Source organism: Geothrix terrae (assembly GCF_022808775.1).
Classification (GTDB): Bacteria; Acidobacteriota; Holophagae; order Holophagales; family Holophagaceae; genus Geothrix; species Geothrix terrae.
Window position 1 is genome coordinate 226,066 of record NZ_JAKZLA010000001.1, and the last position, 110,333, is coordinate 336,398.

Sequence of the window (110,333 nt, forward strand, 5' to 3'; positions counted from 1 at the left end):
CCGCGGCCTGGTCCGGCGAGGCGGCGCGGACGTAAGGCAGGCGCAGCCGTTCCAGGGCGCCTTCCAGCGAGGCGAGATTCCCTGCCTCATAGTCGATGAGGGTGATGGTGCCGGCGCTCATGCGGACAGGGTCCCCTTGGTGGAGGGCACGCCGCCGCCCTCGGCGCGGGTGGCTTGGCGCAGGGCCTTGGCCAGGGCCTTGAAGAGGGCCTCGACCTTGTGGTGGGTGTTCACGCCGCGGATGAGGTCCGCGTGGATGGCCAGGCCACCGCGCATGGCCACGGCGATGAAGAACTCCCGGACCATCTCCACCTGGAAGCCGTCGCCGAGGATGACCGGCGGCAGGTCCGCGTGAAACTCGCACCAGGGACGGCCGGAGAGGTCCACCACCACCCGGGCCAGGGCCTCGTCCAGAGGCACGTAGGCGTGGGCGAAGCGGGCGATGCCGGCCCGGTCGCCCAGGGCCGTCTTCAGGGCCTCGCCCAGGCAGAGGCCCACGTCCTCCACCAAGTGGTGGCTGTCCACGGGCAGGTCGCCAGTGGCCTCGACCTCGAGGCCGAAGCCGCCGTGCTTGGCGAGCTGCATCAGCATGTGGTCGAAGTAGCCCAGGCCCGTGCGGATGCGGGCTTCGCCTCCATCCAGGGAGAGGCTCAGCTTCACCTGGGTCTCGGCGGTGGCGCGGGTCAGGGTGGCGCTTCTCATGGCAGCTCCTGGGTCAGCGTGGGCAGCAGGTCGCACAGGGTCTCGGTTTGCACGTCTTCCGCGGCTGCGAAGCGGCTGCGGTCGGGTCCGATGGCCGCGAAGCGCCAGGCCACCTCGGGTTTCAGCTCGGCGGCAGCCCGCAGGCAGCGCGCGTCGTCGACGGTATCCCCAGCGAAGACGACCTCTTCCGCCCGGAAGGCGTCCGCCAGCTGGAGCAGACCCGAGGGCTCGGGCTTGCGCAGGTGGGGCGCGGCGTCGCAGACCGCGGGCAGCGAGAAGCCCAGCACCTTCCAGGCTAGATCCAGTTCTTCGGGTGGCCGCCCCGTGAGCACCGCCAGCTCCCAGCCCGTGGCCTGCAGCTCGGCCAGGCCCACCAGGGGGCGTTCGAGGCGGATGGTGTCCGCGTAGTGCTTCTGCACGACGATCTGCGCCGCAGGCTCCAGGGCCTCCATCTGCGCGTCGAGCTCCGGGAAGCCGCGGCCGTTCGCCGCTTCAATCACGGGCCGGAGGTCCACGTCGCCGTGCACCTCGGCCAGGGCCAGGGCGCCCGCTGCGAGGCGGAAGTCATTGTTGTATCCGCCCAGGCGCTTGAAGGCGCGATAGGAGTCGTCAGACCAGGGCAGGGCGGGGCGCAGCTCCGCCAGGGTCCGGGCCACGGCCTCCAGGAAGCTGCGGTCGGCATCGATGAGCACGCCGTCGATGTCCAGGACCAGCAGGCGGCGGCGCGGCCGTGGCGCGGGTTTCGGCAGTGCCGCGCCCAGGGTCGCGGCCACGCGGGCGGTGTCCGGCTCCGTGCCGATGGTGAGCCGCGCGGCGCCGGTGCCGGGCAGGCGGCGTACCTTGATGCCCTCGGCTTCCAGCGCATCCGAGGGATCCGGCGTCACGTGGATGAAGTTGCCTGCGCTGGGAGCGGCGCGGTGCGCGGGCAGGGCTGTCGCCAGGGAGGCCGCCAGGCGGTCGCGCCGCTCCGGCAGGGCCCGCACGGCGGGCTCGAAGGCCGGGGCGAAGTCCAGGGCCACGTCCAGGGCCTCCAGGCTGGCGGCCGGAATGGAGTAGGGCAGCTGCAGGGTGGCCAGCTTGGACACCAGGGCAGGGTCGCCCAGGAGGTAGCCCAGGCGCCAGGAGGCGGAGGCCAGTGCCTTGCTGAAGGTGCGGAGCAGCACCACGTTCGGATAACGGTCCACGGCCAGGCGGTGGGTGGCGGGAGCGAATTCCGCATAGGCCTCGTCCATCACCACCAGGGGCGGCGTCGGCCGCGCCGCGGCGGCGGCCAGCAGGGGCTCCAGTGCCTCCGGCGACACCCAGGCGCCGGTGGGATTGTTCGGCAGCGTCAGCCAGATCTGGCGGCAGTCCAGGGCCTCGAACCAGGGCTCCAGCGGGAAGCCGGTGCCCTGGGGCACCTTGCGCACCTGGCCGCCGTTCCGGCGCACCAGCATGGGGTAAAGGCTGAAGCCTGGATCCGGGATGGCCACCGTGTCGCCAAAGCTCAGGCCCGCCATCGCCACCAGGTCCAGGAGGGCGCCGCTGGAGGGGCCCAGCAGCAGGCCGCCCTCGGGGGCGCCCACGCGCTTCCGCAGGCGCTCGGTGAGCTCCTCCTGGCGCTCGGGGTAGAGGTTGAAGGGTAGGGTGCGGAGCCGCGCCAGCAGGGCCTCGCGGGCCTCGGCCGGCCAGTCGGAACCGGCCTCGTTCATGTGCAGCCGGAGGCCCGTGGGAGGCTCGGGAGGCCGCCGGTAGGCGGGCAGGTCGGCGAGGTCAGGTCGGAGGAAGGACATGGGCAACTCGGGATGAGGGTAGGAGGAAACCAGGCTTCCGGGGGAGAAGAAGCGGATCGGAGCGCTCGGCGGAGAGGCGCTCCCTAGGGGTGGTGATGGCCGCGCAGGCCGGCACTGCGGCCGTGGTGGGTGAGGCCCTCGGCCTCGGCCAGCTTCTCGACCCAGGGAGCCATGGCGGCTGCATCGCCGGCGGAGAGCCGCAGCAGGCTCTGGCGCTTGAGGAAGGTGGCCACGCCCAGAGGGCTGGTGTAGCGGGCGCTGCGATCCGTGGGCAGCACGTGGTTGGGCCCGGCACCGTAGTCGCCGAAGGCCTCGGCGCTGGCGCTGCCGATGAAGACGGCTCCGGCGGTGGTCAGCGAGGGCAGCCAGACTTCCGGATCGCGGACGCAGAGCTCGAGGTGCTCGGGCGCCCAGGCCTGGGCCAGGGCGATGGCCAGGTCGCGCTCGGCGCAGACCAGCCGCCCGTGGACGCCCAGGCTCTGCTCGAGGATGGCGCGGCGGGGCGAGGCGGCCACGCGGGCCTGGAGCTCGGCCTCCACCGCCTTGAGCAGGGCGCGATCGGCGCTCACCAGCACGGCGGCGGCGTCGGGATCGTGCTCGGCCTGGGCCATCAGGTCTTCGGCGAGCCAGGCGGAATCCGCGCTGCCGTCGGCCAGGACCAGCAGCTCGGTGGGGCCCGCCAGGGCGTCGATGCCGCAGGTGCCGATGAGCTGCCGCTTGGCTTCGGCCACGAAGCGGTTGCCGGGACCGGCGACGAGGTCCACGGCGGGCTCGCCGAAAGCCAGCCAGCCAAGGGCCTGGGCGCCGCCGAAGGGGTACAGCTCGGTGAGGCCCAGCTCCGCGGCGCAGGCCAGCACCAGGGGGTCCACGCCCCAGGCGCCGGGCAGGCTGGGCTGGGGCTTGGGAGGTGTGACGCCCACGATGCGGCTCACGCCGGCCACCTGGGCGGGGATCACGGTCATGGCGAGGGTGGAGGGGTAGAAGGCGCGCCCGCCGGGGATGTAGACGCCCGCGGTCTTCAGCGGGCACCAGCGCTCGCCCACGGTGCCGCCGCCGGGCAGGGGCAGCTCCAGGTCGTTCAGGCAGCCGCGCTGGCCCTCCGCGAAGCGGCGGACGTTGGCGATCATCTCCCGCAGGGCGGCCATGAGATCCGGCTGGCGGCGGTCCAGGTCCGCGCGGGCGGCCTGGAGGGCCGCTTCGGGGATGCGCAGGGCGGCAGGATCGAGGGCTACGCCATCCAGGCGCGAGGTCCAATCCAGCACGGCCTTCAGGCCATCCCGGCGCACATCCGCCAGGATGGCCTTGACGGCCTTCCGAGTGTCCTCTTCCATCCCCCCGTTCCGCGCCAGCGCGGCCACCCAGTCGCTTACCTGCCCGGGCGCGTCCGCCCGGTTCGTCAGGTCACTGAAGGAGATGAAGTAACACCTATGCACCTCTCGGGTGAAGGGAACAGGCTGACAGATCCCTGTCGTGGGCCGCAACCCGAAATCGGTTCAGGCAGGCTGCGCCGCGGCGGTGAGCCCTGCGGGTTGGAAGAAGAAGCGCACGTTGGCGGGCTCGGCCTCTTCGGTCCACTCCCAGCAGCTGGGAGCCGCGAGGATGGCCTGGGCCAGGGCCACATGCAGGGCATGGCCGGCGGCATGGGCCTCCACCAGGCCCAGCAGGGGCGCGCCGAGCAGGGCCAGGTCGCCCACCAGATCGAGCATCTTGTGGCGAACGGCTTCGTCCTCGTAGCGCAGGGACTCGTTCAGGGGCCCGTCGGCGCCGAAGACCACGGCGTTGTCCAGGCTGCCGCCCAGGGCCAGGCCGCGGGCGCGCATCATGTCGATCTCCTGGGCCAGGCAGAAGGTGCGGGCGGCGCCCAGCTCCCGGCGGTACTTGTCGGGCGTGAGGCTCAGCTCGCGGCTCTGGCGGCCCAGGGCAGGGATGGGGAAGTCAATGACGTAGCGCAGGCGCAGGCCGTCGTAGGGGAGGGCCCGGATCCAGCGGTCGCCATTCCGGACTTCGATGGGCTGGGTGATCTTCATGAAGCGGCGGCGGCCTTCCAGGCCCTTCACGCCGGCCTGCAGGATGGCCTCCACCCAGGGGGCGGCGCTGCCATCGAGAATGGGAAGCTCCTCGGCGTCCACCTCGATGCGGAGGTGCTCCACTTCCAGGCCCATGAGCGCCGACAGCAGGTGCTCGACGGTCTGGAGGCGCACCCCATCCTTCACCAACGTGGTGGCCAGCACCAGGTCGCCGGCCAAGTCGGCGCGGGCGGGGATCGCGGTGCCGGTGGGCGTGTGGACGAACAGGATGCCCGTGGGCTCGGCCACGGGTACCAGGCGCACGGAACAGGGGCGGTTGCCATGCAGGCCATGGCCCGAGATGGTGATCTCGCGGCTCAGGGTCTGGGGCGTGGTGCTGCGGGGCATGGTTCGTCCTCGCAGACTCATAAGCTAGTATCGTGCCATTATACTACTTAAATCATTTCATGATTTGAGTAAAGATGACAAAGGAGCGGATGTGGGTTCATCCACCACACACCGTGGTCTGTTCAGCCGGGCCGGGTGCGCTCCCAGTCCTCGGGGGTGGTGAGCTTCAGGTTGGAGCTGGGGCTGGGGATCAGTTTCACCGCCAGGCCCAGGCGCTCGAGCAGGGCGACGTCATCCGTGGCGTTGAAACCTGATGCGTCGGCGGCGCGGAAGGCGTTGAGCCAAGTGCCCAGGCGCGCGATCTGGGGGGTCTGGGCCCGGAAGAAGGCCTCCCGGGGTTCGGTGCCGAGCACCCGGCCGTTCTCGTCCACCCGCTTGAGGGTGTCGGTGGAAGGTTCGCCGAGCAGGACGCCATCGAACTGGTTCAGGGCGTCCAGGGCTTCCCACAGGGGCGCTACCGGAGGGAAGGGCCGGACGGCGTCATGGATCATGACCGGGGCGAGAGGCTGGTCGGGCAGGGCCCGGAGGGCGGCCCACACGGAGGCCTGGCGGGTGTCGCCGCCCGGCACCACCCAGCAGGGCGCGCTGAAGGACCAGGAGCGGGTTTCCTCCAGGTGGCTTTCAGGTACGGCCAAGGCGATACCGGCAAGGTGAGGCATGCCTGGGGCCAGGAACGCTTCCACCGTGGCCTGGAGCAGGGGGCGGCCACCCCAATCGCGGAACTGCTTGGGCAGGCCGCCGCCCATGCGCAGACCCCGCCCCCCGGCCGGGATGACCAAGTAGGGGCGCAGGGGATCAGACGTGGTGAGCGGGCTTGGCCCGGGCACCACGTGGGGGCCCCCGGGGGGGACATCGCGAGCGGAGCGAGCAGGCGGTCCCCCCAGGACCATGTCAGCGCTGGCGGGTGATGAAGGGTTCGACACCGCGGTCCTTCATGAGCTTGGCGAGTCGCTCGGCCGCCTGCTCGGCATCCTGGCGGCTGGTGTAGCTGCCCACCCGGACCCGCTTCACGGCCACGCCACCGCGGGTGGTGGCGCTCTGGAGCGTCACGACGCCGAAGGTGTTTTCAAGTTCGCGTGTAAGTGACTCGATGTTCTTGGGATCCGAAAGAGCCGCCACCTGCACCACAAAGGGGTCCGCATGATCGACGGCCGGATCCAGCGCGGTGGGAAGGCCCATGGCATCCACGGAGCGCAGGCGGACGCGGGCGGTCCCATGGCCCAGGAACCCCAGGTCCCTGGCCCCCTGCTTGGAGAGGTCCAATACCCTTCCCTTGATGAAGGGGCCGCGGTCATTCACGCGGAAGACCGCGCGCTTCCGGTTCTCCAGGTTCTCGACTTCCACGAAGCTGCCCAGGGGAAGGGTCCGGTGGGCGCAGGTGTACTGCTCCGGATCGAATATTTCCCCGCTGGCCGTCTGCCGGCCTGCGAATCCGTCGTCATCCCCGCCGTACCAGCTGGCCACACCCTCCTCCACATAGGCCTGGCCATCTGCGGGCTGGGCACCATTGCGGGAACCGGCGGAGGGGGAAGCATAGGTCGCCGGGGGCCGGGTGCAGTGGAGGGTGAAGCTGAGGGCGACCAGGGTGGCCACCCGAGGGGTGCTCCAGCGCATGACTCTGAGAAACCCGCCTTTGCCTGGGTCCACCGGCGTCGGAGGGTCGAAGGCGACATGGATCTCGTGGATCCAGAGCGCACAGGCCTTGCTCCAATTGGTGGGATGGAAGGGTGACAGCATCGGGCTCCACAAACAAAGATCAACGGGTCACGTTTAATGGACCAGTTCGTATACATATAAAGTATGGCGAAGCCTAGCCCTTTTGTAAAGGACTGCAAATTGCAATAGGAATATGTGCAGCGAAACCGCTGCTTATGCCTATTGCCGGTTGGGGATCTGGTCCACCTTGAAAGGCTTCGGACGGTTCCCCTCAGCCAGGAAGGGGGGCGGAAGGCGACGGGCTGCCGCCAGAGCCGTGGCCTCCGATTCATAGGTGCCGAGGAAGATCTGATGGCAGGTGCGTCCGTTCCGCATGGTCATGGGTAGGAGGAAGAGATCCGGATTTTGACCCTTCAGAAGACCGGCCGCACGCTGGATCGTATCGCCCTGGCACGCGATCTCCAGGCGCAGGGACCACTTGTCCTGGCTGGCGGCGCACAGGGCCAAACCCTGGCTGTGGGCCAGCTTCCAGTTGCCCGCCTGGATGGCCTTCAGGCGCTCGGCCTGGGAGGAAACCGAGGGCCTGGGGGCGGGCTTCGGTTGGACCGGAGGCACCACCTTTGGCGCCTTGGCCGGTTCGGAAACCGGTTTCGCGTCGGGTTTGGGGGCGGCTTGAGCCTCAGGCTTGGACTCTGATTTCACCTCGGGCTCGGGGCTGGCCTCGGGGAGGGGTTGCCCCGGCTTTGGTGTCGGCGCGGGAGGGCTCAGTGGGGAAGGCTGGGCAAGCTTCGGAAGAATGATGGGGTTCCGTTGGTACCACCGCAGACCACCCCACAGGCCCGCAACCACCAGAAGGATTCCAAATAGAAAGAGTGGACGCCGGGAGGTGCCTTTGGGTTCAAAGGATTTGAAATCAGGAGGTTCCGTGCTACCCGCTGCGGTCTGATGGATGGGGAGGGGCCGTTCCTGCGAGAGCGGAGGCTGGAGCCCGCCTTGGGCGGGCTCCTCCCATTCGTCCTCTGGGCCCAGCCGGTCGAGGGCTTCGGAAAGGTGCTCCAGGTTCGTGGTGGGGACCTGGCTGGCTTCGATGGCCTGGATCAGGGAGGGGGCGGCCGGCGAAGGCGGCGGAACCGGCAGCGCCACTGGGGGCGTCACAGGCGGCGCGATCAGGATTGGCTCCGGTTCTGGGGTCTGGGCGGCCGCCGGGGACGACGGCGCCATCTGGAGGCGGACGCAGCCCATCTCCCGCAGGTAGAGCACGAAGGCACCCAGGCGGAAGGGCTCAACCCCGGCCTCGCGGCTCAAGTCCAGGAGGGTCCGCTGGCCGCCCAGGAGTCCGGGGAGGCGGACCAGGTCGGGGGGGAGGTTGAGCTCGGGAAGGCGCGGAACCTCCAGGGCCACCACCTGGTCCAGGGGGCCGAGTTCCGCCAGCAGGGGCTCGCGATCCTGTAGGTTCAGCACGCCCGCCAACAGCATGCCCGGAGTATCGAAGGGGAGGCGGACCGTGGAGGCGTCGAGGGCCTTGGCCTCGAAAACCGGACGTTCCACCGTCTCCGCCATGACCGCCCAGACCACCCGCTCCACCTGGGCCCGGGCCACGTCCAGCAGATCCCGCTGGGTGATGAACCCCATTTCAATGAGGTTCCGCCCGATGGACATGGTCGGATTGAGGTTCGCCATGGCGTAGTCGAGCTGGACCTGGGTCAGCTTGCCGCGTTCCACCAGCAGGTGGGTCAGACGGTCCTGGGGGTGGCTGCTGGCGGCGAACACCACGTTCCCGCCGTCGAAGTAGACGACCCGGTTGGGTTCCTGGCCCAGGCGCCACAGGCCGGTGGCTCCTGTCCGATGCCGGGCGAAGAGGTCCTTGAGGGCCGGAAGGCTCATGAGATCATCCAGCGCTCAAGCTTGAGCTTGCCCACCTTCACCAGGAGGGACTGGCCGGAATGCAGCGCGAGCCGCAGGGCCGGATCCCCGGCCTTCTGGCCGTCCAGGCTGACGGCGCCCTGGCCGATGAGGCGCTCGGCCTCCTTGCGGCTGGCGGCCAGGCCGCGGTCCACCAGCAGGCGGCTGAGGGGGACCTCGCCGTCCGTGGGGGCCATGGCGACCTCGGGAGCCTCCTCCTGGCTGCGTTCCGAGAACCGGCGCACCCAGCGCTCCTCGGCCTCGCGGCCTGCGACGGCGCCGTGGAAATCTGACACGATCTGCCGGGCCAGCGCCTTTTTGGCGTCCATGGGGTGGCCCTGCCTGAGGAGCTCGATCTCTGCGGGGAGCTTGTCCGTCAGCAGCAGGTACCAGTCCCACATGAGGGCGTCACTGGCGCTCATGGCCTTGCCGAACTGGGTGTCCGGATCCTCCATGAAGCCGATGTAGTTGCCGAGGGACTTCGACATCTTCTCGACGCCGTCCAAGCCCAGCAGGAGCGGCACGGTGAGCACCACCTGGGGCTTCTGGCCCGACGCCTCCTGGAGGATGCGGCCCTGCATGAGGTTGAAGAGCTGGTCATTGCCGCCCAGCTCCACGTCGGCCTGGAGGGCCACGGAATCGTAGGCCTGGGTGAGGGGGTAGAGCAGCTCGTGGAGCGAGATGGGCTCGCGGGCCTCCATGCGCTTGGCGAAATCATTGCGCTCCAGCATCTGGGCCACGGTGAAGCGCGAGGCCAGGCGGATCCACTGCTCGCCGTGCAGGGGGCCAAGCCACTCGCTGTTGAAGCGCACCTTGGTCTTTTCGGGATCGAGGATCTTGAAGACCTGGGCCTTGTAGGTCTCCGCGTTGGCAAGCACCTCCTCGCGGGACAGGGGCGGGCGTGTGGCCTTCTTGCCCGTGGGATCGCCGATGAGGCCGGTGAAGTCTCCGATGAGGAATGTCACCTCGTGGCCCAGCTTCTGGAACTGGGCCATCTTCCGGATGAGCACGCCATGGCCCAGGTGCAGGTCGGGCGCCGTGGGATCGAAGCCCGCCTTGATCCTCAGGGGCCGCCCTTCCTTCAGCTTCGCTTCCAGCTGTTCCACCTTGTGGCAGGTCACGGTGCCCTTCATGAGCAGGGCGAGGGCGTCAGATACGGATCCGAAAGCGGCGGTCATGCCTGAATCTTGGCGGAAAACCTGCTGATCCTCAATCCGGAACGGTCAGAGGGTTTCCGCGGATCCAATCAACGGACATCCACTTCGAGCACGCGGCGGGGCCCCTTGTCCCCGGGATTCCGCGCACTTTCGAAGGTGATATAGACAGATCGCCCCGATTTCGGGCTCCAGCCCACTTCCACCTTGCCACCCAGATCCCGGTGGATGCGGAGGCCCTGGTGTTCCATCAGGTCCGGGGTGAGGTCCGGAACGGGAGCAAGATCCTTCTGCCACTTGGTTGCGGATTGGAGAAAGTCGGACTCGCTGGGCCAGGTCTTCGCCAGGCCGGGGTTGGCCGCATAGAGGGCCCGGCAGCCCTCGGGCGTGCGGAGCTGGTCCACCACGGCGCGGAAGTCCTCCCAGTCGGGGCGGATCTTGTCGAGCGCGAAGCCCATGACCTTGCTCTTGAACCCTTCGGGATCCTTCTTGGCCTTGTTGGCCACATAGGCGACGCCGCCCACGCAGGTCACGAGGGCCACCAGGAAGGCGATGCCGCAGCCCATGGCGACCTTCGCCCAGAGGGGCAGGCCCGGTTTGAGGGGGACGCCGTGTCCGCCGTTGTCCCAGGAGGAATCTGCCATATGGGGCTCCTAGAGCAGGTTGCTCGCCAATTCTGCCAGCTTGCTGCGTTCGCCCTTCATCAGGGTGACGTGGCCGGATACATCGAGATGCTTGAAGTGGTCCGCGAGGAAGCTGAGGCCGTTGGTGCTGGAATCCACGTAGGGGTTGTCGATCTGGTACGGATCGCCCGTGAAGATCACCTTGGTGCCTTCCCCGGCGCGCGTGAGGATGGTCTTCACCTCATGGGGCGTGAGGTTCTGGGCCTCGTCGACCACGAGGTACTGCTTGGGGATGCTGCGGCCCCGGATGTAGGTGAGGGGCTCCACGCTGAGGTAGCCCGCCTCCTCCAGCTGGCCGGCGGTCATGGTGCTGCGGCGCCGGGCCTCGGTGTTGGCGGCCACGATGAACTCGAGGTTGTCGTAGATGGGCTGCATGTAGGGCCGCAGCTTCTCGCCCACGTCCCCGGGCAGGTAGCCCAGGTCGCGTCCCATGGGCATGACGGGGCGGCTGACCAGGATCTTGTCGTAGGCCTCGTCATCCACCACTTGCTGCAGACCCGCGGCGATGGCCAGCAGGGTCTTGCCGGTGCCAGCCTTGCCCACCAGGGTGACCACCTGGACCGTGGGATCCAGCAGGAGCTCCATGGCGAACTGCTGCTCGCGGTTGCGGGGCTTGATCCCCCAGGGATAGGCCTCGATCCGGCGCATGGGCCGGAGAAGGGCCTCGCCGGCCATGAAGCGAGCCAGGGCCGTGTGGCTGGGGTTGGACCGGTCCATCAGGGTGACGAACTGGTTGGGTTGGAGGTGCAGCTCGGGGTCCGGTGGGAGGCCACCGTCGTAGAGGAGATCCACCTGGGCAGGATCCACCTCCCAGCTCTTGTGGCCCGAGTAGAGCTCATCCATCTCCACCCGGTCCGTGGTGTAGTCCTCGGCCAGGATGCCGATGGCGTCGGCCTTGATGCGGAGGTTGGTGTCCTTGGTGACGAGGACCACCTTCTCCTTGGACGTGCCGAGGAGCTGCTTGGCGCAGGCCAGGATCTGGTTGTCGGCCTTGTGCTTGTCCTCGCGGAGGATGCCGAGGTCCAGGGGGTGGCTCTCCACATCCACCTTCAGGGAGCCGCCGTCGCCCAGGGGCACGCCGCGGCTGAGGCTGCCGCTGGCGCGGAGCTTGTCCAGCATGCGGGAGATCGTCCGGGCGTTTCGGCCGACCTCCGTCTGGTCCTTCTTGAAGTGGTCGATCTCCTCGATGACGACGATGGGCAGCACCACATCGTGTTCCTGGAAGTGGAGGATCGAGTTCGGATCGTGCAGGAGGACGTTCGTATCCAGGACGAAGACTTTCTTGCTGGACGGTGGGACCAAAGAGACCTCCAGGGCTGGCCGGAGCCTACCACCAAGCGGCCGGCCATGCACGGCTGGGAATGGGCCTTTCGTTGGTGCGAGAATGTCTGCCCGCTTGGAGACCACCGCATGAGGATCCTTCCCATGGCCCTCGCCATCACCACCGCCCTGTCCGCCCAGACCCCCCTGACTTATCCGCCCACGCGGAAAGGCGACGTCGTGGATGATTTCTTCGGCACCAAGGTGGCCGATCCCTACCGCTGGCTGGAGGACGATAACAGCGCCGAGACCAAGGCCTGGGTGGAGGCCCAGAACAAGGTCACCTTCGCCTACCTGGCCCAGATTCCCCAGCGGACGACGATCCGGGAGCGCATGGCCCGCCTCTGGGACTTCGAGAAATTCAGCGCCCCCTTCAAGCGGGGCGGTCGCTATTTCTACTCCTACAACACCGGCCTCCAGAACCAGTCGGTCCTGTACGTGACGGAGGATCCCAAGGCGAAGGGAAGGGTGCTCCTCGATCCCAACACCCTGAGCAAGGATGGCACCGTGGCCCTCAGCGGCGCGAGCTTCACCGAGGATGGGGGCCTCATGGCCTATTCCGTCTCCGTGGCAGGCTCGGACTGGCAGACCTGGAAGGTGCGCGAGGTGGCCACCGGGAAGGACCTCGCCGACGAGATCCGCTGGTCCAAGGCCAGCGGCGCCTCCTGGCTCAAGGATGGCAGCGGCTTCTTCTACAGCCGGTACGAGGCCCCGAAGGAAGGCGGGGCGCTCACGGGCGTGAACAACAACCACATGCTGTACTTCCACAAGCTGGGCACGCCCCAGTCCGAGGACGCGCTCATCTACCAGCGTCCGGATCAGCCCGAGTGGTACCTCGGCGGCACGGTCACGGATGATGGCCACTGGCTCGTCATCACCGGGAACAAGGGCACCAACCCCGAGACCAGCCTGTTCCTCAAGGACCTCACGAAGCCCGGCAGCCCCGTGGAGCCATTCCTGGACCGCATGGACGCCTCCTACGGCGTGGTCGACAACGAGGGCGACCGCTTCTTCGTCGTCACCAACCAGGGGGCGCCCCGCAACCGCCTGGTGGCCATCCGAAAGGGGCAGGCCGAGCCCGCGAGCTGGACCGAGATCATCCCCCAGGCGAAAGGCCGGGATGTCCTGGAATCCGTCTCTCTCGTGGGGAACCGCTTCATCGCCACCTGGATGCGCGATGCCCATTCCGCCGTGGAGTTCTATGACCTGAAGGGGAAGAAGACGGGCACGCTGGCCTTGCCCACCCTGGGAACCGTCACTGGCTTTGGGGGGCGCAGGGAGGATGCCGAGACCTTCTACACCTTTGGCAGCTTCGCCTACCCCGGAACCATCTACCGCCTGGACCTGAAGACCGCCAAGAGCACCGTATTCCGCGCCCCGACGGTGGCTTTCAAGCCCGCGGATTACGAGGTGGAGCAGATCTTCTACCCCAGCAAGGACGGCACGAAGATCCCCATGTTCCTGGTGCACAAGAAGGGGATCAAGCTCGACGGCCAGAATCCGACCCTGCTGTACGGCTACGGCGGCTTCAACGTGTCCCTGACGCCCGCCTTCTCCGTCTCGCGCATGGTCTGGCTTGAGATGGGCGGCGTCTACGCCATGCCGAACCTCCGCGGCGGCGGCGAGTACGGCCTCGAGTGGTACGACGCGGGCCGGAAGGCGAAGAAGCAGAACGTCTTCGACGACTTCATCGCCGCGGCCGAGTGGCTCATCGCGCACAAGGTCACCTCCACGCCGAAGCTGGCCATCAACGGCGGCAGCAATGGCGGGCTGCTGGTGGGCGCCTGTCTCACCCAGCGGCCGGATCTCTTCGGCGCCGCGGTGCCGGAGGTGGGCGTCATGGACATGCTGCGCTTCCACAAGTTCACCCTGGGCTGGGGCTGGAAGAGCGACTACGGCAGCAGCGAGACGAAGGAGGGCTTCGAGACCCTCATGAAGTACTCGCCCCTGCACACCATCAAGCCCGGCGTGAAGTATCCGCCGACACTCATCACCACCGGCGATCACGATGACCGCGTGGTGCCCGCCCACAGCCACAAGTTCACGGCCACGCTCCAGGCCGCGCAGGCGGGCCCGGCTCCCATCCTCACCCGCATCGAGACCAGCGCGGGGCATGGCGCGGGCAAGCCCACGGCCAAGGTCATCGAAGAGCGGGCCGATGTGCTGGCCTTCCTGGCCAAGAACCTGGGCTTGAAGACGCCCTGATACGCGTTTTCGGATGCCTTTTCCGATGCAAACATAGTGTTGCGAGGTATGCTGGGGACCTCCCCATGTTCCCGGAGGTTCCCAGATGACCTGCATCCGATCCCGCGCGTGCGCGCTGGCCTTGGCGGCGACCGCCCTCATGGCCCAGACGCCGCTGTCCTATCCAGCCACCCGCAAGGCGGACGTGGTGGACGACTACTTCGGCACCAAGGTGGCTGACCCCTACCGCTGGCTGGAGGATGACCACTCCGCCGAGACCAAGGCGTGGGTGGAGGCCGAGAACAAGGTGACCCGGGCCTACCTGGCGCAGATCCCCGAGCGGAAGGCCATCGAGGCCCGGATGACTCGCCTCTGGAACTACGAGAAGTACGGCGCGCCCAGCAAGCACGGGAAGTACTACGTCTATTCCTACAACTCCGGCCTCCAGAACCAGGCGGTGGTCTACCTCATGGAGCGTCTGGAGGAAAAGGGGCGCGTGCTCTTCGACCCCAACGCCCTGAGCCAGGACGGCACCGTGGCCCTGGGTGGCCTGCGTTTCAGCGAGGACGGGGCCTTCGTGGCCTACAGCCTGTCCAAGGGCGGCTCCGACGTGAGCACCTGGAAGGTCCGCAACGTGGCCACGGGCGTGGATCTTCCCGATGCCTTCCCGGCCGGGCGGATGGCCGTCAACGACTGGGCGAAGGATGGCAGCGGGTTCTACTACACCGACTATCCCAAGGTGGCGGCCGGCAAGGCCCTGACCGCCGTCTACAAGAACCAGAAGCTGTTCTTCCACAAGCTGGGCGATCCCGTCGAGAAGGACGCGGTGGTCTATGAGCGTCCCGATCAGCCGGATTGGGGCTTCGGCGCGCAGGTCACCGACGACGGCCACTGGCTGGTCATCGCCCAGCGCCAGGGCACCGAGCGGAAGAACCGGATCTTCCTGAAGGATCTCCGGAAGCCAGGCAGTCCCGTGGCACCCCTCTTCGATAAGTACGACGGATCCTATGCCATCCTCGGCAATGACGGCGACACCTTCTACGTGCACACCGACGCCAGCGCGCCGCGTCACCGGATCGTAGCCGTGGAACTGAAGGATCCGAGCCCGAAGGCCTGGAGGGACATCGTCCCCGAAGGGAAGGGGCGGGACGTCCTGGCGGGAGCCGATCTGTTTGGCGACACCCTGGCCATCACCTGGAAGGTGGATGCCCTCAACGTCGTGAAGCTCTATGACCTGAAGGGACGCTTCCTCAAGGAGATCAAGCCCGAGGGACTGGGCAACCTCAGTGGCTTCAATGGCCGCCGCCAGGACACCGAGACCTTCTACACCTTCACCTCCTACAACCAGCCGCCCACCCTCTACCGCTACGACCTGAAGAGCGGCAAGAGCTCCGTGTTCCGGCAGCCCAAGGTGGACATCAAGCCCACCGAGTACGAGGTGAAGGAAATCTTCTATCCCAGCAAGGACGGCACGAAGGTGCCCATGTTCCTGGCCTACAAGAAGGGCCTGAAGCTGGATGGCACGAACCCCACGCTCCTCTACGCCTACGGCGGCTTCAACATCGCCCAGTCCCCCGGCTACTCGCCCATTTCCCAGGTCTGGATGGAGATGGGCGGCGTCTATGCCGTGGCCTGCCTGCGGGGTGGCAGCGAGTACGGCAAGGAGTGGTGGGAGGCCGGCAAGCGGGAGAAGAAGCAGAACGTCTTCGACGACTTCATCGCCGCCGCCGAGTGGCTCATCCAGGAGAAGTACACCAGCACCCCCCGGCTCGCCATCCAGGGCGGCTCCAACGGCGGCCTGCTGGTGGGCGCCTGCATGACCCAGCGCCCGGACCTCTTCGGCGCGGCGCTGCCCGCGGTGGGCGTCATGGACATGCTGCGGTACCACACCTTCACCATCGGGTGGATGTGGAAGAGCGACTACATGTCCAGCGACACGCCGGAAGGGTTCGCGAACCTGATCAAGTACTCGCCCCTCCACAACCTGAAGCCCGGCGTGAAGTACCCTCCGACGCTGGTGACCACCGGCGACCACGATGACCGTGTGGTGCCCGCCCACAGCCACAAGTTCATCGCCACCCTCCAGGCTGACCAGGCCGGCCCCGCCCCCGTCCTCACCCGCATCGAGACCAACGCGGGCCACGGCGCCGGCAAGCCCACCGCCAAGCTCATCACCGAGCGCGCCGACCTGTGGGCCTTCCTCGTCAAGAACCTCCACATGAAGCTGCCCTCCAGCTTCGCCCAGCAGCCCAGGAGTTGATTCAAACGGCCTCCCAGGGCAAACTGGGAGGCCAGCGCCAACTTAGCTCAGCTGGTAGAGCAGCTGATTCGTAATCAGCAGGTCGCAGGTTCGAATCCTGTAGTTGGCTCCACACTTAGGCCCCTTCACTGGGGCCTTTGCTTTGCTTGATATACATCCTGTGCGCTCTCAAGTTGGATCGGCCCCCGCCTAGCCCTAGACTCGCCGCATGCGAATCCTTCAGTTCATCCCATCCGACCAGGCCCGGTCCACTCTTCTAGCCCAGGCAAGGCGCAAGCGCCTGGCAGCTCGTGAGGACGAGGGATGGGTCGTTTTCGAGGTTTCTTGGCCCGAAGATCCAGAGCCAGTGCGGAAGCTGGTTGAATCCGCCGTGACTCCTCTAGGCGCTCCCGGTAGGCCTTGACCAACCCCAGGCGGTCCGCCTCCTCGCGCCATACATCTTGGAATCGGCTCATGGCCCGGAGGTGGTCCTCCCCCCATTCGGCTTCTGGCAGGGGATAGGCCAGGAGGACCTGACCCGGCAGCAGCCCCTGAGTGCCCAGAATCATCCATCGTTCCCTGTTGAGGTGGTGAACTGAGCCGCCGATCTGGAAACCGATGTTTAGCTGTGGTGCAGCGCACACACAATTGATGAGGTCGGCATCAGCCGGGTTGAACTCTGGAGTCTGGAAGGGAATCACGGGGCACCTCGGCCTGCGATCCCTGGAAGGGGTAGGAGATTTTACCCCTTGATGGGCAGGATCAGCTCCGGCGAATCGTTCCTTACGTTGCCCACGGCGGAACTGACGGGATGCACGGCCATGCGCTCGGCTGGGTAGGGCACCAAGAGGGGTTTGACCTCCCGCGTTTGAGCGGCGGGGTCCAACCATAGGGGCCAAGCCTCACGGGGCAGGATGGCGGGCATTCGGTTGTGTATGCCTGCCATCAACTCATTCGGCTCCGTGGTGATGATGCATGCACTGACCATGACCTCGCCGTGGGGGCCCTGCCAGTCCTCCATCAGGCCAGCGAAGGCGAAGAGGTCCCCATCTGTGGGGTGAATGTAGAAGGGCTGTTTCGCCTTGCCCTCGGCTTTCCACTCAAAGAAACCTGATGCCGGAATGATGACCCGCTTTCGCTTGAAGGCCGCCCGGAAGGTGGGCTTCTCCTCCAGCGTCTCGGCGCGGGCATTGATGGGCTTCGAGAATTCGTTAGGATCCTTGACCCAGCCGGGGATCAAGCCCCAGAAAGCCACATCTGCCACGCGCTGTCCCTTCTCCGGTCGAACGATGACGATGTATTGCCCTGGAGCGATGTTGTAACCCTTCTTGATGTCGAATCCCGGCGGGACCATGCCGAAAGCCTCAGCCAGGGATCCTGCGCTGAATGTGAAGGTGTAGCGGCCGCACATCAGAGCATGATGCACGGAATCCGCACGGAGGGTGGATTACCTGGTGGAAAACTCATCCCACCCTATGCGGGTTCAAGCCTTCCATGGATGCTGCGTTCTGCGGGCAGCTAGGCGGAAGTGACGGCGCTCCGGATATGGACCATCACGGCCCCGCGATCCTTGAACTTCGGCTCCACAGTCACAGGCTGACCGTCTTTGCGCTGATAGATGGCCCCGAATCGGCCACGAACCCGGCTTACCTGGACGCGGTAGTTCACTCCATTGGCCTCCATATCCACCACAGGGAAGTCCTCGTCCACAAGGGCCTCCCGGACCTTCCAGATGGCGACCAGCAGCGCAATGGCCCAGGCGATGGTCAATGCGGCGGCGATGAAGGTCACGAAACCGATACCGTCAGACATGGAAACCTCCGGGTTAAGAATAGGGCTCAATCATTCAGGTCTCTAGCCGCTTGATCAACGATGGGTTGCCAGCGAGTGACTGTGATTCGGACCATGCCTGCGGGGGCCTGCTTGGAGTGGCCGTACTCCAACGGAATGGCATAGGCCAGGTTGTTCACGATCCAGGTTGTTCCACCGGCCTTGAGCATGGCGGCCATGCTAGCGGCGCGGGCGATGGAGGATGCTCCGGTCTTATCGGGAATTTGGCTCGTGTCCGTGGGGAGGCTCGCCCCAACAAACCAATTTGCCCTGAACATGCCCGTGTCCACCGGGCTCAACTTCACCAGTTCCGAGGTCACGTCCAGGACCACCTTTCGCACAAGAAGGTCAGAGCGGAACTTGGCCTTCAGCACGAACCGATCAACGTCCCCTTTGAATCCCACGATCACGCCCTCGCCAGCAGGCCGCCAGAGCGGGACTGTTCAGTAGCCCACTGGTTCACTACGCCGCGCATCATCTGGCCAAGCTTTACGGCAGACTGTCCGCCCTCTTCGGCAGAGACGTTGGAGCCCTTGGTATCGACCTTGACGCTGATGGCGACGTTGTTTACCTGGCCACCAATCGCACGGTTGGGCGTGATGTATCCGGTCTGCCCTGGGGTGAATATCTCCGGCCCCTGCTCCCCGACTAGGTAGGACGACCCGCTGTATACAGATCCACCCGAGGCCCTGGGTTGGATTGGATCATATCCCCCAGGATCAATGTAGCCCGTGATCGCAGTGGTAACCGAGGCCTCAGGGGTGAATAGACCGCCAAGCCAACCCATCGCCTGGTTCATAACCTGTTGCTCGAGGATCGCCCGCTCCATCTGCCGCAGCATGTCCGCAATCACGTTGCGAACCGTGTCACCCAACGTCTTCCAGGACCGCCCCAGGCCGTCCAGGTTGTCCATCCAGCCCGCAATGGCATTGGACGCCATGCCCGAGTTCTGCGTCACTGTGTAGCCAATGATCGCCCAGGTATCGCCGGATTCTGCGCGGAGGCGGAGTTCCTCTTGGCGGAGCTTCTCAAGCCCCTTCAGATAGCCACCCTCACCCAAGAGGCCTCGGTTTGCATCGAGCTTGTTCCTGTCGGAATTAAGCGACCGCAACCCATATTCGAGGGGATCGGCCCAGCTCTGCACCTGGTCAAACTCTGCCATCGCCTGATGGAGTGCTTTTAGAGTCCGTTCAAAGTCCTGGGCCGCCGTGGTAGCGATCTGGAAGTCTGGGACAGTCTTTTCGTGGAGGATCTTCAGGCCCTGAAGGTCTTCGATCATGTCTCGGTAAGGGCGGCGATCCGTCCAGATCCCAGCTGAACCATCACCCTTCTTAGCCTTGAATTCGGACTTGTCCATCAGCTTGGCGCGGTCTTCAAAGAGCTTGTCTAGCTTCTTGTTTTCCTCGTCCAGCTTCTGGAGGTCAGCGTCTAGCCCACGGGACCACAGGTAACCACCCAAGCCTGTTGATCCGCCAATATTCAGCATCGCACCAAGACCCGCCACCCATCCAGGTTTCATGGCCTTGGTAACTTGCTTTTCCTGGTCGCGGATTTGAAGCTCGATCCGCTTCATGGTGGCGATGTTGACCTTTTCGATGACCTTCAGAAGGTCGGAGTAACCCATCACCTCGTCATCGATCATCTTCCGGTAATCGGGGCCCAGGGCGTAGAGCCTGGCCTTGATGACGTCCATCCGGTCCAATGCATGGATACCCTTACCCTGGGCGGCTTCCAGGTCCTGCATGATGGTCATTTCCCCGCGCAACCGCTCTCCTAGCGTCTGCGCCGTTACGCCTGCGGAAGTCATGGCGTGGGCCATGTCCTGAGCCTTTTCCCGCATGAGATCCGTGTGCCGATACATGTCGAGGAGCATTGCCGTGGTGGTCCCGATGACCGCCGAGGCCCCGATCATCCCACCCGTCATGGAGCGGACCGCGCTGTGGAGGTTCGAAGTAGAACCTTCCGACTTGCCTGCGGCCTCACTCAGCTTCCCGAGTTCCGCAGTGCCCTTGCCAACGTCTGAATGGTCAACTTTCAGAGCGAGTGAAGCGATTTCCATGGGCGTTCCCGACTGGATGTATTGCCAATGTGGATTCAAAAAAAGGGTGACTTGTAATTGATGGAAATAAAGTTGTTATTGAAATTAAACGTCTGACTTCTGATCGTGCGGTCGCTTCCGTCCGTCGAAAACGACCACTCGAACGATGCCGCCATGGGTGGCCTCCCACACAGCAGGCGGCTCCTGTCCTGGCATTAGCACAATCCAGGGCTTGATCAGCTTTGAGGTGTGTTTCTCTTCCAGGCGGGCAAGGCGCGCCATTAGGGCCTGTCTCATCGATCACGCTCCATGATCTGTAATTCGGACCTGAATCTCTGCCCGGTCCCAGTCTTCGGGTTTGGGTTCGCTCGGATCCCACCAAACCGAAACGCCGGTCTTCGCTTCTGTGCCTCTCTCCAGGGCTTCCAGGCGTTCTCTCATGCGGCGGCTCATGACCAGGCCTGCATAGTGGGCACGTTGGCTTCCCACTCTTCAAAGGTCATCTGTGACGGGATGAAGAGGCGCGGGCCTGGGTGGGCACGGCGGGCGGCCTCCCAGGCTTCCGGGGTTTCCGGCCATTCTCGCCAGGGGATCACCACGACACGGGACGCATATTGTGGGGCGTTCCGGGTTTCCAGCCTCACAAGGCGACGAACCAGTGCGCGACTCATAGAAGGTTCTCTCCGAAGGGAAAGCGGGCCTTCTCTTCACCCATGAAGGCCAGGATTTCCGCAACATCGGCGGCGGCCCGTGTCCCGGGCTTGGGCGGGTGTTTCTCAATTTCCTGACGGAAGAAGGCAGGCTCAAAGAACAGCCGATTGAGGTAGCTCTTCGGGTCGTGTTGCGATGTGCGGCGCTCTAGGCGTGTGACGCGGCGGTGGAGTGCTCGGCTCATGCCTGCACCCCCCCAGAGAAACCGAATCGCCCCTTTGCAAACTCACCACTGAGGGCAGACTTCATCACGCTCACCAGGAAAGGGGCCTCATCGCAGTTTTCACGGATCCAGGCTTCATCCATGGCCGATAGGGTGGGCTTAGGCTTCCGCGTGGCCTCAAGGCGAAGGATTCGCCGGGCCAGGGCGCGATTACTCATAGGACCGCCTGGGCATGGTCAGGTCGCGTTCTGCTTCATCCCTGCACCCGATGAGCTGCGGAGTGGGCCAGCGCGTTTCAGGCTTCTCTGCCTGCCAAGCTCGGGCACGTTCCCGAAGCTGTTCCCAGGTTTCGCCGGGTTGCTTCCAGAAGCATTTCAGCTCGGGAACGGGCTTGTGTTTCCGTTCCAGCTTTCGGAGACGGGTTTGCAGGGTTCGGCTCATTCGTCACCTTTCGTTCCGTTTTCCAGGGCTTCTAGGCGGGCCTCGATCTCACTGTCTCGAATCAGCGAGGCCATGGTGTTGCAGCCATAGATCAGGACGCGGCCCTTGTCCTTATCCAGCGTTCCCTTTTCGATAGCCCGAAGGAATGCCGCCAGAGCCTTCCGGGTGTCTTCAAGCGTCTTAAACCGGCGAACGGCTGCCACCCTACCCCCTCACGACGAAGGCCACGCCAGAGGCCGGTTTCCGGGCTTCTAGCGGGGCACTGTAGGCATGGGTTTGGGGCATGGTCATCGGATCAGGGGCAGGACCGCTAAGGCCCAAACCGCCATCGCGAATCCAGCAAGGATCAGCGCGGCGGTTCGGTCATTGCGGACGTATCGCATCAGTTCCCACCAGGGACGACGCCATCATCAGCGGTGACGGGTGCCGCCTGGGGTAGTCCATCTGCGGGTGTGGGAATGTGCGTCAAGGCATTCAGCTTCGCCAGATAGGCGGGGCCTGTCTTCTGGTCCACAAAACGAGTCACCCCATTGGCCCGATCAAAGATTGCAAAGAGACCGCCCTCATCGGGCAGGCGCTCGTAGCGGTCCTTCGGGTTGGATCGTTCGTCTTCGGCCCGCTGCAAAGCCTCGGATGGCGTCAGAAGGGTCCGGGCCTCGCGGTCATATTTGGCCTTTGCATAATTGGATGCAAGGTTGGAGGCGATGCAGACAGTTGTCGTGTTGCTCTGGGCCGTAGCGTGCTGCCAGGCGGCGGTTGCGGCAAGATAAGCGGCCTTGCCGCGATACAGGGCATCCATGACGGTCAGCTGGCCGGGGAGGTCGCAGCAGTCCAGGCGAATGCCACGGATCACGCCACGCCAGGAATCCAGCGGCATCCCGTTTTCGTCCATGCGGCCCAGGACCATCGCGTAAAGGCGAGCCCAGTCCTTCGTGAGGGCGGCATCTTCAAGGGCGATCTGGAAGGCGTTGGGGTCGGATTCCAGGGCGGAAGCCTCGTCCCGCAGAAGTGAGAAAGTGGCGGCGGATTCAGGGGTCACACCCATGGGCAGGGCGGCAGCTCGGAGCACCTGGCCGAGGTTGTCCCAATCCTTCTGAGCGGCGTCAAGATCGGCCTTGAGGATCTGAACCTGGGCATTGAGCGTGGTCAAAACTTCGAGGCCAGAGACTTTGGCGAGTGCTTCCTTTTTCCCAACATCGCTCAGACGGGTGTTTTCCTTGACCTTGGTGATGGCCTCGTTCTGCACGAATTCCTGGTTTACGAGCCGGTCGGACACTTGCTTGAGCTGATCAGCGAGACTGGCAATTTGAGCTGCGGTCTTCATGAGTGAATGACCTCCTATACGCACAACCTAGGGCGCAGGTGTCGCAGACGCGGTGAATCGGCGCGACTATCTCAGGCGGCCTTGCGGGTTCGGTGGCGATGGGCTCGACGATAGATCGTGGACCGGTGAACCCCCAGCCGCTCCACGGCGACCTTTGCACCGAGTGGTAGCAACCTGTCGGCCTGAGCTTCATCTTCCAGCGCGTCTAGGACCTGAATGCGAGGGATGGTCTGCCCACCGAATTCCCGGGCCAGATGCTGGAGTTCGGCGGCTGCCACTGAAGGCGCGATTCTCTCATCAGGCAGGACGGACCTGAGAAACCGTTCTAGGGCTTCACGAAGGGCTTGCGGTTTGGCGATCATGCAACACCTCTGCCCACCCGTGGAAAACAGGTGGAGAGGCGGCACAGGGCGGGATTACCCCGCATCTCGGGTTGCCGTTTCAGGCCAGAGCCGCGACTTCCTTCGTCTACCTGTGCCGGCCACAGCCTACACCATAGGGCACTAGCGCGGCACTCACACGCGATGAAGTAGAGCCGGGCCATGAGTTGGTGGGTTGTAGAACGTGGCCTCAGATGCCTGCAAATGGTCGCATAGGGGTTGGGTTTGGATGGGTGGATTGACTGATTGCCAGTCGTGCGGCCGGTCCGGAATGGGGTGGATGCCTCGCGCCTCATGCGGACCTACCGGGGATGTTGAAGGGCTTAAGGCCCTCCACCCAGACCATCGGGTTTGGTTCTACCAGGCGGCGAACCAGGGCGGCTCCGTAGAGCCTCACCAGGTCTGTCTGTCGGACGTTGGTCGTCCAGATGATGGGGCGCTCCTCCCGGTATCGCATGTTGACGATGTAGTCGAGCTGGGAAGCGCCCCAGTCCTGCGAGTAATCCCCCTTGATTCGCTCCCGGCCCAGGTCATCCAGGATCAGCAAGGAAGCATTGGCGAGGGCTTCCACGCGCTCCTCTGCCCCATTGATCGCGTGGGACCTCAGCCAGTGGGCCTCATCAGGCCAGCTAGACCAACGAACCGATGGGAATAGGTCCTGATAGAGGTCTAACTCATCTTTGAGGGCGGGGATGATCTCCCGTTCTGCATACCCAGCGAGTGCATCCTTCACGATAGAGGCGACGGCCTGGGTCTTCCCGACCCCAACCCCCCCACCAATCCCAAAACCAGGGTGCAGGCGTCCCTTTCGGGCCCACTCGGGAATCGCACGAAGGATGGGTTCAGGGATTTTCGCGGATTCAGCCCTGCTTTCATGGCGCATCAGGCCCCGCCCATTGTCCCACAAGAGGTCCAGGATTCGTTTGGGACATGTCTCGCGGAAACGGGCGATAACTGCTTTGCGGGCGGCTTCTCGCTCACAGGCCCTGCATCGGCCGCCTAAGGTCATGCCCTCATGCTCGGGAATTCGACAAGTGTCAGGCATTGATCACCTGCTCTGGGAAGTCCCAATCGCCGTCAACTCCGGCCCTATGCGATGGCCCTTGGCCAGCTTTTTCGGCCATAGGTTTCTCGGCGTACTCCTGTGCCTTGTTGGGTCGCAAGAGGTAGTCAATCGAGATGTAACTACCTTTCCCCTTCCAGTAGGGATCGCTTGCGATCTGTGCCACGGCCTTTTTGAACGTCGCCACAAAATCCGGATCAGTCTTCAGACGTTTTTGGATTTCCTTCGATCTGTCGGAGGAGTCCGCCAGCTTCAGGCACTCACCAAATCCAAGAGGAGCCAAGGTTTGGTTCCAAGCGGCCTGGCACTGATCACAGGCTTCACTGAGGTTTGAGCTTTGGGGAGGTGGGGTGGGTACTGGTTCCAACCTAGGTACAAGCTTTTCCTGGTCAGGGAATCCTTGAACCTTAATCCTTAAACCAGGACCCTCCTGGAAACCTTCAGCCTCACCCGAGGCACCCTTCAGCCTCCCTCCAGGCACCCTAGAGGTATCCTCCTGGGTGCCTTTCCCTTTCCCCCTCTTAGCGCCATTAATGGCAGCCTGGGCCAGGGAAGACTCCGCATCCTCTCGCATCTTCAGACCGAAGGCATGGCCGGTAAGCATTGGCGAAGGCTGACCCTCCTTGAGTGGGACTCCGTTGGTTCCCCGGTAGAACCCAGTCACGAATTGGGCCTTCTCCTCATCCGTGTCCAGCCCTGCGTATGCGTGGTTGAATCCATCTGAGTTGAATCTCATCGACCAGACGCGGGCCATCAGGAAGCCCCCCCCACCTTGGCCTGAATCTCTGGCATGACCTTCCGTGCCTCGGCATACACCGATTCATCCGTCAGAAGCTCACCCCTGAGAGCCAAGCGGTAGGCCCCCAAGGAACAGGCCAGCTCAACAATTCGGAAGGCCGATGATTCTGGGTCCTGAATATCGACTGCCTGGGGGTTCGCTTTGACTCTTCCCCTGGCTACAGCAGCGCCGAAGACGTAACAAGCCTCATTGGGCGTGGTGTCCGATTTGATGTGGCGGGCGATCTTCTCATCCATCCGTGGCATGGAGGGTAGGGCGGCCTTGGTCTGTAGAACCTTCAACACGTCCGCATGGATTGTGAAGGGTCGGGTTTTCTTGCGCGGGATCCAGCGAAAGGCACTCATACGCCGCTCCCGAAGCCGCCAGGGCAGGGCGCGCCATCTTCGGGCGGGGTCTCGATGGTCCTCCGGAGGGCCTCAGATTCAGCGGCCAAGAAGTCAATGTCCTGCGGCCCCGGACACGGGTTGTTTACCGAGGAAAACCCTGATTCCGTGGATTCGTATGGGCCTTGGGTTTCAGGCGACGGGACGATCTGATCAGTCCACATGCGCTCGCCTCAGCTCGCCTTCTGGAGGCTGGCCCACCAAGCCTCAGCAGATTCGACGGGAATCAGAGTCCTTCGGCCCATCTTGATTCTTCGGATTTGGTTCGTCTTCAGCAGGATGAATACCTGTCCCTTGCTGATGTTGAAGCGTTCACACACTTCTTTGACGGACCAAGCGGCCCGAGGGGTTTCTGTCGTGGGGTTTGCCATGATGGGCTCCTGTGTGCGCGGGATTGGCGCAATCACAGGTTCGGGTTGGGTGTGTCCGGTATTCTCCGGACTATCCGAGCCCCTGTGACCTCGCCGGGTTTCCCCTGCACACACAGGTTCGCTCCACAGCCTCACACAGAGGATTGGGCAACCTTGGAGAGGGTCTGTGCGAATCGTTTTGCCTCACGGCATTCGCGCTCTGCCCACCTCGGCTTCGGCTTAACCCCTGTAACTATTTCCTCAACAATCCGAGTAAGTTCCTTTGTCTTGTCTAAGTCGCCATGAAAAAATTCTATGAACGTAGCGCAACCTTGAGCCAGCTCATACGCAGGGCTTTTCTGAAAATCTTGAAACGATCTCGCCGCGGTATGGACACCGCTAGATGCTTTCGTAGCAAAGCCCCTAGATTTTTCCCGGCACAGGCTGGCAAGAGCTGTCAGTTCCTCGCGGTTGCTTTCATAGTGGCTCATTAACTCAGGATTCGCTTCGGAGAGGGCTTGCCAGCCTGCACCACGCAAATTCTTCAAGGCAACGATCATGTTGTCAGCGGCGATTGCAAGTGCGCTTAGCTGATCCGAGGCTTCTTTGTGGCTTCCTGCTCTGTGATCAATAAAAATCAGAGCGGCATGACCCTGCATTAGGAGGTTCAACTTTTCAATGGCGTCATCGGACCCACCCAGGATATCGACCGCCTTCCTATACAGCGCGGCATCCGTATCAGAGCAGTATTTGGACCTTAACTTAAGCTGCTTCTTTGTCACATGCACCCCCACCGATGCCCCACAAAGGAGGCGCGGCGGCTGGTGTGGGACCAGCGTTCGGGAGCTATCCCAGCCGCGCCTTGGGTCATCAAGCATTCAGCGATGCTTCTATTACTTTCCGGGCCTCGTATCGAACAGCGTGGTCTGGAGCATCGTCAATGATCTTCTCAAGCCTCACCAAGGCATCGCGGAATCGGTCTCGATCAGCCTCAGCGTCCTTGAGTAGATCTTCCAAGTTTTGAATGATTTCGTCCTCATCCATGCGTTCTCCTCGAGAAGCTCAAGCCGCGCCTGTCTTGAGCCTAAGTGTTCACCTGTTTTGAAGCGAGTCGCGCTCCAAACTCATCGAGTGTCCATGGTGCACAGTCGCAGTAAATACCCATGGCCACATCCTCACACATGCATTTGAAGTCGTTCAATGCGCGTTCAGGCACGCGTGGGAGTTCGGGGTGTTCCCTGCGTGCCAGTTTCACATATGAATACGCAAGCCTCCGCCCGATAGAAGCAGCCTCGTATATATCCATTGGGACAGGTAGGTCGTTAAGGTTTGCCATCGTGGACTCCAGGAGGGGCAGGTTGCGGCCATGCGTGCGTGATGGGTTCAGCCCAGCGACGATGCGATCTTGGCGCTGATCTGTTCGGATGCCTGAAGGCGGGGGTCCGTGTCCAGGTGGGCATAGCGATTCGTGACGGACGGCTGGGAATGACCTAGCAGGGATCCAACCATGGGCAGGCTCATGCCCTCTGTGACCCCCACAGAAGCGAAGGTGTGCCGTAGATCGTGGATTCGCACATCTGGGCACTTAGCGGCTGTCCGAATGCGGTCCCAGGCCTTCTGGAGATTGACCAGGTGCCCTCCGTGCTTGTGTCCCTGAATGACGTATCGGCCCTTGAGTTCACGGGTGGGCAATGCCTCCAGGTCTTGAAGGATGGACAGGACGGCGGCGTTCAAGGGCAATTCCTTTGCGCCCTTCTTCCCGCTGGTCTTGTGCTTCTCGATCCGGATCACCCCACGGCTCTTGTCCACCTGTGCCCACTCCAGGCCAAGAATTTCATTCAGCCGGGCCCCAGTCAGCATCAGGAGTTTGATCGCTGCGACCTCATAGGGGACGGTCTTCGCCGGGTGCATTTGAGCCGCGTTGGCTGTCAGAAACCTCCGCATGACCTTGCCCAAGGCCTCGAGTTCCTTCGGGGTCAAGAAGCGTTCCTTCCCCTTGGCCTCTACCTGTTTCTCGATAAGTTGGCAGGGGTTCGTGTGCTGAGCCCTCAGACCCTTCCGTTCGGCCTCGGTGAATAGCTTGGACATCGCAGCCTGGAATCGGTTTGCGGCGGCCGGAGTTGGCTTCGGCGGCTTCTCACCCTTCTTCATGCCCGGACGCCAGCCCGTGGCTACCTTGTCCACCAGGGCAGACACCTGGAAGCGTTCAACCTCATTGATCCGGAAGTCTCCCAGTTCCGGTACGGCGATCTCTTCGAGGTAGAACTTCGTCCCCTTGTAGGAGGACGGGCGGAGCTTCTTTTTCTGTGCCTCAAGGTGGGTCTTGACGAAATCTCGGAAGGTTGGGATATCCAGGGCCTTCTTTTTCTCGATGCGTGGATCCTTCCCGTTGGCGATCTGGGTTCTGTATTCCCCGGCCAGCTTCCGGGCGCTAACGAGTGATAGGTTCTCACCTTCAGCATCCACAACGTCAGGGATGTAGGGGCCAAGGGGCATCCAGGCCTGCTTACCGTGGGTGTCGACGAACTTGAGACAGAAGGTTTTTGTTCCTAGGGCGGTAATGCGCAGGCCAAAGCCCCGGATTGCCGAATCCCACTCATAGGTCATGACCGGCTCCCCGGTTTTCGGGTGCTTCTTCACCTTCGCCCGCTGGCAGCGCGTGTCTGTGAGTTGCTTGGTGGACACTCTGGGCATCGTTCCCCCGTTGTCCTATCAATATACATCCCGTCGAAGTTCCGGCAAGTCCACCACGGTATATGTCGAATCAGAAACCAGCAAATTCAATAAAATAGAGTCCACCGAGGTAGATGGAAGTCTTAGAACACCTTTTTCGTAATCAGCAGGTCGCAGGTTCGAATCCTGTAGTTGGCTCCAGAGAAAAGGGCCCCCCGCACGCGGGGGGCCCTTTTCTCTGGAATGAATGAGGATTCGAACCTGCGAGTGGACTTCGAGACGCGACTAGATGTCGCGCCGCAGAAGGCCGGCACCCGGCGAAGCCGGGCGCGGTTCGAAGCCCGCTCGAGCGGGTCGGCGCCCCTTCTCAAACCCGAAGCGGGACCGGCACCCGGCGAAGCCAGGCGCGGTTCGAGTCCGACTCGAGTGGGTCGGCGCCCTTCCTCGAGCCCGACCTGGCCAACACCCCGGCAAATCCGGTGGGATGGAACCGATTTAGGGCGGAATCCGCCCTCTTGCCTTATATTTCTACCCAGGAGGGGACCCGAAGATGAATCGACGGACCAGTCAGAGCCCCTTGAATTACGATCGCGAAGCCGGGACCGAGCGGCGCGCCCTGCGTTCTCGAGGCGACCGCCGTCGGTACAGCCCCGGGCTTCGGATCTTCTTCATCCCCCTGGGCATGCTGGTGCATAAGCTGCGCACCCGCACCCTGGTTGTCTTCTGAAAGACGGGTCCTAGGACTTCACGACCCCGTCGACGTACACCCAGCGGCCGTTCTCCCGGGCGAAGGTGCTGGTCTCGATGTGAAGGGTGCGGCGGCCATTGGCCTGGAGGCTGGCGTGGAAGGTGACGATGCCCGCGTCGTCGCCTTTGCCGCCCCTCTCCCTGCTGATGATCTTGAGTCCCACGCAGCTGACGGACTTGCAGTACTGCAGCAGTTCGTCTCGATTCTCTTCGGCCCGCTTGGCCTCGGGTCGGGTGGCGATCAGGTAGTCCACCTTGCCCAGGGCGTAGGCGGAGAAGCGCGAGCGCATCAGGGCCTCCGCCGTCTCCGGCGCGGCCGCGCCCGTATGGAAGGGGCCGCAGCAGTGGTCATAGGGCTTCTTGGAGGTGCAGGGGCAGGGGCGGGACATGGTCAGCCTTTCATCGGAATGTGCAGGCCGATGGCCTCGGCGTGCTCGCGGGCGCTCTCATAGCCAGCGTCGGCGTGGCGGAAGACGCCTATGGCGGGGTCGTTCCAGAGCACGCGGCTGATGCAACGGTCGGCGCGCTCGGTGCCGTCGGCCACGATGACCACGCCGCTGTGCTGGCTGTAGCCCATGCCCACGCCGCCGCCATGGTGGAAGCTCACCCAGGAGGCGCCGCCGCCCACGGCGGTCATGGCGTTCAACAGCGGCCAATCAGAGACGGCATCGGAGCCGTCCTTCATGGCCTCGGTCTCTCGGTTGGGGCTGGCCACGCTGCCGCTGTCCAGGTGGTCGCGGCCGATGACGATGGGGGCCTTCACCTTGCCGGTACGGACCAGCTCGTTGAACTTCAGGCCCGCCAGGTGGCGCTCGCCGGCGCCGATCCAGCAGATGCGGGCGGGCAGGCCCTGGAAGGCGATCTTCTCCTTGGCGGCCTTGAGCCAGCGGATCATGCCCTCGTTCTGCGGGAACAGCTCCATCATGGCGGCGTCCGTCACCGCGATGTCCTCGGGGTCGCCCGAGAGGGCCGCCCAGCGGAAGGGGCCGATGCCCTTGCAGAAGAGCGGCCGGATGAAGGCGGGCACGAAGCCGGGGAAAGCGAAGGCGTTCTCGCAGCCGGCGCGCTGGGCCTGGGCGCGGATGTTGTTGCCGTAGTCGAAGGTGATGGCGCCGCGGCGCTGGAACTCGATCATGGCCTCCACGTGGGTGCGCATGGACGAGAGCGCTCGCTGCACGTAGGCCTCGGGCTGGTCCTTCCGCATCGCGGCGGCCTGCTCCAGGCTGAGTCCCGCGGGGATGTAGCCGTTGTACTCGTCGTGGGCGCTGGTCTGGTCCGTGACGAGGTCGGGCTGGAAGCCGCGCTTCAGGATCTCTGGCAGCACCTCGGCGGCGTTGCCCAGAAGGCCGATGCTGCGCGCTTCGTGGGCATCCACGTACTGCTGGACCAGGGCCAGGGCCGTGTCCAGGTTATCGGTCCACTCGTCCAGGTAGCGGGTGTCTAGGCGCTTCTGGATGCGGGTCTGGTCGACCTCCACACAGAGGGCCACGCCGCCGTTCATGGTGACGGCCAGGGGCTGGGCGCCGCCCATGCCGCCCAGGCCCGCGGTGAGGGTCCAGGTGCCGGCCAGTGTTCCGTTGAAGTGCTGGCGGGCGGCTTCGGCGAAGGTCTCGTAGGTGCCTTGCACGATGCCCTGGCTGCCGATGTAGATCCAGCTGCCGGCGGTCATCTGGCCGTACATCATCAGGCCTTTCTGATCCAGCTCGCGGAAGTGCTCCCAGGTGGCCCACTTCGGCACCAGGTTCGAGTTGGCGATGAGCACGCGGGGCGCGTCGGGGTGGGTCTTCACCACGCCCACGGGCTTGCCGCTCTGCACCAGCAGCGTTTCGTCGTCGTTCAGGTGCTTCAGCTCCTTGACGATGGCGTGGAAGCAGTCCCAGTTCCGGGCCGCCTTGCCCAGGCCGCCGTAGACCACCAGGTCCTCGGGCCGCTCGGCCACCTCGGGATCCAGGTTGTTCATGAGCATGCGCAGGGCCGCTTCCTGAACCCAGCCCTTGCAGTGCAGGTGGGTGCCGCGGGGCGCGGAGAGGACGGGGGCTTCGGATGCGGTGGTCATGGGGGACTCCGGCGGAGGGCCCCTAGTTTCCCACGGCCCGCCCGGGACGGCGATCAAGACCGTCGGAGGAGAGCCAGGGCCCGCTGCAGGTCGGCCTTCATGGCCGCTGGGGAATCTGCGTGGTGGAGGCTGCCATGGCCCGGCAGCACCCAGGTGAAATCGAAGGCGAGCAGCCTTTCCAGACTGTCAAGTTGCTGGTGCCAGCTGTGCCAGTTGTAAGTGCGGGAGGCGGAGAGACGCCCCTGGTTCGGGTTCCACCACAGGTGATCGCCAGTGAAGAGGATGTCCCGGTGCAGCAGGCACACGCTCCCGGCCGTGTGGCCCGGGGTGGGGATGAGGATCAGGTCCTCCGCCAGCTGGATGGGCTCGTCCCCCTCCACCAGCCGCTCCAGCCCTGTGAAGCCGTCAGCCCGGTGCATGATCCGCTGGCACCCGAACCGGGCGTGGTAGGCCTCGTGGTCGGCCACATCGTCCCGGTGGCTGAGGACCATCGTTGCGACTCCGCCCACGGCCTCCAGGTTCTTCATGAGAGGCTCGGAGGCCCGGGGGGAGTCCATCAGCACATTGCCCCCGGGCCGCCGAATCAGGTAGCTCCAGGCGCCGAAACTCTTTTCGCTGGTGTAGCCGCAGAAATAGACGTCCTCCGTCACGGGATGCGGGAAGGCCTTCGTGGCCACGGGAACATCGGTCCTGTCGTCGGTCCCGATGGAGCCCACGGGGCAGGCCACCAGGGCCATGGCGGCCCGCAGGCGCGCCAGGGTGTCACCGGGCTGCGCATGCACCCGCGCACGACCCTCACCGCCCGCGAAGGTCTCCGGGGCGAACTGGTAGCAGGTGCCGCAGTCGATGCAGGTGCGGTCCACGAAAAAGGGGCCTGGGGCATTGTCAGCTGGGACGTCCGTGCGGCGGGCCATGGCGCCTCCCATCCTCTTGGATGCTAGCGGCCCACCAGACGCATCATCGATTCGGGGTAGCGGGCCCCCGCGGCGGCGCCTGGCGGGAAGAGGCCGCCGAGCTCCACGAGCTCGCCAGGGCAGAGCACGTGGTCCAGGGCCCCCAGGTTCTCGTCCAGGCGATCGCGGTGCTTGGTGCCGGGGATGGGCACAATATCGCCCCCCTGGCCCAGCACCCATGCCAGCGCCAGCTGGGAGGCGGTGCAGCCCCGGGCGGCGGCCATGTCCTGGAGGCGGGCCACCAGGTCCAGGTTCTTCTGGAAGTTCTCGCCCTGGAAGCGGGGCGAGTTCCGGCGGTAGTCGTCCGGCTCGAAGTCCTCGAAGCGCCTGATCTGGCCCGTGAGGAAGCCGCGGCCCAGGGGGCTGTAGGGCACGAGGCCCACGCCCAGCTCCCGGCAGGCCTGGATCAGTCCGCCCTCGGGATCCCGGGTCCACAGCGAATACTCGGACTGCACGGCGCTGATGGGGTGCACCGCGTGGGCGCGCCGGAGGGTGGCCGGGCTCACCTCGGACAGGCCCAGGAAGCGCACCTTCCCGGCCGTCACGAGCTCCGCCATGGCGCCGACGGTATCCTCCACGGGGATCTCAGGGTCCTGCCGGTGCTGGTAGTAGAGGTCGATGACCTCCACGCCCAGGCGTTTCAGGCTGGCGTCACAGGAACTGCGGACGTAGTCGGGGCGGCCGCAGACGCCCCGCGCGGCGGGGTTGGCCGGGTCGCGCACGATGCCGAACTTGGTGGCGATGACCACCTTGTCCCGCACCGGGGCCAGGGCCTTGCCCACCAGGACCTCGTTGAGGTGGGGGCCGTACACATCGGCGGTGTCGAAGAAGGTGATGCCCCGGTCCACGGCGTGGCGGAGGGTGGCGGTGGACTCGGCGTCATCGCGGTGGCCGTAGAAGTCCGACATGCCCATGCAGCCGAGGCCGAGGGCGGACACCGTGAGTCCCTGGGTTCCGAGGGTGCGGGTGAGCATGGGGGCCTCCTGCGCAGGAAGTGACCTTAAAGAAATACTCTCGCAGAGAAAAGAGGAGAAGGCGGAGCACACGGACAAAGGGAAAGTCTTCCTCTGCGTCCTCCGCCATCTCCGCGTCCCTCTGCGAGAGTCGTTCAACTTCCACTACGCTGGTTCTGCTTAGCGGTGCTCGACGACGTCCTTGGCTTCGAATCGCACCTTGGGGGTGGCGGAGTACTTGTCGTCCGCCGCGCGGTAGCCCAGGGGGCAGGCGCTGATGGTGGTGTAGCCCGTGCCCTTGAGGCCCAGGATCTCGTCGTACTTGGCGGGCTCGATGCCCTCGAAGGGGCAGGCGTCCACACCCAGCAGGGCGGCGGAGGTCAGCAGGTTGCCCATGGCGATGTAGGTCTGGCGGGCGGCCCACTCCTGGATGACGGCATGGCGAGGGCCTTTCACCAGGTCGCCCACCATGTAGCCCTTGTAGCCGGCCAGGCTCTCGGTGGAGACGCCTCGCACCTCGGCGATGCGGGCCACGAAACGGTCCACATCGGCTTCGGTGACGTCCTGCTTGGCGGTGAGGACCACCAGGTGGCTGCAGTCCTCGACCTGGGACTGGTTCCAGGAGGCAGGGCGCAACTTGGCCTTGAGGGCCGGGTCGGTGACCACGATGAACTTCCAGGGCTGGAGGCCGTAGCTGGAAGGCGTGAGGACTAGCGCTTCCTCGAGGCTCGCCCAGTCGGCGGGAGAGATCTTCTTGGCAGGGTCGAACTTCTTGGTGGCGTAGCGCCAGTTAAGCTGTTGGAGCAGGCTGTCGCCCGGAATGATGCTCACGGTTACCTCGGATTCAGATGGGGGAATGAGCTTCAGATGGACCGCTGGATACGGGTCCGCAGCTGGTCGATGGGCATGGAGCCCACGATCCGGTCGATCGGTTCGCCATCCTTGAAGATCACCAGGGTCGGCATGCTGAGGACGTCGTACTGCTCGGAGAGGGGGGTGAAATCGTCCACGTTCAGTTTGGCGAAACGGACCTTGCCCGCGAGCTCGGCGGCCAGAGTCTCGGTGAGGGGAGCCAGCTCGCGGCAGGGCGCGCACCAGGGCGCCCAGAAATCCACCACCGTGTAGCCATGGGCGACGCCTTCGGTGAAGGTCTGGTCGGTCAGGTGCTGGATGAGATCGGACATTCGGAGGCTCCTACGGAACCCCTCCAGGTTAACGGATTTGGAGGGGTTCCCGGTCATGACAATCGCTTCGGTCCCGCTCAGGCGCCCTTGGCCCAGCGCACGGTGGCCTCGGCCAGGCGCTGGCCCAGGCGCATCGCGCTCCTGCGGTCCGCCTCGTTGGGCTCGACTTCAGGGGCCACCTGGCCGGCCTGGGCCATGAGGCCGCTGAAGCTGCCGAGCCGGTTGATGCCTTCCTCGCTGCCGGGCAGGTCCGCCGTGCCGATCCACACCATGCCATGCTGCATGGCGAAGATCATCAGCGACTGGAGGGTGTTCAATTTATCGCCGCTGGGGCTGCCGCTGATGGTGAACCCGGCCGCCAGCTTGTCCTTCCACTTGCGCTCGTACCAAGGCTTGGAGCTGGCATCCATGAAGGTCTTGAAGGGGCCGCTCACGTTGCCCATGTAGGTGGGGCTGCCGAAGACGATGGCATCCGCCGCCTCCAGGTCCCCCCAGTGCGCTTCGATTTCCTCGACGGAGATGAGCGTGGCCTTGGTGCCGGGCACAGTCTCGGCACCGGCCTTGACCTGCTCGGCCAGCACCTTGGTGTGGCCGTAGCCGCTGTGGAACACGATGGAAATCCGGGTCATCTTTGGCTCCTATCTGGACGATTGCATTCAATCGGCCTGTGACCCAAACTTAGGGAGCTTACATTCTAAAGGAAAGTAGGCACTATTTCGGAAGGTAGGAACCCCATGGTTCGTAAAGCCTGCACGCTCTCTCCCAATGTTCTCAGCGCCCAGTGCCCCACGCGCCAGGCCCTGGATCTCATCGCGGACAAGTGGACCACCCTGCTCATCTACCTGCTCGCGAAGGGGAAGCAGCGCTACGGTGACCTGCACCGCCAGGTGGGCGGCATCAGCCAGAAGATGCTGACGCAGACCTTGCGGAAGCTGGAGCGGGACGGTCTGGTTTCCCGCCACGTGTATCCCGAGGTACCCCCGCGCACCGAATACGAGCTGACGAAACTGGGCCACACGCTGATCGGGCCCCTCGGCGCCCTGTGCGAGTGGGCCGGCACGCACCTATCTGAGCTGGAGCAGGCCCGCAAGCGCTACGACCATCTCCAGAAGAAGCCCCCGCTCAGCGCCTGATTGATATTGTCCGGGGGGACCGCCTGCTCGCTTCGCTCGCGATGTCCCCCTGGGGCCCCGCGCTTCGGCCGGGCGGAGCCCGACCTCAGCGCCTGATACTGTCCGGGGGACCGCCTGCTCGCTTTCGCTCGCGATGTCCCACTGGGGCCCCGCGCTTCGGCCGGGCGGAGCCCGACCTCAGCGCCTGACGCTGTCCGGGGGAAGATCCTCCGGGGAGTCCAGGTCGCGGGCGCCTTCGGGGAAGGGGAGGCCCTGCGTGGCTTCGCGCAGGAGGATGCCCTTGGCGCCCGCCTCCCCGCGCAACGCGAGGAGCTCGGGGAAGCAGCGCCTCGGGAGCACCGCCGGAATGCCGAGGGTGCCTGCGTAGGCGCAGGCAGCGGGGCGGTCGGGATCGGTGGCGGCCAGAGCCAGGAGGCGACGCAGGAGGACTGCGTCCACGGCGGGCTGGTCCACCGTGAGGATCAGGGCGGCCGGAGTCTCCGGTGGCAGGGCCGCGATGCCCGTCCGGATGGAGCTGGCCATGCCTTCTGCGGCCCCGGGATTGATGACGGGCAGCACGTCGAGGCCCTCGAGCCCCAGGTCCCAGTCGCCCACCACAGCGATCACCGGGCTGCACCCGGCTTCCAGGGCCGCCCGTGCGGCGCGGCGCAGGAGGGTCTCGCCCTCGAAGCGCAGCAGAGCCTTAGGGCCGCCCATGCGGCGGCCCGCGCCCGCGGCGAGGATGATGGCCGCGCTCACAGGGCCGACACGGCGGTGCGGGTGTCCCGGAGTGAACTGCCGGTACGGCCCTGGAAGGTGGCCTGGATCTCCGCCAGCACAGCCAGGGCGATGGTCTCGGGGTCCTCCGCGCCCAGGTCCAGGCCCACGGGGCTGTGCAGGCGCTCTCCGCAGGAGAGGCCTTCCGCGGCGAGTTCCTCGCGGATCTTCGAGCTGCGGGCGCGGCTGCCCATGAGGCCGAGGTAGCCGGCGCTGGAGGCCGCCAGTGCGCGCAGGGCCTCCAGATCCTTCAGGTAGTTGTGGGTCATGAGCACCACGGCACTGCGCGCATCCAACCCCAGCTCGGGGATGCGCTGGGCCGGATGGCCCGACAGGACCTCGTCCGCCTCGGGGAAGCGCTCCGGACGCGCGAAGGCGGGCCGGTGGTCCAGCAGGCCCACGCGCCAGCCCAGCTCCTTGGCCATGTGCACCAAGGGCCGGCTGTCATCGCTGGCACCCAGGATCCAGAGGGCAATGGGCGGATTGAGCGTTTCGACAAAGCCCGAGGCAGCCAGGTCCGGCTGAAGGTGGATACGGCGCACCCCCAAGTGATCGGGGTCGAGGTCCGTGTGGATGGTGAGGGGCGTCCGGGAAGTCCTGGCCTGGTCGATCCAGGCCAGCCATTCGGGCGGCGCGGCGGGATCCAGGCGCTCCACCAGGATGTCCAACAGCCCCTCGCACCCGCTGCCGCTGCCCCAGACCAGGTCCGCATCGCCCCGAAGGTCGTAGCGGAGCAGGCGGGGCTGGCCGTCGCCCAGCACGTCCCGGGCCCGGGCCATGACCTCGCCTTCGAGACAGCCGCCGCTGAGGGAGCCGCGCAGCACCTCCTGCCCGTCCGTGAGCAGCCGGGAGCCGGGGCGGCGGTAGCTGGAGCCTTCGACGCGGACCAGCGTGGCCAGGGCCACGGGCGTTCCCCGGCCCCGGACGAGCGCCAGGATGTCCTGGAGTTCTTTGTGCATGAGGGGATTATGCCCTGCCGGGACAGTGATCAGGCCTTGCGCAGCTTCGGGGGGAGCAGCGGCAGGCTGCGCAGGCGCCTGCCGGTGGCTGCGAACACCGCGTTGGCCACGGCGGGCGCCAGGGGCGGCAGGCCCGGCTCGCCCACGCCGCCCGGCGGCAGCTCGCTGGGCACGATGTGGACCTCCACCTTGGGCATGGACGGGAGCAGCAGGATCGGGTGGTCCGAGAAGCTCTCGGCGGTTACGCGGCCCTCCTTGAGGGTGATCTCGTCGTAGAGGGCCGCGCTGAGGCCGAAGGCGATGCCGCCCTCCATTTGGGCCTTCACGTTCCCCGGGTTCAGCGCCTGGCCGCAGTCCACGGCGCAGACCACGCGATGGACGCGGATGCCGCCGCCCGCCTTGGCTTCCACCTCGGCCACCTGGGCCACATAGGTGCCGCAGTCCAGGTATGCGTGGGCCGCGATGCCGTGGCCCCAGCCCTTGGGCAGCTTGCGGGTGCGCCACCCGGCCTTGGCCGCGGCCAGCTCCAGCACGGCGCGGTAGCGGGCGGGATCGAACTCATGCTGGCCCAGCTTCAAGGGCGCCTTCGGGAGGTGCGCCAGCCGGAAGGCCAGGGGATCCTTTCCGGCCGCATGGGCCAGCTCGTCCAGGAAGCACTCGGTGACGAAGGGATTGAAGCTGGCGGGCACGGCACGCCAGAACCAAATGGGCACGGGCGTGTCGCTCTGGCCCCACTCCACGTGCAGGTTCGGGATGTCGTAGGGCAGATCCGCAGCGCCTGCCAGCTCCACGGCTTCTGGGGGCCAGGGGAAGTGGTTCGAGGCGGCGATGGAGGGCCCCACGAACCGGTGCCTCCAGGCCACGGGGCGGCTCTGGGCGTCCAGGCCGGCCTCCAGCTCGTGCAAGGTGGCGGGACGGTAGCCGTCGTGCTGGAAATCGTCGGGGCGCGTCCACTGCACCTTCACGGGGGCGCCGACGGCCTTGGAGCAGGCCACCGCGTCCGCGATGAAGTCCGCCATAGCCCGGCGACCGAAGCCGCCGCCCGCCAGCATGACCTGGATCTCGATCTGGTCGGCCTTCAGGCCCGTGATCTGCTCGACGGCGGGCAGGGCCATGCCAGGGGCCTGGGTGGGCGCCCAGATCATGCAGCGGCCGGGCTTCACGTCGGCCACGGCCACCATGGGCTCCATGGTCGCGTGGGCCAGGAACGGCGCGTCGTAGGTGGCCTTGATTCGCTTGGCGGCCTTTGGCAGGGCCTGGGCCGCGTCGCCAACCTGGCGCACCACCTTGCCGGGTGTCTTGAGCCGTTCCTCGTACTGCTTCCGGATGGAGGCGCTGTCCATCTTGGCGGCCGGCCCCTCGTCCCACTGGACCTTCAGGGCCTCGCGGCCCGCGAAGGCGGCCCAGGTGTCCTCGGCGAAGACGGCCACGCCGCTGGGCACCTCCAGCACCTGCTTCACGCCGGGCACCTTCAGGGTGGCGGAGGCGTCGAAGGACTTCACCTTCCCGCCGAACACCGGGCAGCGCTCGATGCTGGCCACGAGCATGCCGGGCAGGTAGAGGTCTGTGGTGAACTGGGCCCTGCCGGCCACGATGTCGGGGCCGTCCAGGCGCCGGGCATCCTTGCCGAGGATCCGGAAATCCTTGGGCGCCTTCAGCTGCGGCTCCGGCGGCGGCGTGAGCTTGCCGGCCCGGGCCACCAGGTCGCCGTAGGCCAGGCTCCGCTTCGTGGGCGAGTGCTGGATGCGGCCGTCCCGGGCGAGGCACTCGGACTTGGGCACGCCCCAGGTGTCCGCGGCGGCCTGGAGCAGCATCTCCCGGGCCTGGGCGCCCACTTTCCGCAGGGCCATGGTGGTGGAGCGCGTGGTCTGGCTGCCGCCGGTGACGCCGAGGTCGCCGAATCTCGGCGCGGTGGAGGCCTGGAGGATTTTCACGCGGGACCAGTCCGCCTCCAGCTCTTCCGCGATGGCCATGGCCATGCTGGTGCGGACGCCCTGGCCCATCTCGGTGCGCGTGGCCCAGATGGTGACGGTGCCGTCCGGGTCGATGCGGAGCATGCCACTGGGCTGGAACGCGGGATCGGGGGCCTGCGCTGCCGCGCCCTTCAGCTGCACGGGCAGGGCGAAGGCCAGTGACAGGGCGCCGGTGGTCTTGAGAAAATCACGACGGGTGGTGCTCATGGGGCCACCTCCTTCCGCTGGCCCGCGGCCCGGTGGATGGCCTCGCGAATCCGCAGGTAGGTGCCGCAGCGGCAGACGTTCTCGCCCATGGCCTGGTCGATGTCCCGGTCCGTGGGCTTGGGATGCTTGGCCAGCAGGGCCGCGGCGGTCATGATCTGGCCGGTCTGGCAGTAGCCGCACTGGGCGACGTCCACCTCGATCCAGGCCCTCTGCAGGGGATGGGCGCCGTGGAGATCCAGGCCCTCGATGGTGGTGATGCGCTTCGCGCCGACGTCGCTCACCGGTGTCACGCAGGAACGCACGGGCTCGCCGCCCAGGTGGACGGTGCAGGCGCCGCAGAGGCCCTGCCCGCAGCCGAACTTGGTGCCCGTGAGCTTGAGACGGTCCCGGAGCACCCACAGCAGGGGCATGTCCGGGGAGGCTTCGACGGTATGGGATTGGCCGTTGATCGAGAGGGTGTACTCCGCCATGGGCACCTCCATCTGGGATGGCGGCCCCCATGCTACGCCTGTTTGATGGCGAGGGCGCGATATGAAAAACTAGATCAGCCCATCTTCCAAAGGCAGCCTCCGGATCCGCTTTCCCGTGGCGGCGAAAATGGCGTTCAATACCGCGGGGATGGCGACGGGCACAGGCGGTTCGCCCATGCCCGAGGGGGTCTCGGCGCTGGTCACCACATGGGTCTCGATGAGGGGCATGTCCGGCAGGCGCAGGAGAGGGAAATCCTGGTAGCTGGTTTGCATGGCGCGGCCCTTCTCCCAGGTGATCTGGGTGAACAGGGCCGAGAGGCCCCAGGCGATGCCACCCTCCACCTGGGCCTCGAGGCCCGCGGGATTCACCACGAGGCCGCAGTCTACGGCACAGGTGACCTTGTGGATCCGGAGCTGGCCCTTCGCCACGGACACTTCGGCCACCTCGGCGGCGTAGGTCCGCCCGTCGTAGGCATGGCAGGCGAGGCCGAGGCCGTGGCCCGCGGGCAGCTTCCGGCCCCAGTCGGCTTTGGTGGCCGCCAGTTCCAGCACCCGGCGAAGGCGGGCGATGTCCACTTCGTGCCGCCCCACCTTTACCCTGCCGCGCTGGCCCAGCCAATCCAGGCGCAACTGCAAGGCGTCCTTCCCGAGGGCATGGGCCACTTCATCCACGAAACACTCGCGGGCGAAAACATTGGGGACGATCTCGACGGCGCGCCACCAGCCCAGAGGCATCGGCGCCTCCACCTCCGCGAAGGCCACATCGAGGGCAGGGATGTCGTAGGGGATGTCAGAGGCGCCATTGGTTTCGGCCTGGGTCTGGCCAGGGGCCTTGGTCCCTTCCAGCCAGGAACGCAGGATGGCGGGCCCGGCGATGCGGTGGGACCAGGCCGCGATGCCACCGGATCCATCGAGCCCGGCCTGCATGCGATGGAGCGTCGCAGGATGGAACAGGTCATGGCCGAAGTCGTCCTCGCGGCTCCAGACCACCTGGATGGGTCCGCCGCCCGCGGCCTTGGCCACGTGAATGGCTTCCCTGCTGAAATCGGTTCCCAGACGCCGGCCGAAGCCGCCCCCCAGGAGGACCACATCCACCTTCACCTGTTCCGTCTTGAGGCCCAGCGCCTTGGCGGCCCGTTCCTGCGTCTCGTTGGGGTCCTGGGTGCCCAGCCACAGATCGGCGCCGTCCTCATGGACCTGGGCAGTGGCGTTCATGGGCTCCATCGTCGCGTGGGCCTGGAAGGGGAAGAAATACTCTGATTCGATCCGTCGCGGGGAGGTCTTCAGAACGGCGGGAGCATCCCCGAGCTGCCTGGCCGTGTCCGCCGGACCATCCAGGGCGGCCCGCATGCGGGCCTCCAGGTCGCGGGAATTGAAATCCTTGTGGGGGCCTTCGTTCCAGGTGACGGTGGCGGCCAGGGCTTCGCGGCCCTTGAAGGCGGCCCAAGTGCTCTCCGCGATGACCGCGATCCCCGTGGGCACTTCCGCCACAGCCTTCACGCCACGCACCGCCTTGGCTCTGGCCTCGTCCCAGGCCTTCGGCTTGCCACCGGGCACGGGGCACCGCAGTACGGCGGCGAACCGCTGTCCGGGGCGCCGCACATCGAGTCCGAAGGTGGCTTTGCCGGTGACGATGGCGGGGCCGTCGAAACGGGGCGTCCGCTTGCCCAGCAGATGGTAGTCCGCGGACTTCTTCAGGGGGGGATCCTTGGGGACGGGCAGTTTGGCGGCCTCCTCCACCAGCGCTCCGTAGCTGAGCTTCTTCCCGCCGGGACCCAGCACGAAGCCTTTCTCGGTCCGGCACTGGTCCGCGCTGACCTGCCAGGTCGCGGCGGCGGCGGCCTTGAGCATCTCGCGGGCGGCGGCACCTGCCTTGCGGAGGGGGATCCAGGTGGCGCCCACGCTGCGGCTGCCCCCAGTGCCCAGGTCCTTGAAGTCCGGACCAGGGTGGGCGTTCACCACCTCGATCCGCGACCAGTCCAGATCCAGCTCCTCGGCCAGGACCAGCGGCAGGGCCGTGCGCACGCCTTGGCCCATCTCGACTTTCGGCACGGTGATCTGGGCGGTGCCATCGGGCCGGATGGCCAGGAAGGCGTTGGGATGAAAGGCGGTCTTGGCGGCCTCTCCAGGCTGGGGCTTGGCTTCGAGGTGGAGTCCGAGCACGAGCCCCGCGCCGGCGGCGCCGGTCACCTTCAGGAAGTCGCGGCGGCTGGTCATTTCGCACCTCCGGCGGCGCGCTTCACAGCTTTGCGGATGCGGGGATAGCTGCCGCAGCGGCAGACGTGATCGGCGAAGACCTCGTCGATGTCGCCGTCCGTGGGATGGGGCTTGCGGTGGAGCAGCGCGGCGGCGCTCATGATCATGCCGGGCTGGCAGTAGCCGCACTGGGCCACGTCCTCGGCGACCCAGGCCTTCTGCACGGGATGGGAGCCATCCTTCGACAGGCCCTCCACGGTGACGATCTTGTGCCCGGCCGCTTCTTTCAGCGTGGTCTGGCAGGATTTCTGGGCCCGGCCGTCCACGTGCACGGTGCAGGCGCCGCAGAGGCCCTGGCCACACCCGAACTTGGTGCCGGTGAGGCCGAGGGTATCCCGGAGGACCCAGAGAAGGGGCGTGTCGGCGTCGACGTCCACGGTACGGGCGCGGCCGTTCACGGTGAGCTGGTAGGCGGGCATGGCAGCTCCCTCAAATATCGTGTGGCGAGGCTTCCACCCTACGCCGCCGGAGGCCTGGCTGCAACGGTGGGCCTGTCCTCTGGCGCACCAGGGGTGGGGTGACGCTATGCTGGGGAACCCCCCCTGGAGATCTTCCGATGCGACCCTTGATCGCCGCCCTCCTGTCCTTCGTCACCATGGCCCTGAGCGCGGGTCCCAAGCCCCAGGTGAAGCTCACCACGTCCATGGGCGTGATCGTGATGGAGCTGGAGCCGCAGGCGGCGCCGAGGACCGTGGAGAACTTCCTGAAGTACGTGAAGAAGGGGCAGTACAACGGCACCATCTTCCACCGCGTCATTCCCGGCTTCATGATCCAGGGCGGCGGCTACGTGGATTACCTCGGGAAGAAGCGCACGGATGCCTCCATACCCAATGAGGCCGACCGCGCCCTGGCGGCGGGGTTGAAGAACAAGCGCGGCACCGTGGCCATGGCGCGGACCCCAGATCCCCACAGCGCCGCCGCCGAGTTCTTCATCAACGTGGTGGACAACCCCTCGCTGGATTTCAAGGGCAAGGCCAACGACAAGACCTGGGGTTACTGCGTGTTCGGCCGGGTCATCAAGGGCATGGACGTGGTGGACCGCATCAAGGCCGTGAAGACCAGCAACAAGCGCAGCGACTTCCTGAACCTGCCGGTGAAGCCCGTGCTCATCAAGGAAGCGGTGCAGATCCAATGACGGCCAGGGCTTCCGGAGGCGCTCCCAGCTTCCGCAGGCTGCGTTCGAGCCGTCGGCGGTAGCGGGGCCGCAGGTCCGTGCCCGCGGGTTCGAACTGGGCCCGGTCCCAATCGAGGACCAGGGCACCCCCGCAGGGAGGCAGGAGGATGTTGGTGGCGTTCAGGTCGGGCGACCATAGCCCCCATTCGCCAAGGGCGGCGATGGCGCGCCGGATATCCCCGGCCCGTTCAGGGCTCAGGTCCCACCGACGCGGCCAGGCTTCGCCTTCGGCCAACCGCGTGAAGAGCACGCCTTCCACTCCGAGGCCGCTGGGGCGCCAGGCATAGCCGAGCGGTTCCACGGTGGGGAAGCCGGCCTCCCAGAGGCCGCGATGGACCGCGTGCTCCGCGGCGAACCGCAGGTGGGTGCGGTAGGTTCGTTCATTCAGGTGGCGCAGGAGGCCGCCACGGCGGTAGGGGCGCATCACCAGATCGCCGACGCGCAGGATCCCCCCCCGGCCGAAGGCGCCCTCCAGGGGGATGGCCTCGCCTTCGATGAGTTGTCCGCCCGGCGTGCAGATGCGCCAGCCACCGCCCAGGCCAGGCAGGTCGAGGTTGATGCGGCAACCCAGCGGCTTGAGCGGCTTGCCGGGTTCGTACGGCCAGGAGGCCGGCAGGGGAGGGACGATGTAAGGGTCGTGGATCATGTGGATTCCAGCTTGGCGGGTCCGCAGGTGGAAGGCAAAGGGTGTGTCTGGATGACCGTAGGAACGAGCCCGGCGACAGCTGTCAACTGCCGCCGCAGATGGGAACCTGCCACCAAAAATCAGCACGGACCCAAGTGGCTTGAGATGGAAGGAATTCTCCAGGATTGCGGTCGCGCTTCCCACAAAGGATGTGGAAATCCCATCACCTCTTCTCGGTAACGCGGTGAATTCTTTCTCGATTTCTGCACGCCCATCCAGATGGGGTTTCATCGGCGCATCCGGATCGGCATCACTATTCTGGAGTCGTGGACGCGCGCACTCATCATCCCTCCATCCCCGCCGAGGCCTTGGCCCGGCAGGTCCGGCTCTCGGCACTTCTGGCCGCCATGGAGCAGGGATCAGCAAGTCGCGAGCCACCCTCTCTCCGGGCCCTTCACAGTGCCTTGCGTGGAGAGCGTGTCGACCCGGCAGCCCTCGTCCAATCTCTTATGGATGAGGATCTGATCGAAGAAGGGGCCTGCCTGGTTCGCGCAGGTCGGCATGGCGCAGATCCGCAGCTCCTCCAGCAGATCTCCGCGCTCCTGGCGCCCCTGGCTGCCAGGGCCCAGAAGCGGCGCGAAGCGACGTGGCAGCTCGACACACGGCGTGCCTGTGTGCGCGTGGGCTATGCGAAAGAGGGTGAGGCCATCGACTTCGATGAGGGCGAGGTGCATGCGATCCTCCTCCAGGCCTTCCGCCTGGAGGGAATCCGGTTGGCGCTGGATCTCGGCAAGCGTCCTCGCCCCGCGCTGCATCTCGAATTGCCGCTTCCCTCCGGGGCCGGTGGCCTCTGCGAATGGGCGGAGGTGGTCTTCCGGGTGGAACCCGCGGACCCGCCGGAGGCTCTGATGTCAGCCCTGAACGATCGCCTGCCGGAGGGGCTACGGATCCACCGCTGGGAGTCCCACCCCCCGTACGCCTCGTCGCTGGCGGACCTCGTGGAGGCTTCCCATTGGCGTTGGACCTGCCCGGCGGACCAGGCGGGCGACGCCAGGCAGCGGACCATTACCTTCCTGTCCGCGACGGAATGGCTCTGGGAGAAAGAGGGGCGGATCGAGGGCCGCAAGCAGGTCAAGCCATTGGATCTGCGGCCGCTTGTGACCGAGCTGCGATGGGAGGGGGACCTCCTCGCCAGCACGACCCGCACCAGGAGTTCCGAATCAGGCAACCCCCTGAAGATCCATGCGGCCATCCTGGGGCTCGAGCCTGCGGCCCTCCGGGGTCTCACGCGCCAGGTCATGGACCTGAAACCCGACCCGCGCCTGGCCCAGGCCGGCCGTTTCGAGCCCAAGCTCAAGAACATGTACGAGGATGCGGTGCTGCTCGGCGGCGGTTCCAACATCACCCTGGTGGACGAGGATGATGACGAGCCCATCCAGCTAGGCTGAACCAGCTTCCTTGCTGATGGCCAGCAGCAGCCCCAGGCAGACCAGGCTGGCGATGAGGCTGTTGGGGCCGAAGGAGATGAAGGGCAGGGGAATGCCCTTGTTGGGGGCCAGGGACAGCACGACGCTCATGTTCATCAGGGCCTGCACCACCAGCAGCAGCACGAAGCCCATGGCGCACAACTTCAGGAACGGGTCGCTCACGCGCCGGGCGATGCGATGGCCGCGCCAGAGGATCGCGAGGAAGAGCGCGAGGATCGCCACGGTCCCGATCAGGCCCGCCTCCTCGGCGATCACCGCGTAGATGAAATCCGTGTGCGCCTCGGGCAGGAAGAAGAGCTTCTGCTTGCCCCCGCCGAGCCCCACGCCCATGAAGCCGCCGTTGCCGACGGCCACGAGGCTCTGAAGTGCCTGATGCCCCTTGCCGAGCGGATCTGCCGAGGGATTGAGAAAGCTGGTCACACGGGCCAGGCGATAGGGCGACAGCACCACGAAGGCGGTCCCCAGCGCGCCCAGGATGGGGATGGCCACGGCGAAGATCCACTTGGGGGCTCCGCCGAGGAACACCACCATCAATGTCACGAAGACGATGAGGAACGATGTGCCGAAGTCGGGCTCGCGCAAAATGAGGGCCAGGGGGACCAGCATGATGCCGGCCAGGCCCAGGAGCTTGGGCAGGGCGTCGCGATGGTTCGACCAGGCCTCGCGGTGGCGCACCATCCACCCGGCGGCGAGAAGCACGGACAGGGGCTTGAACAGTTCCGAGGGCTGGAGGCTCATGGCCCCCAGGCGGATCCAGCGGTGGGCGCCGTTGACCTTGGGGCCGAAGAGGAGCACCGCCACCAACAGCAGCACCAGGATTCCATAGACGATCTGGAGCGGGCGGGAATGGTCCTGGAGCGGCGCCAGGTCCACCTGGGAGAGCGCCAGCATGAAGGCGATGCCGATGACGCCGCCCATGAGCTGCCGAGTCAGGAAGGCGGTGGCCGCCGCGTGGTTCTGGGAGGCCTTGATGGCGGAGGCGGAATAGATCCACACCATGCCGACCGCCACCAGCGCGAGCGCGAACAGCACCAGCCAGCGATCGACGGGGCGGCGGACATCCGGGGCCATGTCCGCTCCTAGGCCAGAGCTAGGTCGTGGCGGGCGGCGGTCTCAAGCTCGTGGAGGGCCTGGTCCACCCAGGCGGCCTCCTGGGCTTCCACCATGAGGCGGAGCTTGGGCTCCGTCCCGGACCAGCGCACCACCTGGCGCACGCCCTCGCCCCAGCGGGCGTCGATGGCGGCCATGGCGGACATCAGGTCCGGGCAGGTTTCCACGGACCGGCGGTCCTTCGCGACCACATTCACCAGGCGCTGAGGCCAGGGGCGGAAGGCCCAGGCCCAGCGGCGATCCGCGGGCCGATGCAGGAGCGCCCGGAGGATGCCGAGGGCGGCGGCCATGCCATCACCGCTGGGCCCCACGCGCTTCTGGATGAGGTGCCCCGAAGCCTCCGCGGCCAGATCCCAGCCACGCTTGGCCATCTCCCTCAGCAGGAACTTGTCCCCCACGGGCGTGCGGACGAAGGGGATGTCCGCGTGGGCCAAGGCCTGGGCCAGGCCGCCATTGGTCATCACGGTGCCCACCACGCCTGGCGGCGCGTCCCCGCTGGCCTTGCGATCCTGGGCAAGCAGCCAGACCATCTGGTCGCCGTCCACCAGGTCGCCCCGGCCGTCCACCAGCAGGCAGCGGTCTCCGTCACCGTCGAAGGCGATGCCCAACTGGGCGCCCCGGGCCACCACGGCCGCGGATAGGGCATTGAGGTGCGTGGAGCCCACGCCCACGTTGATGGAGGGGCCATCGGCGGGCACGCCGATCCAGTGGATGGCATGGCCGCGGAAGAGTTCCTGGGCCGCCTCCGCAGTGGCGCCATGGGCGCAGTCGATGACGATGCCGAAGTTCCGGGGCAGGTCGATGCCGCCCAGGTGCCTCAGGTAGGGGTCGAGGTCCAGATGTTCCGGGGGGATCGAGATGGTGGTCGGCTCGGGAATGACCTCGAAGGCAGCCTCGATGGCCTGTTCCTGATCCTCCTCCAGCTTCTCGCCCAGTTCATTGAAGCCCTTGAGGCCGTTGTCCTCAGGCGGGTTGTGGCTGGCGGAGATCATGAGGCCCCAGGTCTTGGGGCCCTCCGCGCTCAGCCGGGCCACGGTCCAGGCCACGGCCGGCGTCGGGACCATGCCGAGGACCAGCACCTTCAGGCCCATCCCGAGGCCCAGGATGAAGGCCTCGGACATGGGACCGGAGCTGGACCGGGGATCCCAGCCGATCACCATCCGCTTCACGCCGGCTTCCCGGGCCACCTGGGCCCAGGCAGCGCCCCAGCGGGAAACCTCTTCCAGGGTGAGGGGGGAGCGCAGGGCGACCCCGCGGATGCCGTCGGTTCCGAAGTAGCAGAGACTCATGCCGGAAGTTTACCTGATGGCGTGCGTCCTGAAGACCCTGTATCCCCATCCGGTGGCCTCGGCGTGGGCGGCGGCCGTGAGCGCGTCACGCTGGTCCGGGGGGAGGGGCGTGCCGGCACGGACCGCCAGGAAGCGCTTGCGGGAAATGCCGATGCAGATCCGATCGGCGGGCCAGGCCAGTGCCTCCGGAAGCTGGGGCAGCGCGTTCCAGAGGGCAAGATCCTCGGCGAACGTGGTCCCGAAACCGAATCCTGGATCCAGCAGCAGGCGCTGGTCCGAGATGTCCGCGGCCCTCAGGCGGTCGCGGACCTCGATCAGTTCCGCGATGGCCGGGGACGCATCTTTCGGAGCGGGATCGTCGTAGGGGGGCATGAGGAAGCCCTCATCCTGGCGCCGGCTGCGCATGGCGATGAGGCCGCAGGCAGAGCCGGCGGCCAGCTCCAGCATGGCCGGGTCGGCCAGGCCGGCCACGTCGTTGATGACGGCGATTCCCGCGTCCAGGCCCTTTGCGGCCACGGCAGCGTGTCGGGTGTCCAGGCTGAGGGGGATGCCCGGCAACGCCTCCTGCAGCGCCGCCAGCGCAGGCTCCAGGCGGCCCCACTCTGTGGCGGCATCCACCACCGCCGATCCGGGGCGGGTGCTTTCGGCACCCAGGTCCAGCATGCGGGCCCCGGCGGCCACGAGGTGCCGGGCCTGGGCCAGGGCCGCCGAGGGATCCAGGTAGCGTCCCCCGTCGCTGAAGGAGTCCGGCGTCAGGTTGAGGATGCCGACAAAAAGGGGACCGCCCTCGAGGAGCGGTCCCCATTGAAATGACGTGGAACTCACGCGGGCTTGAGGGCGGGGTTCAGGCCGGGGTCCGTGGTCGGCCCTTCCACCGTGGCGGGTGCGGAAGGCGTGCTACCGCTCTTGGGCGGAGGCAGCGTGCCGCCCTTCATGAGGATGTCGATGTCGTCGCCGTCGAGGGTCTCGCGCACCAAGAGGGCCTCGGCGATGGACACCAGCTGGTCGCGGTGGGCTTCGATGGCGGCCTTGGCCCGGCGGTAGTTGCGCAGCACGAACTCCTGCACCTCCACGTCGATGAGGCGGGCGGTGTCCTCGGAGATCTCCCGGTGCTGGGCGAAGTCACGGCCGAGGAAGACCTCGTGCTGGCCGCCGCCGAAGTTCAGCGGGCCCAGCTTGTCGCTCATGCCGTACTCCGTGACCATCGACCGGGCCATCTCGGTGGCCTGCTGGATGTCATTGGCGGCGCCGGTGCTCAGCTGGTTGAAGAAGATCTCCTCGGCGATGCGGCCACCCATGGCGATGGCGATGCGGCTCTCCATGTAGTCCCGCGTGGTGTTGTAGCGGTCCGTCACGGGCAGCTGCCAGGTGACGCCCAGGGCCCGGCCGCGGGGGATGATGGTGACCTTGTGGAGCGGGTCGCTATCGGGCACCACGTGGGCGACGACCGTGTGGCCGGCCTCGTGGTAGGCGGTGATGCGCTTGTCCGCCTCGGTCATGACCAGGCTGCGACGCTCGGCGCCCATGTAGACTTTGTCCTTGGCGTTCTCGAAGTCGGCCATCTCGACCCACTTCTTGCTGCCGCGGGCGGCGGTGAGGGCGGCCTCGTTGCAGAGGTTGGCCAGATCGGCACCGGCGAAACCGGGGGTGCCGCGGGCGATGACTTCCAGATCCACGTCGGGGCTGAGGGGGATCTTGTCGGTGGTGTGCACCTTCAGGATCTCGTGGCGGCCCTTCACGTCGGGACGGTCCACCACCACGCGGCGGTCGAAGCGGCCGGGGCGGAGCAGGGCGGGATCCAGCACGTCAGGGCGGTTCGTGGCGGCGATGAGGATGACGCCCTCGTTGCCCTCGAAGCCGTCCATCTCGACCAGCAGCTGGTTCAGGGTCTGCTCCCGCTCGTCGTGGCCGCCGCCCAGGCCGGCGCCACGGTGGCGGCCGACAGCATCGATCTCATCGATGAACACGATGCAGGGGGCGCTCTTCTTGGCCTGCTCGAAGAGGTCGCGCACACGGCTGGCGCCCACGCCCACGAACATCTCCACGAAGTCGGAGCCGGAGATGGAGAAGAACTGGACCTTGGCCTCGCCGGCGATGGCGCGGGCCAGCAGGGTCTTGCCGGTCCCCGGAGGGCCCATGAGCAGGACGCCCTTGGGGATCTTGCCGCCCAGCTTCACGAACTTGGCGGGATCCTTCAGGAACTCCACGATCTCTTTCAGTTCCTCCTTGGCCTCGTCGCAACCGGCGACATCCGAGAAGGTGACGCGCTTGGCGCTGCTGGAGAGGCCCTTGGCGCGGGCCTTGCCGAAGCTCAGGGCCTTGTTGCCGCCCATCTGGGCTTGGCGCATGAACACGAACCAGAGCACCACGAAGACGAGCAGGGGCGCCCAGAACATCAACACATAGGCGAAGTTGTTCTCGCTGGGCTTGGCCGCCTTGAACTCATCGAGCTGGCCCTCGGTCTTCCAGCTGAGGATGACCTTGCCCAGATCCTGCATGGGGGGGGCCACCGTGCGGAACTTCTCGATGACCTCGCCGGTCTTGGGGTTCTTGTCGGGCTGCTTGTAGGTGCCTTCGACATCGAAGCCGGAGAGAGTCACGGACTTGTACTTGCCGCCGACGCCCTCGGTGTAGAAGGTCGAGAAGGGGATCTCGATCTGGCGGCTGTTCTGGGGGATCTGGCGGAAGGCCAGCACCAAGAGGGCGATGATGCCCAACCAGACCAGCACGCTTTTCATCATGGAATTCAAAGGGTCACTCCTTCGGGCCTTCGCCCAAGTGTCCTTCCAGTGTACTAGGCCCAGGAAGGCGGCTGAACCTAAGATGCACGTACTCGCCCTCTGGTTCGGGATCCAGATGGAAATTACCCCAGGAAGAAGGCTTGCGGCTCTTCTCGAGGCGCGCGGCGAGCCAGGGCGCGAGGCCCCGCAACAGGGCTGCTTCCCGGGGCCAGTCGAGACGGCGGAAGGCGCATTCCAGGGTCCAGCGAAGCTCCGGTTCGGCCCACGCTCCCCGCCGGAACCTGATTCCATGATCAGCAATGGACCAGCGAGCGCCTTCCGAGCCGGCGATGAGCAATCCAGCCAAGTGCCTGGCCTCCTCGGCCTGGAGATGGGTCTCGAACAAGTGCCGGTCCAGGTCGGGCGCCTCCCGCCGCAGGGTGTCGAGGAGGGGGCGCCAGCGGTTCCGCGCCGTGAAGGGCTCGGCATTGCTGGCGTCTTCCCGCCAGGGGATGCCCCGGGCCGCCAGGTAGGACCTCAGATCGGCGCGGCGGATCTCCGCCAGGGGGGACCAGCGGAGACCCTGGCGTGGCGCCAGAGGCTGAAGGCAGCCCAGGCCTCCGCCCCGGGCCAGGCGCAGGAAGACGGTCTCCGTGTGGTCGTCCAGGGTGTGGCCCGTGGCCACGGCTGCCGCGCCGCCCTGCCTGGCTTCCTGGCGGAACCAATCCCACCGGAGGGCCCGGGCGGCCATCTCGAGGCCGAGCCGATGGGCATCCGCGTGAGCCCTGACGCCGAGGGTGGCCTCTGCGAGATCGAGGTTGAGGGCACGGCAGAGCTGGCGCACGAAGTCCGCATCCTCCCCCGACTCCGCCCTCAGGCCGTGGTCCGCGTGGAGCACGGCCAGGTCCAGGTCCAGGCTCTTCCGGAGCGTCCACAGGAGCATGAGGAGCGCGGTCGAATCCCCGCCGCCCGAGCAGGCCACCAGCACACGGCCATGGACGCCATCGCCCCGGCGCTGGATCTGTGCGAGCAGGTCGGATTCGAACCGGTTCATGCGGGCGATTCCAGTCGGGCCAGGATCTCCAGCAGCGCCTTCGGCGCGGGCATGTCGCACCAGAGCGCTTCCGCCCATTCGCACATCCGCAGGGAGCCCCAGTGCATGGCCCGGCCCACCACGCCGCGGCGGAAGGCGGGGTGGGCGATGCGCGTGACGGGTTGGGAGGGGTCCTGGTTGAACTGGCTTCCGAAGGCGTCGAAGGCGGCCATGCGGCGATCCCATACGGCGCTCACGTCCACCAGCAGGTCCGGCTGGCCCGGGTTCTCGCCGCCGGCCCAGGCCACCGCCTCCGGCCGCCAGGGCGTCCCGGGGCAGGGATAGTTCTTCAGACCCGCGTAGTAGGCGGCTTCCCGGGCCAGGCGATGAGCCCGGCGGTGGTCGGGGTGGCGGTCGTCCGGGGCGGGGAGGATCAGCACCCGGGGTCGCACCCGGCGGATCTCGGCCATGAGGCGGATCCGGAAGACTTCCTCCTCTGTGAACCGTCCGTCGGGGAAATCGAGGACCGTGCGGGTCACGCCGAGGATCCGTGCCGCTTCCTGGGCCTCGAGGCGGCGGGTCTCCGCAGTGCCGCGGGTGCCGAGGTCACCGCTGGTGAGATCCAGGATGGCCGCCTTCATCCCCCGATCCGACGCCAGGGCCAGGATCCCGCCCACGTGGACTTCCACGTCGTCGGGGTGGGCCCCCAGGGCAAGCAGATCCAGGTCGTGGCTCATGGTTCCTCCACCAAGATCACGGGGGCGCCGTCCATGCGCGCCAGGATGGCTTCCAGCAGGGCTTCGCTCCTCAGCCAGGAGAGGCCGGGGATGACCCGCTCCTGAGGGGCGCCGAAGGGGAAGAGGGCTTGGCGCAGCCGCTCGGGATCGCCGCCCAACGTGGCCGCAGCCGCCTCTCTGTGCAGGCGCCGGTCCAATTTCGCCAGCCGCTGTCGCGTCCGCTCCTGCTCCTGTCGGAACCGGGCCTGGAGATGGGCCGGCCAGCTTCCGTCCGGTTCCGTGGTCCGGAACCGGGAACTCGGAAGCTCGCCCGGCCAGGCGGCGAGGCGGTCCCAGGCGCCTAGGCGCAGGGCTTCCAGGTGGCCCGGAGCGGCCTGGAAGCCCTTCGGCACCACATAGACGCTGGGGCGCGGAAGGATCTTCGGCGCCGGGAGGTCCACGCGTTCCCAGAGAGGCTCGCAGAGCCGCCAGTAGGCCCGCTCGGAAGGCCCCAGGACCACGGCGGCCACGGGCATCAGCAGGGACTGCATCAGGGGACGGATGGCCGCCCCGGGGCTGAGCCAGCGACCCGCGGGCAGGGGTTGGCCGGGGTCCAGCCGCTCGCGGAGTCCCGTGCGGGGATCCAGCGAGAACCAGGCGGCCTGCACGCGGGGATCCAGGGGCAGCGGTGCGCCCTCCGCCTCCAGCCGCCCGGCCTGCCGGATCAGGTCGGCTTCCAGGCCCAGGGCCCGCCAGCGCTCCAGCTCCGTCTGGATGGGCTGGCGTACGGCTGGGTCCGTGGGGGAGAAGGGACGGAGGCCGCGATTCCAGAGGGCCCGGCCCAGGGCCAGGACGTGGCCGCGCAGGGTGGGCCCATCGGGCTCCGGCACCGGGCCCCAGAGGGCCTCCGCCTCGGTCTGGTGGGCGGAGGTCCAGGGCAGCCAGCCGGTGGCGGTGCCCAGCCTCGCGTCGAACCGGAAGCGGTGGCGTGCGAGGCGGCCCCCGGAGATGCCGACGACGGAGGCCACCTCGGCCCGGTCGTGGTCTTCGTCGGCCATCCAATAGACCGCCTCGGCCCCAGTCCGGCGGGCTTCGGCCAGGGCGGCGAGGGCCTTGGCCACGGACAGGGCGGGGCTCCATCCGGCGCCAATCTGCTGGCCGGTGGCGATGACGGGCCTGGGATTCACGGCCTTCCCCCTCTATTCATCTCGGGCCTTCTCAATCGGCGCGTCGTACCCATGGGCCCAGCCTAACCGATCTGCCATGCTCGACGGCATGTGGAGCGTGGAACCCTGGATTCCCCCCGCCTCGCCGGATCTCGGGGCACTCGCCATGGAGGCGGCGGACGCGGCCGGCGTGGCTTCCTTGAGAGCCTGGCCGGAGATCCGGAAGGGCGGCATCGGGTTCGGTGACCTTCCCCCCTTCCTGTGCTGGCGCGGGAAAGACGGGAAAGACCAGGGCCAGTGGCATCTGGTGCTGGTCCAGGCCCGGGAGGTCGGCGCACGGGTGCCCGGCGCCCGCATCGCGCCGCTGCCGGAGGGCTGGCTCGAGGCGGTGGATCTCGAGTCACTGGCCCGTCCTCTCAGCCTGCATCCGGATTTTCCGGGCGGTGCCGCAGTGCATGTGGTCCACCTCCCCGGCGCCGACCAGTTCCGGGTCCGGAGCCTCGGTCCGGGCGCCCTAGACCTGATCTCCGAAGTCCTGAAGCGCATCAGTCACATCCAAACCTGGCATCCCGCCGATTAGAGACCATCGGGAGCGCACCATGCTGACCCTCGACTTCTCCACCCTGAAGGAAGCCATCATGGCCGCCGCCCTGGGCCTGATGATGGGGCTGGAGCGGGAGAGCAGCGGCTTCGAGCGGAGCCGCGAGAGCCAGGAGGCGCTGAACCGCCGGGAGACCGACCGCGTCGAGGGCCTTCAGGGCGCCCTGGGGGCGCGCACCTTCGCCCTGCTGACCCTTCTTGGCTGGATTTCGGTGAAGGTGGGAGGCGGAAGCCTGGCCATGCCCATCGCCGTGCAGGCCTTCGCGGCGATCCTGATCGGCCTCTTCTATTTTCGGACCAGCTCGCCGGACCGCGGGCTGACCACGGAGGTCGCCGCCCTGGCCGCGCCGCTGCTGGGTATGCTCCTCACCCGGGACGCGCTGTTGGCGGTGGCGCTGGCCGTGATCATGACCCTGCTCCTCTTGTCCAAGCCCTGGATCCGCGCCTGGATCCCCCGGCTCCATCGCGAAGACCTGATCGCGACGATGCAGCTGCTCCTGGTCTTCGCCATCCTTCTGCCTCTGCTGCCGTCGCGGGTGCTGGATCCATGGGGCGTGCTCTCGCCGCAGAAGGTGGGGTGGATGGTGGCCCTCGTGGCGTCCGTGGATTTCCTCGGGTACGCCCTCAGCCGCGTGCTGGGGTCTAGACGGGGAGCCGCGCTGACGGGCCTGGTGGGCGGGATGGTCAGTTCGACGGTGGTCACCGTCACCATGTCCAGGCAGGCCCGGGAGCACCCTTCGATGCGGAGCTCCGGCCAGGTGGCCGTGATGCTGGCTTGCGCCACCATGGCGGTCCGCGTGGCCTTCCTCGCGGGGGTCGTCGGAGGGGGGAGTCTCCTCCGTCCGCTTCTGCTGCCCATGGCGGCCATGGTGGCGACCCTGCTGGCTGCGACCTGGTGGATGTACCGGTCCGGCGAGGGCCTTGGCGTCGGCACGGATGACATGCCCCTGCGCAACCCTTTCCACTTGAAGCGCGCCCTGGGTTGGGGCCTGGCCCTGGCCACGGTCCTGCTCCTATCGGCCGCGGCCCGCGCGTGGTTCGGGGATCGGGGACTGCTGGTGACGGCCGGGATTTCGGGGCTGGCGGACGTGACGCCCATCACCCTGGCCGTGAGCAGCCAGGTCCACTCGATCGGCCTGGATTCCCGGACAGCCGTCCTGGCCATCGTGTTGGCCATCGGCGCGAATACCCTCGCCAAGGCTGGGTTCGCGTGGATCTCCGGCGGACGCGCCTTCGGCATGCGCCTGACGGCCATGCTCGCCGCCTCGTTGGTGGCGGCCCTGGCGATGGTGGTTTTCTGAGACCTGCGCCCGCCGGGCGCTATTTCCCGCGGTTGCTCATGCGCGTATGGGCGACGCCGCTCTTGCCCTGGGGCCGGGCGGAGGCCTTGACCACGGGCTTGGGGTGGGCATCGGCCTTCGGTTTTCCGGCGGTGGACACTGGAACCGGCTTGTCCGCGGCCTGGACCTGCTTGAGGAGATCGGCGGGGACGAGTGGCTTGGTCATGGGAGTGCTCCTGGCTTCGATTCTAGCCCAGCCTGCCAATGCCCGGCTGACGCGGATGTGACCGCCCTCAAATCGCAGGCTCCCCAGCCGAGGTTAATCTGGACCGAGGCGGGGCGCAGCCTGGGCCTTCCGGGGAGGGGTGACCATGGTGACATCGGTGGGGGATCGCATGGTGGAAGCGGCCCTGAGCTCCTTTGAAGCCTGGCGGGACACCTCCCGCCTGGGGCGGAGGCACCTCATCGACGCCTGGCTCGACGCGTTGAGCCGCACGCGGGAGGAACTTGCGCGTCTCCTCACACAGGAGACCGGCAAGCCCATCACTCTGGCGCGGGGCGAGGTGAGCCGGGCCGAGGCGACCCTGCGGGCCACCGCCGAGGCGATCGGAACCTTCGGGGAGGAGGCCGTGCCCTACGACCTGATGGCTGGCGCGGACGGTTGCCGGGCAGTACTCCGCCGGTTTCCCGTGGGCCCTATCCTGGCGATCACGCCCTTCAACTTCCCCGTGAACCTGGCGATCCACAAGCTCGGACCGGCCCTGGCCGCGGGCTGCAGTGCCATCTGGAAGCCGTGCCCCCAGGCGCCTCTCACCTCGAAGCTGCTCTGGGACACGTTTGAAGCGGCCCGCCGGGACATCGGAGCGCCGGCCGGCCTGCTCCAGCTGGCGCCCTCGGATCCGGTCGTGGCCGAGGCTCTGGCGAAGGATCCGCGCATCGCGGCGGTGAGCTTCACCGGCTCCGAGCGGGTGGGGCGGCACCTGGAGCGGGTGCTGGCCGGCAAGCGGCTGCTGCTGGAGCTGGGCGGCAACGGCGCGGTGGTGGTGGACGAGGGTGTGGATGCGGTGGCCGTGGCCCGTGCGCTGGCTCCCGCCGCCGTGGCCGGGGCGGGACAGAGCTGTTCCAAGGCCCAGCGGATCTATGTGCACCGGAATCTCTGGGAGACCTTCGCCCCGGCCTTCGTGGCGGCCGTGACGGCCCTGCCCGTGGGCGATCCCATGGATCCCGCCACCGTGGTCGGTCCCCTCATCGACGAGGCCACGGCCCGCCGCATGGACGAGGGCCTCGACCGGGCGGTGGCCGCGGGAGGCAAGGTGCTCCTGCGCGGATCGCGGCAGGGGGCGCTGTTGCCGCCCGCCGTCCTCGCGAACCTGCCGGAGGATGATCCCCTTCAGTGCGAGGAGGCCTTCTCGCCCATCACGGTGCTGACGTCCGTGGGCAGCTTCGAGGAGGGGCTCGACCGGGCCGCCGCCACGCGCTATGGCCTGCGGGCCAGCGCCTATAGCCGGGACCAGCGACACCTTCGCCTGGCGGAGGCGAGGCTGCAGGCCGGGGGCGTCCTGCTGAACCTGCCGCCCACCTTCCGTCTGGATGCCGCTCCCTTCGGCGGTGTCAGGGCCAGCGGCAACGGCTTTGAAGGTCCCCGATGGGCGATGGAGGGCTTCACCGAAGGCCGCCTCATCGTCGAAGGCCCGGCCCTGTAAGAATCGACCTGGAGCCGACCCATGCCTCTGTCCATGCCCTTCCGTTCCGGTGATCTCGTGGTGGTGGTGCTGCATTCCCCGCGGGAGCGGGTGTGGGGCAGGCTCCTGGGGCTCGAGGCCGCGGGCGTCGCCATCCGGGGGGTCGACCTCACGCCCTGGGCGGAGGTCCTCACCCTGGTCCGCACCGGTCAGATCGACCAGGTGGCCCTCAGCACCCGGTTCCTGCCCATGCACCGCGTCGAAACCCTGTACCTCGACGAGGCCAGCTCTGGCGCGCCCAGCCTGGCGGACACGTTCTGCGACCGGACGGGCCAGGACCCGCATGTCTTCCTGGCGGACCCGCCCTCACCCAAACCCTCCACCCGACACCGGAGACTCCCATGAGCCACGCCAATCACGCCCGCTGGATGGCGCGCTTCCGCGATCGCGCCAAGGTCCTCAAGCGCCACATCGTCCTGCCCGAGGGCCGGGATGACCGGACCCTCCAGGCCGCCCAGCTGCTGCTCGACCAGGGACTCTGCCGCATCACCCTGCTGGGCGATCCCGCCGACATGGCGAAGCGGGGCGGAGCCCAGGGGCTCCCCCTGAAGGGGGCGGCGATGGTGGATCCCCTCGCCAGTCCCTTGCTTCCCGAGCTGGCCGGGGCCTACTTCGAGCGCCGGAAGTCCAAGGGCATCACGGAGGCCCAGGCGCTGGAGGCCGTGAAGAACCCGCTCTGGTTCGGCGCCATGATGGTGCAGGCGGGTTCCTGCAACGGCATGGTGGCGGGTGCTCTGAACACCACCGCGGAAACGGTGCGGGCCTGCCTCCAGGCCATCGGCGCCGCGCCTGGCATCAAGACCGTCTCCAGCTTCTTCCTGATGATCCATCCCGACACCGCCTTCGGCGAGCAGGGCGCCATGATCTTCGCGGATTGCGCCGTGGTGCCGGATCCGACGCCCGAACAGCTGGCGGACATCGCCCTGGCTTCCGCGGAGAATGCCCGCCGGGTGCTGGACGTGGAGCCCCGCGTGGCTCTCCTGAGCTTCTCCACCCGCGGCTCCGCCGAGCACGCCCGGGTGGACAAGGTGCGCGCCGCCCTGGCCCTCATCAAGGAACGGGCGCCGAACCTGGCCGTGGATGGCGAGCTGCAGGCGGACGCCGCCCTCCTGGCCTCCGTGGGCCAGCGGAAGGCGCCGGGTTCCCCGGTGGCAGGCCGGGCCAACGTCCTGGTCTTCCCCGATCTGGACGCCGGCAACATCTCCTACAAGCTCACCGAGCGCTTGGGCGGCGCCGTGGCCCTGGGCCCGCTGCTTCAGGGGTTGGCCCGCCCGGCCAACGACCTCAGCCGCGGCTGCAGCCCCCAGGACATCGCGGACGTGGCCGTGCTGACGGCCCTCCAGTGAAGCGGATCGCGCTCTTCATCTCCGGCACTGGCGGCAACGCCCTGAACCTGCTCAGGGCCTGCCGGGAGGGGCGTGTGCCCGCCGTTCCGGTCCTGGGCCTCGCCTCCTCCGCCAAGGCCGGGGGCATCCCCCGGCTCCAGGCGGAGGGATTGTGCACGGTCTCGGTCGTCCGGAAGGATTTCGACTCGGACGAGGCGTTCTCGGAGGCCTGCTACCGGGAGGCGGAAGGGGCCGGTGCCGAGGTCATCTGCCTCTGCGGATGGCTGAAGAAGCTGACGGTGCCCCGGCGCTGGGAAGGGCGGATCCTCAACATCCACCCGGGCCTGCTGCCCCGGTTTGGCGGGCCCGGCATGTACGGGATGCATGTGCACCGGGCGGTGCTGGAAGCCGGCGAAGCCGAATCCGGGGCCACCGTGCATCTGGTGGATGCCGAGTACGACCACGGCCGGATCCTGGATCAGCTGCGGGTGCCTGTGCTGGCCGGCGACACCCCCGAGGATCTCCAGAGGCGGGTCTATGCGGCGGAGATGGAACTCTATCCGAAGGCACTGCGGGCATATCTGACTGAAGAGCCTTAGACTGCTCCCATGATCCCCCTCCTCACCGCCGACGACATGCGGGCCGCGGAGCGCCAGGCCATCGAAGGCTGGGGCATCCCGTCCCTGGTGCTCCAGGAGCACGCGGCTCTCGGAGCGCTGGCCCTGATTCCCGCAGGCGAACCCGTGCAGGTGCTGGCGGGCCCGGGCAACAACGGCGGCGACGCCCTGGCCTTGGCCCGTCTCGCGCGCCTGGAGGGCCGGGAGGTGTCCGTATGGTCCCCCTCGGCCCAGCCGGGGTGGCGCGGCGACGCCGCCCACCAGGCCCGCCTCTGGAAGGGGCTCGGTGGCGAGATCCGCACCTCGGCGGCCCCTGCGGAGGCCATGCAGCTCTGGCGGGGGTGGGTGGTGGATGGGCTCTTCGGCCTGGGCACCACGCGGCCCCTGGAGGGGGCGGCCCTGGCCTGGGCGCGCGCCCTGAACGCTTCCGGCCTCCCGGTGCTCGCCCTGGACCTGCCCTCCGGCCTGGACCCAAGCTCCGCGGAGGTCCCGGGTGAAGCCATCCGCGCGACACGCACGGCCTGCTTCGGACACCGCAAGGTCTGCCATGGCCTGATGCCCGCGCGGGAGGCCTGCGGCGACATCACCGTGGTGCCCATCCCCCTCGACCGGACGCCCAGGGCCGCCCTGCACCTTCTGGAGCGCCCCGTGCTTCCCCCGCGCGCCTGGGACGCCCACAAGGGCAGCTTCGGGCATGTGGCCATCCGCGCGGGCAGCCTGGGCATGAGCGGCGCCGCGGTGCTCTCGGCCCTGGGGGCCCTGCGCGTGGGCGCGGGCCTTGTGACCGTATTGACGGATCCTGAGGTTCGAGCCGAGGTGGCCACCCAGGTGCCCGAGGCCATGGTGCGGCCCTGGCAGGGGAGCGTGCCGCCCGAAGTCGATGTCCTCCTCGCCGGTCCGGGCGGCATCTCCCAAGTGCCCGACTGGGATGGTCCGCTGGTATTGGATGCGTCCGCCCTGAAAGAAGGCGAAGGAGGGCGCTGGATGGAACGGCCCGGCACGGCCGTCACGCCCCATCCCGGCGAGTTTGCGCGCCTGTTCCGGCTGCCCCGGCCCTTGCTGATGGATGAGCGCCTGGCCCAGGCCCGCCAGGTGGCCGCCGGGAAGCCCGGTGTCCTGCTGCTCAAGGGCGCACAGAGCGTGCTGGCCGGTGGCGCCAGCGAGGATCTGTGGATCAATCCCACGGGCCACCCCGGTCTGGCCACCGGGGGGAGCGGCGACCTGCTGGCCGGCATGGTGGCGGGCTTCCGCGCCCAGGGCCTGCCCATGCGGGAGGCTGTGGCCGCCGCCGTCTGGTTCCATGGCGCCGCCGCCGATCTCCTTCCGGGGGCAGGCCTGCTGCCGCGGGACCTGGCAGACCAGCTGCCGGAGCTCCTGCGTGGCTGAGCGGTACCTCGCCGACGATGCCGCCACCGAGGCCTTGGGCGAGGCCCTGGCCCGGGTCACGCCGCCAGGCGGGACCTGGCTGCTGCGGGGCGAGCTCGGCGCAGGTAAGACCACCTGGGCCCGCGGCTTCCTGCGGGGGCTGGGCGGCGATCCGGACGAGGTGGCCTCGCCCACCTATGCCGTGCTCCACCGCTACGATCTGCCGGAGGGGCGCCTCTTCCATCTGGATCTCTACCGGCCGGGTCCCGAAGGCGCCTGGGCCCTGGGACTCGAGGAGACCATCGGGCCCGAGGACCGGCTGGTGGTGGAGTGGGCGGGCCAGGATGGCCCCTGGCCCACGGATTGGGTGGCCGAGCTGTCGTTGGTCCCCGAGGGTGAAGGCCGCCGGGCCGAATGGACACTCCCTGGCGGATCCCGCGGGCGATGATGGGGCATGGCCCTTCCTCTCGCCCTCTCCCTCATCGCGTGTCTGGCCGCCCTCTTCGCCGTCTGGGCGGCCATGCGCCGGGTTCCCGTGGATCCTGCGCCCTTCGAGGCCCTGAGGCGCCACGCCGAGGAGCTGGCTTCCAGGGACCGTGCCGAATCGCATCAGGCGCTCGCGGCCCAGATCCGGCCCCTGCTGGCGGAGCTCGGGGAACTCCGAGCGGCCCAGGCCGAGAAGCTGGCGGAAGGGTTCCGTCAGCTTTCGGCCACGATCCAGGAGGCCCTGCGGTCCTCCCGCGCTGAACAGGCGGCCCAGCTCGGACAGGTGCAGCAGCAGGTCCAGGAGCGGCTCGACGCCATCCAGGCCGCCAACGAGGCGAAGCTCGAGCAGATGCGCCGTACCGTGGACGAGAAGCTGCATGAGGCCCTGGAGAAGCGCCTGGGCGAGAGCTTTAACCTGGTGGCCCAGCGGCTGGAGCAGGTGCAGCGCGGCCTGGGCGAGATGCAGGGGCTGGCCCAGGACGTCTGCGGGCTCAAGCGGGCCCTGACCAACGTGAAGGCTCGCGGAGTCCTGGGCGAGGCGCAGCTGGGAGCCTTGCTGGAGCAGTTCCTGTCCCCGGGGCAGTACCAGGCCAACGTCCATATCCGCCCGAGATCCCCGGAGGTGGTCGAATACGCGGTGAAGCTGCCCGGACCTGACGAAAACGGCCCAGTCTGGCTGCCCATCGACGCCAAGTTTCCCCTGGAGGACTACCAGCGCCTCATGGAGGCCTATGAGGCGGGCGACCTGGCGACCGTGGAGGCCGCCGGAAGGGCATTGGAGACCCGGCTGCTCTCCCAGGCCCGCGACATCCGCGACAAGTACATCGCGCCACCCAGCAGCACGGACTTCGGGTTGCTCTTCCTGCCCTTCGAGGGGCTCTACGCCGAGGTCCTCCGCCGTCCGGGCCTCTTCGAGCGGCTGCAGCGGGAGTGCAAGGTCATCCTGGTGGGCCCCACGACACTTACGGCCTTCCTCAACAGCCTCCAGGTAGGCTTCAAGACCCTGGCCATCAGCCGGCAGACCAGCGAGATCTGGAAGGTGCTCGGGCAGGTGAAGGCCGAGTTCGGCCGCTTCGGCTCGGCCCTGGCGGCGGTCCAGAGGAAGCTGGAGGAGGCCAGCGGCAAGCTGGGGGATGTGGCGGCCCGGCGGGACCAGATGGAAAAGAAGCTTGCCAGTGTGGAGGCGGCCCCGGAGATCGGTCCTGCGGGCCTGTCCTTCGAAGTCCAGAATACATCTATGCCTGATTTATCCAATTAAACAGAATAATTCACTTCACAAATCAGAGGAATGCCTTAGGATACGGGCCAATCCGGGGGTGTGATGCTGAAGGGCCGGGAACGTCACGGGGCAGGTGAGGTGATTGCCGTCGACCGGAACTATGTCCCGATGCAGGAAGTGAGCCGGAGGCGCGCCCTCTGCGCCGTGGTGGCAGGCCGTGCCCACGTGCTCAATCCAGCCACCTTCGAGCGGCACCGGAGCCTGGATGGGAGTCTCGAACTCATCATCTTCCCGAACGTGCAGGCCTGCAGCGATTCCAAGCTCCTCATCGGGCGGTTGGAGCGCCGTGTCCTGCGCCGGGATCACTACCTCTGCCAGTACGAAGGGTGCCAGCGGAAAGCCACGACCGTGGATCACGTCATCCCCCTGTGCCAGGGCGGCTCCACCACCTGGCAGAACCTGGTGGGTTGCTGCCTCATCTGCAACCAGAACAAGGGTGGGCGCACCCCCGATCAGGCGGGCATGGTCCTCAAGCGCCAACCCAAGGGCCCCAGGGCCCACCTCTTCGAACGCTTCGAGGAGCTGCTGAAGCGGGCCAGCGCCGCCTGAGGCCAGCTTCTCCTTCGCCATGAAAATTCTCCGGGATCAACCCGTCAGGGCCCGGGTCTTCAGGTGCAGCTCCGCCCACTCGCGGGCCGGGTCGCTGCGGCGGGTGATGCCTCCTCCGGCCCAGTAGGTGAGGGCCTCGCCTCGGATCTGGGCGGTTCGGATGGGCAGGGCGAGGTCGAGGTCGCCGTTGGGGGCGATCCACCCGAGGGCCCCGCAGTAGAACCCCCGGGGCGCCGCCTCGGCCTGGGCCAGATGCGCACAGACGGCCTGCTTGGGGGCCCCCGTGACGCTGCCGCCGGGGAGGACCGAGCGGAGCAGGCCGGCCAAGCCCAACCCTGGACGGGCTTCGGCCTCCACCGTGCTCACCAGGTGCTGGACGGTGGGGTAGCGCTCCACGCGCATGGCGCGGCTCACGGCGACGGTGCCGGTCCGGGCCACGCGACCCAGGTCGTTGCGCACCAGGTCCACGATCATGGTGTGCTCGGCCCGCTCCTTGGGATCCGCCGCCAGGGCTTCCGCCGCAAGCTGGTCCTGCGTCGCATCGCCCGTCAGGGGAACGCTGCCTTTGATGGGCTGGGACCAGATCCGCTCCCCCCGACGGGACAGGAGTCCTTCCATGCTCAGGGAGAGGAGCCGGAGGCCTTCCAGGTCCAGCAGGGCGCCGAAGGGCGGGCGGGCCCGCCTGAAGGTCCCCAGGGCTAGGTCCACTGGATTCCCCGAGTAGATGGAATCAAAGGGAACACAGAGGTTGGCCACATAGAAGCCGCCCTCGAGGATGCGCTCGCGAATCGTTTCCACGGCCGCCCGATGCTCGGCCTCGGTCCAGCGGGCCTGGAGGCTCAAGGATGGTGCCTGGGAAGAGGCTCCCGGGCGGAGAAGGGACGTCCAGGTCTCCGGGTCCGGAGGCACCTCGCCCCAGGACCACAGCTCGGCCTCGCCGTCCTGGACGTGCAGCGCCTGTTGGATGCCCTGCCAATGCTGGCCCAGGGTGTCGGGAGCGCAACCCTGGCGTGGCAGCGAAGCCTCGTCGCAGGCCAGCTCGAAAGAAGCCGCGCCGATCCATGGCCCGGGGTGTTCCGGGAGCGCCGCTTCCAGAGCCTCCCAGGGGGACCCCGGCCAGGGCTTGCCTTCCAGGAGGCTGATCCAGGCGGCGCCCGACCACCGTGAGGCCAGGATCGGCCCTCCCGGCAGGCCGAGGAGCCCATTCCCGGTGCTGCCGGTATGGAGCCAGGCGGCCCCCCGCCCCAGCAGGCCCCGGGCGCAGTCGGGCCAGGGCCCGGGGAGGGGGAAGGGCCGGCGGTGCCGGGGGGTGAGGTCCATGGAGGACATCATCCCACTGGAGGCTGGAATTCCTTCTAATGGCTAGTGTTGAAAAAGTCGCAGCTAATAAATCGGAACCACATGACAAATAATGATGAAAAACAGGCTTTTCTTTTTTCCGATCAGGACCTAGGCTCTTGGGCCAGGAGGAACCTCCATGCCTTCAGTGGATATCAGCTCTCAGACGGGTAAGGACTTCGCGGGAGACGCCTTGATCGTCCCCGTGTTCTCAGGGCGTGAACGCCATCGCCTGCCACTTGCCATCAGCAAGGTCGCGCGCCAGGTGATGGATGAAGAGGATTTCAAGGCGGACTATCTCGAAGTTGTGCCGCTTCATCATCCCAATGGCGTCAAGGAGAGCCGCTGGATGGTGCTCGTCGGCCTCGGCGATGAAGAGAAGGTGACGCTCAACAAGATCCGCAAGGCGGTGGGAACCGCCGGCCGCTTCTGCCTCAAGAAGAAGTGGAAGAAGATCGGCGTGCTCTCGCCATCCACCTCCACCCTGGACCACGACGCGGTGCAGTCCGCCGTGGCCGAGGGCACGCTGCTCGCGAACTATGACCTGGTGGCCTTCAAGGGCGGGAAACAGGACCCCAAGCAGTTCTCGTCCATCGAGATCTTCACCAACGGCGACGACACCCGGAAGGCGCGCCGCAAGCTGCCCGCCATCGAGGCCGGCGTGGCCGCCTGCCATCGCGTCCGGGACTTGGCCAACACCCCCGCGGGTGATCTCTATCCCGAAGTGTTCGCCGAAATGGCTGTGAAACTGGCCAAGCAGCACAAGCTCCATTGCGAGGTGCTGGATGTCCCTGCTCTGGAAAAGGGTGGCTTCCGTTCGGTCCTGGCGGTCGGGCAGGGGAGCCCGCGCACCCCGCGGGTGGTGAAACTCGAGTACAAGCCCAAGGAGAAGCCCAAGAAGCACGTGGTGCTGGTGGGCAAGGGCGTCTGCTTCGACTCCGGCGGCCTGTCCCTCAAGGACGCCTCGGGCATGGAGACCATGAAGGACGACATGACTGGTGCGGCCATCGTGCTCGCGACATTGGCGGCCTGTGCCCAGCTGGAGATCCCGGTCCAGGTGACCGGGCTCATGGGGCTGGTGGAGAACATGCCCTCGGGCACCAGCTACAAACCCGGCGACGTCCTCCGCAGCCGCAGCGGCAAGACCATCGAGGTCCTCAACACGGACGCCGAGGGCCGGCTGGTCCTGGCGGACCTGCTCCATTACGCCGGGGAACTGGGCGCAGACCATGTGGTGGATCTGGCCACCCTCACCGGGGCGGCGCTGGTGGCCATGGGCGACGGCGTCTCAGCTGTCATGGGCACGGACCAGAAGCTGGTGGACCGCCTGCTGGACGCCGGAAGCGCTGCGGGTGAGTATCTCTGGCAGCTGCCGCTGGTGGAAGAGTATGCCGAGCTGCTGAAGAGCCCATTGGCCGATCTGAAGAACATCACCGGCATCCGGTGGGGCGGCACCATCACCGCCGGCCTCTTCCTCCGGGAGTTTGTGGGCGACGCTTCCTGGGCCCACGTGGATCTCGCGGGCAGCTGGTCGGGCAAGGAGCGGGACTACCGGACCCATGGCGCCAGCGGCGAGGGCCCCCGGTTCCTTCTCGAATGGCTCATGGACTGACCCGCCGGATGGTTTGGCCAAAAGGGGGGCATCGCCCCCCTTTTTTTCAAATGGGTGAGGATATCCCTCTTGACCGGAAGGCATGGATGGGGATTTATTGAGGACTGCCTTCAAGCCACCTGAGCCCTCACCCCCTTCGGAGTTCCCATGGAAGCGATGGAGACCCTCACCAAAGCTGACCTCTCCCGGCACCTGATGGAGCGGCTCGAACTGGGAAAGAAGGATGCGGATCTCCTGGTGAACACATTCCTGGAGAGCATCATCGAGTCCCTCCGGACCGGCGAGGGGGTCGAGCTCCGCGGGTTCGGCAGCTTCCGCCTGAGGGACCGGCGGGCCCGGCAGGGACGGAACCCCCGCAGCGGCGAGAGCATCCAGGTGCCGCCGAAGCGCGTGGTCTATTTCAAGCTCGGCAAGGAGCTTCGCAGCAAGCTGATCGACGAGTAGCCAACTACCCCCCACCCTCGGAGTCCCCATGCGCTTCCGCAAGCTGCTCCTGGCCTTGTTGGCCGCCCTGGCTGTCGCCACACCGGCCCTTGCCCAGAAGAAACTCTCTAAGGAAGAGAAGGCCAAGCTGCCCCGCATCGCCATTCTCGAATTCAAGGCCGCGCCGGATGCCTGGCACGGCTGGCGCTTCGGCGGCTGGGGCAACCAGATGGGCACCATCTCCAATCAGCTCCGGGACCTCTTCACCACGGAGATCATGGAGAAGGGCCGGGGCAAGATCCGCGTCATCGAGCGTGAGCGGCTCTCCGAGATCCGCGAGGAGCTGAACTTCCAGCAGAGCGGCGAGGTCGATACCGCCACGGTGCAGAAGATCGGCAAGCTGCTGGGTGTGAAGTACGTGATGACCGGCAAGGTCACCCGCTTCGCCTACAAGGAGGGTGGTTTCGGCACCGGCTGGGGCGTGGGCGCCCTGGTGGGCAAGCTCACGGGCGACAGCACGGCTGGCGCGGTGGCCGGCAGCGTGAACGTGAAGAAGGCCTCGTTCTCAGGCCGCCTGGACATCCGCCTCATCGAAGTGGAGACCGGCGAGATCCTGGGCGCCTGGAAGGATGAGGACAAGGTCAACGATACCAGTGTGAAGGTGGCGGGGACCGGCGCCGAGGTCCAGTACGATGAGGAACTGGTGAACAAGGTCTTCGAACCCATCGTCCAGCGCATCACGCCCAAGCTGCTGCGCGCCACGGTCGCGGCCCACGAGGAAGACTAGCCCGTCCATCTGCCACGACCCGGAAGGGGGCCCTCAGCGGCCCCCTTCCTCATTCCGGAACCAGGCGTCCGTGGCCTCGCGGATGGCTCCGGCGTACCGGGGGCCCAGCACCTCGGAGCAATGGAGGTGCCAGGTGGGTACCTCGATCACCCGGCTGGTGATGAAGCGGGCGGTCATGGCCCGCTGCACCTCAGGCGGGGCCAGGCGGTCCTGGGTGGCCAGGAAGCAGAGGCTGGGCGTGGCGAAGCGGAGGCCCGCGGTCCGGCGCAGCAGATCCGTGTCCGCAGGATCATAACCGCCCATGTGGCCGGCGGCTCGGCTGGCCAGGGCCCCGATGGGGGGAGCCAGGAGGTGCCACCACCGGTCGACCGGTCCACGCACCAGGCGCTCCGCGAAGCTCCGGCTGCTGGCGGGGGCGCCTTCCCACACCAGTCCGGCGAGAGGCCCGCGGCCCTCCCGCTCCAGGTCAGCCAGAGCCAGCAGGCCCACGGAGGCACCCAGGCTCCGGCCCATGAGGGCGATCCTCCGGCGGGGGATGCCCGAGGCCTCCAGGTGGTGGACGATGCGGATCACGTCTTGCGATTCCGTCACGCCGAAGGTCACTGCGGGGGCGACGCTGCCGCTCCGCAGGGCGTCGTCCCGGCGCTGGTAGGTGAAGATTGCCGCATCGAGCCCCGGGAACCACTTCAGGGCCGGGCTCGTACCCCAGCGGTCATCGCCGAATCCGTGGAGCAGCAGCACGACGCCGGGGGATGGCGCACGCCGACGGAGATGCCAGAGCTGGAGCCCGTCCACCTCCTCGGAGGACCAGACGCCGCCGGGGTCTCCATCGCCTCCCGCGGCGAGCTCCTGGTAGGTGGCCTCCACTCGCGACAGAGGTTGGGGATGGTAGAAGGGCGGGTCCACCAGCTCCCTGGCGACGGCCCGGGCTTTCCACGCCATGAATCCCCCCGCGGCCAGGAGGGGCAGGATGCCCAGGGTGAGCCAGGTCGCGCGCTTCACCAGTAGCCCGTCGTGGCCAGGACCTCGGCGGCCGGATCCGTGGCCCGACACTGGCAGCTGAGCCGCTGGTCTGGCCCGGCTCCGTTGCGGGCCAGTGTCTGGGATTCATGGGGGCCGGGCGGGGTCAGATGGGTGGCGCCAGTCAGGATCGTGACCACGCACCGGGCGCAGGCCCCCCGGCCTGAGCAGGCCGAGGCCACGGGCAGGCCCGCGGCCAGGAATCGGCCCATCAGGGTTCCCCGCCCTCCGATGAAGAGGTCTGCCCGATGGGTGCGGGCCACCAGCGCCATCGCTACTTGGCGAGGACCGCGGTCACGCCGGGGAGCCCTTCGGCGGTGGGCAGGGGATCCGGCTTCCCGTAGAGGACGGCATCCAGCTTCTGGACCAGCGTGATCTGGTAGAGGCCCTTGTCCCCGGCCATGTCCAGCTCGCCGAGATCGGGGCTGAAGGTCTCGCGCTGGCTGGTGAGGAAGAAGCGGTGTTTGCCGGAGGCGAGGCCCTTCACGATGAGGCTGGTGGCCCCTTTGGGCAGCTGCTGGACCGGGATGCGGGCTCCGTCGAGGCTCAGCTCCACCGGCCCCTGCACCTTCCGGGTGAAGCGGAACACGACCGTTCCCGCCGGGATGGGCGTCTTGGGCGTCAGGGGAACCTTGCGGCAACCCAGAAAGGAGACGGATCCCAGCAGCACAAGGGCGGGAACGAGGGGATGGAGCTTCATGAAACCTCCGGAACCTTTGATGATATGCGATCAATGGTCCCGAGGTCTCAGGGCAGCTCGGCCCAGAGGGAGCCGTGCCAGGTGGCATTCCTGGGCTTCCTGCCGATGACGCCGGTCAGTGGACCCGAGCAGGCCAGCTCCAGCCGTCCCCCACTGTGGTCTTCCAACCGCGTGAACCGCACCCGGGTCTTCCCCGTGGCGGCCCAGGAGTCCGGGTAACCGCCAGACCTCTGACGCACCACCCGCAGCATGTAGAGGGTGCCGTTCTTGAGGACGCTCAGCTCCAGGTCGAAGGCGCGGGCGGGTTCCTCGGGGACCAGGCGGCCTGTCAGGCGGACCAGGGGCGGCAGGCCCGACCGGGCCGGGATGGAGGCCACGGAGGCGAGTTCCAGGCGATAGGGGATCCCGTCGAGGGTGAGGTCTCCACCACCACGGACCACGGCCTCGAGACCGGGGGCCTGGGACCGGAGGCCGAAGGCCAGGAAGAGGCAGGGCAGGGCGCGCAGGAAGTTCATGCTGACTCCGGGGGATCCGCCTTCTATTCTGGTGGTTTGACGCAGAGAGGTGAACCATGACCCGCGTGCTCTTCCAGACCGACAAGGGCGACATCAACCTGGAGCTCTTCCCCAAGGAGGCCCCCGGCACCGTGGCCAACTTCGTCAAGCTCATCGAGTCCGGTTTCTACGACGGTCTGGCCTTCCACCGTGTCATCCCCGACTTCGTCATCCAGGGCGGCTGCCCCAACACCCGTGCCGGCGCCTCGGGCATGCCCGGCACCGGCGGTCCCGGCTGGAAGATCAAGTGCGAGACCGCCGGCAGCCCCCACCAGCACAAGCTGGGCGCCCTCTCCATGGCCCACGCCGGCAAGGACACCGGCGGCAGCCAGTTCTTCGTGGTGAACGGCGATCGCCGCAATGTGGCCCATCTCGACGGTGTCCACACGGTCTTCGGCCAGTGCGCCTCGGATGCCGACATCAAGGTGGTCCAGGCCATCCGGGCCAACGACCGCATCATCAAGGCGACGGTGGTCGAGGCCTGATTGGTTCTTCGTTCCAGCGCAGAATCGGGGGGCGCGGCCGCCCGCTTATGCGTTTTGTAAGGGCTGGGCGGGCCTCCTGACTGACCGTTGCGGGTGGTGCGGCTCAGACCCGCTTTACATCGCCTACCACGACGAGGAATGGGGTGTCCCCCAGCATGACGACCGGCGCCTCTTCGAGAAGCTGGTGCTGGAGGGGGCCCAGGCGGGGCTCAGCTGGATCACGGTCTTGCGCAAGCGGGACGCCTATCGGCGGGTTTTCCACGGGTTCGATCCCGTGAAGGTCGCCGCCATGACGGACGCTGAGCTGGAGGGTGTCCTCCAGGACCCGGGCATCGTGCGCAACCGCCTGAAGGTCTTCTCGGCCCGGAAGAACGCCCAGGCTTTCCTGGCGGTGCAGACGGAATTCGGCAGCTTCGACGCCTTCCTGTGGGCCTTCGTGGGCGGTGCGCCGAAGGTCAACCGGCCGCGCTCCCTGGCGGAGGTCCCGGTCGTGTCCCCGGAGGCGGAGGCCCTGAGCAAGGCGCTCAAGAAGCGGGGCTTCACCTTCGTGGGGCCCACGATCATGTACGCCTATCTGCAGTCCATGGGCCTGGTGGATGACCATGTGGCCACCTGCTGGAAGAGCCGGCGGGCCTGACTCGCCGAGCGGGGCCGGGGCCGGTAGACTGGAAGGCTCGGAGTTGCCGTGTCCAAGCCCTTCTACATCACCACGCCCATCTACTACGTGAACGACCGGCCCCATATCGGCCACACCTACACCACGGTGCTGGCGGACGTGATCGCGCGGTTCCACCGCATGCGGGGCGAGGAGGTCTACTTCCTCACGGGCACGGACGAGCACGGCCAGAAGGTGGAGAAGGCCGCGGCCGCCCGCGGCATCACGCCCAAGCAGCTGGCGGACGAGGTGGTGGCCAACTACACGGACCTCTGGCAGCGCATGGGCATGACCCACTTCCGCTTCATCCGCACGACGGACGAGGATCACAAGGCCCAGGTGCAGCGCCTCTTCAAGCGCCTGCTGGACAAGGGCGACATCTACAAGGCCACCTACAAGGGGCTGTATTCGGTCAGCGACGAGGCCTATGTGACCGAGACTCAGGCCAAGGAGCTGCAGGCCCAGGGCCTCGCCCACCAGCTGGTGGAACTGGAGGAGGAGACCTACTTCTTCCGGCTCAGCGCCTACCAGGACCGCCTCCTGAAGCTGTACGAGGAACGCCCGGAGTTCGTGCAGCCGGACTTCCGCTTCAACGAGGTGAAGCGCTTCGTGGAGGGCGGCCTCCAGGACCTCTCCATCAGCCGCACCAGCATCACCTGGGGCATTCCCGTGCCCGGCGACGAGAAGCACGTCATCTACGTGTGGTTCGACGCGCTGCTCAACTACCTCACAGGCTGTCCCGCCAACACCTGGCCGCCGGACCTCCAGCTCGTGGGCAAGGACATCCTCCGCTTCCACGCGGTCTACTGGCCGGCTTTCCTCATGGCGGCGGGCATGTTCCAGCCCACCACCATCCTGGCCCACGGCTGGTGGCTCATGGGCGAGGACAAGATGTCCAAGAGCAAGGGCAACGTCGTCCGGCCCGACACCCTCCTGCGCTTCGGCAACGACGCCCTGCGCTTCTACTTCATGCGCGACATGCAGGTGGGCCACGACCGCGGCTTCAGCTACGAGGGCTTCATGGACCGCCTCAACGCGGACCTGGCCAACGGCCTGGGCAACCTGACCTCCCGCACCCTCAGCATGATCCAGCGCTACCGGGGCGGCGTGGTGCCCATACCCACCGTGATGGACGACCTCGATCGGGACATGGCCCAGCAGCTGCTCGCAGTCTTCCCCGAGTACCTGGAGCAGGCGCGGGCGAACAACTTCCACGGCGCTCTGGACGCGCTGTGGACCTACCTGCGCGCCCTGGACGGCTACATCGTGAAGGCCGAGCCCTGGAAGCTGGCCAAGGACCCCGCCAACGACCCCAAGCTGGACGCGGTCCTGGCGAACCTCTACCGGGCCCTGCGCGCCACCGCCCTGCTGGTGGCGCCGGTCATGCCCGACATGGCCCAGAGCCTCTGGGAATCCCTGGGCCACGCGGACCAGGTGGGCCAGCGCACCTTCCACGGCTTCGCACTCGATGGCCCGGCCATCGGTCCCATCGGCGAGCCCAGGCCCCTGTTCCAGCGCATCGACAAGGAGAAGGAAATGAGTGACCTCGAGGCCTCCGCGGCCCCCGCCGAAACCAAGCCCACCCTGGACGTGCCGGAGATCCGCGAGACCGTGGACGCCGACACCTTCTTCAAGGTGGACCTCCGCGTGGGGAAGATCCTCGAAGCGGAACGTGTACCCAAGAGCGACAAGCTCATCAAGATGAAGGTGGATATCGGCCTGGAGCAGCGCACCATCGTGGGTGGCATCGGCAAGGCCTACGAGCCCGCGGACCTGCTCAACCGGCTGGTGGTGGTGGTGGCGAACCTGGCCCCCCGCAAGCTCATGGGCATCGAGAGCCACGGCATGCTGCTGGCCGCCAGCGACAGCGCCAGCAAGCCTTACCTGGTGGCTCCGCCTGCTGACGCGCTGCCCGGATTCCTGGTGAAGTGAAGCACCCCGTCTTCAGCTTCGAGGCGGAGATCCTCACAGACGCGCCCTTCGACCTGGTGGCCGATAGGCTCCGGGATCGGGGCCCCGCGGGCTTCCGGAGCCTTCGGTCTCTGCGCCATTGGCAGACTCCCTCGGTCGAGGCGGATCGCCTGGTGCTGCAGTGGTCCAGGATTCTGGCGGGCAGCGAGGAGTCCGGCTCGCTGGTCGTCTCCCCGGACCCCAAGGGCGCCCACCTCCGTCTGGAGGGCCGCCTCAAGGGGTGGTCCGGCTTCGTGCTGCTGGGCTGGCTGCGCTGGCGGACGGACCGGCTGCTGGATCGCTTCGTGGAGGAGCTGTGAAGGCTGGAATTCCTGCAAAGCCAGTCCTCTGGATAAAGTCGAGCTGCACCACCTGCCGGAACGCCAAGGCGAAGCTGGCGGAACTTGGCATCGATGTCGAGATCCGCGACTACTACCGGAAGCCCCTGGAGGCCGTCGAGCTCGAGCGCCTGCTGCCCGCGGACCCCGCGCCCATGCTGGGTACGAAGAGCCCGAAGTACAAGGAGCTGGGGCTGAAGGACCGGAAGCTATCCAAGGCAGAGGCCATTGTCTTGATGGTCCAGGACAACAACCTGCTCAAGCGGCCCATCCTGGTGCATCCCAAGGCCACGGTCATTGGTTTCGATCCGGAAGCTTATGCCAGACTGGTCTCCTGAGGGAGGACCCATGCGCTTCTACAGCTGGAACGTGAACGGCTTCCGGTCGGTCCTGAAGAAGGGCTTCATGGACTGGCTGGAGGAGGCGGAACCGGATGTCCTCTCCCTCCAGGAGATCCGCTGCGAGTGGGAGGAGGCGGATCTGGGCGTGCGGCGCCAGATCGAGAGCGCCTACGACGTCTGCTGGTTCCCCGCCACGAGCAAGAAGGGGTATGCGGGCTCGGCGACCTTTTCCAAGAAGGACCTGGGCTTCTCCCACACCAAGGGCCTCGGCATCGACGGCTACGACGCCGAAGGGCGCATGATCCTCTCGCGGAAGGACCAGCTCGTCTTCATCGGCGGCTACTTTCCCAACGCCTCCCAGGGCCTGGTGCGCCTTCCCTTCAAGCGCCAGTTCGCCCGTGACCTCGCCGCCATCGTGGCGAAGCGCCACCAGGCCGGAGACCAGGTGATCCTCACCGGCGACATGAACGTGGCTCCGGAGGAGATCGACCTCGCGCGCCCGAAAGACAACGTGAAGAACCCCGGCTTCACCCCCGAGGAGCGGGAGGACTTCAAGCTCTACCTGGGCGCGGGTCTGGCGGATGTGCTGCGGGAGCGGAATCCCGAGGTGCCGGGCCTCTACACCTGGTGGACCGCCCGGGGCGGCGCCCGGGAGCGGAACGTGGGCTGGAGGATCGACCTTTTCCTCGCCAGCCGCACCCTGCTGGACCGCGTGAAGGACGCCCGCATCCACGCCGACGTGATGGGCTCCGACCACTGCCCCATCAGTTTGGAATTGCTCTGATCTTTGTCCAACGGCGAAAAGAGGGGCCCCGGTCGGGGCCCCTCTTTTCGCCGCGGATGACTACTTGATCTTCTTCAGCGAGGGATCCTTGAGCATCTCCCGGGCCGTAGCGGCGTTCTTGCCCGCGGGCGCGAGCTCGATGTACTTCTCGAGGTGCTGCTTGGTGCCGCGCAGGTTGTTCTCGCCGAACTCGACCATGGCCAGCAGGTAGTGGGCCTCGGCGTACTTGGGGTCCACTTCCAGGGCCTTCAGCAGGTGGGCTTTCGCCTCTTTGGTCTTGCCCGCGTTGAAGGCTTCGACGCCCTTGTTGTAGATCACGTCCGGGTTGGGTCCCTGGACGGCTTCCAGCATGGCCGTGTACTTCTGCTCGGCGGCCTTGTCGGACTTGGCCTTGCTGGTCTCAATGAGGGCGGCGATCACGCGCTCGTCCTTCGGGTTCCGCTCCAGGGCCTTCAGGAGGTAAGGCTCGGCCGCTTCTTTCTTCTCACCCGCCTGGGCCATGCAGATGCCCAGCACGCGCTCGATCTTCAGGAGCTCAGGCGCCAGTTCAGCCTTGGCCGTTTCGTCCTTCAGCTTGCCCATGGCATCGGTCAGGGTCTTGTAGGCCTTGTCCACATTGGGCAGAGCTTCGGCGTAGTTGCCTTCGTTGTAGAGCGGGATGGCGGCGTTGAATGCATCCCGGCCCTCAGCGTCCAGAGCGGCTCCGGGGTCCTCCGGAGCGGTCTGGGGGCTGCCTGTGGCAGGGGCCATGGTGCGGGCTTCGGTTGGCGTATACAGCGTGACGTCCTTGACCAGCACATCGGCCAGGGGAATCCGGATCATCTCCTTGTGCTCGACATAACCTTCAGCCTTGACGGTGAACTCGAACTCCTTCGGGTCCAAGCCCACCTGGAGGAAGTTGCCCTTCTTGTCGGACGTCAGTTCCTTGGTCCAGGCGCGGTCGAGGCGCTTCAGGATGATTTTGGCTCCGGCGACGGGCTTGCCGTCCTTGGTCACCACCTTGCCGCTGATGCGACCGGTGGTCTCGGCGTACAGGGACAGGCAGGCCGCCGGAATGAGGAGCGCTGAGATGAGGCGTCGCATGGGGTTTCCTCCAAACCCATCCATCGTTCCACAGGGCTGCTCCCACGCCGAGTGCTTTTCGTCAAAAAAGCGCTTCCCCGGTCTCCCTTGCCCCCTGGGCTCGGGGCATTTAGCCTCAGATGCGGGAAAAGAAGGGCTGTGGTAGGCTTCCCGGCAGACAAGTCCTGAAAGTGTTTGAGGTAGCCCATGAATCCTGCGGTGCCGGAAGCGTCCTTGACCGCCCTGATGCATCTCCTGGCGGAGCAGGCACTTCTGGCCCTCGGCGTGCCTCACCCGATGATGAAGGACGTGCCTCCCGCGAACCCGGCGGTGGCGCGCTTCTACGTGGACCTGCTCGGCGTGCTCAAGGACAAGACCGAAGCTTCCCGGGATGATGCTGAAACGCGCCAGCTCGAGGATCTCCTTTACGGACTGCGCATGCGGCTGATGGACCTCAAACCGGCGGCAGGCGTCCCCGGGGATCCCAAGCCATGAGCTTCGAAAGGAAGGGCATGGGACTCACCCGAATCTTCCGCGCGACGGTTCTCGCGGCTTGCGCGTGGGTTGGCCTCCTGCAGGCCGGCCCCGCGGCCGTGCCCAGTGGTTCGGCTGGGGCGCCCGCGGCGACGGCCACCGAATCGGCCGTCGCCCTCAGCCATCGCGCGAACCATCTGTTCGAGGCCCTGTCGAAGGGGGATCCGGAAGCGGTGAGGGCCGCCCAGCTCGAAGTCGAGATGCTCCGCCGAACCTATTCCACGATGGATGTCACTCCGCTGGTGGAAGCCGCAGCCTTCTGGGCCCGGCAGAAAGGCCTGGCCGGTCGGCCGGACCTCGGGTTGGAGGCGCTCCAGGCCGTGGAGCGATGGGCGCCCGACCACCCCACGCTGCTCGGGACCAGGATCGCGCTGATGCGCCAGCAGGGCCCTCGGGGATGGCTCTGGAGCTTCCCGGATCTCCTCCGCCTCACCCGCCAGCGCCTCGAGCAGCCCGCCCACCGCTGGCTCTGGTTGCTGCAGCACCTGGGGATCCTGCGGTTGAGCGCCACGCTGCTGCTCTGGGGCTGGGCCCTCACCATGGGGCTGCGCTATCGCCACGTGCTCCGGCACATCTGGGAGGAGCCGCTCCAGCACAAGGGGATCAGCCCGGCCCTGTCCGCATTGATTGGAGCCATCATCCTCGCGGGGCCGGTGCTCCTGGGCCTGGATCCCCTGGTGGCCGCCCTGGTCTGGCTCTTCCTGCTGGCCCCCTTCCTGCTGCCCATCGAGGTGAAGGTCACCGTCTTCATCATGCTGTTCCAGCTGGTGCATCCCGTTCTGGCCGTCATGGAGCCTCTCGCGGCCCGCGACCCGGCGCCCAGCATCGAGACCCTTCAGCTGCAGCCCCATGTCCAGCCGATCCCGGCGGAGGCCTTGAAGCTGCTGCCCCCTACCGATCAGGTATTCCTCAATGGCTGGGAACAGCTCCAGAACCAGCAGTGGAAGGAGGCCGAAGGGACTTTCCAGGGCCTGGTGGGTCGCCATCCGGACCAGGCGGAAGTGCTGAACAACCTCGGCGTCGCCCGGTACCAGCTGGGAGATATCGCGGGTGCGGAGAAGACGTTCCAGGAGGCGCAACGCGCCGGCACCCGGATGGAGATCCTCCTCAACCAGAGCGTCCTCGCCTTCAACCGGCTCGATACCGCGCTGGGAGCCTCCAAGCAGGACGAGGCCAAGGCAGCGGACCCCGAGGCCTATGCGAGTCTCATCGCCCTGAATGACGCCCGGAAGGATGTGCGGGCATACCCCATCCCCATGCCCGACACGGCCGCCCGCTCAGAGGCGCTCGCGGAAGCCGCCGGGACCCACAGCAAGGCGGGTCGTCTGCCCCTTTCCGAGCCCGCCTTCCTGGCAGCCCTCCTGCTGCCCCTCATCGGCATCTCGGCCTTCCTCCTGCGGGTCCGGAGGAGCCTCCGGCTGGCCCACCCGGGGCAGTGCATCCGTTGCGGGGAGCCCTACCACACCACGGACAGTCCTGACCCCGACGTCTGCTCGAAGTGCCACCACCTCTTCGTCCTGCGGGACGGCCTCCATACGGAAAGCCGGCGGAAGAAGCTCGACGAGGTGGCGGAACACCAGCGGAACACCCGTTGGATCCACAAGACCCTGATCGTCCTGCTGCCCGGCTGTGACCTGGCCTTCCTGGGGGAGACGCGGGAGGCCCTGATGGAGTTCATCCCCCTGTGCCTCGCCGCGGGCATGGTCCTCGCTACCGGGCGTTCGGTGCGGTACCCGGGGGAGGCCCTCCCCGATCCCACCTCCACATGGATGGCCCTCGGGGCGGTCCTGGTCGCCGTGTTCTACCTCCGTTCCTGGTTGAAGCTGATCCTGAGGAGGGCCTGAGATGGCGCTGGAAGGATCCCTCCGGGACTTCGACCTCTTCTCCCTGTTCAACATGATCAAGATCCAGGGGAAGAACGGCACCCTGGTGCTATCCCAGGGGCAGGAGTTCGTCAAAGTCTTCTTCGAGAACGGCGAGATCGTCGGCTGCGACTCGAACCAGGTCCGCATGGAGGACCGCCTGGGCACCATGCTCGTGCGCCTGGGCCGGCTCACCGGCGAGGAGCTCCTGGGCATGGTCCAGGTCCAGCGGCAGACCCTCAAGCGCATGGGAACCCTGCTCCTCGAAAGCGGCAAGGTCACTCCCACGGACCTGCAGGACGCGCTCTTCAACCAAGCCACCGCCATCCTCCACCGCACCTTCCGCTGGGTGGAGGGCGACTACCGATTCGATTCCTTCCTGCCGACGGACCTGGATCGGGAGCACTTCGTGCCGATCCCGGTGGACACCGTGCTGATGGAGGCCGCCCGCATCCAGGATGAGTGGCCCGAAGTGGAGCGTCGCCTGCCGGGGCTCGACACGCCCCTCGGGAAATCACCCAGGGCCCAGGCCCTCCACCTCGACATCGACCGCGAAGTGTCAGCGGTGCTGGATGGGAAGGGGCAGGTGCACGGGTCTTCGGGGCTCACCCATGAGCAGGAGATGGTCCTCTCCTATTTTGACCACCCCCAGAGCGCCCGGGAGATCACCCAGATCAGTCGCTACGAGGAACTGGATACCTGCAAGGCCATCGCGGACCTCCTGGAGGCGGGCCTGCTGGAGACCAAATCGGGAGACACCGCGGTCAGGGTGGTCCGGCCGTGGGTGGAAGGCCACCCCGACCTGGCGCCCGAGGCCTGGGAGCCCAGCCCGCTCTTGTGGCCCCTGGTCGTGCTGGGATTCGTCATTCCCTTGGCGGTGTATGTGCCCAACCAGCGCGGCTCCGTGAACCTGGGGCTGGCCAGCCTCCAGCCGGTGGATGTCCGGGTCGTGCCGGAAGGGCCCACGCGCCTCCGGCATGAATGGGCGCTCCGCATGGCCGCTCCGAAGGGTGACGGTTCGGCGCTGGCGAAGCTGCTGGGGAGCTCCGTGGACGGGAAGAATCCCGTTCCCGACTTGACCAGCCTCCCCGACCCCATGGCCCCGGCCAAGGATCCCGACCCCACCCCGCGGCCCAAGCGATAAAGGATTTCCGATGTTTGTGCACCAGCGCCAGGGTTGCCTGGAGGTGATCTGCGGTCCCATGTTCTCGGGCAAGTCCGAGGAGCTGATCCGGCGCATCAAGCGGGCCATCATCGCCCGGCAGAAGGTCCAGGTCTTCAAGCCAGCCCTGGATGACCGCTATGACGTCTCCGCCATCGCCAGCCACAGCCAGCGCAAGCATGACGCCATCCCGGTGAAGGACAGCGTGGAGCTGGCACGTCACCTGGATCCGGAAGCCGAGGTGGTGGCCCTGGACGAGGTGCAGTTCATGGACGAGGGCCTCATCCCCATCATCGAGGATCTCGCCGACCGGGGCGTGCGCGTCATTGCCGGCGGCCTCGACCAGGACTCCAATGGCGAACCCTTCGGCATCATGCCCATCCTGCTGGCCAAGGCTGAGTACGTCACCAAGCTCCAGGCCATCTGCATGGTGTGCGGCGCGCTGGCCGGGCGCACCCAGCGCATGGTGCAAACCGGCGGCCAGGTGCTGGTGGGCGCCGCCGAGGCCTACGAGGCCCGCTGCCGTCACTGCCACGAGACCCCCCACGCCACCGGTCCGCGGATGCTCGAAGGGGAGTGACTGTTCTTGGAATATTGACACTCCGTCAAAGCGATTCCTGCCGTGACAGGAAGCTGGGGTGTGGGGGCCGGTGCTCTGCTGCCTGGGTTTCAGGGGGGCGCTAAACTGGCCCCGGCGCGCTGCTGCAGCGTCGTTTTCCCACTCCCCGCCCGAGGCTTCAGGGCAATCCAGGAGGTTTCCATGGCCGGCGCCTACGCCACGTTCACTCACATCACCGACTACATGGGCTTCGAGGGCCTGCTCACCGAGGAAGAACGGATGATCCGCGAGACCGCGCGGAAGTTCGTGAACGCCGAGGTGCTGCCCATCATCGAGAAGCACGCCCAGGAGCAGACCTTCCCCAAGCACCTCATCCCCAAGATGGGTGAGCTGGGCTTCTTCGGCCCCGCGCTGCCCGAGGAATACGGCTGCATGGGCGTGTCCAACGTGGCCTACGGCATCCTCATGTACGAGCTGGAGCGGGGCGATTCGGGCCTGCGATCCTTCGCGTCGGTGCAGGGCAGCCTCGTCATGTGGCCCATCTACGCCTACGGCAGCGAGGCGCAGAAAAAGCACTGGCTGCCCAAGCTGGCCACGGGAGAGAAGATCGGCTGCTTCGGCCTCACGGAGCCCGACTTCGGCTCCAACCCCGGCGGCATGCTCACCAAGGCCGTGCGCGAGCCCGGCGGCAAGTGGCGCATCAACGGCACCAAGATGTGGATCACCAATGGCACCGTGGCCGACGTGGCCGTGGTGTGGGCCCAGACCGAGGACGGCATCCGCGGCTTCCTGGTGGAGAAGGGCACCCCCGGCTTCAGCGCCCCCGAGATGAAGGGCAAGTGGAGCCTGCGCGCCTCCACCACCTCCGAGCTCGTGCTCGAGGACGTGATCGTGGACGAGGAGACGTCCCTTCTCCCGAACGTGAAGGGTCTCAAGGGCCCCCTGGGCTGCCTCACCCAGGCTCGCTACGGCATCGCCTGGGGCGCCCTGGGTGCCGCGGACGCCTGCTACCAGTGCGCCCTGGACTATGCCAAGACCCGTATCCAGTTCGACAAACCCATCGCCAGCTACCAGCTCCAGCAAGAGAAGCTGGCCTGGATGGTCACCGAGATCACCAAGGGCCAGCTCCTGGTGTACCAGCTGGGTCGGCTGAAGGACGCCAAGACCTTCACGCCCGCCCAGGTTTCCATGGCCAAGATGAACAACGTGAACATCGCCTTGGAGGTCTGCCGCAAGGCCCGCACCATCCTCGGCGCCAACGGCATCCTCGACGAGTACCCCGTCATGCGCCACATGGCCAACCTCGAGAGCGTCTACACCTACGAGGGCACGCACGACATGCACACCCTCATCATCGGGCAGGAGGTCACGGGGATTCCCGCCTACCGCTGATTCGGGTGGCAGTCGTCCACCCGCGATCGGGCCCGCCGGATGGCGGGCCCTCCCGTTTCGGCCGTCTGTGGCGGCTTCGACGGAGCGGGGCCTCATGCACACCCTCATCATCGGGCAGGAGGTCACGGGGATTCCCGCTTACCGCTGATCGCCGTTCCCACCGCAGAAAATGGGCCGCATGGCCCGTTTTCTACGCATAAAATGCCGGATGCCCCAACCCTTCCGCATCCTCTCCATCGACGGCGGCGGCATCCGTGGCCTCATCCCAGCCCTGGTGCTGGCGGAGCTGGAGCGGCGGACCGGGCGGGCTGTGGCCGATTGTTTCGACCTCATCGCCGGCACCAGCACGGGCGGCATCTTGGCCCTGGGGCTCGCGGTGCCGGGGGAGGGTGGGCGGCCCCGCTACTCGGCCCAGGACCTGGCCGGCCTCTACCTGAAGGAGGGGGCCCGGATCTTCGACGAGAGCCTCTGGCGGCGCCTCACGAACCCCATGGGCCTGCGGGCGGCGAAGTACCCGTCGGACGGCCTGGAGGGTGTGCTGGCGCAGTACTTCGGGGAAGCCCGCCTCAAGGAAGCCCTGGTGGAGGTTCTGGTGACGGCCTACGACCTCGAGAAGCGGGATGCCTTCTTCTATCGCCGCCGGAGGGCCCGCGCGGACGTCCGCTATGACGTGCCCATGCGCGTGGCGGCCCGCGGCACCAGCGCTGCGCCCACCTACTTCGAGCCCCTGCTGGTGTCCTGGCCCGGGGACCGGGACGTGCTGGTGGACGGCGGCGTCTTCGCCAACAACCCGGCCATGTGCGCCTACGCGGAGGCCCGGCAGGGGCTGGGCGGGAGCGCCGAGGACATCCTGCTGGTGTCCCTCGGCACGGGCATCCACACCACGCCCTACCGCTACGAGGAGGCGAAGGGCTGGGGTGTGGCGGGCTGGGCCCGGCCCATCCTGGACGTCATCTTCGATGGCGTGGCGGACACCGTGGACTACCAGCTGCGCCAGCTCCTTCCTGCCGGCGCGGACGGCAGGCCGCGCTACCTCCGCTTCCAGACGGATCTCGACGCGGGCCTCAGTGAAATGGACGACACCAGCCCCGAGCATCTCGAAGGCCTGCAACGCGCGGCGGAGGCCATTCTCCACCGCCAGGCCCCGGCCTTCGAGGCACTAGTGGCGTCGCTGTGAGCTACCGAGCCTTCTCGGTGCGCACCACCAGCACGTCACAGGGCGCCAACCTCACCACCCGGGCCGCGGTGCTGCCGAACAGCAGCCGCTCCAGGGTGGAGTGACCCACCTGGGCCACCACCAGCAGGGTCGTAGGATCCGCCGCGGACACCAGCTCCTCCGCGGGCCCGCCCCACTTCACGATGACCTCGGTCCCGCCAAAGGGCTTGACCCAGGATTCAAGCTGCTCCCGGGCATGGTCCTCCATGCTTTTCAGCCAGGCGGGGTCGGGAAGGGCGATCTGGGCTTCGGGCAGCATGGGAGCGGGAGGCTGGAGCACGTGCATGGCCACCAGAGGCACGCCGCAACGGGATGCCCAGTTCCCGGCACGCTCCAGCGCCTGTCTCGAGGCTTCGGAGAAGTCCACACCCACCAGTACCCGCGTGATCACGGCGGCCTCCGTCGGATGCCCCAAAGATACGTCCAGGTCATCCATCGGTGCCGTTTTTTTTCAGGAGGGGGTTGAAATACGAGTTTAAACATCTAAAATGGATCCAGGAGGCGCCATGATCACGCTGCGACCAGCCGGAGCCAGGGGCCACTTCGATTTCGGATGGCTCGACACCCGCCACACCTTCTCTTTCGGGGAGTACTTCGATCCCGAGCACACCCAGTTCCACGCCCTGCGCGTGCTGAACGAGGACCGCGTCCAACCTGGCAAAGGGTTCGGCACCCATGGCCACCGGGACATGGAGATCCTCACCTGGGTGCTCTCAGGGGCCCTGGAGCATCGCGACAGCCTGGGGACGCATGGCGTCATCCGGCCGGGTGAGGCCCAGGTCATGAGCGCCGGCACGGGCATCCGCCACAGCGAGTTCAACGCTTCGGCCTCGGAATCTGTGCACTTCCTCCAGATCTGGATCGTGCCCGAGCGCCAGGGCCTTGCCCCCCGCTACGACCAGGTGGCCTTCCCCGACTCCGAGCTGGGAAACCGCCTACGGCTCATCGCCAGTCCGGACGGGGCGGAGGGATCCGTGAAGCTCTTCCAGGATGTGAAGGTCTTCGCGGCGCGCCTCGATCCCGGCCGCGAGGTCCAGGCCGCGGCACCAGTCGGGCGCGCCGGCTTCCTCCATGTGGCCAAGGGGACCGTGACGCTCAACGGTCTGGCCATGGGCGCCGGAGATGCGGCCCGCATCGAAGGGGAACCCTCCCTCACCGTGGCGGCCGGATCGCCCGCCGAAGTCCTGTTCTTCGATCTCGCCTGAGGTTTCGCCATGACCATCAAATCTGTCGCCACGCTCGTGCCCGGCCTCCCCACGGAGGATGGCAACCGCGTTCCCCTCACCCGTCTCGTGCCCGGCCAGGGGCACCGGGGGGCCGATGCCTTCCGCGCCATGGACCCCTTCCTGCTCATGGACCACTTCGGTCCCATGGTGCTGCCGCCGGGCACGGATGCGGGCTTCCCGCCCCATCCCCACAAGGGCTTCCAGACGCTGACCTACCTCATCCAGGGCGCCTTCCGGCACCGGGACAGCACGGGCGGATCCGGCCTCCTGCGGCCGGGCGGCGCCCAGCTCATGAATGCGGGCTCGGGCATCGTCCACGAGGAGATGCCGGTGCCGGAGCACCTCGAGACCGGCGGTCCCATCGAGGGCGTGCAGCTCTGGATCAACCTGCCCAAGGCGGCCAAGGGATCCGCGCCCGGCTACACGGACCTCCAGCCGGAAGCCATGCCCTGGCAGGCCCTCCCCGGTGGGCGCCTTCGCGTGCTGGCGGGCACCTGGGCCGGCGTGACGGGTCCGGCCCAGACCCCGGCGCGGATCGCCTACGCCCACCTGGAGCTGGAGGCCGGAGCCCGCTTCCAGCAGGCAATTCCCGAAGGATGGATCGCCGCCGTGGTGCCTCTGAGCGGAACGGTCCGCGTGGAGGGGACGGAGGCGCCCGCCGACACCGTGGCCCTGCTCGGCGAAGGGGACACCCTGGCCCTGGAGGCCGTGACCTCCGCCAGCCTCATGCTGCTGGCAGGGGAACCCATCCGGGAACCCATCGCCCACTACGGCCCCTTCGTGATGAACACCCACGATGAGATCGAGCAGGCCATCCGGGACTACCAGGAGGGGCGCATGGGGCACCTCGACTGATCAGATCGGCCTCGCTTCCAACTTCCGGCCCAGGGTGAACTTCCCCTGGGCCAATCTGTGGATGGACCGCGCCAGGGCCTCGCGGCTGCAGGCCAGCTCGGTGCTCCAGGCGTCCAGGGGCAGCTCGCCGCCTTCGGGATGCGCCTCCACCCAGGCCTCCCAGAGGGTCGAGAGGGCCGCCGAATCGGGTTCCTGGCGGTCGCGCCAGCTGCGCTCCTGGGGGCGCTTCGGTTCGTAAAACGATTGACCTTGCAGCTTGTCGGGCAGGAAAGCCTGCTCCCGGTCGTAGTCGTCGTGGGAATAGTGGTAGCCCGCGCCCCGGCCGGCCTTCCGGGCCGTGGCCGTGTGGGCGTCGCGGATGGACTCGGGGATGGGCGCGTCATCCGCCGCAAGGGCCGCGTCCACGGCCAGCACAGTGGCATTGCTTTTGGCCGAGTTGGCCACGTAGATCACCGCCTGGGCCAGGGGGATGCGGGCCTCGGGCCAGCCGATCTGCTCCACGGCGCGGCTGGCGGCCTCGCAGAGGATGAAGGCCTGGGGATCGGCGTTGCCCACATCCTCGGCGGCGCAGACCATGAGGCGCCGGGCGATGAAGCGGGGATCCTCGCCGCCGCGGATCATGCGGCTCAGGTAGTAGAGGGCCGCATCGGCATCGGAGCCCCGCAGGCTCTTCTGGAAGGCGCTGGCCAGGTCGTAGTGGCCGTCGGCGCGGTCGAACATCATGCGGCCGCCCAGGGCGCCTTGGAGGGATTCCAGGTCGGGATCCGGCATCTCCATCCAGGTTTCCAACCCGGATAGCGCCGAGCGCAGGTCCCCGCCGGCCCAGTGGGAGAGCCACTCGAAGACCTCCGCGGGCTCCGGCTGCCCGGGCCGCTCCTTGGTCCAGGCCCGCTTGAGCACCTGCTGGATGTGGATCGGCTCCAGGGCCTTGAGGGCGATGAGCTGGCAGCGGCTGCGCAGCGCCGGGTTCAGGTAGAAGGCCGGGTTCTCCGTGGTGGCGCCGATGAGGATGGCCTCGCCGCGCTCCAGGAAGGGCAGCAGGATGTCCTGCTGGGCCCGGTTGAAGCGGTGGATCTCGTCCAGGAACACCACGGGCGGCACCGTCCGGAACAGGGGCATCACCCGGCTCTCCTGGAGGAACTTCTTCAGCTCCGCCGCGCTGCCGCTCACGCCCGAGAACTCCATGAAGCCATGCCCCGTGGCCTCCGCCAGGATGCGGGCCAGGGTGGTCTTGCCCGTGCCCGGTGGCCCCCACATCACCATCGAGGGCAGCCGACCCCCGGCCGTGAGCCGCCGCAGCGCGCCCTTGGGACCCAGCAGGTGGGCCTGGCCCACCACCTCGTCCAGCGTCGAAGGTCGCATGCGTTCGGGGAGCGGGGTGGTGTGGCTCACAGTCCTTCCAGCCTAGCGCGTCCCGTCTGCGCGTAGGATAGGACCATCCCCGGCGAGGCTGGTCATGAGGATCACTTCCAAGACTGTCGTTCTCGGGCTGCCTGTCTTCGAATTTGCGGTGGCGGAGGTCGGCGCAAGCCCTCACATGAAGGGACCGGCCCGCGCCTGGATCGCCATCGGGGATCTCGCCCTGAGCCCCTTCCTGGCCATCGGTGGCTTGGCCTTCGGCACGGTCTCGTTCGGTGGGCTCGCCCTGGGCGGCCTGGCAATCGGTGGTTGCGCCATCGGTGGACTCGCACTGGGCGGTTGCTCGATCGGAGTGTGGGCCATGGGCGGGCTTGCGCTCGGTCTTCAGGCGGCGCAGGGAGGCCTGGCCGCCTCACCTGGCTATGCCCTGGGCGGGGCAGCCTTCGGACCCCAGGCCAACACGCGGGAAGCGGCCGCCTGGTTCGCCAGAGCCCCCTTCTGGATGGTACCGCCCGGACGCCTCTTCCTTCTGTTTCTGCCACTGGCGCTGCTGCCGGTCCTGGCCCGGCCACGCACGGTGAAGGGAAAAGACCGGGGGATCACTCCGAGGTAGGCTGATCCCATGGATACGATCCCCGCCTACGAACGAGATCCCTATGCCACCGCCCTGGAGACCCGCGTGCTCCGCACAGGGGAGGAGCAGGGCCGCCCCTTCGCGATCCTGGAGGACACGATCCTCTACCCGGAGGGAGGCGGTCAGCCCAGCGACCGCGGGACGCTGCGGGGCGTGGCGGTCGTGGAGGTCCAGAAACGGGAGGGTGAGATCCGCCACTACCTGGCTTCGCCTCTGGCGGAAGGCCCGGCTTCGCTGGAACTGGACTGGGCCCGCCGCTTCGACCACATGCAGCAGCACACGGGCCAGCACCTGCTCACGGCCGTGGCCCAGGACCGGTTCCAGTGGGAGACTACGGCCTTCCATCTGGGGGCAACGGTCTGTGACATCGAAGTGGCGGCCAGCTCCATTTCCCTCCGCGACATGGCGCAATTGGAAGAGGCTGTGGCGCATGAGATCCGCGCCCGGCGCGAGATCACGGCCCGACGGGTGGGCCCAGAGGCCTACAAGCTGGAGGCTGTGCGATCCCGGGGGCTGCCGGACGGCCACACTGGTGACATCCGCCTGGTGCAGATCGCCGGGGTGGACCTGAACACCTGCGGCGGCACGCACCTGCGCCATACGGGCGAGATCGAGGCCCTCAAGCTGCTGGGCACCGAATCGATCCGCGGAGGCACGCGGCTCTTCTACGTGGCGGGCGGCCGGGTGCGTGCGCGGCTCGGCGCCCACGAGGCCCGCAACGCGGCCCTGCGCGCCCTGCTGGGCGCCCCGGACGAGGACCTGGTGCCCGCCCTGCAGACCAAGCTGGATCAGCTCCAGGCCGCCGATCGCCGCGTCCGCAAGCTGGAGGAAGACCTGGCCGAGGTCCAGGCGGCGGCTCTGGCCGCGCGTCCGGAGGGGCTGGTGGAGGCCCACGCCGAGGGCCGGGACATGGCCTTCCTCCAGAAGCTGGCACGCCAGGTGCTCGCGGCGGATCCCGCCAAGGCGGTGTTCCTCACCGCCGAGTCGGGCGGGCATGGGCTCTTCCTGCTGAGCGCGGGGGAGGCTTCCGCGCTGGATGTGCCCACCCTCGGCAAGGCCGTGGCGGAGATGCTCGGAGCCAAGGGAGGTGGCTCGGGGAAGACCTTCCAGGGCAAAGCGCCGGATCTGGCGGCACGGGCCGAGGCCCTGGCCGGCCTCCGGGCGAGCGGGGGCTGAGCGTTGGTCCGATCCTGGCCCCTCTGGATCGTCAGCTTCCTCAAGCTGGTGGGTTGGGGTCTCGGGCTCTATGCGGCGCTCTGCCTCCTGGCCTTCCTGACCCAGCGGCGGATGATGTATTTCCCCGATCGCGAGCCCGAGCCGGAGGCCGTCCAGCGGGCCGTGGGCGCGCGCCTAGTGCCCTGGCGGGACACGAAGGGGGGCGTGCTCGGCTGGCGGCGGGCGGCGAGGTCTGGTGCTCCCCGGATCCTCGTGCTGCACGGGAACGCGGGGGATGCCCTGGGCCGACTGGACTACCTTCCGGTGCTCGAGGCCGCGGGCTTCGAAGGCGTGCTGCTGGAATATCCGGGCTACGGTCCCCGGGAGGGTGAGCGGTCGGAGGCCTCGCTGGTGGCTGATGCCCGGGCGGCACTGCACCAGCTGAAGGCGGAATCCAACGCGCCGGTGATTCTGCTGGGAGAGAGCCTCGGGTCCGGCGTGTCGGTGCAGGTGGCCGCCGCCGAGCCCAAGGTGGTGGCGGGGCTCCTCCTGGCCGCGCCCTTCGCCCGGATGACCGAGGTGGCCGCCCGCCACTATCCGTACCTGCCCATGAAGCTGATCATGCGGGATCGCTGGGACAGCCTGGGGGCCATCCGCGGCTACGGCGGACCCGTGGCCATGGTGATCGCCGGGCAGGACGAGGTGGTGAGCGCAGAGCAGGGGCGGCGTCTGGTCCAGGGGTGCCCAGGGCCCGTCCGGGTCTGGGAGGTGCCCCGGGCCACTCACAACGGCCTGCCCCTGACTCCCGGCCGCCCGCCCTGGTCTGAGGCTCTGGCCTTCCTACGCGACCGGGCGGGAGTGGGACAATGAAGCCATGGACCTGATCTACCTCGACCACAACGCCACCACCGCCCTCGACCCCGAGGCCTTCGAGGCCATGCGGCCCTGGTTTACGGAGCGCTTCGGCAATGCCAGCGCGGCCTATGCCCTCGGGCATCTGTCGGATGGTGCGGTGGTGGCCGCCCGGGAGCAGGCGGCGGCCCTGGTGGGCTGCACGTCCGCCGAGATCGTCTTCACCAGCGGCGGCACGGAGAGCCTGAACCATGCCTTCCGCGGCGTGTGGGAGGCCTTTCCGACGAAGCGCCACCTGGTCGCGACCGCCGTGGAGCACCCCGCCGTGCGGGCCCTGGTGGCCTGGTGGAAAGCCCAGGGAGGCGAAGCCTCGGATGTGGGCGTGGACGGGGAGGGTCGGCTCGATCTGGCGGCTCTGGAAGCCGCCGTGCGCCCGGACACGGCCCTGGTGGCCGTCATGGCCGCCAACAACGAATCCGGCGTGCTGTTCCCGGTGGCGGAAGCGGGTCGGGTCGCGAAGGCGAAGGGGGCTCTCTTCCTGGTGGACGCCACCCAGGCCATGGGCAAGATCCCGGTGGATGCCACAGCTTGGGGCGCGGATCTGCTCTGTCTCAGTGGCCACAAGTTCCATGGACCCAAGGGCACCGGCCTACTCATGATCCGCCGGGGCGTGAGGGTGAAGCCCCTCATGCTGGGCGGCTCCCAGGAGCGGGGCCGCCGCGGGGGCACGGAGAACGTCCCCGGCATCGTGGGCCTGGGCAAGGCTGCGGAACGGGCCCTGGCGCGGCTACCGGAGATGGACCGGGTGCGCAGTCTGCGGGATGCCCTGGAGGCCCGCATCCTCGCGGAGATCCCGGAGGCCCGCATCCACGGCGCGGGCACGGAGCGCCTGCCCAACACCAGCCTCGTGGGATTCGCGGGTCTTGAGGGCGAAGCGCTGCAGTTGAAGCTGGCGGAGCATGGCATCTGCGTGTCCACCGGCAGCGCCTGCAGCACGGGCATGCGGGAGCCCAGCCATGTGCTGCGTGCCATGCGCGTGTCCGACGCCCATGCGCGAGGCACCGTCCGCTTCAGCCTGGGCCTGGGCACCACCGACGCGCAGATCCAGGTGGTGGCTGATCTGCTTCCAGGCCTCGTGCAGGCGTTGCGGCAGGGAGGGCAAGTCATTGGATTGCATCGATAAATTCCATTCGAAATCTTTGTGACATAAGCCTCTGTTGACATGGCTATAGGGACATGGTGAGGTGGGCGGAATCCACCAGTCCCCCCCCCCCGCCCTGCATGGGAGCGCCCCATGTCCCTGGAACTTCTCAAGCGCCTGACTCAGGGATTCCGCCCCGCTCCGGAATCGATGCGCGCCCGGATGTGGTCGACGCCGATGCTCCTTGATCGGGGGGATCTGGGGGAGGCCCGGCTGGCCGTGGATCACCGGGGACGGAGGATCGCCCTCTGGGAGAATCATGGAACTTTGTGGACTCTGCCCGTGGGGGCTGCCGCGGCGCCGGCGCTCAGGCGCGCTCCCTTCGGCGAGGGAACGACGCCCCGTCTGGCGGTCAACCCTGAGGGTCGCGGTCTGGCCGTCTGGTTGGCCGACCTCGGGGAGGAACGGCAGATCCTCGGGAAGGCCCTCGGAACCTGTGAGAGCCCGGAACAGGTTGTATTCCGGACACCCGGGTGGGTTCGCAAGCTCCAGATCGCGGTGGACCGCAGGGGCAACGCGCTGGTGGTCTGGCTTCACGAGAAGGTGGGAAGGATCGAGGTGATGGCCCACTCCTTCGATACGCGAGGCGAGGCCTGGGAGAAAGGGCCCACGATCCTCGGGCTGGCTTCGGATCCTGTGGCCTCGCCACAGCTCGCGGCCAATCACAGCGAGCACGCCATGGTGCTCTGGGAGGCTCGAGACAGCCTCTTCGATGGGCTGCTGGCCAGCCATCACTGGCCCACGGACCGGATCTGGTCCGATCGTCCGGTGCCCGTGGTGGCTCATGCCGCCCGCCACCACCAGGTGGCCATGGACGATCACGGGAATGCTGTGGTGCTCTGGGTTCATGCGCCCTATGGTCAGCGGAGCACCCTGGAAGCCTGTTTCTTCGATGTCGTGGCGGGGGAGTGGCGGGAACCCACCACGCTGGCGATGGCCCAGGAGATATCGCTGCCGCGCCTGGTCATGAACGGATCCGGGGAGGCCCTCGCCGCCTGGTGCCAGCGCGAGAGCGGGGGAGGCTCCCACCTGCTGGTCAGGGCCTTCCAGGATGGAGGTTGGGAGCCGGGCGCGGAATGTCTCGACCGCAGCCGGGGCCGGAGCCATGACTATGCCATTGCCCTGGGCGCCGACGGGCGCGCAGGCGCTCTTCTGGTCCAGCATGGGAAGGATGGGGATCAGGTCGTGCTCCGGGCCCGCCTCGAGACCTGGTCCAAGCCGAAGGTGATGGCCGAATGCCGGGAAGGAACCTGCGCCTCGCCCAGGATCGCGCTATTCCCCCATGGCATGTCCCTTCTCTGGATGCAGGGGACTGGACCCGAGAAGGCGCTGATGGCGGTGAGCTCCCACTGATCCGGAGCGGGGCCTTCACGCTTGGAGCAACTCCTTGGCGTAGTGCTCCACCGCGTAGGGCAGCCAGCGATGGCCAGGAAGGTCACGGCTGAGGTAGCCCATGTGGCCGCCGTGCGGCTCCAGGTGGAGATGGACGGAAGGTGAGGGGTTGGCTTCGGCCGCGTGTTCCCATGGGATGAAGGGATCGTCCTTGGCCAGAAGGACCACCGTCGGCACGGTGATCTTGGACAGGTGGTGCCGCGCGGAGCATCGGGCGTAGTAGTCGTCGGCGTCCTTGAAGCCCGCCGCCTTCGTGGTGTAGGCATCGTCAAACTCGCGCAGGCTCATGAAAGGACCCGTCCGGTAGCTGTCAGGGATGAGTCCGTCCTCCACCCGCTGGCGGATGGCCTTGCGGCAACGCTTGATGAATCGCAGCTCGTAGAGGCGGCTGAACCCTGTGTGGATGGCCAGAGAGCAGGCGCCCAGATCGACCGGTGGGTTCACGGCGATCGCACAATCGGGTCGGGCCGCCGGCTTGGGCAGGCCGTCGCCCAGGTTCAGCAGGAGGGCATTCGCGGAGAGGGAGTAGCCGATGGCCAGCTGGCGGAGATCCGGATGGCGTTCCCGCGCGGCGGTGAAGGCCGCGCCCAGGTCATCGCCGGAGCCGCTGTGGTAGGGGTGTTTCGCCAGGCCCCGACCCTCGCCGCAACCTCTGTGGTTCACGGTCCAGACGTGGTGGCCCAGCTTGCGCGCAAGGGCGATCGTGCGGCGCATGTAGTGGGCCTGGTCGTCGCCGCCCAGGCCATGGAAGACCAGCACCAGCACGTCCGTCTCGCCGGGGTAGTGGCGGCCCGTGAGCTGGTCGCCATCGGGCAGCAGGATGCGGAAGGGCTCGGAGGGATGGCGGGAAGGCTCCCCGGGCAGGTAGTTGCCGAGGATGGTCTGCAGATGGCCGGATGGGGCCCACCAGGGAGGGCGGCAGGGCAGGGGCGGCGGGACGAGCTTGCGCATCCGCCTAGTGTGCCCGAGCGGACTCAGTCGTTCCGCTTGAAGACCAGCTTGTAGCTGAAGGGATTGTCCAGCTTGGGATGGGTGTAGGTCACCTGGAGGGCCAGCGAGCTGCCGTCCTTCCGCATGGAATAGACGTACTTCAGCGTGTAGCCGTCGCCGGTGATGGTCTGGACCATGGTGGGGCCGTCCTTGGTGAGGGTGGCCTTGAACACCTTGTCGTCGCTGCGCTTCCAGTCGCTCTCGGTGCCGTCCGCCGGGGTATCGATGGAACGTTCCTTCCCCATGGTCACCGAGAAGGTCTCGCCGGCCAGGATGTCGAGCTTGTTGAACTCCCGGCAAGCTCCCTGCAGCTTCTTCTTCCAGAGGAGCTTCATGGCGAAGTTCAGGTCCTTGACGTGCTCGTCGATGCGCTCCTCGACCTTGTCACTTTGTGAAGCGGAGAGGGTCCACTCCCCGTCCCAATCCACCTTGTCTTCCTTCGCGGGCAAGGCGGTTTTGGCCGGGGTCTTGGCCTTCTGGGCGATCACGGGAAGAACCAGCAGGCAGGGCAGGATGAAGGGCAGCACGCGCATGGGGGCTCCGGGTGGGGATCGTGGGATCGTACTCCGGCGGGGCGCGTCGCAGAAGCATCTCTTGTGATCCGTGCAACAAAGGCGTGGATTGATGACCTTGCAGGCAGGATCACGTAACACGAGGTGTAAGCTTGGTGGCATTCAGCCCAAAATGAGGGCACTCAATTTAAGGAGTGTGGCCATGAAACGTAAGCAGGAAGCCCTCGATTACCATTCGCAGGGACGGAAAGGCAAGATCGAGGTCATCGCCACGAAGCCCTGTTCCACCGCGCGGGACCTGGCCAATGCCTATTCTCCGGGTGTGGCGGAACCCTGCCTGGAGATCGAGAAGAACCCCGAGGATGCCTACAAGTACACCGCCAAGGGCAACCTGGTGGCCGTGATCTCCAACGGGACCGCCGTGCTGGGCCTGGGCAACATCGGCGCCCTCGCCGGCAAGCCCGTGATGGAAGGGAAGGGCGTGCTGTTCAAGCGGTTCGCGGATATCGACGTGTTCGACATCGAAGTGAACGAGCTGGACATCGACAAGTTCTGCCAGGTGGTGAAGGCGCTCGAGCCCACCTTCGGCGGCGTGAACCTCGAGGACATCAAGGCTCCCGAGTGCTTCGAGATCGAGACCCGGCTGAAGAAGGAGATGAACATCCCCGTCTTCCACGACGACCAGCACGGCACGGCGATCATCAGCACCGCGGCGCTGATGAATGCCTCCGAGATCGTCAAGAAGAAGCTCGGAGACATGAAGGTGGTGTTCAGCGGCGCCGGCGCCTCCGCCATCGCCTGCGCGAACATGATGATCCGCGCCGGCGTCAAGCTCGAGAACCTGTGGCTCTGCGACACCAAGGGCCTGGTCTACACCGGGCGCAAGGACGGCATGAACGCCTACAAGGAGCGGTTCGCCAAGCCGAGCGACTGGCGCACCCTCGCCGACACCATCAAGGATGCGGATGTGTTCGTGGGCTGCTCCAGCAAGGGCGCCCTGACGCCTGAGATGCTCCTGAGCATGGCCAAGAACCCCATCGTCTTCGCCCTGGCCAACCCCGATCCCGAGATCGACTACCCCACCGCGAAGGCCACCCGCGACGACATCATCCTGGCCACGGGGCGCAGCGACTACCCGAACCAGGTGAACAACGTCCTGGGCTTCCCCTTCATCTTCCGCGGCGCTCTGGACGTGCGCGCCTCGGAGATCAACGAGGAGATGAAGCTGGCCGCCGCCAAGGCCCTGGCCGCCCTGGCCAAGGAGGAAGTGCCGGATGCCGTGGTGAAGGCCTACTCTGGCCAGAAGTTCACCTTCGGGCCCGAGTACATCATTCCCAAGCCCTTCGATCCCCGCGTGCTGCTGTGGGTGGCCCCGGCCGTCGCCAAGGCCGCCATGGAGACCGGTGTGGCCAAGCAGCCCATCCCGGACATGCAGGCCTACAAGGAGCGCCTCGAGGGGCTCCAGGGCCGCAGCAAGGACGTGATCCGCAACGTCATCCATCGCGCCAAGGCCAATCCCAAGCGCGTGGTCTTCCCGGAAGGCACGCATCCCCTGATCCTCCAGGCCGTGTCCCAGATGGTGGACGAGGGCGTCTGCGTGCCCATCCTGGTGGGCGATCCCGCCAAGGTGAAGGTCGTGGCCGCCGACCACGGCATTTCGCTGGAGGGCATCGAGATCCAGGATCCGGCCACCGTGGCCTGGCGCAAGGAGGCCGAGGACGCCTACCTGGAGCTGCGGAAGCGGCGCGGCGTCACCCGCGACGAGGCGAGCCGCAAGGTGATGGAGCCGATCTACTTCGGCGCCCTGATGTGCCGCCTGGGCAAGGCGGACGGCCTCATCGCGGGCCTGACGATGTACTACCCCGACACCATCCGGCCCTGCCTGGAGGTGATCGGCACCCGCAAGGGCGTCAAGCGCGTGTGCGGCGTCTACACCATGGTGCTCAAGAACCGCGTGCTGTTCTTCTCCGACACCACCATGAACATCGAACCCAGCAGCGAGGAGCTGGCAGAGATCGCCCTGCTCACCGCCGACCTGGCCAAGGACCGGTTCAACATGGAACCCAAGGTGGCCATGCTGTCCTTCTCCGACTTCGGCAGCGTGGACCATCCCCTGGTCCGCAAGGTCCAGAAGGCGGTGGAGATCGTGAAGTTCCAGCGCCCCGACCTCAAGTGCGACGGCGAGATGCAGGCGGATACGGCCCTCGGAGAGGGCATCCTGGCCGAGAGCTACCCCTGGGTGGACCTGCCGGGCGGCCCGAACGTGCTGATCTTCCCCGACCTCACCAGCGGCAACATCGGCTACAAGCTGGTGCAGCGGCTGGCGGGGGCCGAAGTCATCGGCCCCATCACCTGCGGCATGGCCGCCCCGGTCCACGTGCTCCAGCGGCACAGCGACATGAACGACATCATCCACCTCACGGCGCTCACCGTCGTGGAGGCGCAGCAGAAGTAGCTATCAGCTATCAGCTGTCAGGAGCAGGGGCCTTCGGGCCCCTGCTTCGTGATAAGGTTTCCTCCCCGAATCGGCCCCCTTCAGCTCGCTGGGGGCACCACTGGAGGCGGAAGATGTACTACATCGTCGAATCCGGTAAGCCCTTTGAGCAGGCCTCGGCCGACCTGGAGGCTGCGGTGACGGCCGGTGGCTTCGGCGTGCTCCATGTCCATGACCTCGGGAACACCCTGCGCAGCAAGGGATTCCCATTTACGGAGGCCTGCCGGGTCTTCGAGGTGTGCAACCCGGGCCAGGCGTCCAAGGTCCTGAGCCTCGATCTGCGCCTGAACATGGCGCTGCCCTGCCGCATTTCCGTCTATACGGATCAGGGGCGCACCCGAATCGGCCTCATCCCCCCTTCGGATCTGCTCGAGGGCCTGTCGAAGGATCCCGCCCTGCTTCCCATCGCCCATGAAGTCGAGGCGGCCCTGATCAAGATGGTGGATGCGGCTCGATGACTCGTGCCATCAGCGGCGGATGGTCGGCGTGCTGCGCTGGTCGGCCCGCGGGCCGTCCTGAACGACATTCCGCGAGCCGGGGTTGTGATGGGTGATGTCCTGTGCGCCTGGTGCGGAACTTTGATCGGTCAGAGCGGGGTCGACCATTCCCATGGCATCTGCCGTTCCTGCTACCGGGAGCTGCTTCGCATTCCGGATCTGTCCGAGGAAGCATTGGACGACTTGCCGTTCGGCGTGATCGTCCTGGCGAAGGACGGGACCGTCCTGGCGTATAACCCGGCGGAAGGCGCGCTCGCCGGCCGTGAACCCAAGGCTGTGGTCGGCCGTCATTTCTTCACTGAGATCGCCCCCTGCACCTCGGTCCAGGATTTCCAGGGTGTCTTCCGCGAATTCTGCGAGCGGAACGAGGCCTCCAGGACGTTCCAGTTCACCTTCCACTTTCCGGGTGGCCCGGTCCGGGTGCAGATCGTCTTCCTGCACAGGGGCGCAGATGTGGCCGTCGCCGTCCGGAAACGGACGGGTCCGGTCGCCTGAAGGCATTCTAGGTGGAGGACTCCAGCTGCTGGAGCCACGCCCGGATCTCGGGATCGGGGTCCGGGTTGAGGCGCAGGGCCTCGCGGAGGTCGGCAAGGGCAGGGGCGGGCTCGTCCCGCTGGAGGTGCACGAAGGCGCGTTCCTTGTGGGACCGGGCATCGCCGGGATCCAGCAGGATCAAGTGGGTGGCCGTCCACAGGGCCTCCTCCCAGTCCTCGACATGCATGAACCGCAGGTGGAGGTTGCGCACGAGGCGGATGAGGATCTGTCGGTCCGTGGCGGGTTTCAGCATGTCGCGGTGGAAGGCGATCCGTCCGGCGCTGGCCTCCTTCACCAGGGCGGCGCCTCCCTCCTCGCCCACGGTGCGCCCGCGGTTGAAGGGGTCGAAGCACAGCAGGCCGGACGGCGAGCGCAGAGCGACGATGAAGTGGCCCGGCAGGCCCACGCCCACGGCATCGAAGCCCATGCGCCGAGCCAGATCGATCCATAGGATGGAGAGGGCGATGGGCAGGCCCTTGCGCCGGGCCAGCACCGCGGGGAGCAGGGCGTTCAGCGGATCGTCGTAGGTCTCGCGATCCCCGTCGAAGCCGAGTTCCTCGAAGAGCAGGTGATTGAGGGCCTCCAGGGCCCGGCCGGTATCCCAGGGCAGGGGCATGCGCCCTGCGAGGGTGAAGGCCCATTCGTTCAGTTGCATCACCACTGAGGCGGGATCAGGGTCTTCCAGGGCCGGTGCCACGGCGTGGACGGCCCCTTCTGCCAGGTTCCGGCACTCCGGATCCAGGCGGAGGTATTCGAGCAGGGACATCAGCCCCTCCGGCGAATCACCGCGCGGACCACGAGGGCCGCCGCGACCAGACCCATGGCACCCCAGGCCCAGTTCATCCACGAGCTGGTGGCGGCCTGGACCTTCTTGGCCTCCTCGGCCTTCCTGGCGTTCTCTTCGATGGAAATCTTGGATTGCGCCTCGCGGGCGTCCTTCACGGCCTTCTGGCCGGATTCACGCGAGGCCTGGAGTTCCTTGGCCGCGGCTTCCTGTTCCTCCTGGATGCCCAGCACCGCAACGTGCCTTTGGGGCTGGACCTTGGGACCGGTGCTGGCTGGCACCACATCGGCCTCGTCGCTGTCGGAAACCGGACCCTGGCTGGAATCCAATGACTCGGTGAGGGCCTGGATGTCCTCCCGCAGGCCCTGGAGCACCTGGTTCTGGCGGTGGAGCTGGGCGCCCTGCAGCCAGAGCATGAGCAGCTGGAGCACCAGGAGGGCGGGGATGGTCCATTGGAGTGGGCGGCGGGTCATGAATGCTCCCTTCCAAGGATAAACAGAGTCCGGTCATCCCGGTTCTGAGTATCGAAAGACGCTACATCCCGGAAGATCGCCTCGCAGGCCGCCCGGGGGCTGCCCGTGCCCCAGAGGCGGCGGAGCTGGCCGCACAGGCGGGCCACGCCGTAGAGCTCACCTTCCCGGTTCATGGCCTCGGACAGGCCATCGCTGTACAGCACCACCCAGCCCTTGGGGGGAAGGACGCCTTCGAGCACCTCCCAGTTCCCCGGTGCCGCCGGGCGGAGGCCGAGGCCACGGCCCTGGGGCGTCATTTCGGTCGAACAGTCCTCCACGACCCCCTGGAGCAGGAGGGCGCCCGGATGGCCGGCCCGGGCCAACCGGTAGTTCCCGTGCTGGTCCCACTCCAGCAGCACGAGGGTGAGGAAGCCCCTCTGGCCCAGCAGCTGGCGGAGGGTGTGGTCCATGGACTGGAGCATCTCCTCCAGCCCCTGGTCCTCGCGCTGGGCCGCCTGCTCGAGCAGAGCGGTCGCCTGAGCCATGTAGAGAGCCGCCGCGAGGCCCTTGCCGCAGACATCGCCCACCGCCGCCAGCCACTTGCCGCTGGGCCTCCGCTTCACGAAGAGCAAGTCCCCACCGGTCTCCAGTGCGGGTTCCAGGCGCAAGGCCACCTGGAACCCGGGGATGGGCGGCAGGTGGGAGGTGATGAGGCCCTCCTGGATGCGCCTGGCGGTCTCCAGCTCCTGGCTCAGGCGCTCCTGGGCCAGCAGGCGCTGGTGCATCACCGCTGTCTCCAGCACCTGGCCGGCCGCCAGGGCCACCTCGCGCAGCAGCTCACGATCCTCGCGGCCGTAGTTCAGCTCGGCGTACTTCCCCCCCAGGAGGACGGCGCTGTGGGGGTGATCCCCTGCGAGGATCAGCAGGAGCAGCTGGGCTTCCAGGGCATCCACATGGGCGCGGAGCCCCTGTCCCTGCTCCAGGATCCAGTCTGCCTCCTCGCTGCCCAGTCCCAGCACCAGCTCGCGGTTCTCCCGGGCCAGGCGGAGCAGTCCCGGGGGGATCCGCAGGGGCTGGGGGGGGAAATGCACTCGCCGGTCTTCGCGGTCCATGGCCTCGGCGGCCGGGAGGAGGATGTGGCGGGACTCGAAGGGCAGCACCTCCAGGAACTGCGGCCGGAAGGCCTCGTTCAGGGCCTTTCGCAGGGACTTCAACAGGGCTTCTTCGCTGAAGCGCTTCCGGGGCTCGCGGACGGCGCTGAGGACGATCTCGCGCGTGCTGGCGAAGTCCCGCCGGAAGCGGCGGCGGATGCCCTTCAGCAGGAGGCGCATCGTCCAGCCCAGGGGTAGCGCCAGAAGGCCGATGAGGGCCCCCGCCCAGCCTGGCGGGATGGAGGAGAGATGAGAGAAGCCCCAGGCCAGCCCGCCAAGATAGCCCGCCACGGTGAGCGCCAGGACGGCCATGTAGCTCACCCACCGCACCAGCGCCTTCCGCACCTCGAAGAGGCCATGGTGGAAGATGGCGTAAGCAAAGGTCAGTGGGAGCAGCGGTGCCGGGAGCATGAAGATGAAGGTTTGCCGGCGGAACAGGAGGCTGTTGTACTTGGTCTGGAGGATCGTCCAGGCCAGCAGGTCGAGGCAGAGGAACGCCGCCGCGAACAGGGACGGGAGCAGGGCCTTCCGGAGGCGCTCCGGGGAACGGAAGGTCCCCACGACGAAGAAGCCGAGGCCCGTGAGCGCCGAGCCCACCCAAAACGGGATCGGCAGGACCTGGGCGAAGGTGTGCAGGACCCGGAGCGCGCCATCCGGAGGCGCTTCTACCAGAGGCTTGGGCATGCTGAGGTTCATCACCTCCCAGGCCCCTCTCAGCATCACTAGGATGGCCAGCAGCGCGAATGCGCCGTAGATGGCCTGGAGGAAGCGCCGGTTCTTCCGCAGTTCGAAGGGGTGCGGGAAGCGCAGGAAGAAGTGGATCCAGAGCGGCGGCACCAGGGCCGCAGCCGCGCCGGCCATCAGGAAGACCGTCAAGGTCATGGCCACGGGCGCGTTCCCCGACTGGGTCGCGCCGGACATGAGGAGGACCATCGAGGCTAGGTAGAAGAAATGCCGCGAGGATTTCCGCTCGGGCGCCGAGACCACCACGAGCAGGCTGACGGCCCAGGCCAGGATGCCGTTCAGCAGCAGGGCGAGCTGCGCCAGGTCCAGCGGCTTCACCAGCCGGATGGGGAGCAGGATCGCCCGCCCCTGGCGCTTCACGGTGTAGATCAGGATGGTGCCCTGGGGCTTGGCGTTGATGAACTGCTGGGCCTTGCGCGTGCCCTCCAGCGTGGGCTCGAAGGTGCGGCCCTGGATCTTCACCAGCTCGTCGCCCTCGAGGAGGCCCGCCTCCTCCGCCACCCCCTCTGGAAGGATCTCCCGGATGACGATCTTGCCGTTCTCCAGAATCCAGGAGCACTGGTCATCCGACCTTGCGTAGACCCATTGGTTGATCGCGAACGAACCGAGCGCCAGGGTCAGGCAGATGAAGCTGATCCAGAACAGGCGCCACCGGATGCGTTTGAGGTAGGGGTTCATGGGACCTTTGTGGAAGAATGCCCCGATGGAGCGGATCTCGCGGAACGGCAGGCCCTGCTGGGTGCTGGTGGGAGGACGGCGGCGCCTGGGGCGGGCCCTGGCTGAGGATCTGGCCGGGGACCATGATCTGGTGCTGACCAGCTCGGAACCCTGGGATGGGGAAACGTGGGTGGAGGACCTTTCGGAGAGGGCGGGTATCCGGACGTTTGTATGGAATGCCGAGAACCCGGAGGTGAGCTCCAGAATGATGGCAGATCTCCAGTCCCTGAAGGCGGCCGGTGGACTGATTTCGGGCGCCGTGCTGCTGGCCGGGACCTTTCCTGAGCAGCCGCTCGGAACCTGGACGCCCGAGCGGCTCGACGCCACCTGGCGCATGAACCTCAGCTTCCCCTTCCTCTGCGCCCAGGCCCTGGCTCTGCACCTGCGCGAGGGCGCCTGCCTCCAGATCCTCCTGGACACGTCCATCCACCATCCCTGGCTGAAGCGCCTGCCGTACAGCGCGGCCAAGGCCGGGCTCGCGGCCCTGGTACCCGGGCTCGCCCAGCTCCTGGCGCCCAGGGTGCGCGTGGTGGGCCACGCCCTGGGAGCGATCCTGCCCGCGGAAGGCAGCGATGAAGCGTTCCTGGCGGACCGAACCTTGCTGAAGTGCCTGGGCGACCCCGCGGACCTCGCCCGCGCGGTGCGCTACGCCGCCGACAGTCCCTTTCTCACGGGGGACATTCTCACCCTGGACGGGGGACGGCGCTGGGTGGATCGATGAAGTTCAAGGTCAATGAGGTATTCCACTCGATCCAGGGCGAAGGACGGGGCCCCGTCCGTGAGCGCGAAGCGTGAGCGGGAGGACGCGCCGGTGGCGCGTCCTCCCGGGGGTAGTCATGGGTGCCCCGCGATCGCCCACAGGGCGGGAACGGAGGACAATGGAACAGGTCGGGTGAACATGAAGTTCAAGGTCAACGAGGTGTTTCACAGCATCCAGGGGGAAGGCGCCCGCATCGGACGCCCCTGTCTGTTCATCCGTCTCACGGGCTGCCCGCTGCGCTGCTCGTACTGCGATACGGAGTACGCCTTCTACGACGGGACCATGCGAAGCCTGGAGGAGCTTCTCGCTGAAACCCGGCAGCGTCTCGGCCCCCCGCGGAAGGGGCCCAGCGCCCCGTTTGTCGAGCTCACGGGGGGAGAACCCCTGGCCCATCCCCACGCCCCCGACCTGCTGCGGGCCCTGCTGGGCCTGGGCTACGAAGTGGCTCTGGAAACGGCCGGCAGCCACGACCTAGCGCCGGTGCCCCGGGAGGTGGTCAAGATCGTGGATCGCAAGACCCCCGGCAGCGGGGAGGCCCACCGCTGGCTGGAATCCAACCTCGACCACATGGTTGCAGGGCAGGACGAGCTGAAGTTCGTGCTCTGCGGCCAGGCGGACTACGAATGGGCCCGGGCCTGGTGCGCCGAGCGGCGGGTCTGGGATCGCCTGGAGGTGCTCTTCAGCCCCGTATGGGGCAGCCTCGACCCCGCCTGGCTCGCCGAGCAGGTCGTGGCTGATGGCCTGCCTGTGAGGGTCCAGATGCAGCTTCACAAGGTCATCTGGGGGGCGGAGAAGAAGGGGGTCTGAACCCTACTTTCCACCTTTCCAGACCGCCAGTTCCTTCTCCAGGTTCTCCGTGTATTCCTTCGGGGCCTTGCCCTTGGAGAGATCGATGGCCTTCTGGAGCTGGGCGAGGGCTTCGGGCATGTGCTTGGCGTCCTTGTAGATCCGGGCGGCCGTCTCGTGATTCCAGAAGCTGTCGCCGGCCTTGAGGCTCTTCTCGATCCAGGCCTGGGCCTTCTGGGGCTCGATGCCCTGGGCCTGGCAGTAGGCCGCGGCCTGGTACCAGGGCACCCAGTCCGAATCCGGCGCCTTCTTCAGCGTGTCCTCCAGATGGGCCCAGTAGATGGCCTTGGTGTCGAACACCACGGGGAAGCTCACGCGGAGCTTCTCCCAGCCCAGTTCCACCGTGGCGCTGCCGGTGCCCGCGGGAACCACCCTGTAGTCCAGGTACTCGAGGAAGGGGCCGGCCTGGGGGATGGCCTCCCAGCGCAGGAGGTCCTCTCCGGCCTGGTACTCGTAGGCGCCCCACTGCTTGGCCTTCTTGTTGAGGATGAGCGTCCAGGCCTTCTCGCCGGGGATGGCGAAGAACCCGTAGGTGCCTGCGGGCACGGCCTTCCCGGCCACCTGCGCCGCATGGCTGAGGGTGATCGTGGTGGCGCTGTTGGCGCCGGCGCGCCACACCTGGCCGTAGGGCACCAGGCCGCCCCAGATCTGCCGGCCCTTCACGGCGGGCCGCGCGAAGGCGATCTCGATCCTGCTGATGCCGATGTCCTGGGACACCGTGCAGGCGGGGCTCACGCGCAAGGGCGTCAGGCGCACAGGGGCGGGCTTGTCCTGGGCGGCGGACGGAAGGGTGCCGGAAGCGAGGAGCAGGACGGGGAGGAGGAGGCTACGCATGGGAATCTCCGGGGAGGCGGCTGTCGAGAGTAGCATTCCGGCGCGGTGGGAGGAGGAATCGTCCCGGATTCCGGTTGAAGGCCCTGAGGATGTTCCACCAGAGGCGACGGCTTGCCCGGCCGCTGAGATCGCGGGCCCGCAAGGCCGTCCACAGTGCGAGGCCGAAGGATACTGCGAAGTTCATCACCCCGATGAGGCCGATGCCCAGGAGACTCCAGAGGACATCCGTCCAGACCAGGGATCCCTGGAACCAGAGCGTGGTGGCGCCCAGGGCCAGCGAGGCCGCCTGCAGCGTGACATGGCGGACCTCGACATGGATCCCGGCGAAGGCGAAGGCCATGGGCACGAAGACCAGCAGGCCGCCCAGGGCCGTGTAGCCCGCGAACCCCGCCAGGTGGTTCTGGATGAAGCGGCCCAGGGCGTCGGCCCTGTGCGCCCCCAGCCAGGAACGGATCCGGTGATTCTGGGCCAGGGCTTCCGGCAGGCAGCGGTAGGCGCTCCAGTTGGCGGTCCAACCGGCCGCGAGGCTGGAGAGCCAGAGCAGCACGCCCGTGAGGGCCGCGAAGACCAGGGTCCAGCCATGGAACGGGTGGGTGCCCCGCAGGCTGTGGAGGGCGGATTCCTGGCCCAGGGGGGCGTGCCCCGTCAGCCAGGCCCAGGCTGCCACGAGGCCCACGGCCACAGGCATGGTGGCCAGCACATTGCCCAGGGTGGCGATGACCTGGGTGCGGGTGATGGCCGCCACCAGTTCGATCTCCTTCGCCTGGCCATCATTCGCCTCCAGGGCATGGGCCAGGGCCGCGGCCGTCATGGCCGGCTGCTTCGACGCCAGGCTGAAGCCCAGGAGCTGCATGGCGCAGAAGCTCACCGCGTAGTTGGCCGTCAAGGTGAGGCCGGAGAGCAGGGGCGCCATGGCCAGGGCGGAGAGGCCGATCTTGAACAGGGCCGTGCCCGCCGTGAGGAGGCCGCCACCCGCCGCCGACCGTCCCATGGCCCACCACTCGGACCGGTCCCGGGCGATGTAGTGCTCTCCGGTCTCGCCCGTGTGCTCCACGACCTTGCGGGCCAGGCGCTTGACGGTGGTGCGCAGGAGGGACAGCAACCCATGCTGCGCGGCGCTGCCCCGCACCAGCTCGGCGGCGAAAGCCGCGCCATCCCCTCGGCCCGCCGCGAAATCGAGGATCTGGCCGATCCGCGCCAACTGGGCCTCCAGCAGCTCCAGCCGGAACACCAGATCCGTGGAGACGCCCCGCTCGTCAAGCTGGGCATGGGCCTCGGCCAGGGTGGCGATGCAGGCCGACCAGCAAGCCTCCCAGGCGGCCCGGGCAGCGGGATCGCGAGGCTGTTCCCCGGCGTCGTGGACCACCCGTGTGAGGTGGAAGAAGGGAGAATCGGCGTCGCTGCCCTCGGGGTCCAAGGCCAGCAGATCGCGGGACAGGCCCACGGCGGCCGCCCGATGGGCCAGCAGGCGGGCCGCATGGGCCCAGATGTCCGGAGGAGGCGTCAACAGGGGGGCCCAGAGGCTTTTGAGATCCGTGGGCAGGCCTTCCACCCAGGCGGCATCCTCCTCATCCAGATCCAGGCGGTCCACCAGCGCGTAGAGGTCTCCTTCGGGATCGAGACGGGGGATGATCCGGTCCACGATCCGCAGGAATCCCTCGCCCATCAGGGTGGTACGGTCCGGCAGTCCCGTTTCGGCGAGGAGACGGATGGCCGACGCGTGATTCCAGGCATCGGAAAGCGGGCCCGTGAGCCCCCGGAAGACAAGCGCCCCGTGGAGCCGCCGCAGCCGTGTGGTGCGCCGGGGCTCTCCGTCCACCGAGCTCACTGGCGAGGCTTCCAACAGCCACCGCAGCAGCTGCTCCAGGTTCGGTGCGCCGCCGGTCAGGAGTTGGTCCAGCCTGGGGTCGGACAGGGGCATCGGGACTCCGAGGAGCCCCCAGGGTGGCACACCCCTAGAATCCGGGCTTCGTCCGATTGGACGAGGTGCGACTAGTCTGGTTCAGGAACTGCTGCACTGCTTTGGGATCCACCGTCGCGGGAGTGCCGGACCAGGGCTGGGATGGGCGCAGCATGAGCAGCATGTCCTCGGGGCAGCCCACCTGTTCGTAGATGCGCTCCACCTTCGCCGCCAGCTGTGCGGCGGTGCATTCCCCCGCCAGGGCCTGGCGCAGGAGGGCCTCTCGCCAGCGATCCTGGGCGCGGGACCAGCCCGTGCTCCCGGGCCGGGGCGTCCTGCCCACCGCCTCGGCGCAGGCCGCCCAGAGGTGGGCCTCGAAGGTCCGGAGGGCCTCCCCTCCCAACAGGCGCAGGCGGCTGGCGGCGGGGCCTTCGCCCACCACCCAGGCCTGGATTTCGGTGGCTTCGAGGAGTCCGAAGTCGTGGCCGGTGACGATGTCGTCCCAGCCGGGCTCGCCATGGCAGGTGCGGAAGGCGTCGAAGGCGCTCATGGGGACCTCAGGCGAGGAGGTGGAGGGCGAGGTGGGCGGCGATCCGGGCGCTGGCCTCCGCGCCGTCCAGCATGGGAGCCAATTCCATGAGGTCCGCGCCCACCCAGGGTTCGCTCCACAGGCGGCTGGCCTGGATGAGGCGCACGGTCTCCTCGAAGCTGAGGCCGCCGGGGACCGGCTCCGCCACCGCGGGCACGAGTACGGGATCGAGGGCGTCCAGGTCCAGGCTCAGGTAGGCGGGACCCCGGCCCACGGCGGCGATATCGGCGGCCAGACGCGAGGCCAGGCGCGGGTCCCGCAGGTCCGCAGGCGTCCACATCCGCACCCCGGCGGCCTGGAGATAGGCCAGCTCACCGTCGTCGAACCGGGGCGCGCGCAGGCCTCCCTGCACCACCCGCCCCGGATCGAGCAGGCCTTCCTCGAGGGCTTGCCGGACCCAGGTGCCGTGATGGAGATCCGTGCCCCAGGCGGCGCCATCCGCGGCGTCCGGGTGGGCATCCAGGTGCAGGAGGCCCAGGGGACCGTGCTGGAGCGCCAGGGCCCGGAGGGCCCCGAGCGTGAGGCTGTGGTCGCCGCCCAGCATCAACGTGCGGCAGCCGGTCATGGCCCAGGCGCCCACGGTGGCCTGGACGGTCTCGATGGCCTCGGCCAGGGAGAAGGGCAGGGTGGGGATGTTGCCTCCATCCAGCCATCCGTGGGCGGCGCCGGGGCCCAGAAGGGGCCGTCCCTCGCGGAGATGGTCGGGCATGGGGTGGGTCCCGAGGCCCATGGAGGCCGCCCGCATGGCCCAGGGGCCCAGGCGGGCGCCCGGGCGGTTGATCACGCCGGCGTCGCAGGGAACCCCCAGCACCACGCCCGTGGCTGGCTGCGGGTCAAGGACGAGGGGCAGGCCCAGGAAGGGCGTGAGCCCCGTGCGGAGGCCCTGCATGAGGACGTCAGTGGACATGGCCGCTCCGGGGTTCGAGGGTCGTGCGGAAGGCGGCGATCCACTGGTTCGGATCCTTGAACCCGGCCGGATGCAGAGGCGGCTCAGCCACCACGGTGAGGGGCGTGCGCGTGGTAAAGAGGGTGCGGAGGTGTGGCAGCAGGGTCTCGTCGCCAGTCCACGGGTAGTGGGGAGCCGGGCTGCTGAGGCGGAAGGGCTGGGCGGGCAGACCCAGGTCGTAGGCGGCGCGCAGGCCCCCTTCGTAGAACGGTGCCAGGCGCTCGCCCCGGGTCGTGGTGCCCTCCGGGAAGAGCAGCATGTCCCGGCCTTCCCGCAGCGAGGCGGCGAAGCAGGCCAGGGCCGCCGCCCGGCTGGCGGCGTCGTCCCGATCTACGAAGTGGATGCCGGATTTTCGCGCCCAGCGGCCGATGAGTGGGTAGCCGGCGACCTCGCCCTTGGCGATGGTGCCCATGGGGCGGAGGCTCATGAGGGCCACGGGATCCACCCAACTGAGATGGTTGGCCACCCAGAGGGGGATGTCTCTCCTGGGATATCCCGCCACCTCGAGGTCTACGCCCAGGGCTGGAAGGAGCCTGCGCGCCCAGCGGTGCATGCCGGGCTGCGGCTCCGACCCGGCCGCCAGCCGGGGCAGCAGGGCGAATGTCGGCCAGAGGACGCCGGCCCAGCTCACTAGCTCACCAGCTTCAGGCGGGTGTAGCGGGCTCGGACGCGCTCCAGGTCCTCGCGGGTGATGGCGGACCAGAGCCGGGTGTCGCCGGGGGCGTAGTAGTCATGCACCTCGGCCACCACCCGGGCGCCCAGGGCGTGGTGCACGCTGCGGGCATCGTCGTTGCCGGGTTCCACGAGGAAGCGGCACTCCTCCACGTTCTCCTGGAGCAGCTTGGCCACCATGGCGCGGATGAGCAGATAGTTCACCCGGCCCTTCTGGAAGTCGGGATGCACGGCCAGCGTGGCGCAGTAGACCGTGGTCCCCTTCACGAAGTTGAGGACGTAGCCCACGGGCCGGTCGCCGTCCATGGCCAGGAAACACCAGTCGCCGTAGAGCTCGGTGCAGAGGCGCAGGTAGTGGGGGCACAGCTGGCCAGCCCCGTCCCCGGACCAGATCTCGGACTCGAGGCGCTGGAGGTGGGCGAAGTCGGCGCTGCCGAGCGGCCGGACGGTGTAGCGGGCGCCTTCGGGATGAGGGCTGAGGGTCGCGATGGTCATGGCGGGCCTCCCTGGTGTCGGAACCAGGATCGGAGGCGGTCATGACGGGCCTGCGAAGGCGCGGCGATTTTGCCGCGACATTCCTGCGGATCAGAAGAACGGCGCCAGCAACTTGAGGAAACCCGCGGCGAGCAGGGCGCTGATGGGGATGGTGAGCACCCAGGCCACGACGATATTTCCAGCCACGCCCCAACGCACGGCGGAGACGTTCATGCTGGCGCCCACGCCCATGATGGCGCCGCTGATCACGTGGGTGGTGCTGACCGGAATGCCCATGTGGGCGGTGGCGAAGAGGACGATGGCCGAGGCCGTCTCCGCGGCGAACCCATGGATGGGCCTCAGCTTGACGATCTTGGCGCCCATGGTGCGGATGATCTTCCACCCGCCGGACATGGTGCCGAGGCCCATGGCCGTGGCGCAGGCGAGCTTGACCCAGATGGGGACGTCGACCTTTACGCCATGGGTGTGGAGTTTCCCGTAAGTGATGAGGGCCAGGGCGATGATGCCCATGGCCTTCTGCGCGTCGTTGGTGCCGTGGGTGAAGGCCATGGCGCCGGCGGAGACCAGCTGGAGCTTCCGGAACGCCAGGTTGACGCGGTGTCCGGCCGTATGACGCACGATCCACAGGATGACGATGATGAGGAGCATGGCGATGAAGAAGCCGACCACGGGGCTCACGATGAGGAAGGTTCCGACTTCTTCGAGCTTGGCGGTGTGGAGGGCGCCGCGCCCCGCCTGGGCGACCACGGCGCCGGCAAGACCACCGACGAGCGCATGGCTGGAACTGGAAGGGATGCCGAAATACCAGGTGATGAGGTTCCAGACGATGGCGGACAGCAGGGCCGCCACGATGACAGCGGGCACCACAAACTGGCTGTCCGCGATGCCCTTGGCGATGGTGGTGGCCACCTGGGTGCCCAGAAGGGCGCCGCCGAAGTTCAGGATGCCCGCCATGAGGATGGCGTTCCGGGCACTGAGCACGCCGGTGGAGACGACCGTCGCGATGGCGTTCGCGGTGTCATGGAACCCGTTGATGTAATCAAATACGAGCGCGAGGCCGACGATCAGCACCAGGGCCGGGATGATGCCTTCGAGCATGGTGGCTCCGGCCTACGCGTTCTTCATGACGGTGGAGCCGATGACCTTGGCCACCAGCTCGATCTTGTCGGTGGCGTCCTCGATCTTTTCGAGCATTTCCTTCCACTTCACGAGCTCGATGGGATCCTTGGGATCCTGGAAGATCTGGGCCAGGCCCGCGTGATAGATGGAGTCGGCCTTGTTCTCCAGGGCGTGGACCCGGCGGATGCGGTCCCCGATCTCCTTCTGGTTGGACATGTTGCGCAGGGACCGGGTGAGGTGGAGGATCTCACCGGCGCCTTCCACGATGATGGAGCTGATCTCCGTGACGGCGGGCATCACATGGCTGATGCGGTAGAGGATCAGGCGCTCGCAGACCGAATGGATGCGGTCGATCACGTCGTCGATGGAATGCGCCAGGGCCAGGATGTCCTCCCGGTCGATGGGCGTGACGAAGGTGTGGTTCAGGCGGTCGATGATCTCGTGGGTGATGTCGTCGCCGGCGTGTTCCAGGTCCTTCATCTGCCGGCGCAGCTCCGCGAACCGGTCCGGATCGCCGCTGCGGATCTCACGATCGAATAGCTGCGCCGCTTGGTAGACATTGCCCGAAGCGGATTCCAGGAGATCGAAGAAAACCATCTCCCGGGGCTTGAGCCAGCGCATCACGGCATTCAAGGACATGACCACTCCCACAGATCCGTCCACCACTGTACCGGTTCCGGGAGTGTAAACGGAGCGTAAATTGGCCGCTGGCCGGTGGGTTGTGACCCCGTAGACGGTGTATGGTCAGAAGGCATGGTGGAACGCAGCTCACATCGCGAGGCGGGGCCCGGCGTGAAGGCCTTCCTCGAGCGCGCCCTCGTCTGCCTGGGGGCCGTGCTGTTCCTGGGTCTGGGGCTGGGCATGACGGTCCAGAAGGGGGTCTCCGCGCCCTGGGTCCTGGGGCTCGTGGCCACGGTGGCCATGGTGGTCATCCTCATGGCCCGCTGGCAGGTGCGCCTGGTGGCGGAACCCCTGGGGCGCCTCCTGGGCGGGTCACGGCCCAGCGCCATCGCGGATCTTCCCCAGGCCTGGTCGGCTCTGGAGCAGGAGAACCTGGACCTCCGGGAGCGCGCGGCCCGCGAAGATCGCCTGCTCCCCGGCATCATGGCCCGGCTCGAGGAGGGGGTGCTGCTGTTCGGGCCCGCGGGCGGCCTGGAGCAGTTCAACCCGGCGGCCCAGCGGCACCTGGGACTGGGGGCGCCCCTGGACAAGGGGATGGCCGTGGCCGAGGTGTTCCGGGATCCCGACAGCCCTCCAGCGGTGCAGCGGGCCTACCAGGGGATCCCTTCCGAATGGCGGCTGGCGCGGGCGGGCCGCACGCTCCGGGTGCGGGCCATCCCCTTCGCGCCGGTGGGCAGCATCTCCGGCGTGCTGCTGACCGTCGACGATGTGACGAGCCAGGAGGCCCTGGAGACGACCCGTCAGAAGTTCATCTCCAACGTGAGCCACGAGCTGAAGACACCGGTGACGGCCATCCGGATCGCGGCGGAGAACCTGCAGGAGGAGGAGCTGCCGGAGGCGGCCCTGGGTGGGACGCGTTCCATCCTCCGGTCCGTGGACCGGCTGGCCATGCTGCTGGGGGATCTGTCGGAACTGAGCCGCATCGAAAGCGGGGCCATGCATCTGGAGCCGGTCCGGCTCGACCTCGCCGCCTTCATCGCCACGGTGGTGAAGGATCAGCAGGCCCGGCTGGCGGAAGCTTCCGTCCAGTTGGACGTGGACGTCGAAGCCCCGGACGGAGCCACCCTCCTGGCGGACCCCCTCCGCCTGAGCCAGGTGCTGGAGAACCTCCTATCGAACGCCATCAAGTTCAGCCCGCCCGGAGGTCGCGTGCGGCTCGGCGTCCGTCTCTCGGCCCAAGGGCAGGTCTGGGAGGTGAGCGACGAGGGGCCGGGCGTTCCGGAGGCGGAGCAGGGGCGCATCTTCGAGCGGTTCTACCGGGCCCAGGCCGCGAAGGCCAAGCCCGGCACGGGCCTGGGGCTGGCCATCGTGAAGCACCTCTGCCGCCTGATGGGGGGCGAGGTCGCCCTCGAGAGCCGACCGGGAGAAGGGGCCACCTTCCGGGTGATCCTGCCGCCACAGCCCGGAGAACCTGACCAGGTCTAGCGGACCAGGTCGAATCCCGGGTTCGCCGTCGCCATGTCCTGCCGGGCCTCCTCAGGCTTCGCTGGGCCCGCCCAGGCGGTAGCCGACCCCCACCACCGTTTCGATCTGCTCCGCCGCCACAGGGCCGATCTTGGCCCGGACCCGGCGGACGTGGGCGTCGATGGTGCGGCTCTCGCCGAGGTATTCCAGCCCCCAGACCTGCTGCAGGATCTTCTCGCGGGTGAGGACCCGGCGGGGGTTGGCGAGGAAGTACACCAGGAGCTCGAATTCCCGGCGCGTGAGGTCCACAAGCTGGCCATCCACCCGGGCGGTGTGCATGTCCAGATCCACCGTGATGGGGCCGAAGGCGAGCTGGCGGGGGCGTTCAGAGGGCTCCGCTGGCGTGGATCTGCGGAGGATGGCCCGGAGCCGGGCCGCCAGTTCCCGGGTGGAGAAGGGCTTCGAGATGTAGTCGTCAGCGCCCAGTTCCAGGCCGAGGACGCGGTCGATCTCCTCGCTCCGCGCCGTCACGAGGAGGACGGGAAGGCTCCGATGCGCGCTGTGGGCCCGGATGGCCCGGAGCACATCGAGCCCGTCCATGTCGGGCAGGCTCAGGTCGAGGAGGGCCGCGTCCAGACGGGATCCCGAGGCGCCGAGCGCCTGGAGGGCCTCTCGGCCGGTGCCCACGCTGGTCAGGCTGAAGCCCTCGCGGCGCAGATGCTGTTCCAGGCCGAGACGGATCTCGGCGTCGTCTTCCAGGAGGAGGATGTGGGGCATGGGAACCTTCCCCCCTATTCTACGGAATCGCCGTGGAGGTAGGGGTGCTTGGCGCTGTGGCCCTCGAGGATGAAGAGGACCTCCTCCGCGATGTTGGTGGCCTCGTCCGCGATGCGCTCCCAGTTCTTGATGACGAGGATGAGGTGGCTGGCCCGTTCGATGCAGAGGGGATCCGCCAGCATGATGCGCAGCAGGTCCCGGTAGATCTTCCCGTAGAGGGCGTCCACGCTGTCGTCGCTCAGGATCACGGCGTGGGCCAGGGCCGCGTCGTTGCCCACGAAGGCGTCCACGGCGCGGCGGACCATGCTCCGGGTCTCCGTGCCCAGGCGCTCCAGGTCGTTCCCGGCCAGGATGGGCGGATGGACCATGCCCACGCGGCGGGCGATATTGCAGCAGTGATCGCCGATGCGCTCCAGCTCGGGGATGATCTTCAGGCTCGAAGCGATGCGGCGCAGGTCCGAAGCTGCGGGGTTCCGGAGGGCCAGGAGGTCGATGCACTGCTGATCGAGCCTCAGTTCCCATTCGTCCATGCGGCGGTCGAGGTGGTTCACCTGGTCGGCCTTGGCCTGGGATGGCTCCGCCAGGGCCTGGATGGT

At 67.3% G+C, this 110,333-nt stretch carries 115 protein-coding genes and 1 tRNA gene (2 of these 116 only partly in view); 45 read left to right on the plus strand and 71 right to left on the minus strand.

Annotated elements, in window-relative coordinates; genetic code table 11:
* The 11 genes from hisH to MLE42_RS01095 all read right to left on the minus strand — a co-directional run.
* Positions 1-121, minus strand: partial view of an imidazole glycerol phosphate synthase subunit HisH gene (gene hisH, locus MLE42_RS01045; RefSeq protein ID WP_243286020.1) — the 5' portion only. Its footprint begins 521 nt before the window's first position; only the first 121 of its 642 coding nucleotides appear in the window; its start codon is at positions 119-121; its stop codon lies off the left edge, out of view.
* Positions 118-702, minus strand: coding sequence for an imidazoleglycerol-phosphate dehydratase HisB (hisB, locus tag MLE42_RS01050; RefSeq protein WP_243286021.1), 585 nt, complete (start codon positions 700-702; stop codon positions 118-120). Before hisB ends, hisH begins: the two co-directional genes overlap by 4 nt.
* Complete coding sequence (locus MLE42_RS01055) at positions 699-2,474, minus strand: aminotransferase class I/II-fold pyridoxal phosphate-dependent enzyme (RefSeq protein ID WP_243286022.1); 1,776 nt, start codon at positions 2,472-2,474, stop codon at positions 699-701. Before MLE42_RS01055 ends, hisB begins: the two co-directional genes overlap by 4 nt.
* Before the next feature lie 83 nt (positions 2,475-2,557).
* Positions 2,558-3,805, minus strand: coding sequence for a histidinol dehydrogenase (gene hisD, locus MLE42_RS01060; protein ID WP_243286023.1), 1,248 nt, complete (start codon positions 3,803-3,805; stop codon positions 2,558-2,560).
* A gap of 162 nt (positions 3,806-3,967) precedes the next feature.
* Positions 3,968-4,888 (minus strand): UDP-3-O-acyl-N-acetylglucosamine deacetylase, encoded by a 921-nt coding sequence (gene lpxC, locus MLE42_RS01065; RefSeq protein ID WP_243286024.1) that lies wholly within the window; start codon positions 4,886-4,888, stop codon positions 3,968-3,970.
* A 122-nt stretch (positions 4,889-5,010) separates the two neighbouring features.
* Complete coding sequence (locus tag MLE42_RS01070) at positions 5,011-5,718, minus strand: IspD/TarI family cytidylyltransferase (RefSeq protein WP_243286025.1); 708 nt, start codon at positions 5,716-5,718, stop codon at positions 5,011-5,013.
* A gap of 61 nt (positions 5,719-5,779) precedes the next feature.
* A complete protein-coding gene (locus tag MLE42_RS01075; RefSeq protein WP_243286026.1) occupies positions 5,780-6,625 on the minus strand; it encodes a septal ring lytic transglycosylase RlpA family protein in 846 nt (281 codons plus the stop codon).
* Positions 6,626-6,763: 138 nt separating this feature from the next.
* Positions 6,764-8,428 carry a DUF4388 domain-containing protein gene (locus MLE42_RS01080; protein WP_243286027.1) on the minus strand — a complete coding sequence of 555 codons (1,665 nt, stop codon included), beginning with the start codon at positions 8,426-8,428 and terminating at the stop codon, positions 6,764-6,766.
* The gene (gene tyrS / locus MLE42_RS01085; RefSeq protein WP_243286028.1) at positions 8,425-9,624 is read right to left on the minus strand and encodes a tyrosine--tRNA ligase; all 1,200 of its coding nucleotides are present in this window, start codon (positions 9,622-9,624) and stop codon (positions 8,425-8,427) included. The genes MLE42_RS01080 and tyrS overlap by 4 nt, the downstream gene beginning before the upstream one ends.
* A gap of 68 nt (positions 9,625-9,692) precedes the next feature.
* The gene (locus MLE42_RS01090; RefSeq protein WP_243286029.1) at positions 9,693-10,244 is read right to left on the minus strand and encodes a hypothetical protein; all 552 of its coding nucleotides are present in this window, start codon (positions 10,242-10,244) and stop codon (positions 9,693-9,695) included.
* Positions 10,245-10,253: 9 nt separating this feature from the next.
* Positions 10,254-11,585, minus strand: coding sequence for a PhoH family protein (locus MLE42_RS01095; protein ID WP_243286030.1), 1,332 nt, complete (start codon positions 11,583-11,585; stop codon positions 10,254-10,256).
* Between the two features lie 108 nt (positions 11,586-11,693).
* Here MLE42_RS01095 and MLE42_RS01100 point away from each other — a divergent pair, with 108 nt between their 5' ends.
* The 3 genes from MLE42_RS01100 to MLE42_RS01110 all read left to right on the plus strand — a co-directional run bounded on the left by MLE42_RS01100 (position 11,694) and on the right by MLE42_RS01110 (position 16,159).
* A complete protein-coding gene (locus tag MLE42_RS01100) occupies positions 11,694-13,808 on the plus strand; it encodes a prolyl oligopeptidase family serine peptidase (RefSeq protein WP_243286031.1) in 2,115 nt (704 codons plus the stop codon).
* 85 nt (positions 13,809-13,893) lie between these two features.
* A complete protein-coding gene (locus MLE42_RS01105; protein ID WP_243286032.1) occupies positions 13,894-16,047 on the plus strand; it encodes a prolyl oligopeptidase family serine peptidase in 2,154 nt (717 codons plus the stop codon).
* A gap of 36 nt (positions 16,048-16,083) precedes the next feature.
* A tRNA-Thr gene (locus MLE42_RS01110) sits at positions 16,084-16,159 on the plus strand.
* A 609-nt stretch (positions 16,160-16,768) separates the two neighbouring features.
* Here the strand turns inward: MLE42_RS01110 and MLE42_RS01115 are convergent.
* From MLE42_RS01115 to MLE42_RS01180, 15 genes are all read right to left on the minus strand, one after another.
* The gene (locus tag MLE42_RS01115) at positions 16,769-17,437 is read right to left on the minus strand and encodes an SOS response-associated peptidase (RefSeq protein ID WP_243286033.1); all 669 of its coding nucleotides are present in this window, start codon (positions 17,435-17,437) and stop codon (positions 16,769-16,771) included.
* 107 nt (positions 17,438-17,544) lie between these two features.
* Positions 17,545-17,838, minus strand: a complete 294-nt coding sequence (locus MLE42_RS01120; RefSeq protein ID WP_243286034.1) for a hypothetical protein — start codon at positions 17,836-17,838, stop codon at positions 17,545-17,547.
* A 26-nt stretch (positions 17,839-17,864) separates the two neighbouring features.
* On the minus strand, positions 17,865-18,230 hold the full coding sequence (locus tag MLE42_RS01125) for a hypothetical protein (protein WP_243286035.1): 366 nt from the start codon (positions 18,228-18,230) through the stop codon (positions 17,865-17,867).
* A gap of 32 nt (positions 18,231-18,262) precedes the next feature.
* Positions 18,263-19,915 (minus strand): hypothetical protein, encoded by a 1,653-nt coding sequence (locus MLE42_RS01130; protein ID WP_243286036.1) that lies wholly within the window; start codon positions 19,913-19,915, stop codon positions 18,263-18,265.
* 646 nt (positions 19,916-20,561) lie between these two features.
* Positions 20,562-20,789 (minus strand): hypothetical protein, encoded by a 228-nt coding sequence (locus MLE42_RS01135; protein WP_243286037.1) that lies wholly within the window; start codon positions 20,787-20,789, stop codon positions 20,562-20,564.
* A 416-nt stretch (positions 20,790-21,205) separates the two neighbouring features.
* Positions 21,206-21,412: a hypothetical protein gene (locus MLE42_RS01140; protein WP_243286038.1), complete on the minus strand. Its 207-nt coding sequence runs from the start codon at positions 21,410-21,412 to the stop codon at positions 21,206-21,208.
* A 179-nt stretch (positions 21,413-21,591) separates the two neighbouring features.
* Entirely contained in the window at positions 21,592-22,533 is a 942-nt protein-coding gene (locus MLE42_RS01145; protein ID WP_243286039.1) for a hypothetical protein, read from the minus strand.
* Positions 22,534-22,604: 71 nt separating this feature from the next.
* Positions 22,605-22,895, minus strand: coding sequence for a hypothetical protein (locus MLE42_RS01150; protein ID WP_243286040.1), 291 nt, complete (start codon positions 22,893-22,895; stop codon positions 22,605-22,607).
* A 310-nt stretch (positions 22,896-23,205) separates the two neighbouring features.
* A complete protein-coding gene (locus MLE42_RS01155; protein WP_243286041.1) occupies positions 23,206-23,484 on the minus strand; it encodes a P-loop NTPase family protein in 279 nt (92 codons plus the stop codon).
* A gap of 466 nt (positions 23,485-23,950) precedes the next feature.
* Positions 23,951-24,730, minus strand: coding sequence for a hypothetical protein (locus MLE42_RS01160; protein ID WP_243286042.1), 780 nt, complete (start codon positions 24,728-24,730; stop codon positions 23,951-23,953).
* Complete coding sequence (locus MLE42_RS01165) at positions 24,730-25,119, minus strand: hypothetical protein (protein WP_243286043.1); 390 nt, start codon at positions 25,117-25,119, stop codon at positions 24,730-24,732. Before MLE42_RS01165 ends, MLE42_RS01160 begins: the two co-directional genes overlap by 1 nt.
* A 212-nt stretch (positions 25,120-25,331) precedes the next feature.
* Positions 25,332-25,529, minus strand: coding sequence for an excisionase family DNA-binding protein (locus tag MLE42_RS16315; RefSeq protein WP_420843053.1), 198 nt, complete (start codon positions 25,527-25,529; stop codon positions 25,332-25,334).
* Positions 25,530-25,660: 131 nt separating this feature from the next.
* Positions 25,661-26,290 (minus strand): hypothetical protein, encoded by a 630-nt coding sequence (locus MLE42_RS01170; RefSeq protein WP_243286044.1) that lies wholly within the window; start codon positions 26,288-26,290, stop codon positions 25,661-25,663.
* A gap of 88 nt (positions 26,291-26,378) precedes the next feature.
* Positions 26,379-26,552: a hypothetical protein gene (locus tag MLE42_RS01175; RefSeq protein ID WP_243286045.1), complete on the minus strand. Its 174-nt coding sequence runs from the start codon at positions 26,550-26,552 to the stop codon at positions 26,379-26,381.
* Positions 26,553-26,891: 339 nt separating this feature from the next.
* Positions 26,892-28,202 (minus strand): site-specific integrase, encoded by a 1,311-nt coding sequence (locus MLE42_RS01180; RefSeq protein WP_243286046.1) that lies wholly within the window; start codon positions 28,200-28,202, stop codon positions 26,892-26,894.
* A 529-nt stretch (positions 28,203-28,731) separates the two neighbouring features.
* Between MLE42_RS01180 and MLE42_RS01185 the strand changes: the two genes are divergently transcribed.
* Entirely contained in the window at positions 28,732-28,908 is a 177-nt protein-coding gene (locus MLE42_RS01185) for a hypothetical protein (RefSeq protein ID WP_243286047.1), read from the plus strand.
* A gap of 10 nt (positions 28,909-28,918) precedes the next feature.
* Here the strand turns inward: MLE42_RS01185 and MLE42_RS01190 are convergent, their stop codons facing one another.
* From MLE42_RS01190 to MLE42_RS01220, 7 genes are all read right to left on the minus strand, one after another.
* Positions 28,919-29,317, minus strand: coding sequence for a YchJ family protein (locus MLE42_RS01190; protein WP_243286048.1), 399 nt, complete (start codon positions 29,315-29,317; stop codon positions 28,919-28,921).
* A gap of 2 nt (positions 29,318-29,319) precedes the next feature.
* Positions 29,320-30,984 carry a urocanate hydratase gene (gene hutU, locus MLE42_RS01195; protein WP_243286049.1) on the minus strand — a complete coding sequence of 555 codons (1,665 nt, stop codon included), beginning with the start codon at positions 30,982-30,984 and terminating at the stop codon, positions 29,320-29,322.
* A gap of 53 nt (positions 30,985-31,037) precedes the next feature.
* Positions 31,038-31,898 carry an MBL fold metallo-hydrolase gene (locus tag MLE42_RS01200; protein ID WP_243286050.1) on the minus strand — a complete coding sequence of 287 codons (861 nt, stop codon included), beginning with the start codon at positions 31,896-31,898 and terminating at the stop codon, positions 31,038-31,040.
* 23 nt (positions 31,899-31,921) lie between these two features.
* Positions 31,922-32,911 (minus strand): aldo/keto reductase, encoded by a 990-nt coding sequence (locus tag MLE42_RS01205; RefSeq protein WP_243286051.1) that lies wholly within the window; start codon positions 32,909-32,911, stop codon positions 31,922-31,924.
* A gap of 159 nt (positions 32,912-33,070) precedes the next feature.
* Positions 33,071-33,721 (minus strand): NAD(P)H-dependent oxidoreductase, encoded by a 651-nt coding sequence (locus MLE42_RS01210; RefSeq protein WP_243286052.1) that lies wholly within the window; start codon positions 33,719-33,721, stop codon positions 33,071-33,073.
* Positions 33,722-33,753: 32 nt separating this feature from the next.
* Positions 33,754-34,074 carry a thioredoxin gene (trxA, locus tag MLE42_RS01215; RefSeq protein WP_243286053.1) on the minus strand — a complete coding sequence of 107 codons (321 nt, stop codon included), beginning with the start codon at positions 34,072-34,074 and terminating at the stop codon, positions 33,754-33,756.
* 77 nt (positions 34,075-34,151) lie between these two features.
* Positions 34,152-34,703, minus strand: coding sequence for a flavodoxin family protein (locus MLE42_RS01220; RefSeq protein ID WP_243286054.1), 552 nt, complete (start codon positions 34,701-34,703; stop codon positions 34,152-34,154).
* Between the two features lie 105 nt (positions 34,704-34,808).
* On the opposite strand from MLE42_RS01220, the gene MLE42_RS01225 reads away from it, so the two are divergent.
* Positions 34,809-35,207, plus strand: coding sequence for a winged helix-turn-helix transcriptional regulator (locus MLE42_RS01225; protein WP_243286055.1), 399 nt, complete (start codon positions 34,809-34,811; stop codon positions 35,205-35,207).
* 177 nt (positions 35,208-35,384) lie between these two features.
* Here the strand turns inward: MLE42_RS01225 and MLE42_RS01230 are convergent, their stop codons facing one another.
* From MLE42_RS01230 to MLE42_RS01255, 6 genes are all read right to left on the minus strand, one after another.
* On the minus strand, positions 35,385-35,945 hold the full coding sequence (locus tag MLE42_RS01230) for a nucleotidyltransferase family protein (RefSeq protein ID WP_243286056.1): 561 nt from the start codon (positions 35,943-35,945) through the stop codon (positions 35,385-35,387).
* Positions 35,942-36,922: an XdhC family protein gene (locus MLE42_RS01235; RefSeq protein ID WP_243286057.1), complete on the minus strand. Its 981-nt coding sequence runs from the start codon at positions 36,920-36,922 to the stop codon at positions 35,942-35,944. Before MLE42_RS01235 ends, MLE42_RS01230 begins: the two co-directional genes overlap by 4 nt.
* A 29-nt stretch (positions 36,923-36,951) precedes the next feature.
* Positions 36,952-39,102: a xanthine dehydrogenase family protein molybdopterin-binding subunit gene (locus tag MLE42_RS01240; RefSeq protein WP_243286058.1), complete on the minus strand. Its 2,151-nt coding sequence runs from the start codon at positions 39,100-39,102 to the stop codon at positions 36,952-36,954.
* Positions 39,099-39,572 (minus strand): (2Fe-2S)-binding protein, encoded by a 474-nt coding sequence (locus MLE42_RS01245; protein WP_243286059.1) that lies wholly within the window; start codon positions 39,570-39,572, stop codon positions 39,099-39,101. The genes MLE42_RS01240 and MLE42_RS01245 overlap by 4 nt, the downstream gene beginning before the upstream one ends.
* Positions 39,573-39,641: 69 nt before the next feature.
* Positions 39,642-41,789 carry a xanthine dehydrogenase family protein molybdopterin-binding subunit gene (locus tag MLE42_RS01250; RefSeq protein WP_243286060.1) on the minus strand — a complete coding sequence of 716 codons (2,148 nt, stop codon included), beginning with the start codon at positions 41,787-41,789 and terminating at the stop codon, positions 39,642-39,644.
* Positions 41,786-42,247, minus strand: coding sequence for a (2Fe-2S)-binding protein (locus MLE42_RS01255; protein ID WP_243286061.1), 462 nt, complete (start codon positions 42,245-42,247; stop codon positions 41,786-41,788). Before MLE42_RS01255 ends, MLE42_RS01250 begins: the two co-directional genes overlap by 4 nt.
* Before the next feature lie 137 nt (positions 42,248-42,384).
* Here MLE42_RS01255 and MLE42_RS01260 point away from each other — a divergent pair, with 137 nt between their 5' ends.
* On the plus strand, positions 42,385-42,963 hold the full coding sequence (locus MLE42_RS01260) for a peptidylprolyl isomerase (protein WP_338029954.1): 579 nt from the start codon (positions 42,385-42,387) through the stop codon (positions 42,961-42,963).
* Here the strand turns inward: MLE42_RS01260 and MLE42_RS01265 are convergent.
* Positions 42,938-43,648 (minus strand): lipopolysaccharide kinase InaA family protein, encoded by a 711-nt coding sequence (locus tag MLE42_RS01265; protein WP_243286062.1) that lies wholly within the window; start codon positions 43,646-43,648, stop codon positions 42,938-42,940. The genes MLE42_RS01260 and MLE42_RS01265 overlap by 26 nt on opposite strands.
* A 488-nt stretch (positions 43,649-44,136) precedes the next feature.
* Between MLE42_RS01265 and MLE42_RS01270 the strand changes: the two genes are divergently transcribed.
* Positions 44,137-45,075 carry a TIGR03936 family radical SAM-associated protein gene (locus MLE42_RS01270; RefSeq protein ID WP_243286063.1) on the plus strand — a complete coding sequence of 313 codons (939 nt, stop codon included), beginning with the start codon at positions 44,137-44,139 and terminating at the stop codon, positions 45,073-45,075.
* On the opposite strand, the gene ftsW is transcribed toward MLE42_RS01270, so the two are convergent.
* From ftsW to bshC, 7 genes are read right to left on the minus strand one after another with little or no spacing between them, the layout of a single operon-like run.
* Positions 45,067-46,185: a putative lipid II flippase FtsW gene (ftsW, locus tag MLE42_RS01275; protein ID WP_243286064.1), complete on the minus strand. Its 1,119-nt coding sequence runs from the start codon at positions 46,183-46,185 to the stop codon at positions 45,067-45,069. The genes MLE42_RS01270 and ftsW overlap by 9 nt on opposite strands.
* 8 nt (positions 46,186-46,193) lie before the next feature.
* Positions 46,194-47,513, minus strand: a complete 1,320-nt coding sequence (locus MLE42_RS01280; RefSeq protein ID WP_243286065.1) for a phosphohexomutase domain-containing protein — start codon at positions 47,511-47,513, stop codon at positions 46,194-46,196.
* A 9-nt stretch (positions 47,514-47,522) separates the two neighbouring features.
* Positions 47,523-48,338, minus strand: coding sequence for a dihydropteroate synthase (gene folP / locus MLE42_RS01285; protein WP_243286066.1), 816 nt, complete (start codon positions 48,336-48,338; stop codon positions 47,523-47,525).
* Positions 48,335-50,263, minus strand: coding sequence for an ATP-dependent zinc metalloprotease FtsH (gene ftsH / locus MLE42_RS01290; RefSeq protein WP_420843054.1), 1,929 nt, complete (start codon positions 50,261-50,263; stop codon positions 48,335-48,337). The genes folP and ftsH overlap by 4 nt, the downstream gene beginning before the upstream one ends.
* A gap of 4 nt (positions 50,264-50,267) precedes the next feature.
* A complete protein-coding gene (gene tilS, locus MLE42_RS01295; RefSeq protein ID WP_243286068.1) occupies positions 50,268-51,287 on the minus strand; it encodes a tRNA lysidine(34) synthetase TilS in 1,020 nt (339 codons plus the stop codon).
* On the minus strand, positions 51,284-52,003 hold the full coding sequence (gene bshB1 / locus MLE42_RS01300) for a bacillithiol biosynthesis deacetylase BshB1 (protein ID WP_243286069.1): 720 nt from the start codon (positions 52,001-52,003) through the stop codon (positions 51,284-51,286). Before bshB1 ends, tilS begins: the two co-directional genes overlap by 4 nt.
* On the minus strand, positions 52,000-53,169 hold the full coding sequence (gene bshC / locus MLE42_RS01305) for a bacillithiol biosynthesis protein BshC (protein WP_243286070.1): 1,170 nt from the start codon (positions 53,167-53,169) through the stop codon (positions 52,000-52,002). Before bshC ends, bshB1 begins: the two co-directional genes overlap by 4 nt.
* 76 nt (positions 53,170-53,245) lie before the next feature.
* On the opposite strand from bshC, the gene MLE42_RS01310 reads away from it, so the two are divergent.
* Together MLE42_RS01310 and MLE42_RS01315 are read left to right on the plus strand one after the other, a co-directional pair.
* A complete protein-coding gene (locus MLE42_RS01310) occupies positions 53,246-53,728 on the plus strand; it encodes a hypothetical protein (protein ID WP_243286071.1) in 483 nt (160 codons plus the stop codon).
* A gap of 19 nt (positions 53,729-53,747) precedes the next feature.
* Entirely contained in the window at positions 53,748-55,049 is a 1,302-nt protein-coding gene (locus MLE42_RS01315) for an MgtC/SapB family protein (RefSeq protein WP_243286072.1), read from the plus strand.
* Between the two features lie 19 nt (positions 55,050-55,068).
* Here MLE42_RS01315 and MLE42_RS01320 read toward each other — a convergent pair whose 3' ends face one another.
* On the minus strand, positions 55,069-55,254 hold the full coding sequence (locus tag MLE42_RS01320) for a hypothetical protein (protein WP_243286073.1): 186 nt from the start codon (positions 55,252-55,254) through the stop codon (positions 55,069-55,071).
* Between the two features lie 145 nt (positions 55,255-55,399).
* Here MLE42_RS01320 and MLE42_RS01325 point away from each other — a divergent pair, with 145 nt between their 5' ends.
* From MLE42_RS01325 to MLE42_RS01360, 8 genes are all read left to right on the plus strand, one after another.
* Positions 55,400-56,731 carry an aldehyde dehydrogenase family protein gene (locus tag MLE42_RS01325; RefSeq protein ID WP_243286074.1) on the plus strand — a complete coding sequence of 444 codons (1,332 nt, stop codon included), beginning with the start codon at positions 55,400-55,402 and terminating at the stop codon, positions 56,729-56,731.
* A 21-nt stretch (positions 56,732-56,752) separates the two neighbouring features.
* Positions 56,753-57,115 carry a hypothetical protein gene (locus MLE42_RS01330; RefSeq protein ID WP_243286075.1) on the plus strand — a complete coding sequence of 121 codons (363 nt, stop codon included), beginning with the start codon at positions 56,753-56,755 and terminating at the stop codon, positions 57,113-57,115.
* Positions 57,112-58,116, plus strand: a complete 1,005-nt coding sequence (gene pta, locus MLE42_RS01335; RefSeq protein WP_243286076.1) for a phosphate acetyltransferase — start codon at positions 57,112-57,114, stop codon at positions 58,114-58,116. Before MLE42_RS01330 ends, pta begins: the two co-directional genes overlap by 4 nt.
* Positions 58,113-58,694: a phosphoribosylglycinamide formyltransferase gene (gene purN, locus MLE42_RS01340; RefSeq protein WP_243286077.1), complete on the plus strand. Its 582-nt coding sequence runs from the start codon at positions 58,113-58,115 to the stop codon at positions 58,692-58,694. Before pta ends, purN begins: the two co-directional genes overlap by 4 nt.
* Before the next feature lie 9 nt (positions 58,695-58,703).
* Positions 58,704-60,098, plus strand: a complete 1,395-nt coding sequence (locus MLE42_RS01345) for an NAD(P)H-hydrate dehydratase (RefSeq protein WP_243286078.1) — start codon at positions 58,704-58,706, stop codon at positions 60,096-60,098.
* Complete coding sequence (tsaE, locus tag MLE42_RS01350) at positions 60,091-60,525, plus strand: tRNA (adenosine(37)-N6)-threonylcarbamoyltransferase complex ATPase subunit type 1 TsaE (protein ID WP_243286079.1); 435 nt, start codon at positions 60,091-60,093, stop codon at positions 60,523-60,525. Before MLE42_RS01345 ends, tsaE begins: the two co-directional genes overlap by 8 nt.
* A 6-nt stretch (positions 60,526-60,531) precedes the next feature.
* A complete protein-coding gene (locus MLE42_RS01355; RefSeq protein WP_243286080.1) occupies positions 60,532-61,821 on the plus strand; it encodes a DNA recombination protein RmuC in 1,290 nt (429 codons plus the stop codon).
* 138 nt (positions 61,822-61,959) lie between these two features.
* Positions 61,960-62,391, plus strand: a complete 432-nt coding sequence (locus MLE42_RS01360) for an HNH endonuclease (protein WP_243286081.1) — start codon at positions 61,960-61,962, stop codon at positions 62,389-62,391.
* Positions 62,392-62,427: 36 nt separating this feature from the next.
* Here MLE42_RS01360 and MLE42_RS01365 read toward each other — a convergent pair whose 3' ends face one another.
* On the minus strand, positions 62,428-63,711 hold the full coding sequence (locus MLE42_RS01365) for a chorismate-binding protein (protein WP_243286082.1): 1,284 nt from the start codon (positions 63,709-63,711) through the stop codon (positions 62,428-62,430).
* A gap of 157 nt (positions 63,712-63,868) precedes the next feature.
* Between MLE42_RS01365 and MLE42_RS01370 the strand changes: the two genes are divergently transcribed.
* The 3 genes from MLE42_RS01370 (at position 63,869) to MLE42_RS01380 (ending at position 66,551) form a co-directional block, all read left to right on the plus strand.
* Positions 63,869-65,341 (plus strand): leucyl aminopeptidase, encoded by a 1,473-nt coding sequence (locus tag MLE42_RS01370; protein ID WP_243286083.1) that lies wholly within the window; start codon positions 63,869-63,871, stop codon positions 65,339-65,341.
* Between the two features lie 147 nt (positions 65,342-65,488).
* On the plus strand, positions 65,489-65,785 hold the full coding sequence (locus tag MLE42_RS01375; RefSeq protein ID WP_279341050.1) for an HU family DNA-binding protein: 297 nt from the start codon (positions 65,489-65,491) through the stop codon (positions 65,783-65,785).
* A gap of 28 nt (positions 65,786-65,813) precedes the next feature.
* Entirely contained in the window at positions 65,814-66,551 is a 738-nt protein-coding gene (locus tag MLE42_RS01380) for a CsgG/HfaB family protein (RefSeq protein ID WP_243286084.1), read from the plus strand.
* Between the two features lie 33 nt (positions 66,552-66,584).
* Here MLE42_RS01380 and MLE42_RS01385 read toward each other — a convergent pair whose 3' ends face one another.
* The 4 genes from MLE42_RS01385 to MLE42_RS01400 form a co-directional block, all read right to left on the minus strand.
* Positions 66,585-67,553, minus strand: a complete 969-nt coding sequence (locus MLE42_RS01385; protein ID WP_243286085.1) for an alpha/beta hydrolase family protein — start codon at positions 67,551-67,553, stop codon at positions 66,585-66,587.
* A complete protein-coding gene (locus MLE42_RS01390; RefSeq protein WP_243286086.1) occupies positions 67,550-67,783 on the minus strand; it encodes a 2Fe-2S iron-sulfur cluster-binding protein in 234 nt (77 codons plus the stop codon). The genes MLE42_RS01385 and MLE42_RS01390 overlap by 4 nt, the downstream gene beginning before the upstream one ends.
* A 62-nt stretch (positions 67,784-67,845) precedes the next feature.
* Complete coding sequence (locus MLE42_RS01395; protein ID WP_243286087.1) at positions 67,846-68,271, minus strand: hypothetical protein; 426 nt, start codon at positions 68,269-68,271, stop codon at positions 67,846-67,848.
* A gap of 47 nt (positions 68,272-68,318) precedes the next feature.
* Positions 68,319-68,786 carry a hypothetical protein gene (locus MLE42_RS01400; protein WP_243286088.1) on the minus strand — a complete coding sequence of 156 codons (468 nt, stop codon included), beginning with the start codon at positions 68,784-68,786 and terminating at the stop codon, positions 68,319-68,321.
* 56 nt (positions 68,787-68,842) lie between these two features.
* Between MLE42_RS01400 and MLE42_RS01405 the strand changes: the two genes are divergently transcribed.
* The 6 genes from MLE42_RS01405 (at position 68,843) to MLE42_RS01430 (ending at position 73,378) form a co-directional block, all read left to right on the plus strand.
* Complete coding sequence (locus tag MLE42_RS01405) at positions 68,843-69,310, plus strand: peptidylprolyl isomerase (protein ID WP_243286089.1); 468 nt, start codon at positions 68,843-68,845, stop codon at positions 69,308-69,310.
* A 76-nt stretch (positions 69,311-69,386) separates the two neighbouring features.
* Entirely contained in the window at positions 69,387-69,947 is a 561-nt protein-coding gene (locus MLE42_RS01410) for a DNA-3-methyladenine glycosylase I (protein WP_420843060.1), read from the plus strand.
* A 48-nt stretch (positions 69,948-69,995) separates the two neighbouring features.
* On the plus strand, positions 69,996-71,897 hold the full coding sequence (gene metG, locus MLE42_RS01415; protein ID WP_243286090.1) for a methionine--tRNA ligase: 1,902 nt from the start codon (positions 69,996-69,998) through the stop codon (positions 71,895-71,897).
* Positions 71,894-72,235: a hypothetical protein gene (locus tag MLE42_RS16245; protein WP_243286091.1), complete on the plus strand. Its 342-nt coding sequence runs from the start codon at positions 71,894-71,896 to the stop codon at positions 72,233-72,235. The genes metG and MLE42_RS16245 overlap by 4 nt, the downstream gene beginning before the upstream one ends.
* Positions 72,232-72,591, plus strand: coding sequence for an arsenate reductase family protein (locus MLE42_RS16250; RefSeq protein ID WP_243286092.1), 360 nt, complete (start codon positions 72,232-72,234; stop codon positions 72,589-72,591). The genes MLE42_RS16245 and MLE42_RS16250 overlap by 4 nt, the downstream gene beginning before the upstream one ends.
* 10 nt (positions 72,592-72,601) lie before the next feature.
* Positions 72,602-73,378 carry an exodeoxyribonuclease III gene (locus tag MLE42_RS01430; protein ID WP_243286093.1) on the plus strand — a complete coding sequence of 259 codons (777 nt, stop codon included), beginning with the start codon at positions 72,602-72,604 and terminating at the stop codon, positions 73,376-73,378.
* A 60-nt stretch (positions 73,379-73,438) separates the two neighbouring features.
* On the opposite strand, the gene MLE42_RS01435 is transcribed toward MLE42_RS01430, so the two are convergent.
* Positions 73,439-74,461, minus strand: a complete 1,023-nt coding sequence (locus MLE42_RS01435; protein WP_243286094.1) for a carboxypeptidase-like regulatory domain-containing protein — start codon at positions 74,459-74,461, stop codon at positions 73,439-73,441.
* A gap of 213 nt (positions 74,462-74,674) precedes the next feature.
* On the opposite strand from MLE42_RS01435, the gene MLE42_RS01440 reads away from it, so the two are divergent.
* From MLE42_RS01440 to MLE42_RS01465, 6 genes are all read left to right on the plus strand, one after another.
* Complete coding sequence (locus tag MLE42_RS01440) at positions 74,675-74,935, plus strand: DUF1844 domain-containing protein (protein WP_243286095.1); 261 nt, start codon at positions 74,675-74,677, stop codon at positions 74,933-74,935.
* 17 nt (positions 74,936-74,952) lie between these two features.
* A complete protein-coding gene (locus tag MLE42_RS01445) occupies positions 74,953-76,818 on the plus strand; it encodes a tetratricopeptide repeat protein (protein ID WP_243286096.1) in 1,866 nt (621 codons plus the stop codon).
* A 1-nt stretch (position 76,819) separates the two neighbouring features.
* On the plus strand, positions 76,820-77,980 hold the full coding sequence (locus tag MLE42_RS01450) for a DUF4388 domain-containing protein (protein WP_243286097.1): 1,161 nt from the start codon (positions 76,820-76,822) through the stop codon (positions 77,978-77,980).
* 10 nt (positions 77,981-77,990) lie between these two features.
* A complete protein-coding gene (locus tag MLE42_RS01455; RefSeq protein WP_243286098.1) occupies positions 77,991-78,578 on the plus strand; it encodes a thymidine kinase in 588 nt (195 codons plus the stop codon).
* A gap of 180 nt (positions 78,579-78,758) precedes the next feature.
* Positions 78,759-79,949 carry an acyl-CoA dehydrogenase family protein gene (locus tag MLE42_RS01460; protein ID WP_243286099.1) on the plus strand — a complete coding sequence of 397 codons (1,191 nt, stop codon included), beginning with the start codon at positions 78,759-78,761 and terminating at the stop codon, positions 79,947-79,949.
* A 208-nt stretch (positions 79,950-80,157) separates the two neighbouring features.
* Entirely contained in the window at positions 80,158-81,126 is a 969-nt protein-coding gene (locus MLE42_RS01465; protein ID WP_243286100.1) for a patatin-like phospholipase family protein, read from the plus strand.
* A 1-nt stretch (position 81,127) separates the two neighbouring features.
* Here MLE42_RS01465 and MLE42_RS01470 read toward each other — a convergent pair whose 3' ends face one another.
* Complete coding sequence (locus tag MLE42_RS01470; protein ID WP_243286101.1) at positions 81,128-81,556, minus strand: universal stress protein; 429 nt, start codon at positions 81,554-81,556, stop codon at positions 81,128-81,130.
* Between the two features lie 115 nt (positions 81,557-81,671).
* Here MLE42_RS01470 and MLE42_RS01475 point away from each other — a divergent pair, with 115 nt between their 5' ends.
* Entirely contained in the window at positions 81,672-82,370 is a 699-nt protein-coding gene (locus MLE42_RS01475) for a pirin family protein (protein WP_243286102.1), read from the plus strand.
* 9 nt (positions 82,371-82,379) lie between these two features.
* Complete coding sequence (locus tag MLE42_RS01480) at positions 82,380-83,246, plus strand: pirin family protein (protein WP_243286103.1); 867 nt, start codon at positions 82,380-82,382, stop codon at positions 83,244-83,246.
* Here the strand turns inward: MLE42_RS01480 and MLE42_RS01485 are convergent, their stop codons facing one another.
* Positions 83,247-84,638, minus strand: coding sequence for a replication-associated recombination protein A (locus MLE42_RS01485; RefSeq protein ID WP_243286104.1), 1,392 nt, complete (start codon positions 84,636-84,638; stop codon positions 83,247-83,249). It lies immediately after the preceding gene.
* Between the two features lie 64 nt (positions 84,639-84,702).
* On the opposite strand from MLE42_RS01485, the gene MLE42_RS01490 reads away from it, so the two are divergent.
* From MLE42_RS01490 to MLE42_RS01510, 5 genes are all read left to right on the plus strand, one after another.
* Positions 84,703-85,218, plus strand: a complete 516-nt coding sequence (locus MLE42_RS01490; protein WP_243286105.1) for a hypothetical protein — start codon at positions 84,703-84,705, stop codon at positions 85,216-85,218.
* A gap of 9 nt (positions 85,219-85,227) precedes the next feature.
* Positions 85,228-86,415: an alanyl-tRNA editing protein gene (locus tag MLE42_RS01495; protein ID WP_243286106.1), complete on the plus strand. Its 1,188-nt coding sequence runs from the start codon at positions 85,228-85,230 to the stop codon at positions 86,413-86,415.
* A gap of 3 nt (positions 86,416-86,418) precedes the next feature.
* Positions 86,419-87,264, plus strand: coding sequence for an alpha/beta hydrolase (locus MLE42_RS01500; protein WP_243286107.1), 846 nt, complete (start codon positions 86,419-86,421; stop codon positions 87,262-87,264).
* 4 nt (positions 87,265-87,268) lie between these two features.
* Entirely contained in the window at positions 87,269-88,429 is a 1,161-nt protein-coding gene (locus MLE42_RS01505; RefSeq protein WP_243286108.1) for a cysteine desulfurase family protein, read from the plus strand.
* Positions 88,430-88,540: 111 nt separating this feature from the next.
* A complete protein-coding gene (locus tag MLE42_RS01510) occupies positions 88,541-89,800 on the plus strand; it encodes a hypothetical protein (protein WP_243286109.1) in 1,260 nt (419 codons plus the stop codon).
* A 15-nt stretch (positions 89,801-89,815) separates the two neighbouring features.
* Here MLE42_RS01510 and MLE42_RS01515 read toward each other — a convergent pair whose 3' ends face one another.
* Together MLE42_RS01515 and MLE42_RS01520 are read right to left on the minus strand one after the other, a co-directional pair.
* Entirely contained in the window at positions 89,816-90,790 is a 975-nt protein-coding gene (locus MLE42_RS01515) for a YheT family hydrolase (protein WP_243286110.1), read from the minus strand.
* 23 nt (positions 90,791-90,813) lie between these two features.
* On the minus strand, positions 90,814-91,362 hold the full coding sequence (locus tag MLE42_RS01520; protein ID WP_243286111.1) for a hypothetical protein: 549 nt from the start codon (positions 91,360-91,362) through the stop codon (positions 90,814-90,816).
* 181 nt (positions 91,363-91,543) lie between these two features.
* Here MLE42_RS01520 and MLE42_RS01525 point away from each other — a divergent pair, with 181 nt between their 5' ends.
* The 3 genes from MLE42_RS01525 (at position 91,544) to MLE42_RS01535 (ending at position 94,827) form a co-directional block, all read left to right on the plus strand.
* The gene (locus MLE42_RS01525; protein ID WP_243286112.1) at positions 91,544-93,796 is read left to right on the plus strand and encodes an NADP-dependent malic enzyme; all 2,253 of its coding nucleotides are present in this window, start codon (positions 91,544-91,546) and stop codon (positions 93,794-93,796) included.
* A gap of 113 nt (positions 93,797-93,909) precedes the next feature.
* Positions 93,910-94,293 (plus strand): DUF302 domain-containing protein, encoded by a 384-nt coding sequence (locus tag MLE42_RS01530; protein ID WP_243286113.1) that lies wholly within the window; start codon positions 93,910-93,912, stop codon positions 94,291-94,293.
* A gap of 87 nt (positions 94,294-94,380) precedes the next feature.
* Entirely contained in the window at positions 94,381-94,827 is a 447-nt protein-coding gene (locus tag MLE42_RS01535) for a PAS domain-containing protein (protein WP_243286114.1), read from the plus strand.
* A gap of 7 nt (positions 94,828-94,834) precedes the next feature.
* Here MLE42_RS01535 and MLE42_RS01540 read toward each other — a convergent pair whose 3' ends face one another.
* Genes MLE42_RS01540 through MLE42_RS15955 form a run of 3 tightly spaced genes read right to left on the minus strand, consistent with a single transcriptional unit; the run spans position 94,835 to position 98,675 of the window.
* Positions 94,835-95,632 (minus strand): SirB1 family protein, encoded by a 798-nt coding sequence (locus MLE42_RS01540; protein WP_243286115.1) that lies wholly within the window; start codon positions 95,630-95,632, stop codon positions 94,835-94,837.
* Positions 95,632-96,123: a hypothetical protein gene (locus tag MLE42_RS01545; protein ID WP_243286116.1), complete on the minus strand. Its 492-nt coding sequence runs from the start codon at positions 96,121-96,123 to the stop codon at positions 95,632-95,634. The genes MLE42_RS01540 and MLE42_RS01545 overlap by 1 nt, the downstream gene beginning before the upstream one ends.
* A complete protein-coding gene (locus tag MLE42_RS15955) occupies positions 96,120-98,675 on the minus strand; it encodes a SpoIIE family protein phosphatase (protein ID WP_275975635.1) in 2,556 nt (851 codons plus the stop codon). Before MLE42_RS15955 ends, MLE42_RS01545 begins: the two co-directional genes overlap by 4 nt.
* 25 nt (positions 98,676-98,700) lie before the next feature.
* Between MLE42_RS15955 and MLE42_RS01555 the strand changes: the two genes are divergently transcribed.
* Positions 98,701-99,435, plus strand: a complete 735-nt coding sequence (locus tag MLE42_RS01555) for an SDR family oxidoreductase (RefSeq protein ID WP_243286117.1) — start codon at positions 98,701-98,703, stop codon at positions 99,433-99,435.
* A 177-nt stretch (positions 99,436-99,612) separates the two neighbouring features.
* Positions 99,613-100,281, plus strand: a complete 669-nt coding sequence (locus MLE42_RS01560; protein WP_243286118.1) for a radical SAM protein — start codon at positions 99,613-99,615, stop codon at positions 100,279-100,281.
* A 3-nt stretch (positions 100,282-100,284) separates the two neighbouring features.
* On the opposite strand, the gene MLE42_RS01565 is transcribed toward MLE42_RS01560, so the two are convergent.
* From MLE42_RS01565 to MLE42_RS01600, 8 genes are all read right to left on the minus strand, one after another.
* Positions 100,285-101,154 carry a DUF2911 domain-containing protein gene (locus MLE42_RS01565; RefSeq protein ID WP_243286119.1) on the minus strand — a complete coding sequence of 290 codons (870 nt, stop codon included), beginning with the start codon at positions 101,152-101,154 and terminating at the stop codon, positions 100,285-100,287.
* A complete protein-coding gene (locus tag MLE42_RS01570) occupies positions 101,147-103,075 on the minus strand; it encodes a site-specific recombinase (RefSeq protein ID WP_243286120.1) in 1,929 nt (642 codons plus the stop codon). Before MLE42_RS01570 ends, MLE42_RS01565 begins: the two co-directional genes overlap by 8 nt.
* A 34-nt stretch (positions 103,076-103,109) precedes the next feature.
* Positions 103,110-103,604: a hypothetical protein gene (locus tag MLE42_RS01575; protein WP_243286121.1), complete on the minus strand. Its 495-nt coding sequence runs from the start codon at positions 103,602-103,604 to the stop codon at positions 103,110-103,112.
* Positions 103,605-103,611: 7 nt separating this feature from the next.
* The gene (locus tag MLE42_RS01580) at positions 103,612-104,550 is read right to left on the minus strand and encodes an arginase family protein (protein ID WP_243286122.1); all 939 of its coding nucleotides are present in this window, start codon (positions 104,548-104,550) and stop codon (positions 103,612-103,614) included.
* Positions 104,540-105,220: a lysophospholipid acyltransferase family protein gene (locus tag MLE42_RS01585; RefSeq protein WP_243286123.1), complete on the minus strand. Its 681-nt coding sequence runs from the start codon at positions 105,218-105,220 to the stop codon at positions 104,540-104,542. Before MLE42_RS01585 ends, MLE42_RS01580 begins: the two co-directional genes overlap by 11 nt.
* The gene (locus MLE42_RS01590) at positions 105,220-105,756 is read right to left on the minus strand and encodes a GNAT family N-acetyltransferase (RefSeq protein WP_243286124.1); all 537 of its coding nucleotides are present in this window, start codon (positions 105,754-105,756) and stop codon (positions 105,220-105,222) included. Before MLE42_RS01590 ends, MLE42_RS01585 begins: the two co-directional genes overlap by 1 nt.
* 90 nt (positions 105,757-105,846) lie before the next feature.
* A complete protein-coding gene (locus MLE42_RS01595) occupies positions 105,847-106,854 on the minus strand; it encodes an inorganic phosphate transporter (protein ID WP_243286125.1) in 1,008 nt (335 codons plus the stop codon).
* 12 nt (positions 106,855-106,866) lie between these two features.
* Positions 106,867-107,514: a DUF47 domain-containing protein gene (locus MLE42_RS01600; RefSeq protein WP_243286126.1), complete on the minus strand. Its 648-nt coding sequence runs from the start codon at positions 107,512-107,514 to the stop codon at positions 106,867-106,869.
* A gap of 117 nt (positions 107,515-107,631) precedes the next feature.
* On the opposite strand from MLE42_RS01600, the gene MLE42_RS01605 reads away from it, so the two are divergent.
* Complete coding sequence (locus MLE42_RS01605; protein ID WP_243286127.1) at positions 107,632-108,981, plus strand: sensor histidine kinase; 1,350 nt, start codon at positions 107,632-107,634, stop codon at positions 108,979-108,981.
* Between the two features lie 51 nt (positions 108,982-109,032).
* On the opposite strand, the gene MLE42_RS01610 is transcribed toward MLE42_RS01605, so the two are convergent.
* Positions 109,033-109,737 (minus strand): response regulator transcription factor, encoded by a 705-nt coding sequence (locus MLE42_RS01610; protein ID WP_243286128.1) that lies wholly within the window; start codon positions 109,735-109,737, stop codon positions 109,033-109,035.
* A 14-nt stretch (positions 109,738-109,751) separates the two neighbouring features.
* Positions 109,752-110,333 carry the 3' portion of a phosphate signaling complex protein PhoU gene (phoU, locus tag MLE42_RS01615; protein ID WP_243286129.1) on the minus strand. 84 nt of this gene lie beyond the right edge of the window, so the window shows 582 of its 666 coding nt (coding positions 85-666); the start codon falls outside the window, past its right edge; the stop codon is at positions 109,752-109,754.

Excerpts from the sequence above, each read along its gene's own strand:
- MLE42_RS01190 (WP_243286048.1), bottom strand. The coding sequence starts at position 29,317 with ATGTCCCGCCCCTGCCCCTGCACCTCCAAGAAGCCCTATGACCACTGC.
- MLE42_RS01100 (WP_243286031.1), top strand. The coding sequence starts at position 11,694 with ATGAGGATCCTTCCCATGGCCCTCGCCATCACCACCGCCCTGTCCGCC.
- MLE42_RS01525 (WP_243286112.1), top strand. The coding sequence starts at position 91,544 with ATGAAACGTAAGCAGGAAGCCCTCGATTACCATTCGCAGGGACGGAAA.
- MLE42_RS01495 (WP_243286106.1), top strand. The coding sequence starts at position 85,228 with ATGGATACGATCCCCGCCTACGAACGAGATCCCTATGCCACCGCCCTG.
- MLE42_RS01225 (WP_243286055.1), top strand. The coding sequence starts at position 34,809 with ATGGTTCGTAAAGCCTGCACGCTCTCTCCCAATGTTCTCAGCGCCCAG.
- MLE42_RS01130 (WP_243286036.1), bottom strand. The coding sequence starts at position 19,915 with ATGGAAATCGCTTCACTCGCTCTGAAAGTTGACCATTCAGACGTTGGC.
- MLE42_RS01505 (WP_243286108.1), top strand. The coding sequence starts at position 87,269 with ATGGACCTGATCTACCTCGACCACAACGCCACCACCGCCCTCGACCCC.
- MLE42_RS01260 (WP_338029954.1), top strand. The coding sequence starts at position 42,385 with ATGCGACCCTTGATCGCCGCCCTCCTGTCCTTCGTCACCATGGCCCTG.
- MLE42_RS01270 (WP_243286063.1), top strand. The coding sequence starts at position 44,137 with ATGGATGAGGATCTGATCGAAGAAGGGGCCTGCCTGGTTCGCGCAGGT.
- MLE42_RS01135 (WP_243286037.1), bottom strand. The coding sequence starts at position 20,789 with ATGAGCCGAGCACTCCACCGCCGCGTCACACGCCTAGAGCGCCGCACA.
- MLE42_RS01365 (WP_243286082.1), bottom strand. The coding sequence starts at position 63,711 with ATGGACCTCACCCCCCGGCACCGCCGGCCCTTCCCCCTCCCCGGGCCC.
- MLE42_RS01435 (WP_243286094.1), bottom strand. The coding sequence starts at position 74,461 with ATGCGACGCCTCATCTCAGCGCTCCTCATTCCGGCGGCCTGCCTGTCC.
- MLE42_RS01515 (WP_243286110.1), bottom strand. The coding sequence starts at position 90,790 with ATGCGCAAGCTCGTCCCGCCGCCCCTGCCCTGCCGCCCTCCCTGGTGG.
- MLE42_RS01165 (WP_243286043.1), bottom strand. The coding sequence starts at position 25,119 with ATGAGTGCCTTTCGCTGGATCCCGCGCAAGAAAACCCGACCCTTCACA.
- MLE42_RS01320 (WP_243286073.1), bottom strand. The coding sequence starts at position 55,254 with ATGACCAAGCCACTCGTCCCCGCCGATCTCCTCAAGCAGGTCCAGGCC.
- MLE42_RS01455 (WP_243286098.1), top strand. The coding sequence starts at position 77,991 with ATGTTTGTGCACCAGCGCCAGGGTTGCCTGGAGGTGATCTGCGGTCCC.
- MLE42_RS01380 (WP_243286084.1), top strand. The coding sequence starts at position 65,814 with ATGCGCTTCCGCAAGCTGCTCCTGGCCTTGTTGGCCGCCCTGGCTGTC.
- MLE42_RS01545 (WP_243286116.1), bottom strand. The coding sequence starts at position 96,123 with ATGACCCGCCGCCCACTCCAATGGACCATCCCCGCCCTCCTGGTGCTC.
- MLE42_RS01205 (WP_243286051.1), bottom strand. The coding sequence starts at position 32,911 with ATGCTCACCCGCACCCTCGGAACCCAGGGACTCACGGTGTCCGCCCTC.
- MLE42_RS01570 (WP_243286120.1), bottom strand. The coding sequence starts at position 103,075 with ATGCCCCTGTCCGACCCCAGGCTGGACCAACTCCTGACCGGCGGCGCA.
- MLE42_RS01610 (WP_243286128.1), bottom strand. The coding sequence starts at position 109,737 with ATGCCCCACATCCTCCTCCTGGAAGACGACGCCGAGATCCGTCTCGGC.
- bshB1 (WP_243286069.1), bottom strand. The coding sequence starts at position 52,003 with ATGAGCCACGACCTGGATCTGCTTGCCCTGGGGGCCCACCCCGACGAC.
- MLE42_RS01175 (WP_243286045.1), bottom strand. The coding sequence starts at position 26,552 with ATGGATGAGGACGAAATCATTCAAAACTTGGAAGATCTACTCAAGGAC.
- hisB (WP_243286021.1), bottom strand. The coding sequence starts at position 702 with ATGAGAAGCGCCACCCTGACCCGCGCCACCGCCGAGACCCAGGTGAAG.
- MLE42_RS01430 (WP_243286093.1), top strand. The coding sequence starts at position 72,602 with ATGCGCTTCTACAGCTGGAACGTGAACGGCTTCCGGTCGGTCCTGAAG.
- MLE42_RS01055 (WP_243286022.1), bottom strand. The coding sequence starts at position 2,474 with ATGTCCTTCCTCCGACCTGACCTCGCCGACCTGCCCGCCTACCGGCGG.
- MLE42_RS01580 (WP_243286122.1), bottom strand. The coding sequence starts at position 104,550 with ATGTCCACTGACGTCCTCATGCAGGGCCTCCGCACGGGGCTCACGCCC.
- MLE42_RS01355 (WP_243286080.1), top strand. The coding sequence starts at position 60,532 with ATGGCCCTTCCTCTCGCCCTCTCCCTCATCGCGTGTCTGGCCGCCCTC.
- MLE42_RS01460 (WP_243286099.1), top strand. The coding sequence starts at position 78,759 with ATGGCCGGCGCCTACGCCACGTTCACTCACATCACCGACTACATGGGC.
- MLE42_RS01450 (WP_243286097.1), top strand. The coding sequence starts at position 76,820 with ATGGCGCTGGAAGGATCCCTCCGGGACTTCGACCTCTTCTCCCTGTTC.
- MLE42_RS01535 (WP_243286114.1), top strand. The coding sequence starts at position 94,381 with ATGGGTGATGTCCTGTGCGCCTGGTGCGGAACTTTGATCGGTCAGAGC.
- MLE42_RS01315 (WP_243286072.1), top strand. The coding sequence starts at position 53,748 with ATGCTGACCCTCGACTTCTCCACCCTGAAGGAAGCCATCATGGCCGCC.
- MLE42_RS01235 (WP_243286057.1), bottom strand. The coding sequence starts at position 36,922 with ATGCACAAAGAACTCCAGGACATCCTGGCGCTCGTCCGGGGCCGGGGA.
- MLE42_RS01590 (WP_243286124.1), bottom strand. The coding sequence starts at position 105,756 with ATGACCATCGCGACCCTCAGCCCTCATCCCGAAGGCGCCCGCTACACC.
- MLE42_RS01555 (WP_243286117.1), top strand. The coding sequence starts at position 98,701 with ATGGAGCGGATCTCGCGGAACGGCAGGCCCTGCTGGGTGCTGGTGGGA.
- MLE42_RS01475 (WP_243286102.1), top strand. The coding sequence starts at position 81,672 with ATGATCACGCTGCGACCAGCCGGAGCCAGGGGCCACTTCGATTTCGGA.
- MLE42_RS01345 (WP_243286078.1), top strand. The coding sequence starts at position 58,704 with ATGATCCCCCTCCTCACCGCCGACGACATGCGGGCCGCGGAGCGCCAG.
- MLE42_RS01565 (WP_243286119.1), bottom strand. The coding sequence starts at position 101,154 with ATGCGTAGCCTCCTCCTCCCCGTCCTGCTCCTCGCTTCCGGCACCCTT.
- MLE42_RS01115 (WP_243286033.1), bottom strand. The coding sequence starts at position 17,437 with ATGTGCGGCCGCTACACCTTCACATTCAGCGCAGGATCCCTGGCTGAG.
- MLE42_RS01370 (WP_243286083.1), top strand. The coding sequence starts at position 63,869 with ATGCCTTCAGTGGATATCAGCTCTCAGACGGGTAAGGACTTCGCGGGA.
- MLE42_RS01160 (WP_243286042.1), bottom strand. The coding sequence starts at position 24,730 with ATGGCCCGCGTCTGGTCGATGAGATTCAACTCAGATGGATTCAACCAC.
- MLE42_RS01265 (WP_243286062.1), bottom strand. The coding sequence starts at position 43,648 with ATGATCCACGACCCTTACATCGTCCCTCCCCTGCCGGCCTCCTGGCCG.
- MLE42_RS01145 (WP_243286039.1), bottom strand. The coding sequence starts at position 22,533 with ATGAAGACCGCAGCTCAAATTGCCAGTCTCGCTGATCAGCTCAAGCAA.
- MLE42_RS01180 (WP_243286046.1), bottom strand. The coding sequence starts at position 28,202 with ATGCCCAGAGTGTCCACCAAGCAACTCACAGACACGCGCTGCCAGCGG.
- MLE42_RS01560 (WP_243286118.1), top strand. The coding sequence starts at position 99,613 with ATGAAGTTCAAGGTCAACGAGGTGTTTCACAGCATCCAGGGGGAAGGC.
- MLE42_RS01280 (WP_243286065.1), bottom strand. The coding sequence starts at position 47,513 with ATGAGTCTCTGCTACTTCGGAACCGACGGCATCCGCGGGGTCGCCCTG.
- MLE42_RS01540 (WP_243286115.1), bottom strand. The coding sequence starts at position 95,632 with ATGTCCCTGCTCGAATACCTCCGCCTGGATCCGGAGTGCCGGAACCTG.
- MLE42_RS01120 (WP_243286034.1), bottom strand. The coding sequence starts at position 17,838 with ATGTCTGACGGTATCGGTTTCGTGACCTTCATCGCCGCCGCATTGACC.
- MLE42_RS01075 (WP_243286026.1), bottom strand. The coding sequence starts at position 6,625 with ATGCTGTCACCCTTCCATCCCACCAATTGGAGCAAGGCCTGTGCGCTC.
- trxA (WP_243286053.1), bottom strand. The coding sequence starts at position 34,074 with ATGTCCGATCTCATCCAGCACCTGACCGACCAGACCTTCACCGAAGGC.
- MLE42_RS01185 (WP_243286047.1), top strand. The coding sequence starts at position 28,732 with ATGAATCGACGGACCAGTCAGAGCCCCTTGAATTACGATCGCGAAGCC.
- MLE42_RS01200 (WP_243286050.1), bottom strand. The coding sequence starts at position 31,898 with ATGGCCCGCCGCACGGACGTCCCAGCTGACAATGCCCCAGGCCCCTTT.
- MLE42_RS01510 (WP_243286109.1), top strand. The coding sequence starts at position 88,541 with ATGTCCCTGGAACTTCTCAAGCGCCTGACTCAGGGATTCCGCCCCGCT.
- MLE42_RS01400 (WP_243286088.1), bottom strand. The coding sequence starts at position 68,786 with ATGAACTTCCTGCGCGCCCTGCCCTGCCTCTTCCTGGCCTTCGGCCTC.
- MLE42_RS01480 (WP_243286103.1), top strand. The coding sequence starts at position 82,380 with ATGACCATCAAATCTGTCGCCACGCTCGTGCCCGGCCTCCCCACGGAG.
- MLE42_RS01330 (WP_243286075.1), top strand. The coding sequence starts at position 56,753 with ATGCCTCTGTCCATGCCCTTCCGTTCCGGTGATCTCGTGGTGGTGGTG.
- MLE42_RS16315 (WP_420843053.1), bottom strand. The coding sequence starts at position 25,529 with ATGGCAAACCCCACGACAGAAACCCCTCGGGCCGCTTGGTCCGTCAAA.
- hisD (WP_243286023.1), bottom strand. The coding sequence starts at position 3,805 with ATGGAAGAGGACACTCGGAAGGCCGTCAAGGCCATCCTGGCGGATGTG.
- MLE42_RS01375 (WP_279341050.1), top strand. The coding sequence starts at position 65,489 with ATGGAAGCGATGGAGACCCTCACCAAAGCTGACCTCTCCCGGCACCTG.
- MLE42_RS01530 (WP_243286113.1), top strand. The coding sequence starts at position 93,910 with ATGTACTACATCGTCGAATCCGGTAAGCCCTTTGAGCAGGCCTCGGCC.
- pta (WP_243286076.1), top strand. The coding sequence starts at position 57,112 with ATGAGCCACGCCAATCACGCCCGCTGGATGGCGCGCTTCCGCGATCGC.
- MLE42_RS01595 (WP_243286125.1), bottom strand. The coding sequence starts at position 106,854 with ATGCTCGAAGGCATCATCCCGGCCCTGGTGCTGATCGTCGGCCTCGCG.
- MLE42_RS01445 (WP_243286096.1), top strand. The coding sequence starts at position 74,953 with ATGGGACTCACCCGAATCTTCCGCGCGACGGTTCTCGCGGCTTGCGCG.
- MLE42_RS01150 (WP_243286040.1), bottom strand. The coding sequence starts at position 22,895 with ATGATCGCCAAACCGCAAGCCCTTCGTGAAGCCCTAGAACGGTTTCTC.
- MLE42_RS15955 (WP_275975635.1), bottom strand. The coding sequence starts at position 98,675 with ATGAACCCCTACCTCAAACGCATCCGGTGGCGCCTGTTCTGGATCAGC.
- MLE42_RS01465 (WP_243286100.1), top strand. The coding sequence starts at position 80,158 with ATGCCCCAACCCTTCCGCATCCTCTCCATCGACGGCGGCGGCATCCGT.
- MLE42_RS01390 (WP_243286086.1), bottom strand. The coding sequence starts at position 67,783 with ATGGGCCGATTCCTGGCCGCGGGCCTGCCCGTGGCCTCGGCCTGCTCA.
- MLE42_RS01250 (WP_243286060.1), bottom strand. The coding sequence starts at position 41,789 with ATGACCAGCCGCCGCGACTTCCTGAAGGTGACCGGCGCCGCCGGCGCG.
- MLE42_RS01220 (WP_243286054.1), bottom strand. The coding sequence starts at position 34,703 with ATGACCCGGATTTCCATCGTGTTCCACAGCGGCTACGGCCACACCAAG.
- hutU (WP_243286049.1), bottom strand. The coding sequence starts at position 30,984 with ATGACCACCGCATCCGAAGCCCCCGTCCTCTCCGCGCCCCGCGGCACC.
- lpxC (WP_243286024.1), bottom strand. The coding sequence starts at position 4,888 with ATGCCCCGCAGCACCACGCCCCAGACCCTGAGCCGCGAGATCACCATC.
- MLE42_RS01520 (WP_243286111.1), bottom strand. The coding sequence starts at position 91,362 with ATGCGCGTGCTGCCCTTCATCCTGCCCTGCCTGCTGGTTCTTCCCGTG.
- tilS (WP_243286068.1), bottom strand. The coding sequence starts at position 51,287 with ATGAACCGGTTCGAATCCGACCTGCTCGCACAGATCCAGCGCCGGGGC.
- MLE42_RS01575 (WP_243286121.1), bottom strand. The coding sequence starts at position 103,604 with ATGAGCGCCTTCGACGCCTTCCGCACCTGCCATGGCGAGCCCGGCTGG.
- MLE42_RS01080 (WP_243286027.1), bottom strand. The coding sequence starts at position 8,428 with ATGAGCCTTCCGGCCCTCAAGGACCTCTTCGCCCGGCATCGGACAGGA.
- ftsW (WP_243286064.1), bottom strand. The coding sequence starts at position 46,185 with ATGGCCCCGGATGTCCGCCGCCCCGTCGATCGCTGGCTGGTGCTGTTC.
- MLE42_RS01325 (WP_243286074.1), top strand. The coding sequence starts at position 55,400 with ATGGTGACATCGGTGGGGGATCGCATGGTGGAAGCGGCCCTGAGCTCC.
- MLE42_RS01310 (WP_243286071.1), top strand. The coding sequence starts at position 53,246 with ATGCTCGACGGCATGTGGAGCGTGGAACCCTGGATTCCCCCCGCCTCG.
- MLE42_RS01240 (WP_243286058.1), bottom strand. The coding sequence starts at position 39,102 with ATGAGCACCACCCGTCGTGATTTTCTCAAGACCACCGGCGCCCTGTCA.
- MLE42_RS01090 (WP_243286029.1), bottom strand. The coding sequence starts at position 10,244 with ATGGCAGATTCCTCCTGGGACAACGGCGGACACGGCGTCCCCCTCAAA.
- MLE42_RS01395 (WP_243286087.1), bottom strand. The coding sequence starts at position 68,271 with ATGAAGCTCCATCCCCTCGTTCCCGCCCTTGTGCTGCTGGGATCCGTC.
- MLE42_RS01405 (WP_243286089.1), top strand. The coding sequence starts at position 68,843 with ATGACCCGCGTGCTCTTCCAGACCGACAAGGGCGACATCAACCTGGAG.
- tyrS (WP_243286028.1), bottom strand. The coding sequence starts at position 9,624 with ATGACCGCCGCTTTCGGATCCGTATCTGACGCCCTCGCCCTGCTCATG.
- MLE42_RS01245 (WP_243286059.1), bottom strand. The coding sequence starts at position 39,572 with ATGGCGGAGTACACCCTCTCGATCAACGGCCAATCCCATACCGTCGAA.
- MLE42_RS01600 (WP_243286126.1), bottom strand. The coding sequence starts at position 107,514 with ATGTCCTTGAATGCCGTGATGCGCTGGCTCAAGCCCCGGGAGATGGTT.
- MLE42_RS01255 (WP_243286061.1), bottom strand. The coding sequence starts at position 42,247 with ATGCCCGCCTACCAGCTCACCGTGAACGGCCGCGCCCGTACCGTGGAC.
- MLE42_RS01105 (WP_243286032.1), top strand. The coding sequence starts at position 13,894 with ATGACCTGCATCCGATCCCGCGCGTGCGCGCTGGCCTTGGCGGCGACC.
- MLE42_RS01490 (WP_243286105.1), top strand. The coding sequence starts at position 84,703 with ATGAGGATCACTTCCAAGACTGTCGTTCTCGGGCTGCCTGTCTTCGAA.